Raw genomic sequence first — 113,199 nt, 5'->3', positions numbered from 1 at the left:
ACCCGCTCGAGCCGGCCGGGCGAGGGTGTGCGGCCCGTCGCGAGCCGCGCCGCCTGCCAGACGCCGACCGCCAGCCGGCGGGACTGCTCGTCGTCGATCCGGGCGATCAGGGTGCGTGGCATGACGCGTCGCGCGTGCCTCAGCCGGCCCGGCGACCGACGATGGAGACCTCGCTGATCGCCGTGTAGTCGCGTCCGAGCTCGCCGGCGCCGGGAGGCGTCACGGAGTCCAGCGTGAGGGTGATCGTGCTCGTCCGGGTCGGGGTGACGTCGATCAGCTGCATCATGGGTCGCTCGGTGAGGGTCTGGGTGACCGCGGTGCCGTCCTCGAAGGTCCAGGTCACGGCGAGGACGCGGCGGTTGTTCGGGTACCAGTCCACGCCCGCGACCTGCTTGGCGTAGCCGTTGACGAGTCCGACCCGGCTGACGACGGCCGGCTCGGCGAGGGTGATCGTGATGCTCTGCCCCGTCGCGTCGCCCGCCGTGCGCCACGTGGTGCTCGGGAGCCCGTCGTGCATCTGGCTCGCCTCGTAGGCCACCAGTGCGCCGTCGAAGTCGGTGGTGGGCGGAGCCGTGCCCGGCACCTCGAACGTCGCCGTGGTGGCGAGGTCGAGAGGCTGCCCGACCCCTGTCGGGGCGGCCGAGGGCTCCGGAGCCGCCTCCTCCGATGCATCGGTGGTGTCCTCGGGTGCCGGCTCGCTGCTCGCGGGGGACGTGGCCGTCTCGGTGGGCTCCGTGGCGACGTCGTCACCGTCGGAGGCGAAGACCCGCAGCAGCACGAGCACCAGCGCGACGAGCGCGACGGCGCCGACCACCCAGGCGATCCACGCCCGGCCGGGCAGCGGGTCGTCGGCGCGAGGGTCGTCGACCTCCTCGTAGGGGAGCAGCTCCTCGCGCGGGTCCCACCGCTCCGGTGTCGGCTCGAGAGGGGTCACCGGGGCCACGGGCGTCGGGTCGGCGGCCTGTACCGGCAGCCCCACCGGCTCACGCTCGGCAGCAGGCGCGGCGGTCACCTCGGACGGCGGTCCGGGCGGGGGTGCGGGCGGCGGCTCGGCGGGCGGCGGTGCGGGCACCGGGCCAGCAGGCGGAGCGCCGACGGGAGGAGGGGAAGCGGCGGTGCGGACCGGCGCCCCGATCAGGTGCCCGCAGTTGAGGCAGAACCGGCCCACGCCGAGCTCGGCCCCGCACGCCACGCACCTGTCCACGACCCCACGATAGGGGGACCGAGCCCTCGCGTCGCCCGGTTCGCCGGCGTCGCCGCCCTCAGACGGCGATGTGCGGGACCTCGCCCTCGACGACGCGCCGAGGCGCGAGCTCGACGGTCAGCATCGCGACGAGGACCATCCCGCCACCCAGCAGGAGCCGGGTGGTGACGCTCTCCCCGCCCAGCCACACGGCGAAGAGCGAGGCGAAGACGGGCTCCATGCTCATCAGGATCGCACTGCGTGTGGGCGGGAGGTGCGCCTGCGCCCACGTCTGCGCGAGCAGCGCCAACGCCCCCACGACGATGGCCATGTAGAGCACCGAGGCCCAGTCGGAGGCACGGTCGGGGAGCTCGACCCCGTCGTGCACGGTCGCGGCGCCGCAGAGCAGCGCGATCACGACGACCTGCAGGATCGTCATGCCGAGCGCGTCCTGGGCGGTCGACCACGCCCCGAGGCCGACGATGTGCAGCGCGTAGAGCACCGCCGAGGCCAGGGTGATCAGCTCCCCGTAGCCGATGCTGAAGCCGCGCAGTGCGAGGACGGCCAGACCCGCTGTGGCGAGCAGCACGGCCGCCCACGTCACCGGCGGGATCCGCGTGCGCAGGATCGCCGCCGCGAGCAGCGGGGTGCAGACGACGTACAGGCCGGTGACGAAGCCGCTGACGCTCGCCGGCGTGTGCGCCAGCCCCGCCGTCTGCAGGATCTGGGCGAGCCCGTAGAGCACGCCCAGCACGACCGCGTGCCGACGCACCACGGGGGAGAGGCGCCCGAGCGCTCGGGGCGCGACGACCAGCAGCACCACCGCGGCGATGGTGAAGCGCACCGCGAGGAAGTCGAGCGTCGGCACCCGTTCGAGCAGGTCCTTGATCAGGAAGAACGTCGAGCCCCAGCATGCGGCGAGGGCGAGCAGGACGACGGCCGCCAGCAGCGTCGTACGCCGGGTCTGCTCGCGTCGCACGGGGGCAGGGCCTCAGATGAGGAACAGCGTGATCGTCGAACCCTTGGGCACGGCCTGGCCTGCGTCGGGGTCCGAGCTGAAGACGAAGCCCAGCCCGAGGTAGCTGTCCGCCTGCTCGGTCTCGACCACGAAGCCGAGGCCCTCGAGCAGCTCCGTGGCCGCGTCGACCCCCATCGCGCGCACCCGGGGCACCTCGACCAGCTCGGGCCCGCGGGAGACGACGAAGGAGACGGTGTCGCCCCGGAACAGCTGGCCCGTGGTCGGGTCCTGGGAGATGACCACGCCCTCAGGCACGGTGTCGCTGTACTCCTCGCCGGCCACCGACACCTGCAGGCGGTGCCGCTCGAGCGCCTCCCGCGCGGCGTCAAACGGCTTGCCCGTCCAGTCCTTGACCTCGATCGGCTTGCGGCCGCGGCTCAGGACGAGGTCGACCGTGGTGCCCGGCTTGACGGTCGTGCCCACCCGCGGCTTGCTGCGGATGACCTGGCCCTCGGGCACGGTCTCGCTCCAGCGTCCGACGCTGGCGCCGAAGTCGAGCTTGGTGGCTGCCAGCGCGTCCTGCGCCTCGTCCTCGGTCCGCCCGGCCAGGTCGGGCACGTCGTAGCGCTCGGGGCCGAGGGAGAGGACGAGGGTCACCGTGCCGCCGTCGAGCACCTTGTCGCCGGGCTCGGGGTCGGTGGCGACGACGAGGCCGGGCGCGACGTTCTCGCTGTAGGTCGGGTTGCCGACCTCCGCCTCGAGGCCGGAGGCCTCCAGCTCTGCACTCGCGGCGGCCTCGTCGAGGTTGAGCACACCGGGAGTGGTGGTGTAGCGCTCCCAGCCGAACCACCAGGCGCCGGCGGCGACCGAGCCGATCAGCAGGACGGCCAGCAGCAGGGCGAGGGGCCCCTTGCGGGAGCGGCGCCGGGCCGTCGTGGGGACGGGCGCCGCCCTCGAGGGGGCACGTTCCGGTGCCGGACGGTCGACCGGCTGGGCCGTGGTGTCGGTCGGGCCCGCGGCGATGGGCGACAGAGTCCTCATCGGCGCGGTGACCGGCGCGATCGACGTGGGTTCCGGCGGGTGGGGGTGCCGCTCCAGTGCCGTCGTCCGGTCCGGGCTGCCGTCGTCGACGAGGCCGGACTCGCGCGGGTCCACCTCGGTGAGCAGGGCCAGCGCGCCGGCGTCGAAGGGCTCGGGCGTGGTGTCCTCGCCCGGCACCCGATCGACGGGGGAGGCCGACGCCCGGCGTGGCAGCAGGTCGCCCGCGAGCTCGGGGTCCGACGCCAGGTTCTCGCGCAGCGCCTGCTCGACCCGGTGCAGGTGGTGCAGCAGGACCGTGGCGTCGGCGGGACGCTGGTCGCGGTCGCGCGAGGTCGCGCGGGCGACCAGCGCGTCGACGTAGTCGGGGATCGCGGGCTGGACCAGCGAGGGCACCGGCACGTCGTGGTGGACGTGGCGGTAGGCCACCTGGATCGGCGACTCGCCCTCGTGCGGCTTGCGGCCGGTCAGCAGCTCGTAGAGCACCACGCCGGCGGCATAGACGTCCGCGCGCGCGTCGGCGCGGCCGTCGACCACGAGCTCGGGAGCCAGGTACGACACGGTGCCGATGAGCACGCCACCGGTGGCCGTGTGCTGGGTGTCGGCGCTGACAGCCTTGGCCAGGCCGAAGTCGGCGACCTTGACGCGGCCGCCGTGGGCCTCGTCGGCGATGAGGACGTTCTCGGGCTTCACGTCGCGGTGGATGAGCCCGGCACGGTGCGCCGCTGCGAGGGCCGACACGACCGGCTCGAGCAGGGCGAGCGCACGGGCGGGAGGCATCGGCGCCTCCTTGCGGATCACGTCACGCAGCGTGTGCCCGGGCACGTACTCCATGACGAGGAAGACGGTGTCGGTGCCGTCGGACGTGTCGTCGCCCTGGTCGTAGACGCCGACGACGTGCGGGTGGTTCAGCCGCGCCGCGGCACGGGCCTCGCGCACGAAGCGCTGGGCGAAGTCCTGGTCGTCGCCCAGGCCGGGGTGCATGACCTTGACCGCGACCGTCCTGTCCAGGCGGGTGTCGGTGGCCTCGTACACACTGGCCATGCCACCGCGCGCCACCCTCGACAGGATGCGGTAACGACGGTCGAGCAGCCGACCGATCAAGGGGTCGCCAGCGGCACCGGGCGCGGCTGCCCGGGCGTGCTCGCGTGGCTCCACAGCTCGACCTCCGTCACCGGACGGGGAAGGATCCGGCGCGACCATCGTACGGAAACAGCGCCCGCCGCCACGCTCAGGCGCCGCTCCGGCGTGGCGTGCGGGCCCGGTCGGTCGCCGCGAGGTGGTCGGCGCCGTCGTGCGTGACAGACTTCCGCGCATGAGTGACGTTCCCCTCGCCGACCGTGACCTCGCCGCACTCGTGCCGGAGTGGCTCGACTGGGACCAGGTCGCGCAGCTGCTGGGCGTGACGCCCGGCAAGGTCCGCACGATGATCCGCGAGCACGAGCTCGCGGCCGCCGTCCCCGAGCCCGGCGCGGGGCCGCGGGTGCCCGCCGACTTCATCCAGGACGGCCTCGTCGTCAAGGGCCTGCCCGGGCTGCTGACCCTCCTGCACGACCACCGGTTCGACGACCGGGAGTGCATCGCCTGGCTCTTCACCGACGACGACCTGCCCGGCCGCCCCATCGACGCGCTGCGCGAGAACCGCGGCAGCGAGGTCAAGCGTCGCGCGCAGGTGCTGGAGTACTGATGTCCGCGGGCGCTGAGGCGGCTCGGCGGCGCTACCGCTGGCTGCTGGTGCTGATCGCGGCGACCCTCCTCCTCGGGTGGCTGTTCGCCGAGAACGGACCGGACGGCACCGAGCCGAGCGGGGGCAGCGCTGCGACGTCCTGGGCACCGCCCACGCACCAGCTCACCGAGACCACCACGCCCACGACCGACCCCTCGACCGACCCCTCGACCGACCCGGCGAGCGGGCTGCCCGTCGTCCGCGTGGCAGACCTGCCCGCCGAGGCGCGCGACGTGCTGCGGCGCATCGACCGGGGCGGTCCGTTCAAGTACCCGGACCACGACGGCGGGACGTTCGAGAACCGCGAGGAGCTGCTTCCCGACTGGCCGCTCGGCTACTACCGCGAGTACACCGTGGAGATCGCTCCCGGCGTGCGCGGTCCGCGGCGGATCGTCGCCGGCGACGGTCGCGAGCGCTACTGGACCGAGGACCACTACGGCTCGTTCTCCCGCATCGCCATCCCCTGACGGTCGGCGAGAGCCGCGGTGGTGCGCTCAGACGGTGCGCTGGGTGGCGGCGGCGGCGAGCTCGGTCAGCGCGGCCCGGGCGTCCTCGTCGACGTCGGCGGAGCGCAGCGCGTCGACGGCGCGGTCGGCGAGCGAGCCGATCACCTCCTCGACCTGGCTGCGGGCTCCCGAGTCCTCGATGATGCTGCGCAGCTCGGCGACGTCGGCGGCGGCCAACGGCGTGCCGAGGGCGCTGTCGAGCCGGCGCGCCGCGGTCCGCGGCGCCGCGTCGAGGGCGAGGGCGACGAGCACGGTGCGCTTGCCCTCGACCAGGTCGTCGCCGGCGGGCTTGCCGGTCTGCTCGGGGTCGCCGAAGACGCCGAGCAGGTCGTCGCGCAGCTGGAACGCCTCGCCCAGCGGCAGGCCGAACCGGCTGAGCTGCTGGAGCTGCTCCGGGCCGGCACCCGCGAGCGCCGCGCCGATGTGGAGCGGGCGCTCGATGGAGTACTTGGCGGACTTGTAGCGCAGCACGGTCATCGCGGTGTCGACGTCGGCGCGCCCGCGAGCCTGGACGGACACGTCGAGGAACTGCCCGGCGATGACCTCGCTGCGGCACTGCTCGAACAGGGTGAGGCCGGGCGCCACCTCGGCCGGGCCGAAGCCGCTGCCCCGCAGCAGGTCGCTGGCCCACCCGAGCAGCAGGTCGCCGAGCAGGATCGCCGCCGCGGCACCGTACTGGCGCGCATCGCCTCGCCACCCGGCAGCGCGGTGCTCGGCCTCGAAGGCCCGGTGCGTCGCGGGCCGGCCGCGCCGCGTGTCGGAGGCGTCCATCAGGTCGTCGTGGACGAGCGCGCTCGCGTGCAGCACCTCCAGCGACGCGCAGGCGCGCGCCAACGCGCCGGGGTCCTCGACCTCGGGGCGGATCGCCCGGTGGCCCCAGTGGCAGAACGCCGCCCGCAGCCGCTTGCCCCCGCGCAGCGCCGTACGCGCCTCGGTCACCAACCGGTCCGCGTCCGGGCCGAGCGGAGCCAGCTCACCCGCCCGCTCGTCGAGGAACGCGTCCAGCACCTGCTGCACCTCGTCGCGGAAGTGAGCGGCGTCCCAGGTCGTCACAGCGGGGAGCCTAACCAGTGGGACGCCCCGCGCATCCACCGCCGTGCTCCGTAGGCTGCTGCGCATGACGACCGGCGGCCACAGCATGCGCGAGCTCCTCGCCCGCGGGGAGCGGTCCTTCTCCTTCGAGTTCTTCCCGCCCAAGGACGAGGCGGGCGAGCAGCAGCTGTGGCAGGCGATCACCGAGCTGGAGCCCTACGGCCCCACGTTCGTCTCGGTGACCTACGGCGCCGGCGGCACCACGCGCGACCGCACCGTCGCGATCACCGAGCGGATCGCCCGGGAGACCAGCATGCTCCCGGTGGCGCACCTGACCTGCGTGGGCCACACGGTCGAGGAGATCGTCGCCATCCTCGACGAGCTCAGCGCCGCCGGGGTCAGCCACGTGATGGCGCTGCGCGGCGACCCACCGGGCGGTCCCGGATCGCCCTGGACACCCACCGACGGGGGACTGACCTACGCCAACGAGCTGGTCGCCCTCATCCGCGAGCGCGCCGACATGCGCATCGGTGTCGCGGCCTTCCCCGAGGGCCACGTCGACGCCGCCGACCTGGACGCCGACGCGCGGGTCCTGCGCGCCAAGCAGGACGCCGGCGCCGAGTTCGCGGTGACCGAGATGGTGCTGCGCGCCTCCGACTACGTCGCGCTGGTGGAGCGGGCCGCAGCAGTCGGGGCGGACCTTCCGATCATCCCCGGCATCATGCCGATCCTGAACCTCCGCTCGATGGAGCGGATGGTCGAGCTCTCCCGGCGACAGCTGCCCGGGGAGGTCACCGCCCGGCTCGCGCCGTACGCCGAGGACCCGGTCGCCCTGCGCGCGGAGGGCATCGCGATCGCGACCGAGCTCTGCGAGTCGCTGCTCGACGCCGGGGCCCCCGGCCTGCACTTCTACACGCTCAACCGGTCCCGGGCCACGCGCGAGATCTTCGCCAACCTGCGCATCACCGTCTGAGCGGGTCCGCCCTCCACCGTCGAGCCGTCGCCCTGACCATGCCGTTCCGCCCCGAGGACGCAACCGTGCCCGACCGGCCCGAGATCGTGTGCATCTGCGGCTCCACCCGGTTCGCGGAGGAGATGGCCGCGGCGAACCGCGACCTGACCTTCGCGGGTGCCATCGTCGTCGCTCCCGGGGTCTTCGCCCGCACCGACGCTCGCGAGCCCGACGAGCGGATCACCGCGGAGCAGAAGCGCGCGCTGGACGCACTGCACCTGCGGAAGATCGACCTGGCCGACCGGGTCCTGGTCGTCAACCCCGGCGGGTACGTCGGCGAGTCGACCAGCCGGGAGATCGCCTACGCCCGCGCCACCGGCAAGCCGGTCACCTTCACCGACTCCATGACCGATCCAGCCTGACCAGTCAGCGCCAGGCGCTACCCGGGGCGGCCGACGACCTCGGCGACGAGTGCCGCGCTGAGCCCGGCGAAGGGCAGGCCGGACCCGGTCGTCGCATGCGCGCCGGCCGCCAGCACTCCGGGGACCGGCGTCCGCGGCCCCAGTCGTTGCCGCGACGTCCGCGGGCCCTGCCACAGCACGCCGTGGGGTGAGCCGCCCCACTCCTCGACCAGGTCGCGTGGCGTGCGGTCGACCCGGGTGACGACCTGCGCCCGGACGTCGATGCCACGACGGGCCAGCGCGGTGAGCACGTCCTCGTCCAGGCGGCCACGGCCCAGCACGGTCCACGCGGCGCCGTCCTCGGGTGCTCGCCCGCCGGTGCGCACGACGAGCAGCGGGTCACCGTGCAGGACCACCTCGTGCGGGAGCCCGGCCGCGAGATCGGATGTGGCGCCGCCGACGTCGAGAGGGCCCCCGAGCCCGACGTGGCACACGACCGGCGGCAGGGCCGGCGTCGTGCGCCGGACGAAGGGAACGAGCGCGGGGAGGCGACGCGGGTCGACGGCGACGACGACCTGGTCGGCGTCGACCTCGCCCGCGGTGGTGCGCACCGCGACCACCCGACCTCCCCGCAGCTCGAGGTCGACGGCGCTGGTGCCGGTCAGCACCGTGACGCCGCGCAGCGCTAGCCGGTCGGCCATCGCGGTGCCGAGGGCAGCCAGCCCGCCCGGGACCGTCCAGGCCCCGAAGCGCTGCTCGAGGTAGACCTCGACGCCCGCGTGGACGGGCACGTCGCGCAGGTCGTGCCCGGCCACGACCAGGGGGTGCCCCGCGACCAGCCGCAGCCGCTCGTCCCGGAAGGTACGCCGCAGCCGCCGGTGCAGGGACTCCCGGCGGCCCAGCAGCCGCACCAGCTCGCGGGGCGCCACGTCCTCGTCGAAGGGACGCTCGAACCACTCCTTGCGCAGCAGCTCCCACATGTCGCCGTACGTCGCCACGTGGTCGACCCACTGCTGACCCAGCCCGGGCGCGAGCGCCTCGAACGCCCTGAGCTGCGCGGCACGCGACCCGCCGGGCAGCCGCAGGGTCGATCCGTCCTCGAAGCGGTGCTCGCGCACCGGGTCGAGCGGCTGGAGGTCCAGCTCGCGCTCCAGCGGCCGGCCCGACTTGCGGAAGAGGTCGCGCACCACTGCGGGGAGAAGGGTGGACGTCGGTCCGGCGTCCCACGCGAAGCCGTCCTGCGCCACGGTGGTCAGGGCACCGCCCAGGCGGTGCGAACGCTCGAGGAGGGTGACCCCGTGACCGACCTTGGCGAGCCGGGCCGCAGCGGCCATGCCGGCGAAGCCGCCACCGATCACCACCACGCGAGCCACGGGCAAACCCTAGGCCCGCACCGTCCGGCGGCCGCTAGCCGACCCGGGGGATCGGTTCCCTGCGCTTCCACCGGCGCCAGCCCCGGCGGACGAGGCGACCGAGGAGGAACAGCATGACCAGTCCGAGGAGCAGCAGCACCCCGGCGATCGCCGCGGCTGCTCGCGGGTTCTCGAGCGCGAACCACACCACGCCCAGGACCACGGCGTCCTCGGTCACGCTGGCCGCGATGTTGGAGACCGGCTCCGGCGAGGAGTTGATCGCCAGCCGGCCACCCGCCTTGACCAGGTGACTCAGCAGCGCGGTGCCGCCGCCGACCACGCCGGAGACCGCCTGGTCGAGCGAGGAGGCGTCGCCGGCGAGCAGGACGCCGACGACCGCGCCGACCGTCGGGCGGATGGCGGTGGACACCGCGTCCCACGTGGAGTCGACGTACGGGATCTTGTCGGCGACGAACTCCATCGCGAAGAAGAACCCCGCTGCTGCGAGCACGTCCCAGCGCCCCAGCACGTCGGGAACGGCCGCCAGGGAGCCGAGCCGGTCGGCCGTGCCCAGCACCAGGACGACGAGGTAGGCGTTGACGCCGCTCGCCCATCCGCTCGAGAACGACAGTGCCAAGGCGTCCACGGCGCGCTCCTCCTGTCCTGTCCTGGCCTGGGTCCGGGTCCGGGTCCGGGCCGTCAGTCCACCTCGACCTCGACAGCACCGGTCATCGCGACCAGCTCGTCGTAGGTCGAGGAGAACACCGCCGCCGGGTGGCCCGCGGCCGCCCACACGACGTCGTGACGTCGCAGCCACGGGTCGATCCAGGTGGGGATCGGGGCCGGGTGGTCGAGCGGGGAGACCCCGCCGATCACCTGGCCGGTGTGACGGCGTACGAACTCGGCGTCGGCGCGCGCGAGGCGACCGACGCCGATGCGCTCGGCCACCGCCGCGGTGTCGACGCGGTGCGCTCCGGAGGTGAGGATCAGCACCGGTGAGCCGTCGGCGTCGAAGAGGAGGCTGTTGGCGATGGCCCCGACCTCGCACCCGAGCGCCGCCGCGGCGAGTGCGGCGGTGTGGGCGCTGTCGGGCAGGATGACCACCTCACCCGTCCCACCGCGTCGGGTGAGCTCGCCTCGGAACGAGGTGATGGATGCGTGCTCCGTCGACATGATGCGAGCCTAGCGACGAGAACCGATGAGCTGCAGGGGGAGTGCATGGCGCGCGAGGTGCCCGGGTCCGTGGCCAACAGCATGCGAGTGCTGGGTCTGATCGTTGCCACCTCGGGGGTGATCACCCTGCTCATCTGGCTGATGCGCGACGACGTCATCCTGGGATGGGCGGAGGGCAACCCCTCCGCGCAGGAGATCCTGGCCCAGGGGGGCATCGAGCAGCTGCGCGAGAGTCCCATCGTCCCCGGCTTCGTGGCGCTGGCCGTGGTGGCCTTCGTCGGCTTCGCCGCGCTGGCGCTGGTCCTGGGCTCGTTCTTCCTCGGTGGGCACGCGTGGACCCGGCTGGTGCTCACCGCCACCGCCGGCGTGGGTGTCCTGGTGGGCGCCGTGTGCCTCGACTCGCACCTGCCGACGATCTTCGTGGTGCTCTCCGCGCTCATCATCGTCGAGGGCCTGGTCCTGTCGTTCTTCCTCTGGCGCCGCGAGACCACCGCCTACCTGCACGACGCCTGAAGCAGCGCGGCGGTCCCCGTCCACATCGGGTGACCCGACTCTTGAGCGTTGTCGGACGAGGCATGTACCGTTCTGGTTGTTCGAACAGATGTTCGATGCGACCCGGGCGGTGGTGACCTCGACCCCCACCTCCGCCCGGGTCGGCCCGGGGTCGACGGATGTGTCGAGGAGGCGCGATGAGGCAGTACGACGACCCCGTCGAGGTGCGACGAGGCGAGGCGGAGGATCCCGACCAGTTCCTGTGGCGGGGCCGGCTGTGGAAGGTGCGGACCGTGGTCGCGCACTGGGTGGAGACCGGTGCGTGGTGGCAGGGCGGCGGCGCCGCCGGCGCTCCGGGAGGCGGAGTCACCGACCTGGTCGCCGAGCGCGAGCTGTGGCGGGTGGAGGCCGGCCGCGGCCAGCAGGCACGGCTCCGCGCTGACCGGGGAGCCGGCGCCGACGGGGCCGACGTCCCGGCCGGAGAGGAGACCTACGGCGTCTTCGACCTCTCCTTCGACTGGGCCGACGGTCGCTGGCAGCTCGTCGGCTGCCTGGACTGAGGGCGCCGCCATGACACCCACGAGCTCCAGGACGCGCACCGGGACGGGTCCGGTCAGCACCCCCGTGACCAACCCGCACCTCCTTCCCGCCACCGCCCACTCCTACCTGCAGCGATCGGCGACCTCGCTGCACGACGCGATCACCGCACGCGACGTGCCCACCCGCTACGCCTGTGCCCACGTCGCCGCGCTGTGCGCCGCCGCGGCGCTGCTCGCGGCACGGGCCCGGCCCGCACCGCGGGCGCGTCGGCAGAAGAACGCCTGGGTGCTGCTGGCCGAGGTGGCCCCCGAGCTCGGCGAGTGGGCGACCTTCTTCGCCGCCGGCGCGGCCAAGCGCGCCGCCGCCGAGGCGGGCTCGACCCGCGCCGTGACCGAGCGGGAGGCCGACGACCTGGTGCGCGACGCCGACCGGTTCCTCGCGGTGGTCGAGCAGGCGCTCGGACTGGTTCCCCATGCCAGCGTCGCCTGATCCGTTCGTCCACCTCCACGTCGCTTCCGGCTACTCCCTGCAATACGGCGCGTCGCACCCGCACGTGCTGGTGCAGCGCGCCGCTGAACAGGAGATGGACATCCTCGCGCTCACCGACCGTGACGGCACCTACGGTGCGGTGAAGTTCGTCCGCGCCGCCCAGCGGGCCGGGATCCGCCCGGTGCTGGGCGTCGAGCTCGCCGTGATGCCGACCACCGGCAGCATCGGCTCGCCCGCCACCGGGCGGCGCACGCCGGCGCGCGGCGGAGTGGCTCGGGACCTCTCGCTGGAGCGGGGCGGCAGCGCTCGGGTCACGTTCCTGGCCAGCGGCAGGGCGGGCTGGGCCGCGCTGTGCCGGATGGTCTCCGCAGTCCACCTGTCGGGGGAGCGCGGACGCCCCGTCGCGACGCTCGAGGTGCTGGCACCTCATCTCGCCGGCGGCGACGTGCTCGTGCTCCTCGGGCCGTCCTCGGAGGTGGGAGCCGCCGCGACCCGGCGGCGCGACGACCTGGGGCTGGCTGCGATCGCTGCGTGGCTCGAGCTCGCCCCGCGGGAGAACCTGCTGGTCGAGCTGGTCTCGCACCGCCTCGGCGCCCGCGCGGGAGAGTGGGGACCCGGCACCTCGCCGCACGCGGCACGGATGGCGGGCATCGCCCGGACCGCCGGCCTGGCCACGGTGCTGACCAACGCCGTGCGCTACGCCGACCGGCTCGACGCCCCCACCGTCGACGTCCTCGACGCCGCCCGACGACTTGTCCCGCTCGGCTCGGCCGGCCTGCGCGAGGTCGGTCCCGGTGCCGGTCGCGGCAACGCCGAGGGGTTCCTCAAGTCGGGCAAGCAGATGCATGAGGTGGCCGAGGAGATCTGCCGCCTCGCCGGAGCACACGACAGCAGCCGGGAGGCGCGGCGGCTGCTCGCTCGCACCCGCGCCGTCGCGGAGCGGTGCACCCTCGACCCACGGTCCGACCTCGGCATCGGCGAGGTCCACCTCCCCGAGCTGGCGCTCTCCGACTCCGGAGCCTCGTCGCCCGACGCCGCGCTGCGCCGCCGCTGCGAGGCGGCGCTCGGCGGTCGCTACGGGTCCGCACCCGGACAGCAGGTGTGGCGGCGCCTCGACGACGAGCTGGAGACGATCCGGACGCTGGGCTACGCCTCCTACTTCCTCACCGTCGCCGACGTCACCGACCTCATCGGGCGGATGGGCGTGCGTCGCGCCGCCCGCGGATCCGGCGCGGGCAGCGTCGTCAACTACCTGCTCGGCATCTCCGGCGTCGACCCGCTGCGCCACGGGTTGCTGATGGAGCGGTTCCTCTCGCCGCTTCGCGCCTCGCTGCCCGACATCGACATCGACGTGGAGTCCGCGCGCCGCGAGGAGGTCTACCGCGCGATCCTCGACCGCTTCGGCGGGGAGCGGTGCGTGTGCGTGTCGATGATGGACACCTACCGGGTGCGGCACGCCGTGCGCGACGTCGGTGCCGCGCTCGGCATGCCGCCCGGCGAGGTCGACGCCATCGCGAAGGCGTTCCCTCACGTGCGTGCGCGCGACGCGCGGGCCGCGCTCCGCGACCTGCCGGAGCTGCGGGCGACCGGACTCGGCGACGGGACCCTCGACCGGTTCTTCACCCTGGTCGAGCGCCTCGACGGCCTACCGCGCCACATCGCGGTCCACCCGTGCGGCGTGCTGCTCTCCGACGCCACGCTCCTCGACCGGACGCCGGTCGAGGCGTCCTGGGCCGGGTTCCCGATGAGCCAGTTCGACAAGGACGACGTCGAGGACCTGGGCCTGCTCAAGCTCGACGTCCTGGGCATCCGGATGCAGTCGGCGATGGCCCACGCGCTCGCGGAGGTCGAGCGCGTCGACGGGGTGAGGATCGACCTCGACGACGAGGCGCAGGTGCCCTTCGACGATCCCGCCACCTATGAGCTGATCAGCTCCGCCAGGACGCTCGGGGTGTTCCAGATCGAGTCTCCCGGACAGCGCGAGCTCGTCGGCAAGTCGGGCATCGAGAGCTTCGACGACATCATCACCGACATCTCGCTCTTCCGTCCGGGGCCGGTCAAGAGCGACATGGTCACCCCCTACCTCGAGGTCAAGCAGGGCTGGCGACCGGCCGACTACCTCCACGACGACCTCCGCCCGATCCTCGAGGACACCCACGGCGTGGTGGTCTTCCACGAGCAGGTCATCGAGATCATCGCGATGCTCGCCGGCGTCACCCGCGCCGAGGCCGACGAGCACCGCCGCTCCCTCGGCGACCGTGAGGGGATGGTCGCCACCGAGGCGTGGTTCTTCCCCCGGGCCCTGTCCCGGGGCTACGAGGCGTCGCTGGTCACGCGGATCTGGGCGGTGCTGAAGGCGTTCGCCTCGTTCGGCTTCTGCAAGGCGCACGCGGCGGCGTTCGCGCTGCCGACCTACCAGTCGGCCTGGCTGAAGGCCCACTGGCCGGCCCACTTCCTCGCCGGCGTGCTGACCCACGACCCGGGCATGTACCCCAAGCGGCTGATCCTCGACGACGCCCGTCAGCTCGGAGTCGGCGTGCTGGGCCTCGACGTCAACGCCAGCGCGGCCTCCTACGTCGTCGAGCGCACCGACGCCGACACGGCCACGGGCCACGCCATCCGGCTCTCGCTCGCCGACGTCAAGGGCATCAGCGCGGCGGAGGTCGCACGCATCATCGAGGGCCGCGACGCCGCTCCTTACGCGTCGCTGTCCGACTTCTTCCACCGGGCCGGGGTCTCGCGGCCGATCCTCGAGCGGCTGGTGCTCGCCGGTGGGTTCGACGGCGTCTACGCCATCGGCTCGGGCGAGCACCAGGTCCACCGGCGCGGCCGGGTGACCCGTCGCGACCTGCTGCTCCAGGCGGCCGAGCTCGACCTGCACGCGCGCTCGATCGACCGGGCCTCGCGGGCCCGGGGACGCGGCCTGCCGGGTCGGCCCATGCCGCGGCCGGCCGCCACGACCGCGACCGACGCGGCTGCACGCAACAGCTCCGACGCCGCGGTGCGGGCCGAGGCCTGGGCGCTCGAGCGGCACCCCCTGGGCGACGCAGGCGTCTGGGCGCGGGCGGCGGCCCAGTCACAGGCCGCCCGACCCGTAACCGCGGCCGAGTCCGTGCAGCTCACCCTGCGGCTGGGAGACGAGCCGGGGGAGCCGGGGGAGGAGCCCACGGGTCTGCCCGAGATGACCACGCTCGAGCGGATGCGGGCCGAGCTGGAGATCCTCGGTCTCGACGTCAGTCAGCACGCCGTGGCCACCTTCGACCCGTTCCTCGACGCCCTCGGCGTGACCCGGAGCCGCGACCTGCTGCGTCGTCGCAGCCGTGCCGAGCTGCTGGTGGCCGGGGTGAAGGTCGCCACCCAGACGCCTCCGATCAGGTCGGGGCGCCGCGTGGTGTTCCTGACCCTCGACGACGGCACCGGACCGGTCGACGCCACGTTCTTCGAGGACGCGCAGGGCCCTTATGCCGCGACCGTGTTCTCGTCGTGGCGGCTGCTCGTGCGCGGCGAGCTGCGGCGCACGGGCCGCCGTGGTGTCTCGGTGCGGGCCACCGGGGCGTGGGACCTGCCCGCCCTGCACGCGCTGTGGCAGCGCGGCCGGACCAGCGAGGAGGGGATCCGCCTGGTGCGCGCCGAGCTGGCACGACCCCCAGAGGGCGCGGGAGAGCAGTCGACGCAACAGCCGACGCAACGCCGCATCCTGGTGCACTCCAGCGGCTTCCGGATGTCGCCCTACGCCGACGTCAAGCCAGCCGGTGACGACACCACGAACGTCGCACGCCTGTCCCACCGCAGCCCCGGGAGCCCGGGATGAGAGCACGCCGCATGATCGACGGCAGGGCGCACCGTGGCCACGCACTAGGGTGGCGCTCATGGGCCAGCCCTCAGCCAGCGACCGTCGACAGTCCGTCCGCACCGGCGTGGCGTGGGACGCCGTGCGCAGCGTGCTGGCGGGCGACGCCGCCGGTCCGGGCGCGGAGCAGGCGCGCATCGTCGACATCGGCGGCGGCACCGGCGGTTTCGCCGTCGCGCTGGCCGAGCTCGGCCATGGCGTCCAGGTCATCGACCCCAGTCCCGACGCCCTCGCCGCGCTCGATCGACGAGCCCGCGAGCGCGGGGTCGCCGACCGGGTCACCGGCCAGCAGGGCGACTTGTCCGACCTGCGGAGCCTGGTCGAGCAGGCCGACCTCGTCCTGTGCCACGGGGTGCTCGAGATGGTCGAGGACCCCGCCGCCTCCCTCGCAGCCATCGCAGACGTGCTGCGTCCCGGCGGGCACCTCAGCCTGCTGGTTGCCCAGCGGCACGCGGCGGTCGTGGCTCGCGCCATGGCGGGTCACTTCCAGGCTGCGCGCGAGCTGCTCGACGGCGAACCGGCCGGTGTGGCCGGGGCGACGACGGTCGGCAGGGGCGGGCACCGCTTCACCCACGACGAGGTCGTCGAGCTCCTCGGCGGCGCCGGCCTGGAGGCCGCCTCGGTCCAGGCCGTACGTGTGTTCGCCGACCTGGTGCCCGGCAGCCTGCTGGACCTGGAGCCCGGTGCGGCCGCGGCGCTGGTCGAGCTCGAGCGAGCCGTGGCCACCCGCCCGGAGTACCTCCCGCTCGCGACCCAGCTGCACGTCATCGCCCGTCGCTGACCCAGCCGCCCGCACCTCGCCGGGGGGTCGCCGGTGACCGAGACCCCGATCCTCCACGTCGACATGGACGCCTTCTACGCGTCCGTCGCGCTGCGCGAGCGCCCCGATCTGGTCGACCAGCCCGTGGTGGTGGGTGGGAGCGGCCGCGGCGTCGTGCTGGCCGCCAACTACGTCGCCCGTCGCTACGGCCTGTGCTCCGCCCTGCCGATGACGCGCGTACGACGGCTGTGCCCGCACGTCGTGGTGCTCGAGCCGGACTACGCGACCTTCACCAGCGTCTCGGCCTCGGTGATGGAGACGTTCCGCGCGGTGACCCCGATCGTGGAGGCCGTCTCGCTGGACGAGGCGTTCCTCGACGTACGCGGCTCCGTGCGCCGGCTCGGCCCGCCCACCCAGATCGCCGAGCGCCTGCGCTCGATCATCCACGACGAGCAGGGCATCACCTGCTCGGTCGGGGTGGCGGCGACGGTGTCGGTGGCCAAGCTCGCGAGCAGGCGGGCCAAGCCCGACGGCGTGGTCGTCGTACCGCCGGGCGCGGTGACCTCGTTCCTGCACCCCCTCGACGTCGGCGAGCTCTACGGGGTGGGGGAGAAGACCCAGGCGCTGCTGCAACGGTTCGGCCTGCTCACCGTGGGCGACGTGGCGCACACCCCGCTGCGCACCCTCCAGCGGGCGGTCGGGGACCACCTCGGTCGCGAGCTGCACCACCTCGCCTGGGGCACCGATCGCAGCGACCTGGCGCCCCGCGTCGGGCCGCACGAGCCCGAGCGCTCCATGGGCGCCGACGAGACCTTCGTCCGCGACACCGACGACCGCGAGGTGATCGTGCGGGAGCTGCTGCGCCTCGCCGGCAAGGTGGCCGGGCGGATGCGCGCCGCAGGGGTCGCGGGGCGGACGATCACGCTCAAGGTCCGGTTCGCCGACTTCACCGCCATCACGCGCTCACGCACCATGTCCGAGGCGACGGACGTGACCGTGGACATCCACCGGGCGGCGACCCGGCTCTACGACGCGCTGGGCCTGCAGCGCGCCCGCCTGCGGCTCGTCGGCGTCCGGGTCGAGGGCCTGGTCCCTCGCGCCACCGTGCACCGCCAGCTGGTGCTCGGGGAGACCGAGCACGGGTGGGCCGAGGCCGACCGAGCGGTGGACCGAGCCACCCGCCGCTTCGGGGCCGCGGCCGTCCGGCCGGCCAGCCTGGTCTGAGCTGCGCCGACCCGGCCGGCGCCGGCGAGCACCAGCACCTGCATGGGGGTGAATTTTCAGCAGGACGCCTACCGTAGGCGCACGAGCGTGCCTAGACTTGAAGGCACGAGGTGAGGAGGAACCGTGGAGCTCTCCGAGGAAGAACTGCGACTGCTGGAGCAGATGGAGCGCGCCCTCGTCGAAGAGGACCCGAAGCTCGCCTCGACGCTGCGCGGCACCTCGTTCCAGCGGGCCGCGCGACGTCGCATGGTGCTGGGCGGTGTCATCCTGCTGGCCGGCATCGGCCTGCTCATCGTGGCGGTGCTGCTCGAGCTGAGCGCGGTCGTCCAGACCGTCGTCGGCGTCCTCGGCTTCGTGGTGATGCTCGGCGGCGCGATCCTCGCGCTCACGTCCGCGCGCAACCCCGGTCACGTCACCGCGCCGAAGGTCCGGGCGTCCGGTCGCGGCAGCTTCGGCGTCGTCGACGGCGGTCGTCCGCACCGCCCGGGCCGACAGCGCTCCGGCAGCCCCTTCATGGAGCGCATGGAAGAGCGCTGGCGTCGTCGCCGCGAGCGCGGCTTCTGATCCACGCTCGGAGCACCATCCGGTCGTCCCACAGCGATCCGTCGCGTGGTCGCCGCCGCAAGGCAATCGGTGTGCCGCGAGGCAACCGCTCGCTGTGCACTCGCCGTTCGGCGTTCGCACCGCATCGAGGCGCATGGCCGCCCCGAGGTGAGCACTCGCCGTGAGTCGGCGACCAGGGCCGAAAGGCAGCAGGGACGACAGGCAGCGACGGCGCGATCTCAGGGTCGTGACGAGGTCACCGGCTCAGCCGACGAGCTCGTCGACGCTCCGGCTGGCCTCGGCCTGCGGGGTCTGAGCGCGGGGCCGCGAGCGTCCGTACGAGCGGGAGCGACGCGGCGCGCGCCGGCCCACGACCGACGCGGGCCACCACTGGGCCCGGCGAGCGGCCCGGGGCGGGACGCCTGCGGCGAGGGACTCCTCGACCAAGGCCAGCTCCGGCTCGAAGCGCTGGGCGGTGAAGGTCTCGGGGTCGCGGGAGTAGCGGCTGTGCTCGAGCGCCTGGACCAGCCGGTCCAGCGCCGCGGCGGCCTCCGGCGCCTGCTCGCGCCCGCGCCGCGGGCGGTCGGGGCGGTCGCTGCCGCTGGCCGGCGTCGCGAGGAGGCGGCCCACCCAGTCCCCGGCACGGCGCGGCGAGCGGCCGACGGGCCACCCGTGCCCCAGGTCGCGGGCGGTGTCGCGCAGCTCCACCCACAGGTCCTCGATGTCGCCCGCCAGCCGTCGGCGCCGGCGAGCGGCGCGCACGAGCCGCGGTGTGAGCAGCAGCAGGACGAGGACACCCAGTCCCAGGAGCCCGGCGATGACCGGCAGCCACGGGAACGACGTGGCGTCCTCCGTTGCTGCGGCCGCCTCGGCCTCGGCGGCCTCGTCGCGCTCGGGCAGCAGCTCGGTCGAGCGGCTGGCGCTCGGAGAGGCGCTCTCGGCGACCTGCTCGAACTCAGCGGTGGTGTAGTCGGGCGCCTGCGTGCCGCGGGACTGGGGAGTCGGCTCGAAGCGGACCCATCCCGAGCCGGGGAAGTAGAGCTCCGGCCAGGCATGCAGGTCGTGCGCGGAGTACTCCCACGAGCCGTTGGTCGCCTTCTCCGGCTCCAGGAAGCCGACCGCGACCCGGCTCGGGATGCCGATGACGCGCGCCATGATCGCCATCGACGCGGCGAACTGCTCGCAGTAGCCCACCCGGTCGTCGAGGAAGGCCATCAGGTCCGCCGCGCCGTCACCGGCAGAGGGCACCGTGGAGACGTCGTAGCGGAAGCCGCCGTCCTCGCGGAACCACTGCTGCAGCAGCTGCGCCTTCTGGAAGCGCGTCGGGGCGTCGGCGGTGACGCTCGCGGCCAGTCGACGGATCTCGTTGTTCAGCGTGCTCGGCACCTCGGTGAAGATGCCCGAGACCGACCCGGCGCCGGAGACGGCGTCGTTCATCGTCCGTGCGTCGTAGGTGAGCTGGACGCCGGTGAAGTCGTAGGTGCGGTCGGCGGTGGTGACGTCATCGCGAGCGGCGATCACGTCGCGGGTGTTGACGTCGTAGCGCCAGTCGGTGCCGGCCACGATGCGGGAGGCCTGCGGAGTGGTGGGCAGCCAGGTGGAGGCGAAGTTCGGGCCGACCCGCACGTCGTACTTGAACTCGCGGCGATCCAGGCTGGTCGAGACGCCGTCGAGCGGCGGCAGTGCGCCGGTGGCGGTCTGGTTCTCGGGGATCTCGCGGTCGCCGGGCGTCCAGGCGGTGCCGTTGAAGCGGGCGAGCACGGAGAGCCGCAGGTAGCTCGGCTTGGGCCCCGGCGTGGTGACCCACAGCAGCGGCACGTCCTCCCCGCGGCGCAGGTCGCGGCGCAGGTCGACCATGGGGTCCACCACCTCAACGTCGCGGGTCCCGGGACCGTTGCCGTCGAAGACGCTCATGCTCATCGTCGGCACCGCGGCCGGCACCACGACGGCGAGCGCGATGGCGGCTGCGCCGAGTGCGAGGGCGGTGTTGCCGATGGCACCGGTGCGGACCGAGAACGAGCCCTTGGCGCCCTCGGGCGCACGACCCCAGCTCGTGACGTGGTCGCTGTGCTGGAGGAAGACCAGGGCGAGGAACAGCCCGGCGATGACGGCGAAGAGCCACCACGACACGGCCTCGCCGGTGACCGCGACCGGCAGCGTGTACGCCGCCAACAGCACGAGACCGGCGACGGGCGCGCGGCGCAGGGTGCAGGCGATCACGTCGACGAGCAGCACGATCAGGGCTCCGCCGATGAGCAGCAAGGGGTAGACCGGCGCGACGCCGGCCTGCACCGGCGCTGCGTAGCTGCGTGCGGACTCCGTCGCGGCCTCCAGCGCCACGAGGAAGGCGTCGGCGTTGGCCGGGCTGGGGAGGAGGGAGCCGGTCGTGGTGCCGAGGACCAGCAGTGCGCCGACGACCAGCTGGCCGGCGACGATGGCGGCCGCGGGCAGGCGCCGCCACCGGCCCAGGGCGCCCAGGCCGCCGACGACGATGCCGATGAAGAGCAGCGGGAAGCCGACCTCCGCGAAGCCCGTCGTCAGGACCCGCCACGACAGCACCGTCGTCCACGCTGCCAGCAGCGCGATCCCGGCGATCCGCAGCTGCTGGGGGAGGGTGCTCCACGAGGTCTTCATCGGACCGCTCCTGCCGGGGCCGTGGCCCGGCTCCGCATCAGGCCCAGCTGCTGCCAGGCGGTGTCGAGGCGGTCGCGCGGACCGAGGGTGACCGAGCGCCATCCGGTCGCGGTGAGGTGCGTCGCGGCGCCCCGGCCCGGCTGCACCGGCAGGTGCGGTGCCCAGGCATCCACGTCGAGGGCGATCGCCAGGCTCGAGGACGCGTGGTGCTGCAGCCGGCGCAGGAACGGCAGGTCCGGTTCGCCTAGACCGCCGAAGATGCCCAGGACGAGCCCGCCGTGACCCGGCTCGGCCAGCCACTGGGTGTCCGGGACGGGGGAGAGATCGAGCTGCACCACCGCGAGCGCCTCGAGCAGCGGGACGGTGCTCGCCTCGGCGGCGTGAGAGTGCCACTGGGTCTCGCGGCTGTCGCCGGAGGCGGTGACCAGGCGGACGGTGTAGCCGTGGTGGGCCAGGTGGACGGCGATCGAGGCGGCTGCCGACACGGCGCCCTCGAGGGAGCTGGCAGCGCCCTGTCCGCGGTGGGAGGTGCCGCGGTTGTCGAGGTAGACCGTGGCGCGTGACTGCCACGGCTGCTCCTCCCTGCGCACCATCAGCTCCCCCACGCGCGCCGAGCTGCGCCAGTGGACGCGTCGCAGGTCGTCGCCGCGGCGGTACTCGCGCACGGTGACGTCCTCGGCGCTGCCGGTGGCGAAGGCGCGGGGCCGGTTGTCGCCCGACCCGGTCCAGGCGCCGCCGAGCGGGATGCTCGGCAACGCGGTGGTGCGGGGCGTGACCGTGAGGCGCGTGGTGGCGTGGAAGGTGCGGCCCAGCTCGACGAGACCGAAGGGGTCGGTGACCCGCACCGACATCGGGCCGATGTCGAACTGCCCACGCAGCTCCGAGCGCACCTGGTAGGTCGCGTGGCGGCGCCAGCCGTGCCCCAGGCCTTCGAGGACGAACCGGGGCCGGGTGCCCAGGACGTAGGGGAGCCGCTCCTCGAGCAGCAGCACGCCGGTCGGCGTACGTGACTCGTTGGAGACGGTCAGCTCGACGGTCGCGGGCTGCCCGGCGACCACGAGCTGTGGGGAAACCGTACGCACGAGCGCCAGGCGGTAGCGCGAGCGACCGACCCACCAGGCGGTGAGCAGGGGCAGCACGGCGACGAGCACGCCGATGCGGACGACCGAGGAGTGTCCGACCACGATCGCCGCCACGACGGTGGTCGTGCCGGCGGCCAGGAACGCCCGTCCGCGGACGGTCAGGGCAGCGAGGGCCTCACGCACGGCCGGCATCGGGGACGGGCACCGAATCGACGATCCCCGCGAGGATCGTCGCTGTGGTGCGGCCGCTCATCGTCGCCTCGACGTTGGGCAGCAGCCGGTGCGCCAGCACGGGAGAGGTGATCCCGTGGATGTCGTCAGGAAGGACGTAGTCGCGCCCCTGGGTCGCCGCGACCGCCTTGGCGGCACGCACCAGGTGCAGCGTCGCGCGCGGCGAGGCGCCGAGGTGCAGGTCGCCGCTGGTGCGGGTGGCGGTGGTCAGGGCGACGGCGTAGCGCTGGACGGCCGGGGAGACGTGCACCCGGCCGACGATCTCGATCACCTTGCGGATCTCGCCGGCGTCGGTGACCGGCTCGAGGTCGTCGAGGGGGTTGTGGGCGGTGTGTCCCTCGAGCATCGCGATCTCCGCCGCCTCCACCGGGTAGCCCACCGAGACCCGCGCCATGAACCGGTCGCGCTGCGCCTCCGGGAGGGCGTAGGTGCCCTCCATCTCGATCGGGTTCTGGGTGGCGATGACCATGAACGGCTTCTCGAGCTGGTAGGTCGCGTTGTCGACGGTGACCTGGCGCTCCTCCATGCACTCGAGCAGCGCGGACTGGGTCTTGGGCGAGGCACGGTTGATCTCGTCGCCGATCACGACGTTGGCGAAGACCCCGCCGGGGCGGAACTCGAACTCGCGGGTGTCCTGGTTGAAGACCGAGACACCCGTGACGTCGGAGGGCAGCAGGTCGGGCGTGAACTGGATGCGCCGCACCGAGCAGTCGATGCTCCGCGCCAGCGCCTTGCTCAGCTGTGTCTTGCCGACACCAGGGACGTCCTCGATGAGCAGGTGACCCTCGGCGAGCAGCACCACCAGCGCGGCGTTGACGACGTCGGGCTTGCCCGCGATGACGCGTTCGATGTTGTGGCGGACCGCACCGGTCACCCGGTGCACGGTGTCCAGGTCGGGTGCCTGTCCGGCTGCCGCAGTCGTCACGTCGTTCCGTCCCATCGTCCGCGCTCGTCCCCACCGTATGTGGTCCGCGCAACATACCCGGCCGTCGTACTCCACGGAGGGCCTCCGGGGCGGGTCCGGGACCCGCACCACGCACCACGCCCCACTTTCCTCCACCGGCGGCGGCGGTCTTCCCCCACCCGCGCTCCACCAGCGGCTCCGCACGCGGGGATCGCGGGTGCCCGACGCTGCCGCTGGCCGCGCCGCACGAGCACCGGAGATCGGGGCGGGCCACCGGATCCGCGGAATTCGCGCTCGAAACACGCCCGTTCTGGTTGACGGTGGAGTGAAGTGGAGTACTGTGGGGCGAAGTGGGGGACAGGGTCGATCTGCCCGCCGAGCCAGTGGAGGTGCCGGGTGTTCTTCGGCACCTACACGCCCAAGCTCGACGAGAAGGGCCGGCTCTTCCTCCCCGCGAAGTTCAGGGACGAGCTGACGGAGGGACTCGTGGTGACCAGGGGACAGGAGCGCTGCCTCACCATCTGGTCGCTGGAGGACTTCGGCCGGCTCACCGATCGGCTCCGCGAGGCGCCGGTCACCCAGAAGAACACCCGTGACTACGTCCGCATGCTGTTCGCCGCCGCCAGCCAGGAGGTGCCGGACAAGCAGGGGCGCATCAACATCCCGGCACCGCTGCGGGAGTACGCCTCGCTCCGCAAGGAGTGCGTGGTCATCGGGTCGATGAACCGGATCGAGATCTGGGATCCCACCGCGTGGGCGACCTACAGCGAGGAGCAGGAGCAGAAGTTCTCCGAGCTCAGCGACGAGGTCTTCCCGGGCATCTGACCGGCACGCACCACCCCGCACCACCGAGCACCACCGGCATCGAGCACCACCACAACACGACAGCTGACCTACGGACCCGCATCACCAGGTCTCGAGCCCGCTCCCTCGCGTGGCCATCTGGGGCACTTCCCCGGCACCAGAGGGCACCCCATCGCAGGGAGCGGGCAGGGACCTGGTGCGGCGGCTCACCCCGTGCCACACGGCGGGGAGGGTCAGCCGCACCGCCAGCAGCACCAGTCAGCACCAGCGAGCACCACCGAGTGGGGTCGAGACCATGAGCACCACCCAGCCCGTGGGGCGCACCAGCGCGGCACCGCCGCTGCGCGTGCGCGACCAGGCGCGGGAGGCGGCCACCCTGGTCCTCTTCTCCGCCGCGACGGCCACCGGCCTCGCCCTCGCGCTGCTGCTGCTCGCCCGCCTGGGACACCAGGGCTGAGCCGGTGACCACCCCCAGCCACGCCCCGGTGCTGCTCGACCGGGTCGTCGCCCTGCTGGCTCCCGCCCTCGAGGCGCCCGGCTCGGTCTACGTCGACTGCACGCTCGGTCTCGGCGGCCACAGCGAGGCCGTCCTCGAGCGCCTGCCGCACGCACGGGTCGTCGGGATCGACCGCGACCCCGCCGCCCTCGACCTGGCCTCGCAGCGACTCGCCCGGCACGGTGATCGGTTCACGGCGGTGCACGCGGTGTACGACGAGCTGCTCGACGTGATCGCCGGGCTGGGCCTCGACCACGTCGACGCGGTCTTCTTCGACCTCGGCGTCTCCTCGATGCAGCTCGACGTGCGCGAGCGCGGGTTCGCCTACGCCGAGGACGCGCCGCTCGACATGCGGATGGACCCGACCACCGGACAGACCGCGGCGGACCTGCTCAACACCGCGACCGCACAGGAGCTCACCCGGATCCTGCGCGAGTACGGCGAGGAGAAGTTCGCCTCCCGGATCGCGCGCGAGGTCGTCCGTCGGCGCGAGAGCGCGCCGTTCTCCTCCAGCGCCGACCTGGTGGAGCTGCTGTACGCCACCATCCCCGCGCCTGCCCGGCGCACGGGCGGACATCCGGCCAAGCGCACCTTCCAGGCGCTGCGGATGGCCGTCAACGACGAGCTGGCCGTGCTGCGCCGGGCCATCCCGGCCTCCATCGAGGCCGTCGGCGTCGGTGGCCGCGTGGTCGTGGAGTCCTACCACTCGCTCGAGGACCGTCTGGTCAAGCGGGCCTTCGCCGACGCCACGCGCCTCGACGTGCCTCCGGACCTGCCGTTCGTGCCCGAGGGAGCCGAGCCCGCGCTGCGGCTCGTCACCCGCGGCGCCGAGCGTGCCGACGAGCACGAGGTCGAGCAGAACCCGCGCGCAGCCTCAGTCCGGCTCCGTGCCGTCGAGCGCGTCCTTCCCCCTCCCGCCGCCTCCCGCCCCCTTCCCCCTGGAGCCGTTCGATGAGCAGTCCCGCCCTGCAGCCACGTGCCCGCGTCACCCGGATCGCCCAGGAGGCCGTCGACCGGGCCCGCCTCACGGTCGTCCCACGTGTGCGCACCCGGGCGCCGCGAGTGCCGTTCGTGACGCTGGTGAGCCTGGTCCTGGTCGGGGGCATCGTCGGCCTGCTCCTGTTCAACACCTCGATGCAGCAGGCGTCGTTCGCCGCGTCGTCCCTCGAGGCGCAGGCCGACGCCCTCGCCGCCCGGGAGCAGACGCTGCGCATGGAGCTCGACGAGCTGCGCAACCCGCAGCGGGTCGCCGAGGAGGCCCAGCGCATGGGCATGGTCATCCCGGCAGCGCCCGTCTTCCTCGATCTCGAGACCGGCCGCACCAGCGGCGTGCGCACGCCCGCCACTCGCGAGGACGCGCTCCACCTGCTGCCCCCCGACCCGATCATGCCGGCGGTGCTCGCCCCGAAGCCGACGGTCGTCGAGGTGCCCGCCACCACCCCTGCGACGGACGACGCGTCCGCCGCCGGCACGGGCACGTCGCGCAAGAACCGGGACCGGTGACGGCGCGGTCGCGCCGATCCGCGCGACCGCACCCCTAGATTCGTCGACAGGTCCACGCACAGGCGCACGGGCCGAAGGAGGAGAACCAGTGCCGAGCACCCGCACCAGGCGCGGCGCCACCCGAGGTGCCCCCATGATGCGACTGCGCATCGGGTTCGTCCTCATCGCGATGGTCCTCTCCTTCTTCGGGGCGCGACTGGTCCAGCTGCAGGGCATCGACCCCGAGTCATACGCCGTCCGCGCCGCCGCGGAGGGTGCGGTGCGCATCCCGCTGCCGGCCGAGCGCGGCGACATCCTCGACCGCAACGGCATCCCGCTGGCCGACTCGATCAAGGGCACGATGGTCATCGCCGACCCGGTCCTCACCGCCGACCGGGCGCCGGAGATCGCCCGGCTGCTCTCCGAGCGGCTCTCCGTCGACTACTTCCGGACGCTGACCGCCCTGCGCGGACGCAAGGAGGGCAGCCGCTACGAGTACGTCGCCCGGCGGGTGCCGAGCACGCTCGCGAGCGACACCCTCGCCGAGCTCGAGGAGGCCGGCTACGAGGGCATCTCGCTCGAGGACGACCCGATCCGCGACTATCCCGCCGACGACGTGGCCGCCAACCTCGTCGGCTACATGGGCACCGACGAGCCGCTCGGTGGCTTCGAGCGGACCTTCGACAAGCAGCTGGCGGGCGTCGACGGCGAGGCCACCTGGCAGTCGAACTCCGGCAAGGGCGTGCGCATCCCGCTGCAGGAGAGCACCCTGACGGCTGCGAAGGACGGCGCGCCGCTACGCACGACCATCGACCGCGACCTGCAGTGGTTCACGCAGAAGGTCCTCGCCGAGGCGGTCCAGCAGTACCGCGCCGAGAGCGGCGCAGCGGTCGTGATGGACACCCGCACCGGGGAGATCCTGGCGCTCGCCGACGTGCCCACCTTCGACGCCAACGAGCCCGCGGAGGTCGCCGACGAGGGCGACCTCGGCGCCCGCTCGATGAGCGAGACCTACGAGCCGGGCTCGGTGGCCAAGGTGCTCACCGCCGCCGCGCTCATCGACGCCGGCAAGGCCTTCCCGCGGCAGCGGTTCCGGGTGCCGCCCAACCTCGCGCGCCAGGACCGCGTCATCGGCGACTGGTTCGACCACGGCACGATCCGGCTGACCCTCGCGGGGATCATCGCCCAGTCCTCCAACATCGGCACGGTGCTGGCAGCCGACGCCTTCACCCCGGTGCAGCTCGTCGACTACCTCCAGCGCTTCGGTCTCGGCCAGCGCACCGACATCGGCGTGCGCGGGGAGACCCCGGGCATCCTGACCCCGGGCGAGGCGATGACGTCGCAGACCAAGGACCGCGTCGCCTTCGGCCAGTCGCTCTCGGTCAACGTCGCGCAGATGGCGGCCGCGGTGAACACGATCGCCAACGGCGGCGTCCGCGTCTCCCCGAGCCTCATCGCCGGCTCCGCGGTCACCGACGACGGCGTCACCGTCGGCACCGACGTGGCCACCCGGACCCGGGTCGTCAGCAAGCGCGCCGCCCGCGCGACCGCCAAGATGATGGAGAAGGTCGTCGACCCCGAGGACGGCGTCGCGCCGGGTGCCCAGGTGCCCGGCTACCTCGTCGCCGGCAAGACCGGCACCGCCCAGCGGGTCGCGCCCGACGGCACCGGCTACGACGGCAGCACGTCGGTGTCCTTCGGCGGCTTCGCGCCCGCCGACGACCCGCGCTTCACCGTCTACGTCGTCGTCCACGCCCCGCGGGTCGACGGCGGCGGTGGCTCGATCACCGGCCCCGTGTTCTCGCGGATCATGGGCTACGTGCTGGGCCGCTACGGCGTCGAGCCGACCAACGGCAAGCCGTCGCGTCTGCCCGTCGAGTGGTGAGTCGCTACGCTCGGTCGGTGGATCAGCCAGCGGACCCGAGCCACCGGGCGGTCGACCCCGCGCGTCCCCGGCAGGTGCCCGCGACCCCGGTCGCCGAGCTGGCCGGCTGGCTGACGGCACTGACCGACGTGACCGTGCACGGCGACCTCGGCGCGGCCGTCTCGGGCATCTCCCTCAGCACCGCCCGCGTGCGTCCCGGGGACCTGTACGCCGCCCTCCCGGGCGCCCGCGCCCACGGCGCGGACTTCGCCGCCCAGGCCCTCGCCTCGGGCGCGGTGGCCGTGGTGACCGACCCGGCGGGCGCTGACCGGCTGCCGCCGGGCACGCCCGCGATCGTCGTCGCGGAGCCGCGCAGCGTCCTCGGGCGTCTGGCCTCGCGGGTCTACGGCGACCCCGCCGCGGACCTGCGCGTCGTGGGCGTCACGGGCACCCAGGGCAAGACCACCACCACCCGGCTGCTCGAGCAGGGCCTGACCGCCTCGGGCGTGCCCTCGGCGGTCGTGGGCACTGTCGGCACCCGCATCGCCGGCGCGGACGTTCGGACCCAGCTCACGACACCGGAGGCACCGGACCTGCACGGCCTGTTCGCGGTGATGCGCGAGCGGGGCGTGGACACCTGCGCGATGGAGGTCTCGAGCCACGCTCTCGTGCTGGGTCGCGTCGACGGCGTGGTGTTCGACGTCGCGACGTTCCTCAACCTCGGCCGCGACCACCTCGACTTCCACGCCGACCTCGACGACTACTTCGCCGCCAAGGCGAGCCTGTTCACCCCTGAGCGCGCCCGGCTCGGCCTCACCAACGTCGACGACGACTTCGGGCGGCGACTGCTCGAGGTGGCCACCGTGCCGATGTCGACGTTCTCCGTGCACGGGGCCGACGCCGACTGGCGCGCCGTGGACGTCGAGCTGACCGCGGCCGGGGCGACGTTCACGGTCCTGGGGCCCGGCGTCGAGGTGCCCGCGGCGGTCAACCTGCCCGGCGGCTTCAACGTGTCCAACGCGCTCGCGGCCATCGCGTCCGCTGCACTCGCCGGGATCGACGCTGCAGCCGTCGCCGACGGGATCGCCGAGGTGGGCGGCGTACCGGGTCGCCTCGAGCAGGTCGCGGCGGGACAGGACTTCACCCTGGTCGTCGACTACGCCCACAAGCCCGACGCCCTCGAGGCGGTCCTCGCCACCTTGCGTCCGCTCACGCAGGGCCGGCTGCTCGTGGTGGTGGGAGCAGGCGGCGACCGCGACACGGTCAAGCGCCCGGTGATGGGCCAGATCGCGGCCGCCCTGGCCGACCTGGTGGTCGTCACCGACGACAACCCCCGCAGCGAGGACCCGGCCGCGATCCGCGCCGCCGTGCTGGCAGGTGCGCGCGGTGGGCGCGCCGAGGTGCGCGAGGTGGGCGACCGCCGGCTCGCGATCCGTGAGGCCGTCCGCTCCGCCCGCCCCGGCGACGTCGTCCTCGTCGCCGGCAAGGGTCACGAGACCGGCCAGGAGGTCGACGGCGTGGTGCATCCCTTCGACGACCGGGTGGTCGCGGCCGAGGAGGTCGCCGCTGTGACGAACCGGTCCGGCGGGGAGGCGGACGAGCGATGATCGAGATGACGCTCGGCGAGATCGCCGAGGTGGTCGGGGGAGTGGCCCACGGCGAAGCGGTCGTGACCGGCGGCGCCTTCCTCGACACGCGCACCCCGGAGCCCGGCGGACTGTTCGTGGCGATCGCCGGCGAGCGGGTGGACGGGCACGACTTCGCCGCGGCGGCCGGCGACGCCGGCGCCGTCGCGGCCCTCGGCAGCCGGCCGACGGAGCTGCCCACGGTGGTCGTCGACGACGTCACGAGTGCACTGGGCGTGCTCGCGCGGCACGTCGTGGACCGGCTCCCGGACGTGGTCGTCCTGGCGATGACCGGCTCGCAGGGCAAGACCGGCACCAAGGACTACCTCGCGCACGTGCTGGGCGAGACCGGGGCGACGGTCGCCACGCGCGGCAACTTCAACAACGAGCTCGGCGTGCCGCTGACGGTCCTGCGCGCCGCGCCCGACACCCGCTACCTCGTCGTCGAGATGGGGGCGCGCGGCGTGGGGCACATCGCCCGGCTGTGCGAGATCGCCCCGCCGCGAGTCGCTGCGGTGCTCAACGTCGGGACGGCTCACATCGGCGAGTTCGGCGACCGCGAGGCGATCGCGCAGGCCAAGGGCGAGATCGTGGAGGCGCTGCCCGCCGACGGCACGGCCGTGCTCAACGCCGACGACGCACTGGTCGCGGCGATGGCAGCCCGCACGGAGGCGGCCGTGACCACCTTCGGCAGCGGCGAGGCCGACGTGGCGGTCAGCGAGGTCAGCACCGACGACCTGGGCCGACAGTCCTTCGAGATCGTCCACCGCGGCTCGGGGGCCACCGTGCACCTCGCGCAGGTCGGGGCCTTCCAGTGGCGCAACGCGGCCGCCGCTGCCGCCATGGCGCTGGCCGCCGGCCTCGACCTCGACACGGTGGCCGACGCGCTGGGCGACGCGCGGCCGGCCAGCCGGTGGCGGATGGAGGTCACCGAGCGCCCCGACGGGCTGGTCGTCGTCAACGACGCCTACAACGCCAACCCCGAGTCGATGCGCGCCGCACTGGACACGCTCGCCGGCATGGGCAGCCGCAGCGGGCGGCGTACGGTCGCGGTGCTGGGCGAGATGTTCGAGCTCGGCGCCGGCGCGGTCGACGCGCACCGCGACGTCGGCGTGTACGCCGCCGAGGCGGGCGTCGACGTGCTGCTCACCGTGGGAGCCGCCGCAGGCGTCATGGGGGAGGGCTACGAGTCGGTCGCGACCGGCGGCGTGACGATCCCCACGGCGGGGCGTGACGCTGCCGTCGACTGGCTGCGGCACAATGTCTCGGCTGCTGATGTCGTCCTGGTGAAGGCGTCACGGGGGGCGGCGCTGGAACTGATCGCCGACGTCCTCATCGAGCAAGGGAGTAGCACCACATGAGAGCCATCCTGTTCGGAGGAGGACTCTCGCTGCTGATCTCCCTCCTCGGCACGCGCTACGCGATCCGCTTCTTCACGCGGCAGGGATTCGGGCAGCCGATCCGTGACGACGGCCCCACCACCCACCACGTCAAGCGCGGAACGCCGACGATGGGCGGCGCGGTGATCGTGCTGGCGACCGTGGTGGGCTACCTGGCCGCGAAGCTGATCACCGGCACCGCGCCGAGCGCCTCGGCGATGCTGCTGCTGTTCCTGCTGGTCGGGCTCGGCGCGGTCGGCTTCCTCGACGACTTCCTCAAGGTCAGCCGGCAGCACAACCTCGGCCTGCGCAGCCGCGCCAAGATGATCGGGCAGACCGTGGTGGCCGTGGTGTTCGGCTTCCTGGCCCTCTCGCCCGTGCTGGAGGACGAGCGCGGCTGGCGGCCCGCCTCGGACCACCTGTCGTTCATCCGCGACTACGAGCGGCTGACGCTGCCGACCATCGTGGCGATCCTGCTCATCTGGGTCATCGTGACGGGCACCAGCAACGCGGTGAACCTCGCCGACGGCCTCGACGGCCTTGCGACGGGTGCGTCGATCCTGATCTTCGCCGCCTACACGCTGGTCAACATCTGGCAGAACAGCCAGTCCTGCGCCCTCGAGGCCGGACCCAAGTGCTACGAGGTGCGCGACCCGCTCGACCTCGCCGTGGTGGCCGCGGCGCTGACCGGGGCCTGCTTCGGCTTCCTGTGGTGGAACGCCTCGCCGGCGCAGATCATCATGGGTGACACCGGCTCGCTCGCCCTGGGCGGGGCGATGGCCGGCTTCGCGATCATGACCCGCACAGAGCTGCTGCTGCTGATCATCGGCGGGCTCTTCGTGGTCATCACCCTGTCGGTCATCATCCAGGTCTCCGTGTTCAAGCTCAGCCGCGCCAGCGGGCTGGTGCGGTCGATCTTCAAGATCCAGCCCGGTCACCGGGTGTTCCGGATGACGCCCCTGCACCACCACTTCGAGATGCTCGGCTGGGAGCAGGTCACGATCGTGATCCGGTTCTGGATCATCACCGGCCTCGCCGTGGCCACGGGGATCGGGATCTTCTACGCCGAGTGGGTCGCCGGCGTTGGCTAGCACCCCGCCCCTCGGCCCGGACGACGCCGGCTCCTCGGCCGAGCGTCGCCGGGTGGACGTCGACGCGCTCGGGCGCGCCAGCGACTGGTCCGGTGTCCGGGTCGTGGTCGCCGGCTTCGGCGTCTCCGGCTTCGCCGCCGCCGACAACCTGCTGTTCCTCGGGGCCGAGGTGACCGCGCTCGACGAGGCCACCAGCGCGGAGAAGGCCGAGAAAGCCCGGCTGCTCGAGACGCTCGGTGCCACGATCCGGCTCGAGCCGGGGGCCACGGCGGTCCTGCCCGACGGCGTCGACCTCGTCGTCACCTCGCCGGGCTGGCGTCCCACCGCACCGCTGCTGGCGCAGGCCGCCGAGCGCGGCGTGCCCGTGTGGGGCGAGGTCGAGCTGGCCTGGCGGCTGCGCGACCCGGTCGCTCCCGCGCCGTGGCTGGCGGTCACCGGCACCAACGGCAAGACCACGACCGTGCAGATGCTCCGGTCGATCCTGACCGCAGCGGGCCTGCGCGTCGCCGCGGTCGGCAACGTCGGCATGCCCATCGTGGAGGCGGTGATGGACCCCGAGCCCTACGACGTCCTCGCCGTGGAGCTGTCGAGCTTCCAGCTGCACTACACCCACTCGATGTCGGCGGAGTCGGCCGCCGTGCTCAACCTCGCCGAGGACCACCTCGACTGGTACGACGACGAGGCGGGGGGCATCGGCGGCATGGAGGCCTATGCCGCCGACAAGGCACGGATCTACGAGCGGGTGCAGCGTGCCTGCGTCTACAACCTCGCCGACGCGGCCACCGAGGACATGGTCCGCGAGGCCGACGTGGTCGAGGGCGCCCGCGCCGTCGGCTTCACCCTCGGCACGCCGGCCGCCGGTGACGTGGGGGTGGTCGACGACCTGCTCGTCGACCGGGCCTTCATCGAGGAGCGGGCCACCAGCGCCGCCGAGCTCTGCACGCTGGCCGACCTCGCCTCGCCGGCTCCACACTTCGTCGCCAACGCCCTGGCGGCCGCCGCGCTGGCCCGCGCCCACGGCGTGAGCCAGCAGGCGGTGCGCGACGGCCTGCGCGCGTTCCGCCCCGACGGCCACCGCATCGCCCGCGTGGGCGAGGCCGGCGGTGTGAGCTGGGTCGACGACTCCAAGGCGACGAACCCGCATGCCGCCCAGTCCTCGTTGCGCGCGTACGAGCACGTCGTGTGGGTCGCCGGCGGCCTCGCCAAGGGCGCCCGCTTCGACGACCTGGTCCTGGCCACGCGCGATCGGCTGCGCGGCGTCGTGCTGCTCGGGCGGGACCGCCACGTCATCGCCGACGCTCTTTCGCGACACGCGCCCGATGTGCCGGTCATCGATGTGGGTGACGACGAGACTGGGGATCCGATGGGGCGCGTGGTCGACGCGGCCGCCGGGCTCGCCAGGCCCGGCGACACGGTGCTGCTGGCGCCGGGCTGCGCCTCCATGGACATGTTCACCGACTACGGCGCCCGCGGCGACGCGTTCGCCGCCGCGGTGCACCGCAGGATCGACACCACCGACTGACACCGGCCGACCACTCGTCGGCCCGGGCCCGCGACGAGGGGAGCGCAGATGACCACGGCGAACCCCGAGGACGTCTCCGCCGACGCGGCGTCGACGCAGGTGCGCGCGCCGCTCGGCGCGGGCCTGGCCGCCGGCCGGCGCTCGCTGCGCGAGGCGCTGGACAAGCCGCTCGCGTCCTACTACCTGCTCCTGGGTGCGTCCGCGCTGCTGCTCGTCATCGGTCTCATCATGGTGCTCAGCGCCTCCAGCGTGCGGTCCTACCTCACCTACGACGACTCCTACGCGGTCGTGAAGCGCCAGCTGCTGTGGGTCGTGGTCGGGCTGCCCTGCGCCTGGGTGGCCTCGCGGATGCCGGTCAAGCACGTACGTCGGCTCGCCTACCCGGGCTTCGTGCTCACCCTCGTGCTGCTGGCACTGGTCGCGCGCTTCGGCGTGCTCATCAACGGCAACAAGAACTGGCTGGCCATCGGACCGTTCACCATGCAGCCGGCCGAGGTGGCCAAGCTGGCGATCGTGCTGTGGGCGGCCAACATCTACGCCCACAAGGAGCGGCGCCTCGGCGAGCTCCACCACCTGCTGGTGCCCGTGGTGCCGGGCCTGTTCGCCGTCATCGCGCTGGTGCTCGTGGGTCGCGACCTCGGCACCGCCATGGTGCTCGCGGCGATCCTGCTCGGGATGCTGTGGGTCGTCGGCGCGCCGCTGAGGCTCTTCGGCCTCAGCCTGTCGGTGCTGGGTGTCGCCGCCGTCGCGCTCGCGGCCACCGATCCCGAACGGCTCCAGCGGATCACCCACTTCACCGACCCGTTCAAGGACTACACCAACGCCGGGTGGCAACCCGCGCACGGCCTCTACGCCCTGTCCAACGGCAAGTGGCTCGGCGAGGGCATCGGTGCCTCCACCCAGAAGTGGGGCGACCTGCCCGAGGCCCACACCGACTTCATCTTCGCCGTGCTCGGCGAGGAGCTCGGCCTGGCGGGCACCCTGCTCGTGGTCGGGCTGTTCTTCACCATCGCCTACGCCGCCATCCGCGTGGCCCTGAGCACGGAGGACCCCTTCGTCCGCTACGCCACGTTCGGCATCGTCGTGTGGCTGCTCGGCCAGATGATGATCAACGTCGGCATGGTGCTCGCGGTGCTGCCCGTGATCGGCATCCCGCTGCCCATCGTCTCCTACGGCGGGTCGGCGCTGCTGCCGTCACTCGTCGCGCTGGGGCTGGTCATCGGGTTCGCCCGCCGCGAGCCCGAGGCGGCGGCCGCGCTGGCGGCACGCCGACGTGACCGCTCCGCCGGCCTGTCGGCAGCGACCCGCTCCGACCTCCCTCGCTAGATTTGGGCTGATGCGCGTACTCCTCGCCGGCGGCGGCTCCGCCGGCCACACCTCGCCCCTGCTCGCCACTGCCGACGCCCTGCGTCGGCTCGACCCCGCGACGGAGGTCACCTGTCTCGGCACGCGCGAGGGGCTGGAGGCCCGGCTGGTCCCGGAGGCCGGGCTGCCGCTGGAGGTGGTGCCTCGGGTGCCGCTGCCCCGCAGGCCCGGCCCCGACCTGCTGCGTACGCCGACCCGGCTGCGCGCCGCTCGCGCCGCCGCCCTCGAGGTGGTCGACCGGGTGCGCCCCGACGTGATCGTCGGGTTCGGCGGCTACGTCTCGGTCCCGGCCTACCTCGCCGCACGCAAGCGCGGACTGCCGCTCGTGGTCCACGAGGGCAACGCGATCCCCGGCGTCGCCAACCGGCTGGGCGCCCGGATGACCACCCACGTCGCGACCAGCTTCCCCGACACCGCGCTCCCGCACGCCGTCTGCACCGGGCTGCCGATCCGGCGGCTGATCTCCACCATGGACCGCGACGCGCTGCGCGCCGAGGCGCTGGCGACGTTCGGCCTGCGCGCCGACCTGCCCACGCTGCTCGTGACCGGCGGCTCGCAGGGCGCCGCCCGGATCAACGCGGCGGTCTCCGGTGCCGCGGCCGCGCTTGCCGCCGCCGGGGTGCAGGTGCTGCACGTGGTGGGTCCCAAGCACGAGCTGGCCGTGCCCGCGGGCGAGGTCCCCTACGTCGTGCTCAACTACGTCGACCGGATGGACCTGGCCTACGCCGCCGCCGACGCCGTGCTGTGCCGCTCGGGCAGCAACACCGTCACCGAGGTCTCCGGGGTCGGCCTGCCCGCGATCTACGTGCCCCTCCCGATCGGCAACGGCGAGCAGTCGCTCAACGCCCGACCGGTCATCGATGCGGGGGGCGGGCTGCTGGTCGCCGACGGTGCGCTCACCCCCGAGTGGGTCACCGCCAGCGTCCCCGCCCTGCTGACCGACCGCCCGCGACTCGCGCAGATGGGCGCGGCGGCTCGCGGGGTGGTGCCCCTCGACGGCGACGAGAAGCTCGCCCGCATCGTCCTGGCGGCCGCCGCTGACGGAGGCTCGCGGTGAGGATCCCGGTCCCCGACGAGATCCTTCCCGCCTCCGAGCTCGGCCGGGTCCACTGCGTCGGCATCGGCGGCGCGGGCATCTCGGCGATCGCCCGCATCCTGGCCGCTCGCGGGCTCGCCGTCTCCGGCAGCGACGACCACGACACGCCGTTCCTGCCGGCCCTGCGCGAGCTCGGCGTCACCTGCCACCTGGGCTACGACGCCGCGCACGTCGGCGACGCCGACACCCTCGTCGTGACCACCGCGGCGCGCGAGGACAACCCCGAGGTGCTCGAGGCACGGCGGCGCGGCCTGCGGGTCCTGCCGCGGTCCGCGGGCCTGGCCGCGGTGATGGTGGGCTCGCGCGTGCTCGCGGTCGCCGGCACGCACGGCAAGACGACCACCACCGGGCTGCTGACCTCCGCCCTGCTCGCGGCGGGCCTGGACCCCTCGTACGCCGTCGGGGGCGTGCTCACCGCCACCGGCCGCAACGCCGACGCGGGGACCGACGACCTCTTCGTCGCGGAGGCCGACGAGAGCGACGGCGCGTTCCTCGTCTACCGGCCGCACGCGGCGATCGTGACCAACGTGGAGGCGGACCACCTCGACAACTGGGGCACCGAGCAGGCTTACCACCGCGCGTTCGAGGAGTTCGCCGGCACGGTCGACCGCTCCGGCTTCCTGGTCTGCGTGGTGGACGATCCCGGTGCCGCCCGGCTGGCCGACCATGCCCGCGAGCAGGGCCTCGAGGTCGTGACGGTGGGGGAGTCGCCCGACGCGGACCTGCGCATCCACGACCTGGTGCTCGCGGGGTCCACCTCGACGTGCCGGGTGTCCCGTGCCGGCACCGATCTCGGCGAGCTGCGGCTGCGGATCCCCGGGCGCCACTACGTCCTCGACGCGGTGGCGGCGCTCGCGATGGGCCTGCGCCTCGGCTGCGACTTCGCCGCGCTGGCCGACGGCCTGGGCTCGTTCACCGGCACGGGCCGGCGGATGGAGCTCAAGGGCGAGGTGGCCGGCGTGCGCGTCTACGACTCCTACGCCCACCACCCCGTCGAGATCCGCGGGGACCTCGAGGCAGCCCGCGCCCTCGCCGGCCCGGGCCGCGTGGTGGCCGCCTTCCAGCCCCACCTCGTCTCGCGCACCCGGATCTTCGGCGAGGCCATGGGAGTCGCCCTGGGTGCCGCCGACGAGGTCGTCGTGCTCGACGTCTACGTCGCCCGGGAGGAGCCGGACCCCGACGTCACCGGGCGGCTCGTCGCCGACGCCGTACCGCTGCCCGCCGAGCACGTCGCCTACGCCGACGGGCTGGACGCCGCCGCCCAGGCACTGGTCGCGCGCGCGCGAGCCGGTGACCTCGTCATCACGCTGGGCGCGGGCGACATCACGAACGTCGGACCCCGGGTGCTCGACCTGCTCGGGGGTCGCTGAGTGGAGCAGGACGAGCGTACGGCTCTGCGCACCCGCCGCCGGTTCGCGCGGCGCCAGTGGGCACGACGCTGGATGTCGCTGCGCTACGCGGTCGCCGCGCTCGCCCTGCTCGCCGTCCTCGCGACGTCCGTCTACCTGGTCTTCTTCTCGACCACCCTCCAGGTCCGCAAGGTGGCGGTCGCCGGCAACGAGCTGCTCAGCGACGCGAAGGTGCGCCGGATCGCCGACGTGCCCCTCGGTGAGCAGCTCGCCCTCGTGGACCTGGCACGCGCCGACGCGCGCGTGGGCGCGCTCGCGGAGGTGGCGTCGGTCGACGTGACGCGGACCTGGCCCGACGGCGTCCGCATCGAGGTCGTCGAGCGCACGGCGGTCGCCGTGGTGGAGCTCGACGGCCGCCTACGCGGTCTCGACGCAGACGGCGTGGTGTTCCGCGACTACCGCTCGGTGCCGCAGGGGATGCCTCTCATCCGGTCGGGCGCCGCCGCGGGCACCGACGCGTTGAGGGAGGCTGCCACCGTGGTGTCGGCGCTCCCGGAGGACCTCGCCACGAGGGTGGACCACGTGGAGGTCGCCACGGTCGACCAGATCACGCTGGTCATGCGCGACCAGCGGCAGGTGCTGTGGGGGAGCGCGGAGGAGTCCGAGCTCAAGGCCCAGGTCATCGACGCGCTCATGACCGCGCAGCAGGCGCGCGTCTACGACGTCAGCGTCCCCGGCAACCCGACGGTGCGCGAGCCGGTCGGCTGAGTGCGGGCCCCGCCGGGCGCGTCCCGGTCGAAATCCGTACGACCCGCGCCGGTCCGGCGTGTCGCGGGCAGCGCGGCCAGCCGCGCTGCCTATGGTCGTGCGAAAGACGAGGTTGACATAACTATAACCCTCAGGTTCACGGTTAGGGTTCCGCGATCCCGAGGGAAGCAGTCCTTCTAGTCCTCCTCGTCCCCCCAGTACTCGCACCCCTCTCGACGAAAGGCCCCGGAGCCGTGGCAGCAGCGCAGAACTACCTGGCGATCATCAAGGTCGTGGGCATCGGCGGCGGTGGCGTCAACGCCGTCAACCGGATGATCGAGGTCGGCCTCAAGGGCGTCGAGTTCATCGCGATCAACACCGACGCCCAGGCACTCCTCATGAGCGACGCCGACGTCAAGCTCGACATCGGCCGCGAGCTCACCCGCGGCCTCGGCGCCGGCGCCAACCCCGAGGTCGGCGCGAAGGCCGCCGAGGACCACGCCGACGAGATCGAGGAGGTCATCAAGGGCGCCGACATGGTGTTCGTGACCGCCGGCGAGGGCGGCGGCACCGGCACGGGCGGCGCGCCCGTCGTGGCACGCATCGCCCGCTCGCTCGGTGCCCTGACCATCGGCGTCGTGACGCGGCCGTTCGCCTTCGAGGGTCGCCGGCGCGCGAACTCCGCGGAGGAGGGCATCAGCCAGCTCCGCGAGGAGGTCGACACGCTCATCGTGATCCCCAACGACCGGCTGCTGTCGATCACCGACCGCAACGTGTCGATCCTCGACGCCTTCAAGCAGGCCGACCAGGTGCTGCTCCAGGGTGTCTCCGGCATCACCGACCTGATCACCACCCCCGGCCTGATCAACCTCGACTTCGCCGACGTCAAGTCGGTGATGGCCAACGCCGGCTCGGCCCTGATGGGCATCGGGTCCGCCCGCGGCGAGGACCGCGCGGTCGCCGCCGCCGAGATGGCCGTGTCCAGCCCCCTGCTCGAGGCGAGCATCGAGGGCGCGCACGGCGTGCTGCTCTCCATCGCCGGTGGCTCCGACCTCGGCCTGTTCGAGATCAACGAGGCCGCCGCGCTGGTGTCGCAGTCCGCGCACGCCGAGGCCAACATCATCTTCGGCGCGACCATCGACGACGCGCTCGGCGACGAGGTCCGCGTCACCGTCATCGCCGCCGGCTTCGACGGCGGCATGCCCAAGCGCCGCCCCGAGGGCAACGTCCTGCGCCCGAGCCAGCCGACCCCGGCCCAGGAGCAGGCGAGGGGAGCCGCACAGCAGCCGGCGACCCAGGTCGCGGCGCCGCAGAAGCCCAGCGGCGTCGCCCCCAGTGGCGCACCCAGCGGCATCGCACCCAGCGCTCCGGCGACGCCCCCTGCGCCGGCACCCGCGGGCCAGTCCACCCCGTCGGCGCCGCCGCGCCCCGCCCGGCAGGTCCAGTTCGACGACGACGACCTCGACGTCCCCGACTTCCTGAAGTAGCACGTGTTCGCGCTCCGCGACTCTCGTGACGGCGACGTCTCCCGGCTCCGGGTGGACGTCGCCTTCACTGACTCGTCCCTCGACCTCCAGGGCCTTCGCGACGACTTCCCCGAAGGGCTCGCGCGGCTCGAGGAGGTCGTCGGCGTCCCGCTCGCCCGGCTCTCCCAGGTGCACGGCGCCGACGTGCTCGTCGTCGATGCGCCCATGGCGCTGGGCGAGGTGCCCTTCGCCGACGGGCTCGTCACCACCACGCGCGGTCTGGGTCTCATGGTGCGCGCCGCGGACTGCGTGCCGCTCCTGCTCGCCGACCCGGAGGCCGGAGTGATCGGGGCGGTGCACGCCGGCCGACCCGGGATGGCGCTCGGCATCGCCTCGCGTGCGGTCGCAGTGATGCGGGAGCAGGGTGCGACCACGATCAGCGCCTGGCTGGGACCCCGGGTGTGCGGCTCCTGCTACGAGGTGCCGGAGCAGATGCGCGCGGACGTCAGTGCTGTGGTCCCGGAGGCGTGGGCCGAGACGTCGTGGGGGACCCCCGCCCTCGACATCGGTGCGGGCGTGCGCGCCCAGCTCGAGCGCGCCGGCGTTGACGTCGTCGACGTCGCACGGTGCACCCTCGAGGACGCGAACCTTCACTCCTACCGTCGCGACGGGAAGGCCGCTGGACGCCACGGTGGGCTGGTGTGGCTCTCGTGATGCGCGCGGACGAGCTTGCGGCCAACCTCGCCGCGGTACGCCGCCGCATCGAGGTCGCGTGCGAGAGCGCCGGGCGCGACCCCGGGGAGGTGTCCCTCGTGGTCGTGACCAAGTTCTTCCCAGCCTCTGACGTTCGTCTCCTCGCCGACCTCGGCGTCACCGACGTGGGCGAGAACCGGCACCAGGAGGCCGAGGCCAAGGCGGCCGAGTGCGCCGACCTCGGGCTGCGCTGGCACTTCATCGGAGGACTGCAGTCCAACAAGGCGGCGGCTGTGGCGTCGTACGCCGACGTCGTGGAGTCGCTCGACCGCGCCAAGCTGGTCGGCCCGCTGTCGCGAGGCGCCCAGGCGCGGACGGACGCGACCGGTGTCGCGGCCGGGGTCGACGTGCTGCTCCAGGTCAGCCTCGACCCGCCCGGCACCGGCCACCGGTCCGGGGCCGCGCCTGCCGAGCTCGACCCGTTGGCACAGCGCGTGGAGGAGTCCGAGACCCTCCGGCTGCGCGGCCTGATGGCCGTCGCGCCGCTGGGGGAGGACCCCGCCGCCGCCTTCGCCAGGCTCGCCGCGATCCGCGAGGACTTCGTGCGCGAGCACCCTCGCGCCACCGTGCTGTCGGCAGGCATGAGCGGCGACCTCGAGGCAGCCGTCGCGCACGGTGCGACACACGTGCGTGTCGGCTCCGCGGTCCTCGGTCCGAGGCCTGCGGTCCAGTAATGTCCACATCAGTTCACAGGCGCCCGGTCCCGGGTGTCGGGTCTAGCGGAGGATCTGTCTCATGAGCGGCGCGATGCGCAGGATCGGCGAGTACCTCGGCCTGCTCGAGGACACCGGCCACTACGACGAGCACGACGGTGACAGCGAGACCACCACCCACGAGGCCGTCGAGCAGCGCCCGGTCACCCGCGAGCGTCGCCCTGCCCCTGTGTCCGACCTCGCCGAGCGCCGTCGTCCGGCCCCGGTCCAGACAGGAGTCGTGGCCGAGTTGAGCCGCATCACCACCCTGCACCCGCGCAACTACAACGAGGCGCGCCTGGTGGGGGAGAACTACCGCGACGGCACGCCCGTCATCATGAACCTCAGCGAGATGGACGACAACGACGCCAAGCGTCTCGTCGACTTCGCCGCCGGACTGATCTTCGCCACGCGCGGCTCGATCGAGCGGGTGACCAACAAGGTGTTCCTCCTCTCGCCGCCCAACGTCACGGTCGCGGCCGAGGACAAGGAGCGGATCGCCGAGGACGGCTTCTTCAACCAGAGCTGACCCATACTCGACTCGTGGAGATCTTCGGTTCGGTCCTCTGGTACATCCTGTTCGTCTTCATCGGACTGCTCTGGATCCGGTTCGTCGTCGACTGGGTGCAGGTCTTCGCACGCCGCTGGGAGCCGCGGGGCCCGTTGCTGGTCGCGCTCGAGGGCGTGTACTCGGCCACGGACCCGCCGATCGTCGCGCTGCGCCGCGTCGTCCCGCCGCTGCGGATCGGCCAGGTCGCCCTCGACCTCAGCTTCCTGCTGGTGATGGTGACCGCGTGGCTGCTGCTCAACGTGGTCGAGACGGTCTTCTTGACGCCGTAGTCTGAACCATCCGTCACACGGGTCACTGTGCCCCGCGCGACTCCGGGCGCTATTGTCTCCTGACAGCAGAGCCACCGTGATACCGATCGTGAAAGTTTGGGTGAGGTCATGCCGCTGACGCCTGAGGACGTGAGCAACAAGCGCTTTACACCTGTCCGCCTCCGCGAGGGCTACGACATGGGCGAGGTGGACCAGTTCCTGGACGAGGTCGAGGCCGAGCTCGCGCGGCTCACCAAGGAGAACGACGACCTGCGGGCCAAGCTGTCCGCAGCACAGGCGGGTGGCTCCTCCGCGCCTGCTCCTGCTCCGGTGTCCTTTGCGCCCGCTGCTCCGGAGCCGGAGCCCGAGCCCGAGCCGGAGCCGACGCCCGCGCCGGCTCCCGTGGCCGCCGCCGCGCCCGTGCAGACGATGCGGGTCGAGACCATCGCCGACGCCTCCAACGCGGCCGCGCGCCTGCTGGAGATCGCGACGCGCAACGCCGACGAGCTCGTCGAGGACGCCAAGAACGAGGCGGACCGGATCGTCGGTGCCGCCCGGACCAAGGCCGAGCGCCTCGAGGCGGAGTCGAAGGCCAAGGCCGACCGCATGGAGGCCGACGCCCGGCAGCGCTCGCAGATGCTCGACTCCGAGACCGCTGAGCGCCGCCAGCAGATGTTCGGCGACCTCGAGAAGGAGCGCGACAAGCTCAACAGCGACGTGGAGACGCTGCGTCAGTTCGAGCGCGAGTACCGCTCCCGCCTCAAGACGTACTTCACCCAGCAGCTCGAGGCGCTCAACACCGGCGCCGAGAGCCAGGCTCCCGTCGACAGCGGCAGCGCGCCCAAGCGCCTGCGCTCCGTCCTGGGTGACGACGAGGCCTGAGCGCCACGTCTCCTGCTCTGCGAGAACGACCGCCCCGAGGGGTGGTCGTTCTCGCATTTCGGCGAGGTGATGTTGGTCTGGTCAGATCTCACCGGCTACTGTCCCAGCACCGTGTGGTTGCCACCACACCCGAGGCACGCGTGGAGGGCATTCACAGATGGCTGGCACGACGCGCAGGTCCGAGGAGACCGCCTCTCACAAGTCCCCTGCTAGCAAGAAGGTTGCGCCCGTGACCCAGGCCGCCCCTGCCGAGAAGTCCGCCGCCACCAAGGCCGCGGGCAAGAAGCCCCGCAAGGCCACCCCCAGCTCGCTCGTGGTGCTCGACGGCGAGGACCCGTGGACCCGAGGTGAGCTCGACGAGGTCGTCCGGGAGCTGCAGGAGCACCAGGAGCGGCTCTCGGTGATCGTGGGCCAGTCCGAGGAGGAGCTGGCGAGGCTGATGCGCGACGCCGGCGACGGCGCCGGGCTCGACCAGGCGGACGTGGGCGCGACGAGCTTCGAGCGCGACCACGAGCTCACCGTGCTGACGCGCGAGCGCGAGGCTCTCTCGCAGATCGAGCGCGCGCTCTCGCACATCGACGACGGGTCCTACGGCGTCTGCGAGTCGTGCGGCAACGCCATCGGCAAGAATCGGTTGATGGCGGTGCCCCATGCCACACTGTGCATGTCATGCAAGCAGCGCGAGGAGCGTCGCTGAACCCCAGCGACCAGCCCGACCGGGCCGACGACCTGCCGGCCCGTCGACGGCTCCACCCGCGGGTGCTCTTCGCCGCGGTGGCGCTGGTGGCCTACGCGCTCGACCTGGCCTCCAAGCAGTGGGCCCTGGCCGAGCTCGCCGACCGTGACGTCCCCGTCCTCGGCGACTGGCTGACCCTGCACCTGACCTTCAACCCGGGCGCGGCCTTCAGCACGGGCACCGAGTTCACGATCGTCTTCACGTGCCTGGCGATGGTGGCCGTCGTCGTCGTGCTGTGGTTGAGCCGGAGGCTCGGGAGCACCGGCTGGGCGCTGGCCCTCGGCATCCTGCTCGGCGGCGTCAGCGGCAACCTGACCGACCGCATCGTGCGCCAGCCCGAGCCGCTGCACGGGCACGTCGTCGACTTCCTCATGCTGCCCAACTGGCCCGTGTTCAATCTCGCCGACGTCTGCATCAACATCGCAGCGGGACTGATCATCCTGCAGACCTTCCGCGGCGTCGCCCTCGACGGCTCGCGGGAGACGGACACGTGAGCGCCCACGCCGAGCAGCGCACCGTCCTCGTCCCCGACGGCCTGGCCGGCGAGCGCGTCGATGCGGCCATGGCGCGGATGTTCGGACTCTCGCGCACCCGCGCCGCGGACCTCATCTCCCAGGGACTGGTTCAGGTCGACGGCTCCGCGGTCGGCAAGAGCGACCGCGTCGACGCCGGTGCCATGCTCGACGTCACCATCCCAGCGGAGACCGACCCGCTCGAGGTCGTCCCCGAGATCGTGGAGGGAATCCGGATCATCCACGACGACGACGCGATCGTCGTGATCGACAAGCCGGTGGGCGTCGCCGTGCACCCCTCGCCGGGCTGGACCGGCCCGACCGTCGTCGGACACCTGGCCGGTGCCGGGTTCCGCATCTCGACCAGCGGAGCCAGCGAGCGACAGGGCATCGTGCAGCGCCTCGACGTCGGCACCAGCGGCGTGATGGTGATCTGCAAGTCCGAGCGCGCCTACTCGGTCCTCAAGAACGCCTTCCGGCACCGCACGGTCGACAAGACCTATCACGCCCTCGTGCAGGGCCACCCCGACCCGCTGTCCGGCACGGTCGACGCGCCGATCGGCCGCCACCCGCACCACGACTACAAGTTCGCGGTCATGGCCGACGGGCGCCACAGCGTCACCCACTACGAGACGCTCGAGGCACACCGGTTCGCCAGCCTGCTCGAGGTCCACCTCGAGACCGGGCGCACCCACCAGATCCGCGTCCACATGAGCGCGCTCAAGCACCCCTGCGTGGGCGACCTCACCTACGGCGCCGACCCGACCCTGGCGCGGCGCCTCGGGCTGGAGCGCCAGTGGCTGCACGCCATGCGGCTGGGCTTCGAGCACCCCGAGAGCGGTGACTACGTCACCTACGAGTCCACCTACCCCGACGACCTCGCCCACGCGCTCGAGGTCGTCCGGGACGGATCCTGAGCGGCAGGGGAGTTGATGTCGCGCCATCCGAGCACCGACCTGGAGCTGCTGCCGGCCTCCGTCGCCGACCTGCGCGCCATCGCGGAGGTGCACCTCGCTGCCCGGGCCGCCGCGGGCAGCTCGTTCCCGCCGAGCGTCCACACTCCCGACGAGGCGCGATCCTGGGTGGCCGGCTGGGACCTGTCGACCTACGACGTGTGGGTGGCGCGGCTCGGCGGCCGCGTCGTCGGCTACACCCGCGCCACCTCGACCTGGCTGGACGACCTCTACGTCGCACCCGACGCCCAGGGCCGAGGAGTGGGCACCGCGCTCCTGCGCCGGGTGCTCGCGCGGCATCGTGACGGCGTCGGCCTCTGGGTCTTCGAGTCCAACCTGCCGGCCCGGCGGTTCTACGCCCGGCACGGCTTCGTCGAGCTCGAGCGCACCGACGGCTCCGCCAACGAGGAGCGCGCGCCGGACATCAGGCTGGTGTGGCCCGGCGACGACCCGCTGGCGTGCTTCCGCGCGATGATCGACGAGGTCGACCTGGTGCTCGGCGACGTGCTGGCGCGGCGCACGGCACTGACGCGGGCGGTGCAGGCGGTGAAGCCCTCGCGCGAGCGGGACCCTCGCCGGGAGGCGGAGGTCGCGCGCCGCATCGCCGCGGTGGTCCCCGAGCTGGAGGAGGAGCGCGTGGCCCGGATCGTCGACGTGATCATCACCGAGTCGTTGGCGGCGGCACGCGACGCCGCGCCCGCCGGCCCGGCCGACAGCGATGGTGGAGTCCGCCGCCCGTAGGTGGGGTTGGCTCGCCCCGCAGTCGCGGTCCGGCAGGATGCGGGCATGGAGCTCTACGGTGACGTGATCGAGGTCTACCGCGACTTCGCCTCCTACGCGGCCGACGACTCGCCGTGCTTCGAGGAGTGGTCCCTCGCCATGGCCGAGGACCCGGAGGTGCTCGAGTGGCTGTCCACGCTGCCACCTGTCAAGCGCCAGCCCAACCTCGTCCTCGCCGCGGCGCGGTGGCACGGCGCCGTGGCACCCGGCCCGTACGCCGGTCTGCGCCGCGTGCTGATCGAGCGTGAGGCTGACGTGCGGGCCACGATCATGGCCCGGGCCACCCAGACCAACGAGGTCGGCAGGCTCGCCACCCTCGCGCCGGTCATGGCGCTGGTCGAGGGCCCGGTGGCGCTGGTCGAGGTCGGTGCGAGCGCCGGACTGTGCCTCTACCCGGACCGCTACGACTACGCATGGCCGCCGGCGGGCGCGCTGAGGGGGAGCGGAGGACCGCTGCTCAGCGCCACGGCCACCGGGCCGCTGCCCGTGCCGGCCGCGCACCCGCACGTCGCGTGGCGCGGGGGAGTCGACCTCAACCCGCTCGACGTCGCCGACGCCGACGCGACCGCGTGGCTGGAGAACCTCGTGTGGCCCGAGCAGGACGAGCGGCGCGAGCGCCTCCGTCGGGCGCTCGAGGTGGCGCGCCGCGAACCGCCCGAGCTGCGGCGCGGCGACCTCTTCGAGCACCTGCCCGGCCTGCTCGCCGAGGCGTCGCGCCACGGCACCCCGCTGGTCTTCCACTCCGCGGTCGTCGCCTACCTCGAGGACGATGACCGCCGCCGGTTCCACGACCTGATGAGCGAGCTCGTCGCGGCCGGACGGTGCCGGTGGATCGCCAACGAGGGGCCACGGGTCCTGCCCCGGGTGACCGCGGACCTGCGCGTCCCGCCGGGCCGGTTCGTGACCGCCCTGGACGGCGTGCCGGTGGCACTCAGCCACGGCCACGGGCACGCGATCGACTGGCTGCCCTGAGCAGTGGCGCGTCTTGTCGGTGGGGCCCGGCACACTGACGTAGGCTGACGTCCTTCCCCTTCCAGGTGCCCGCTGCGGCACTGCTGACCCGTCAGCAACGCCCCACGAGTGAACCCGTCAGCGACCCCCGAAAGGTGCGGAAGTCTTCTCCATGTCGGCCGGCTCCACAGTCAACTCAGCGGGCAACTTCGTGCACCTGCACGTCCACACCGAGTACTCCATGCTCGACGGGGCCTCGCTGCTCGACGGTCTCTTCGAGCGCACCAGCCAGCTCGGCATGCCGGCCATCGCGATGACCGACCACGGCAACCTGCACGGCGCCTACGACTTCTACCGCAAGGCCCGCCAGCACGGCGTCAAGCCGATCATCGGCATCGAGGCCTACCTCACGCCCGGCACCGCGCGCGGTGAGCGCCGTCGGGTGCGCTGGGGCCAGGGAGACCTCGCCGAGGAAGGCGGCAACGACGTCGCCGGCGGCGGCGCCTACACCCACATGACCATGTGGGCCGAGAGCACCGAGGGCATGCACAACCTGTTCCGGCTGTCCTCGCGCTCGAGCCTGGAGGGCTACTTCTACAAGCCCCGCATGGACAAGGAGATCCTCGCCGAGCACAGCAAGGGCCTCATCGTCAGCACCGGCTGCCCCAGCGGCGCGATCCAGACCCGCCTGCGCCTCGGACAGTACGACGAAGCGGTCCGTGAGGCCGGCGAGCTGCAGGACATCTTCGGTCGCGACAACGTGTTCCTCGAGCTCATGGACCACGGCATCGACATCGAGAAGCGGGTGCGCGACGACCTGCTCCGCCTCGGCAGGGAGCTCGGCATCGCGCCGATCGCCACCAACGACTCGCACTACAACAACCCCGAGGACGCCGCGGCGCACGACGCCCTGATCTGCGTCGCCTCGGGCAAGCGGCTCTCCGACACCAACCGGCTGAAGTTCGACGGCGGCGGCTACTACATCAAGTCCGCCGCCGAGATGCGCGAGCTGTGGGCCGATCGCTTCGGCATGCCCGAGGCCTGCGACAACACCCTCGCCATCGCCGAGCGCTGCGAGGTCGAGTTCACCGAGTCCACCGGCGGCTACATGGCCCGCGCGGACGTGCCCGCGGGTGAGAGCGAGGAGTCCTGGTTCCGCAAGGAGGTGTGGCGCGGCATCGAGGCGCGCTATCCCGGCGAGCGGCTCGACCAGCAGGTGCGCGACCGCGTCGAGATGGAGCTCGAGGTCATCTCGCAGAAGGGCTACTGCGGCTACTACCTCGTGGTCGCCGACTTCATCAACTGGGCCAAGGACAACGGCATCCGCGTCGGCCCCGGCCGCGGTTCGGGCGCCGGCTCGATCGCCGCCTACGCGCTCCGCATCACCGACTTGTGCCCGCTGGAGCACGGGCTGTTCTTCGAGCGGTTCCTCAACCCCGAGCGCCCCTCGATGCCCGACTTCGACATCGACTTCGACGACGCCCGCCGCGGCGAGGTCATCACCTACGTCAGCCAGAAGTACGGCGCCGAGCGCGTCGCCCAGATCGCGACGTTCGGGCGGCTCAAGGCCAAGGCCGCGATCAAGGACGCCGCGCGCGTGCTCGATCACGGCTTCGCGATCTCCGACCGGATCACGAAGGCGCTGCCGGCCGACGTGATGGGCAAGGGCGTCCCGCTCAAGGAGATCTTCAACCCCCAGCACAAGCGCTACAACGACGGCGGCGAGTTCCGCGCGCTGCACGAGCAGGACGCCGACGTCCGCACGATCTACGAGACGGCCCTCGGCCTCGAGGGCCAGATCCGCAACTGGGGCGTCCACGCCGCCGGCGTGATCATGTCCAGCGAGCCGCTGATCGACATCGTCCCGATCATGGCGCGCCCCCAGGACGGCGCCGTCATCACGCAGTTCGACTACCCGATGTGCGAGTCGCTCGGGCTCGTCAAGATGGACTTCCTCGGCCTGTCCAACCTGCGCATCCTGGAGGACGCGCTGGCCAACATCAAGGTCAACCGGGACGAGACCGTCGTCCTGGAGGAGCTGCCGTTCGACGACCGCCCCACCTACGAGCTGATGGGGCGCGGCGACACGCTCGGCGTCTTCCAGCTCGACGGCTCGGGCATGCGTGCGCTGCTGCGCTCGATGCAGCCCGACCAGTTCGCGGACATCACCGCCGTCAGTGCGCTCTACCGCCCGGGCCCCATGGGCGCCGACTCCCACAACAAGTACGCCCGCCGCAAGAACGGCCGCGAGCCGATCGAGCCGATCCACCCGGCGCTCGCCGAGGCCCTCGAGCCGGTGCTGGGGGAGACCTACGGCCTCATCGTCTACCAGGAGCAAGTGATGGCCATCGCCCAGGTGCTGGCCGGCTTCACCCTGGGTGCCGCCGACAACCTGCGCCGCGCGATGGGCAAGAAGAAGAAGGAGGAGCTCGACAAGCAGTACGCCGGCTTCCAGTCCGGCATGCTCGAGCGCGGCTTCCCGCAGCAGGCCATCGACACGCTCTGGCAGATCCTGCTGCCCTTCTCCGACTACGCCTTCAACAAGTCGCACTCGGCCGCCTACGGCGTCATCACCTACTGGACGGCCTACCTCAAGGCCAACTACCCCACCGAGTACATGGCCGCGCTCCTGACGTCGGTGAAGGACGACAAGGACAAGATGGCGATCTACCTCAACGAGTGTCGCCGCATGAAGATCCAGGTGCTGCCGCCCGACGTCAACGAGTCCCACGCCGACTTCACCCCCGTGGGCAACGACATCCGCTTCGGCCTCACCGCCGTGCGCAACGTCGGCAGCAACGTCGTCGACGGCATCGTCGCGGCCCGGGAGGAGAAGGGGCGCTACGCCGACTTCAACGACTTCATGGAGAAGGTCCCGGCGCTGGTGTGCAACAAGCGCGTGGTGGAGTCGCTGATCAAGGCCGGCGCCTTCGACGACATGAAGCACAAGCGGCGCGCCCTCGTCGCGGTGCACGAGACCGCCGTCGACCAGTTCGTCGACCTCAAGAAGAACGAGGCGATCGGTCAGGACTCGCTGTTCGGCGGTCTCGGCGACGACGACGCCGGCTTCGGCGTGAGCGTGAGCATCCCCGACATCGACGACTGGGACAAGCTCACCCTGCTCGGCCACGAGCGCGAGATGCTCGGACTCTACGTCTCCGACCATCCGCTGCTCGGCCTCGAGCACGTGCTGTCCCAGGGGACCGACTGCACCATCGGCCAGCTGATGCTCGACGAGGAGCGGGCCCACGGTTCCACCCTCACCGTGAGCGGGCTCATCACCTCGGTGCAGCGCAAGATCACCAAGCGGGGCGACCCGTGGGCCACGATCACGCTCGAGGACCTCGACGGCGCGATCGACGTGCTGCTGTTCCCCAGCTCCTACACGCTCGCCTCGACGCTGTTGGTCGAGGACCAGATCGTGCGGATCAAGGGCCAGCTCTCGCGTGACAAGGACCAGCCCGAGCTGCGGGCGCAGGAGGTCACCGCGCCCGACCTCACCCAGGGACCGACGGGCCCGGTCGTCATCAGTCTCCCGTCGACGCGCTGCACGCCGCCCGTGGTGGCACAGTTGCGCGACGTGCTGGGCACCCACCCCGGCATGACCGAGGTCCAGCTGCGGCTGCTGACCCGCAGCTCGACGAAGGTGCTGCGCCTCGACGACAACCTCCGGGTGAGCCCGAGCCCCGCCCTGTTCGCCGACCTCAAGCAGCTGCTCGGTCCCGGGTGCCTGGCCGGATGAGCACGCTGACGCAGACGCCCGGTGCAGACCACGCCCGCGGCGACAGGCCGCTGCTCGTCCGGCTGGGCGTGGTCCTCGCCGCCTACCTCGTCGCCGGCGCCGGCGCCGGCGTGCTCTGGGAGCGGCTGTGGGAGCCGCCGGCCGGACTGACCTACCAGGGCCGTTGGTTCCTCGAGCCGGCCGGGCCTGACGTCTCCTTCGCGAGCATCGCCCTGTTCGTGGTCATCGCCTTCCCGCTGGGCCTGGGCCTGGCGCTCGCCGCGGGCACCAGGCGGGGCGACGAGCTCGCCACGGTCGTCGCCGTACTGCTCGCCGCCGTCGTGGCCGCCGTCGTCATGTACGCCGTCGGCAGGGCGCTCGGGCCCGGCGACCCGCAGGCGCTCGCGGCCGGTGAGCCGGACTACACGCCGATCTCCGGGGAGCTGGGACTCACCGCCCCCGACCCGGAGCGGGTCGGCTGGCACTCCACCGCCCTGCTCGCGTTCCCCGCCGGGGCGATGACGGGACTGGTGATCAGCTATCTGTTGATAACTCGGAGGTTCGCGGCCCGTCCTCGTGGGTAGGCTGACCGCGACCACAGACTGACCGGTCCCGACCGTCGGGACCCGTGCAACGGGGGAGCAGGATCCATGAGCATGACACCGGGCGGCCCGGAGTACCTGGACGCGTCGGGCCCGGTCGAGACCGCGCCTGACAACGACAACCGCAAGCGCCTCATCGCGCTCGGTGCGCTCGTCGCGGGAGGCGCCGTCGTCGCCGGCGGTGCCTGGGCGGCGACGAGCTTCTTCGCCACCGGCGCGCAGCCGGCCGAGGCGCTGCCGGACTCCACGATCGGCTACGTCAGCATCGACATCGACCCCAGCGGTGGTCAGAAGATCGAGGCCATCAAGACGCTGCGGAAGTTCCCCGGGTTCACCGACAACGTCGACCTCGAGACCGACGACGACCTTCGCGAGCGCCTCTTCGAGGAGATCGCCAGCTCGGGTGAGTGCGAGGGCCTCGACTACGCCCAGGACGTCGAGCCGTGGCTCGGCTCGCGCGCCGCCATGGCCGCGGTGGACCTGGGCGAGGAGGAGCCGGCAGCGGTCGGCGTCGTGCAGGTGAGCGACGCCGACGCCGCCGACGAGGGCATGCGCACGCTGGTCGAGACCTGCGGCGGCGGCTCCGAGGGCACCGAGGGCAGCACCGGGGGCTGGGTCGTCGACGGCGACTGGATGGTGATGGCCGAGACGGAGGAGATCGCCGAGCAGGTCGTCGACGCGGCTGACGGCGGCACCCTCGCCGGCGACGCCTCGTTCGAGCAGTGGACCGGCGAGGCCGGCGACGACGGCTTCATGTCGCTCTACGTCGCCAAGGCCGCCGCCCAGTACCTCGACGACGCCGCCGGCTTCGGCTCCATGCTCGGGGATGTGCCCACTCCCGAGGACTACACGAGCGAGGACCCGTCGGCGATGTCGGAGCAGGAGGTCCCCGAGGAGCTCCAGCAGATGATCGACGACTTCGACGGCATGGCCGCCACCGTCCGCTTCGACGACGGCGCGGTCGAGGTCGAGTACGCCATGAGCAACTACCAGCCCGACGTGACCAAGTACGTCGACGGCGACGCCGGCATCACGATGGCCGCCGACCTGCCCGACGACACCGTCGCAGCGCTGGGCTTCTCCCTCGAGGAGGGATGGGCGCAGGCGATGCTCGACTACGTCGAGCAGACGATGGGCTCCCAGGCCGGCGACGTGGACGAGATGCTCGCCCAGCTCGAGGCCGAGACCGGGCTGGCCTTCCCCGAGGACGTCGAGACCCTGCTCGGTGAGGGCGTCACCATGTCGGTCGGTCCCGGGATCGACCCGGACGCCATCGCCAACGGCGGGCCCGGCGAGGTGCCCTTCGGCGTCACCATCAAGGGCGACGCCGCAGAGATCCAGGACGTGCTCGACAAGATCAGCGCCCTGGCCGGCCCCGAGGCGGCGGAGTACCTCGAGGTGACCGAGGGCGACGGCTACGCCGTGCTGGCGCTCCAGGACGACTACCGCAGCAAGCTCGAGTCGGGCGGGTCGCTGGGCACCACGGAGGCCTTCGAGGAGGTCGTCGAGCAGGATGACGCGCAGGCCGCCCTGTTCGTCGACTTCGACGCCGACGAGGACTGGCTGGTCCGGCTCACCCAGGACATGCCCGAGGTCAGCGAGAACCTCGCGCCGCTCTCGGCGCTGGGGGTCAGCGGCTGGATCGAGGGCGACGTCGTCCACGGTCTGTTCAAGGTCACCACGGACTGAGACCGACCGCTCAGTCGCGACGCGCGATGGTGGCGGTCACCGCTGCGGTGACCGCCACCAGGTCGCGGGGAGCGAGCTCGACGTCGAAGCCGCGCCGCCCGCCCGAGACCAGGATCGTCTCGTGCTCGAGCGCGGAGTCGTCGAGCACGGTCGGATGGGCACGCTTCTGCCCGACCGGCGAGATGCCGCCGGCGACGTAGCCGGTGGCCCGCTCGGCCGCGGCGACGTCGGCCATCACGGCCTTGCTCCCGCCCAGGGCCCGGGCCAGTGCCTTGAGGTCGAGCTGTCCCGACACCGGGACGATGCCGACCACCAGCCTCCCGTCGAGGGAGGCCAGCAGCGTCTTGAACACCCGAGCCGGATCCGCGCCGAGGGCCTCGGCCGCCTCCATGCCGTACGACGTGGCGCGCGGGTCGTGCTCGTAGGGGCGCACCTCGAACGCGATCCCGGCCGCGGTCAGGGCGACCGTCGCCGGCGTACCACCGCTCGTGCGCGTCCGCTTCGCCACGACGGGTGCCTCAGTTGGGCGACCACGCCGTGCGGGCCACCTGGGTGGCGGGCAACGACGGGATCACGTTGATGGCCCGCAGCTCCTCGGTGAGGAGTCGGGTGACCAGGACGAGCCGCTCGGCGGCGTCGCTCGCCTCGAGCAGCGACTGGCGCTCGGCCATGGGCAGCGGCGCGAGGGCGGACAGCGTCCAGGCGAGGTAGTCGGGGTCGCGCGGCAGCGAGCCGCTGAACGGGTCGCCCTGCAGCTCGGTCATCGCCGCGCGGAACGCGGTGAAGGTCGCGCGGGCACGGTCGAGCACCTCCGCTGGCACGTCGACCTCCGGCTCGACCAGCACCTCGGCGAGTCCCTGCGGGAACTCCTCGCCGCGCTTCATCTCCTCGAGCACCAGCCGCTCGCGGGCCACCGCGACGATGTCGAAGGTGCCGTCCTCGCGCCGGTCGACCTCGGTGAGCTGCAGGACGCACCCGACGCGGTAGACCGACTGGGCGCCGTGGTCGCCGACCTCGTAGCCCTCGCGGATCGCGACCGTGCCGAACACCCGGGCGGCCGGGTCCTCGACGGTGAGCAGGTGCCGCACGAGCATCCGGTAGCGATCCTCGAAGACGTGGAGCGGCACGCTCATCCCCGGGAACACCACGGTGTTCAGCGGGAACATCGGCAGTGGCTCGCTCACGGCACCAACCTATCCGCGGTGTCCACGCTGAGCGGGCGAGCGGAGGACGAATCGCCGAGGAACCTAGACTTCAGGCATGTCCGTGATCCGTCGCATCGACCTGAGGGGCGCCGACCCGGCGTCCGTCGACTACCGCGCGAGCGTGCCTCGCGCCGAGTTCGACGTCGAGGCCGCGACGCATCAGGTCCAGCCGATCATCGACGCGGTCCGGGCCCGCGGTGTCGAGGCCATCGCCGAGCTCTCGGAGCGATTCGACGGCGTGGCGCCCGACGAGATCGCGGTGCCGCGTGAGGCGCTCGAGGCGGCGCTCGCCGACCTCGACCCGGCCGTGCGGGCCGGGCTCGAGGAGTCGATCCGCCGGCTGCGCGCGACGTGTGAGGCCGAGCTCGAGCACGACGTGACGACCAGCCTCGGCGACGGCGCCACCGTGACCCACCGCAAGGTCCCGATCGACCGGGTCGGCCTCTACGTCCCCGGCGGCCTGGCGCCGCTGGTCAGCAGCGTCGTCATGAACGTCGTGCCCGCCCAGGTGGCCGGCGTGCGCTCGATCGCGCTCGCGAGCCCGCCGCAGAAGGACCGTGGCGGGCTGCCCGAACCGACCATCCTCGCGGCGTGTGCCCTGCTGGGCGTCGACGAGGTCTACGCGGTCGGCGGGGCCCAGGCGATCGCGATGTTCGCCCACGGCGCCGGCCCGTGCCGACGCGTCGACCTGGTCACCGGGCCCGGCAACATCTACGTCGCGGCGGCCAAGCGCCTCCTGCGCGGGGTGGTCGGCATCGACTCGGAGGCGGGGCCGACCGAGATCGCGATCCTCGCCGACGACAGCGCCGAGGCGGCCTTCGTGGCCGCCGACATGGTCAGCCAGGCCGAGCACGACCCGATGGCGGCCGCGGTCCTGGTGACCGACTCGGTCGAGCTCGCCGACGCGGTCGAGGTCGAGCTCGACAAGCAGGTCCCCGCCACCCGCCACAGCGAGCGGATCAGCACGGCGCTGGGTGGCCGGCAGTCCGCCCTCGTGCTGGTCGACGACATGGACCAGGGGCTCGAGGTGGTCGACGCCTACGCCGCCGAGCACCTGGAGATCCAGACCCGGGACGCCGCGGCGCACGCGGCACGCGTGCGCAACGCGGGGGCCGTCTTCATCGGCCCGTGGGCCCCGGTCTCGCTCGGCGACTACTGCGCGGGGTCCAACCACGTGCTGCCCACCGCCGGTTGCGCGTGCCACAGCAGCGGGCTCTCGGTGCGGGCGTTCACGAAGTCGGTGCACGTCGTCGACTACTCGCGTGCCGCCCTGGCCGAGGTAGCCGAGCACGTCGTGACGCTCGCCGAGGCCGAGGACCTGCCCGGTCACGGGCAGGCCGTCGCGGTCCGGTTCGAGCGATGAGCGGGGCGTTCCCACCCCTGCGCGAGGAGCTGCGGGGAATCGAGCCCTATGGCGCGCCGCAGCTCTCGCGCGCGCAGGCGCCGGTGCAGCTCAACGTCAACGAGAACCCCTACGGTCCCTCGCCCGAGGCCGCGGCCGACATCGCGCAAGCGGTGGGCGAGGCCGCGGCCGGGCTCAACCGCTACCCCGACCGCGAGTTCGTCGAGCTGCGCGCCGCGCTGGCGGCGTACCTCAACTCCTCCGGCGGCTCCGGCATCACGCCCGAGATGGTGTGGGCTGCCAACGGGTCCAACGAGATCATGCTGCACCTGCTGCAGGCGTTCGGCGGTCCCGGCCGGGTGGCCCTGTCGTTCGCGCCGACGTACTCGATGTACCCGGAGTACGCCCGCGACACCCTGACCGAGTGGCACGCCGGGCACCGGGCCGAGGACTTCTCGCTCGACCTCGACGCGGCTCGGCGCCTCGTCGAGGAGCTCCGCCCCGCGGTCGTGCTGCTGCCGAGCCCCAACAACCCGACCGGTACGGCGCTGCCTCCCGAGGCGGTCACGATGCTCTGCGAGGCGGCGGCGTCGTACGAGCCGGGCGGCCTCGTCGTGGTCGACGAGGCGTACGGTGAGTTCCGCCGCACCGGCACGCCGAGCGCCCTGGCCCTGCTCGAGCGGCACCGCAACCTGGTCGTGACCCGCACGATGAGCAAGGCCTTCGCGCTGGCGGGGGCGCGGGTGGGCTACCTCGCCGCCGACCCGACGATCTGCGATGCGATCCGCGTGGTCCGGCTGCCCTACCACCTCTCCGCGGTCACCCAGGCGACGGCGCTCGCTGCGCTGCGGCACGCGCCGGAGCTGCTGGGGCGCGTCGACGACCTGCGGGTGGAGCGCGACGCCACCGTGACGTGGCTGCGCGAGCAGGGGTTCGAGGTCGCCGACTCCGACGCCAACTTCGCGCTGTTCGGCCGGTTCGCCGACCGGCACGCGGTGTGGCAGGGGCTCGTCGACCGCGGCGTGCTGATCCGCGAGACCGGCCCCGACGGGTGGCTGCGGGTGTCGATCGGCACGCCCGAGGAGATGGCAGCATTCAAGAAGGCCCTGCTGGAGACGGTCCAGCAGGACACGACGCAGCAGGACACGACGCAGCAGGACACGACGCAGCAGGACACGACGGAGAGGCAGCGGGCATGAGCCGCACCGCGAGGATCGAGCGCAGCACCCAGGAGTCCACGGTCTCGGTCGAGGTCGACCTCGACGGCACGGGGCGCTCGGAGGTGTCCACGGGCGTCGGCTTCTACGACCACATGCTCGACGCCTTCGCCCGGCACTCGCTCGTCGACCTCACCGTGCGGACCACCGGCGACACCCACATCGACGCCCACCACTCGGTGGAGGACACCGCGATCGTGCTCGGCCAGGCGCTGCGCGAGGCGCTCGGCGACAAGTCCGGGATCCGCCGCTTCGGCGACGCCACGGTGCCGCTCGACGAGGCGCTGGTGCAGGCCGTCGTCGACGTCTCCGGCCGGCCCTACTGCGTCCACACCGGTGAGCCCGACGGGCAGGTCTACGTCCGCATCGGAGGCGGCGCGGGTGGGGTGGCCTACCAGGGGTCGCTGACCCAGCACGTGTTCGAGTCCATCGCCCACCACGGCCACTTCGGCCTGCACGTCCGCGTGCTCGCCGGCCGCGACCCGCACCACGTCGTGGAGACGCAGTTCAAGGCGTTCGCGCGCGCCTTCCGCGACGCCGTCGCGTTCGACCCCCGCGAGACCGGCGTACCGTCCACGAAGGGGGCGCTGTGAGCGCCGAGGTCGTCGTCCTCGACTACGGGTCGGGCAACCTGCGCTCCGCGGTGCGCGCCGTCGAGCGCACCGGCGCGTCGGTGACGCTGACCAGCGACTTCGACACCGCGCTCGCGGCCGACGGGCTCCTGGTGCCGGGCGTCGGCGCGTTCGCGTCCTGCATGGCGGGCCTGCGCGCGATCAAGGGCGAGCGCATCATCGGCCGGCGGCTCGCCGGTGGCCGGCCGGTCCTCGGCATCTGCGTGGGCATGCAGATCCTCTTCGCCCGAGGTGTCGAGCACGGCGTGGAGACCGAGGGCTGCGACGAGTGGCCGGGCACCGTGGACCGGTTGCAGGCCGACGTCGTGCCCCACATGGGCTGGAACACCGTGGAGGTGCCCGAGGGGTCCCGGATGTTCGCCGGCCTGGAGGACGAGCGGTTCTACTTCGTCCACTCCTACGCGGCTCGGTCGTGGGACCTGGTGACCAACGACCGCACCGCCGCGCCGCTCGTGACCTGGGCCGACCACGGGGGCGACCGCTTCGTCGCCGCGGTGGAGAACGGTCCGCTCTGGGCCACGCAGTTCCACCCCGAGAAGTCCGGCGACGCCGGCGCTGCGCTGCTGCGGAACTGGGTGGAGTCGCTCTAGGGCTCGTCCCGACAGGCGGCGGCTCGTGTCGCGCGAACCGTCCGTGCCTGGCCGAGACTTCATGAGAATTGAGGTCGCCGGGCGGCTCGAGCAGGTCTAGCGTCCGACCATGGCCGAGCTGCTCAGCATGAACCAGATCATCCACGCCGCCGTGCGTCGCGACATCGCCCGCACGGAGCGGGCGTTGCGCTCGCTCGGCGCCGGTGACGCCGCCCGGGCGCGTCAGGTGCGGGTGGCGTGGCGCAACCTCGTGCGCGAGCTGACCCACCACCACGAGGCCGAGGACGACAACATCTGGCCGTTCCTCGAGAAGCGCGGCTTCGACCCCTCGTTGCTCGCGGCGATGGAGTCCGAGCACGTGGCGATGAAGCAGGCCCTCGCCTCGGTGTCGGCTGCGCTCGACGAGGTGGTGGCGTCGCCGACGCCGGACCGGGCGCGCGCAGCGGCAGACGCCGTCCGCGCGTGCGCCGAAGTGGTCGAGACGCACCTCGAGCACGAGGAGCGCGACGTGGAGCCGATCGCTCGCGCCCTCGAGGACGACCCGGAGTGGAAGGCGATGACCAAGAGGTTGCGCCCGGCGAGCATCGTGGACGCCGCCGACGCGCTCGCGTGGATGCAGGACGGGGCGGGGGAGCGGGAGCGGTCCTCGCTGCGTGCCGCGATCCCGGGCCCGGTGGTCACGGCGCTGACGCTGGTGCTCGCGCGGCGCTACCGGCGCGAGGTCGCCCCGGTCTGGCGCTAGGTGTACCCGGCTAGGACCGCCGGTCAGCGTCGCGCTCGGCGAGTGCCTTGAGGGTGAGCAGCTGCTTGCGGGCCATCACCAGGTCGCCGAGGCAGAGCGCCTGCACCAGCCACAGTGGGCCCTCGGCGACCACCTTGAGCAGCAGGCGCGTGCCGGACGCGCCCGGGACCACGGCGTACGACAGGTGCGCGCCCATGATCGTCGCGGTCAGCTCGTGCCCCGGCCGGACCGCGAGGACACGACCCCGCGCCCTCCCGAGGGCGTGCGTGAACGGGTCCCCGACCATCGGCTCGGGCAGGTCCCGGAGCTCGCGCGGCGACCGGCGTCCGAGGTTGTCGATGAGGTCGTAGGAGTACGGCCCGAGCCGCAGCTGCCGCAGCCGCGCCCAGACGGCGTCCGGTCCGGTGTGCACCGTGACGCCGCGCCATGCCTCGAGGCTCGGTCGCGCGACGAGCTCGTCGCACCCGTAGCGCTGCCGGGTCTCCTCGTCCGTGACGCCCCACCGGTCACCGATCACGGGCTCGACGGTACTGGTCGGGGTGAGCGCGTCGGCGCGCCGCGATGCTTGCTCGGCAGGCGGCGAGAGACGCCGGACGGTTTCGGTGTGAGCGGCACCAGGGACCATCGCAGGGACTCGAGCAGCCGGCTGCGCAGCAGAGACACGTACGACACGAACGTCTCCCCAATTTGAGTTCGCCCCCTTCTCGATGTCAGTGGTCGAGAGTAGAATCGAACACATGATCGAGACGCTGGCGGCACGACGAGGCGCAAGGGGCGACGACTCCGTCAGCGCGCTGCTGGCTGCGATCAAGGAGCGGAAGGCCGCCGAAGACCGAGCGGCAGCGGACCAGCTCGACCTCGCTGCCCGGTGGGCGGACCTGCACCCGCCGGAGTCGATCCACGCTGCTGCGTCGTTCCCCGTGCCGGGGTGGGAGCACGAGGAGCCGATCGCCGGCGAGGGTGCGCCGTTGGTGGCGGAGTTCTGTGTCGCTGAGCTCGGCGCCGTGCTGGGGATCTCGACGACGTCGGCGAAGCGACTCATCGGGCACGCGCTCGAGCTGCGCCACCGGCTGCCGCGGTTGTGGGCGCAGGTCCAGTCAGGACTGGTGCCGGCGTGGCGGGCGCGGTCGGTCGCCGAGGCGACGATCCATGCCACCCCTGCGCTGACCCGCGAGGCGGCGGGCTGGGTGGACAGCCAGGTGGCTGCGGTGGCCGGGCGGGTGAGGCCGGCGCAACTGGACAGGCTGGCCGCTGAGACGATCAAGCGTTACGACCTCGCGCTTCCGGACCCGGCTGCTGACCCCGAGGACGGCTATCTCGCCGTGGATCCACGGCACGTCACCATAGACACGCAGGACGTGCACTACGCGGGCACCATGCGTCTCGAGGCGGAGCTCGATCTCGCCGACGCCCTCGACCTCGACCGGGCGCTGGCCCACGGCGCCGCGACCCTGGCAGCGCTTGGGTCCGCCGAGCCGTTGGACGCTCGGCGCGCCAAGGCGCTCGGGGATTTGGCTCGCACGCAGACCGCCCTCGACCTCCACGCCCAAGGTGTCACCGACGCGCGGGCGCAGGACGGGCTGCCCGTCGCGCGGGAGGTCGTCCTCCACGCCCACTTCGACGCCTCGACGGTCGGTGAGCAGACGGTGTTCGGCGCCACCGGTCGCATGGAGGAGGGCCAGCGGCTCCTGCTGCTGGACCAGGTCCGCGCCTGGTGCGCCGACACGCGGACCAAGGTCACCATCAAGCCCGTCATCGACCTCACCGCCGAGCACACCTCACCCGGCTACGCGGTCCCCGACCGGATCCGCGAGCAGGTCGCCCTGCGCGACCGCACCTGCGTGTTCCCCTGGTGCAGCAGGCCCGCCCGTGGGTGCGACATCGACCACGTCATCCCGTTCGACCCGAACGCCGACGCGGAAGGCCGGCCACAACCTGGCCCCACCACCACGTCCAACCTCGCCGCGCTCTGCCGCAGGCATCACCGGCTGAAGACGCACTCCGCCTGGCGCTACACCGTCGTCGCGCCGGGTGCGTTCGAGTGGACCAGCCCCCACGGCCACCGCTACCGACGCGACCAGACCGGCACGACCGCACTCGATGACCCACCACCCGTGCCGCACCCGCGCCGACGATGACCCCGCCCCGCACCCCGCCGGTCCGATGACGACGGGGTCACAGGCATGCGCTGGGCCTCAGCCGGAAGCTGGTCAGCCGCCGCCAGTTGCTCCGGGCCGACCGCCACTCGCTCGCCACCACCCGTGGATCGGCTTACCCGGTGTCGTCGAGGTCCCGACCCGTGCAATGCACCCGCACCCGCACGCACCCGAACGGACGCGGTCGACTTCGCCGTTCCGCCCTCGCGTTCGCAGGAGCACGCCTACCGTTCCTGCGTGCCTGAGACATCGCCCCTATCCGACGTCACGCTGGACTGTCCGCTGTGCGGCGCGAGGGTCCCGGCTTCCGCTGCCTCGTGCCGCGGCTGCAACCTTCCCATCGCGCAGGTGCGGCGCCACGGCACCACTGGGAGGGCCAGCGGCCGGGGACGGTCGCTGGTGCGGCGCCTGTTCGCGAGGGTGCTGGGGTTGGCGCTCTACGCCGCGGTCGTGGGGTGGTGCGGCTGGCAGCTCCCGGCATCGCTGCCGTTCGTGGGGCCCGCCGCCGCTGCGGGCGCGGCGCTGCACGGGCTGAAGGGTCGGCCGTGGCTGGGCCTGACGGCTTTCGTCGTCCTCGTGCTGGCCCTGCCGGTGCTGCTCGCACCGGCCCTGGGCACGGGCGCGTTCTCGGACGTTGCCGACTGGTTCGACCGTTCCCAGTCGTGACGTGCCCGAGCGACGCCCGGCACGAGGCCGGCCCGGGCGCGTCGTCTCGCCGTACCCCCGCCCGCGGGGCCTGACACACCGTCGCTCCTAGGATCGACCCATGCCCAGCACTCCCGAGCAGCCGTACCTCGAGCTCCTGCCTGCCGTCGACATCAAGGGCGGCCAGGCCGTCCAGCTGGTGCAGGGCGTGGACGGCTCGGAGAAGCGCTTCGGCGACCCGGTCGAGGCGGCACTGCGCTGGCAGGAGGCGGGCGCGGAGTGGATCCACCTCGTCGACCTCGACGCGGCCTTCGGGCACGGACACAACCGCGAGCTGCAGGCGCGCATCGTCGGGGCGCTCGACATCAAGGTGGAGATGAGCGGCGGCATCCGTGACGACGAGTCGCTGGAGGCGGCGATGGCCACCGGCTGCCGCCGGGTCAACATCGGCACCGCAGCCCTCGAGCAGCCGGAGTGGTGTGCCCGGGCCATCGCGACGTACGGCGACCGGGTGGCCGTCGGGCTCGACGTGCGCGGGACGACGCTCGCCGCTCGTGGCTGGACGCGCGACGGTGGCGACCTCTACGAGACGCTCGCCCGCCTCGACTCCGAGGGGTGCGCCCGCTACGTCGTCACCGACGTCAACAAGGACGGCATGCTCGAGGGCCCGAACCTCCAGCTGCTCCGCGACGTCTGCGCGGCCACCGACCGGCCCGTCGTCGCCAGCGGCGGCGTGACCACCCTCGACGACATCCGCGCCCTCATGGGCCTGGTCGGCGAGGGCGTCGAGGGCGCCATCGCCGGCACCGCGCTGTACGAGGGCCGCTTCACGCTCGAGGACGCGCTCGCCCTGACGAAGGGCGCGTGAGCATGGAGTTCACCGACTACCACGTCCGCCTGGCGGCGTACGTCCTCCTCTTCGACGAGGTCGACGGGCATGAGTGCGTGCTGCTGGCTTGGTGGAACGGCGAAGGGCACAGCGACCCGGCGTGGTCGCTCCCGGGTGGCGGCATCGACTTCGACGAGTCCGTGCACGACGGACTGGTGCGCGAGGTCTTCGAGGAGACCGGCTACCACGTCGAGCCCGGTGGCCTCCTCGCCGAGGACTTCTTCACCGGTCGGGGACGGACCTTCGACGGCTGGTTCCGCTCGCAGCGGTTCGTCTTCGACGCGACGATCACGGGTGGGCAGCTGGGCACCACGGAGGTCGACGGCTCGACGGACCGCGCCGAGTGGGTGCCGTTGAATGAGCTCGAGGGCCAACCCCGTTCCCACATCGTCGACGTCGCCCTCGCGGCCCGCGCCGCTCGGGAGGTGCGGACGTGAGCCTCGCGATCCGCGTCATCCCGTGCCTCGACGTCGACGGCGGACGGGTGGTGAAGGGCGTCAACTTCACCGAGCTGCGCGATGCCGGGGACCCCGTCGAGCTGGCGCGGCTCTACGACGCCGAGGGCGCCGACGAGCTGACCTTCCTCGACATCTCCGCCTCGCACCAGGGCCGCGCGACGACCATGGACGTGGTCAGCCGCTGCGCCGAGGAGGTCTTCATCCCGCTCACGGTCGGCGGCGGCATCGGCAGCGTCGAGGACGTCGACCGCCTCCTGCGCGCCGGTGCCGACAAGGTGGCCGTCAACACCGCAGCCATCCGCCGGCCCGAGCTGGTGGCCGAGATCGCCGACCGCTTCGGCAACCAGGTGCTCGTCCTCAGCGTCGACGCGCGTCGCGCGGACACCCCGAGCGGGTTCGAGGTCACCACCCACGGCGGCCGCCGGAGCGCGGGCCTCGACGCCGTCGAGTGGGCCGCGCGCGCCGCCGAGCTCGGCGCCGGCGAAATCCTGCTCAACGCGATGGACGCCGACGGCACGACCGACGGGTTCGACCTCGAGCTGATCCGCGCCGTACGCCGCGAGGTGCGCGTGCCGGTGATCGCGAGCGGGGGAGCGGGTGCCGTCGAGCACTTCCCGCCGGCCGTGGACGCCGGCGCCGACGCGGTGCTGGCCGCCACGGTCTTCCACTTCGGCACGCTCAGCGTCGGCGAGGTGAAGGCGGGCCTGTCCACGGCCGGTCATCCGGTCCGGACGGGCGTCGCGGCGCCGTAGGATTCGCCCATGCTGACGACCTCCCGGCCGCGCGCTGCGCGCCACCTCGCCGTCGCCGCGCTGGCGACCGCCACGATCGCCCTCTCGGCCTGCGCGCCCACCGACGAGGCCGACAGCGGCAGCGACACCAGCTCGGCGTCGGGGTCCGGGTCGCCGGCGGCCGAGGAGTGCACGCCCGACGCCTTGGAGACCGTCACCGACGGCACCCTGACCATCGCCACGGACGACCCGGCCTACGAGCCGTGGTTCGTCGACAACGACCCCACCAACGGTCGGGGCTACGAGTCAGCGGTGGCGTACGCCATCGCCGAGGAGCTGGGCTACACCGAGGAGCAGGTCACCTGGGTGAAGGTCCCGTTCAACAAGGTCGTCCAGCCCGGCCCCAAGGAGTTCGACTTCGACGTCAACCAGGTCTCCATCACCGAGGCCCGGCGCAAGGCCGTCGACTTCTCCTCCGGCTACTACGACGTCGTCCAGACCGTCATCACCAACGAGGGCAGCGCCGTCGACGGCGCCACCAGCATCGCCGACCTCGCCGATGCCAAGCTCGGCGCCCAGGTCGGCACGACGAGCTACACCGCGATCACCGAGCAGATCCAGCCCTCGCAGGAGCCGGCCGTCTACGACACCAACGACCAAGCCGTCCAGGCGCTCAAGAACGGCCAGATCGACGGCATCGTCGTCGACCTGCCCACGGCGTACTTCATGACCGCCGTGCAGCTCGACGACGGCGTGATCGTCGGGCAGCTGCCGCTGCCCGAGGGCGAGCCCGAGCAGTTCGGCGCCGTGCTCGCCAAGGACAGCCCGCTCACCGGCTGCGTGTCCAACGCCGTGGACACCCTGCGCGAGGACGGCGTCCTCGACCAGATCAGCCAGGAGTGGCTGGCCCAGCAGGGCGCGCCCGAGCTGTCCTGATGACCGACCGGGTGTCCGCCCCGGCGCCTGAGCACTGGGAGCCCTCCGCGGCCCAGCGCGAGCGCGACGAGTGGCGGCGCCGCCGCACGCTCCGCAGCGCTGCGATCGCGGCGATCAGCACGCTGCTGCTCCTGGGCGCGATCGGCGGCGCGGTCGTCAGCTCGCCGGGCTGGCAGCGGGTGCGCGAGACCTACTTCGACTGGGACAAGGCCGTCTCGTCCTTCCCGGCGGTACTCGACGGGCTCTGGCTCAACATCCGGGTGATGCTGGTCTGCTGGGTGCTGATCCTCGTGCTCAGCCTCACGGTCGCCATCGTCCGCACCCTCCGGGGACCGGTCGCCTTCCCGCTGCGTCTGCTCGGGACGGCGTACGTCGACGTGTTCCGCGGCCTGCCGCTGCTGCTGGTGATCTTCCTGCTCGGCTTCGGCGGCCCGGCGCTGAGCCTGCAGGGCCTGCCGACGTCGCCGCTGTTCTGGGGTGGCGCGGCGCTGGTGCTGTCGTACTCGGCCTACGTCGCCGAGGTCTTCCGCGCCGGGATCGAGTCCATCCACCCGAGCCAACGCCTGGCCGGCCGGGCGCTGGGACTGTCCTACGGCCAGACGCTGCGCCACGTCGTCCTGCCGCAGGCCTGGCGGCGGGTGATCCCGCCGCTGATGAACGACCTGGTCTCGCTGCAGAAGGACTCCGGTCTCATCGCCGTGCTCGGCGTCACCGACGCGATCCGCAAGGCCCAGATCGAGACGGCGCTCGACTTCAACTACACGCCCTACGTCGTCGCGGGCGTGTTGTTCTGCTGCCTCACCATCCCGATGGCGCGGCTGACCGACCGCTACGCCCGCAAGAAGGGCTACCACGGGGCTGGAGGCCATCTGTGAGCGAGCTGCTGCGCGTCGAGGGCGTGCGCAAGTCCTTCGGCGACCACGTGGTGCTGCGCCAGGTCGACCTCGCGATCGAGCCCGGTCAGTGCGTCGTCCTCATCGGCGCGTCGGGGTCGGGCAAGTCGACGCTGCTGCGCTGCGTCAACCTGCTCGAGGTCGTCGACGACGGCGTGATCACCTTCGACGGGCGCGACATCACCGACCCGCGGGTCGACGGTGACGAGGTGCGCTCGCGGATGGGGATGGTCTTCCAGGCCTACAACCTCTTCCCGCACCTGGACGTGCTCGGCAACGTCACCCTCGCGCTGCGACTGGTGCACGGCGTCGGCGCCGCCGAGGCGCGCTCGCGCGGTCTGGCGATGCTCGAGCGGGTCGGCCTGGCCGCCAAGGCCCGCGCGCGACCCGACGACCTGTCCGGTGGCCAGCAGCAGCGCGTCGCGATCGCGCGGGCGCTCGTGGCCAACCCGCGACTGATGCTGCTCGACGAGGTCACCAGTGCCCTCGACCCCGAGCTCGTGGGAGAGGTCCTCGACCTGCTCGGCGAGCTCAAGGCCGAGGGCGTCACGATGCTGCTCAACACGCACGAGATGGGCTTCGCGCGCGAGGTGGCCGACGAGGTGTGCTTCCTGCACGACGGCCGGATCCACGAGCGAGGGGCGCCCGCCCAGGTGCTCGGCGACCCGCAGCACGAGCGCACGCGGGCGTTCCTGTCCCGGATCCGCGCCTGAGCATCCCTGCGGCGACGAGGCGGATTCGTCCGGCGTCGGTGGCGAGGAATAGCCTGAGCAGGCTGGTCGGTTGCTCTCGGCAACCGACGACTGACGGCGGACGACGAGGAGGCGGGCGACACCGGTGACTGAGGACGCGGAGCAGCGAGGCACCACGCTCGACGGCTTCCGGGTCCTCTGGGTCGGCGTACGTCGCGAGCCGCGCGTGTTCATCGTGGCCACCCTCGGCGCGGTGCTGTTCGGCGTGCTCACCGTGGCCGACGCGTGGGTGCTGGGATGGTCCACGCAGCACGTGCTGATCCCGGCCTTCGACGAGGGGGAGATCAGCGCCGGGCTGCTGGTGTGGGTGGTCGCCCTCTTCCTGGGCGTGGCCATCCTGAGGGCCGTCGGCATCGTGGCCCGGCGCCTCGGTGGCGGCATCATGTACTACCGCATGCAGTCGCACACGCGGCGCGGCGTCACCCGCCAATACCTCTCCCTGCCCATGGAGTGGCACCAGCGGCACCCGACCGGTCAGCTGCTCTCCAACGCCTACTCCGACGTCGAGGCGGCCTGGGCGCCCATCATGCCGCTGCCCATGGCGCTCGGCACGGTGGTGATGATGGTGATCGCCGTCGTCCAGATGTTCGTGGCGGACGTCGTGATGGCCCTGGTCGGCCTGCTGGTCTTCCCCGCCGTCGTGGTCGCCAACCTGCTCTACCAGCACTACTCCTCGCCCCTGATGACGCGGGCCCAGGGCCTGCGGGCCGAGGTCAGCGAGATCGCCCACGAGTCCTTCGACGGCGCGATGGTCGTCAAGACCCTCGGCCGCGAGGTCGAGGAGACCGAGCGGTTCGGCGCCAAGGCGCGCGAGCTGCGGGACGTCAACATCCGCGCCGGCCGGTTCCGGGCGATCTTCGACCCGGCACTCGCCAGCCTGCCCAACCTCGGCGTCCTCGTGGTCCTGGCCGTCGGCGTCTCGCGGGTGACGAGCGGCGCGACCGAGGCGGGCGACGTGGTCACCGTCGCCTACCTCCTCACCATCGTGTCGTTCCCGATCCGCGCCATCGGCTGGCTGCTCGGCGAGTTCCCGCGCTCGGTCGTCGGCTACCGCCGCGCCAAGGCCGTGCTCGACGCCCAGGGCACCATGTCCTACGGCGACGACGAGCTGCCCCGGACGACCACCGGGGCGCTGCTCCAGGTCGACGACCTGCACTACTCCTACGACGCGGACACGCCCCTGCTGCGCGGCGTCGACTTCGACGTCCGCCCCGGCCGGACGGTCGCTCTGGTGGGCCCGACCGCGTCCGGCAAGAGCACCCTCACCAGCCTGATGACCCGGTTGGTCGATCCGGATGCCGGCGCGGTCCGCATCGACGGCCGCGACCTCCGGGGCCTGCGCAAGGGCGAGCTGCCGACCTCGGTCGCCCTGGTGCCGCAGACGGCGTTCATGTTCGACGACACGGTGCGTGGCAACGTCACCCTCGGCGACGACGTGCCCGACGAGGAGGTCTGGGCGGCGCTGCGCACCGCGCAGGCGGACGGGTTCGTCGCGGCGCTTCCCGAAGGTCTCGACACGCGGCTGGGGGAGCGGGGCACGTCGCTGTCCGGCGGGCAGCGCCAGCGGCTGTCCCTGGCCCGCGCGCTCGTACGGCGCCCGCGCCTGCTGATCCTCGACGACGCCACATCTGCGGTCGACCCGGAGGTGGAGGCGCGCATCCTCGCCTCGCTGCGCGACGACCGCAGGGACGGCGGTCACCAGGACGGGAGCGAGGACGCAAGCGGGGACGGTGCCGCCTCGCTGGTCGTCGTCGCCTACCGCAAGGCCACCATCTCCCTGGCCGACGAGGTCGTGCACCTCGACGGCGGCCGCATCGTGGGGCGCGGCACCCACGCCGAGCTCCTCGACTCCAGCCCGGCCTACGCCCAGCTGGTCAACGCCTACGAAGCCGAGGCCGCCCCGCCCGCGAGCCCGGCGGCCGACCCGGCCGGGAGCCGCGAATGAGCACGACCACGGAGTCCACCGCCGCATCCGGGACCCGGATGGACACGGGCGAGGACATCGGTGCCCTCGCCACGCTGCGTCTGGGGATGAAGTACTCACCCGAGCTGCGCGAGGGCTTCCGGGTGACCCTGCTCCTGGCAGTCCTCGCCTCCTGCGGGCAGATCGTGGTGCCGATCGCCGTCCAGCAGACCCTCGACCGGGGCCTCGCGGCCCCCGGCGGCCCGCGCCTGGACTTCGTGGCCTGGATGGGCGTGCTGGCGGCCGTGGCGATCGCCGTGACCAGCCTGGCCTCTTACGCGATGACCAGTCGGCTCTTCGCCACCTCCGAGCGGGGTCTCGCGACGCTGCGCACCAAGGCCTTCCGCCACGTCCACGACCTGCCGCTGCTCACCCAGAACACCGAGCGTCGCGGCGCGCTCGTCTCGCGCGTGACGAGCGACGTCGACCAGGTCAGCCAGTTCCTCGTCTTCGGTGGCCTGATCTTCGTGGTCAGTGTCGGCCAGGTGCTGGTCGCCACGATCGTCATGCTCGTCTACAGCTGGCAGCTGGCCGCCGTGGTGTGGCTGTGCTTCGCGCCCCTCTTCTTGTCCATCCGCTGGTTCCAGAAGAAGCTCTCCGCCGCCTACACCGTCGTCCGCCACCAGGTGGGGGTGCTCCTCGGCGCGATCTCCGAGCCGGTCGTCGGTGCCGCGGTGGTGCGCTCGTACGGCGTGGAGGACCGGACCCAGGCGCGCATCGACACCGCCATCCAGGACTGGCAGAACGCCTACACGCACGCCCAGACCTACACCGTGACCTCGTTCTCCCTCGGTGGCATCTCCGCCGGCCTGGCCAACGCCGGGGTGATCGTCGTCGGCGTGCTGCTGGGATTCACCGGGGACATGACGCCGGGCAAGGTGCTCGCGTTCGCCTTCCTCGTCACCCTGTTCGTCGGCCCGGTGCAGATGGGCACGCAGATCCTCACCGACGCCCAGAACGCCATCGCCAGCTGGCGGCGGGTGCTGGGCATCCTGGAGACGCCGGCCGACCTCGTCGACCCGGGTCCCGAGGGCGAGCAGCTGCCCCGCGGCCCCATCGACGTGCGCTTCGCCGGCGTCACCTTCGCCTACCCCGACGGCCCGCCGGTCCTGCGCGACGTGGACCTGGCGATCGCCGCCGGCACGCGCGTCGCGATCGTGGGGGAGACGGGGTCGGGCAAGTCCACCTTCGCCAAGCTCCTCACCCGCCTGATGGACCCCGTCGAGGGTGCGGTGCTGCTCGACGGCGTCGACGTGCGCCGCATCGACGCGCGCTCGCTGCGGCGCAGCGTCGTGCTGGTGCCGCAGGAGGGCTTCCTCTTCGACGACACGATCGCCGCGAACGTGCGCTACGGCAAGCTCGACGCGACCGAGGACGAGATCCGGGAGTCCGCGGCCCAGCTCGGGATCGACGACTGGCTCGACGGGCTGCCGCGGGGCCTGCACACCGAGGTCGGTCAGCGCGGCGAGTCGCTGTCAGCGGGCGAGCGCCAGCTGGTGGCGCTGCTGCGCGCCCACCTGGCCGATCCCGACCTGCTGGTCCTCGACGAGGCCACCAGCGCGGTCGACCCCGCCCTGGAGATGCAGATCGGTCGGGCGCTCGAGCGGCTCATGCAGTCCCGCACCTCGGTGACGATCGCCCACCGGCTGTCCACGGCCGAGAGTGCCGACGAGGTCATCGTGGTCGACAAGGGCCGGGTCGTGCAGCGCGGACCGCACGCCGAGCTCGTCAGCCAGCCCGGCAGCGTCTACGCCGGCCTGCACGCCAGCTGGGTGGCCCAGCACTCCCACAGCTGAGCCGCGCCCCGTCCATCTCGCTGTCGGTCGAGCGGCTCAGGACGCGAGGACCTGGCTGATGAGCAGGTCGGCGTCGAAGAAGTCGGACTCCCTGCCGGACGGGACCAGCGCGAGCGTACGGGCGATGAAGGCGTCGACGTCGCACGCACGTGCCAGCAGCACCAGGTGGCCGTCGGGGGAGCTGAGCTCGATGCTCACCATGGCGCGGCCGCTGAGGCCGATCGCGGGCGAGACATGCACGTCGCCCTCGCCCGTCGGCACCTCGGCGCCGCGCGCCAGCAGGTCGCGGCCGAAGGTCCACACCAGGTTGCCGTCGCCGGTGATGAAGGTCATCGCCACGGCGAACGGGTCGGAGCTGCGATAACCCAGGACGCAGTCGATCTCGTGGCGGATGCCGCGCTCGTCCATGCACTCGACGGTGATGTCCAACGCGACGTCGGACAGGGTGTGCCCGCTACCGGACGTGTTCATCGAGGACTCCTTGAGGTCTCCCGGGGGGTCCCCCGGGGCTGCAGTTGTTCATGAGACGCCATCGGGAGCCCTTCATGATGCGAAACGGCGAAAGAACACTGTCAGCGGTCCAGACCGCGCCTTGAGTGTGACTCCTGACGTACTTGACGGTAATGCCGCCGTTCCTGCGCGCTGCGTTGTGGTGGCCCCGCTAGGTTCTCCCCATGACGGGGGCAGCCAAGCGCATCGTGCTCGAGGGTCTGGGGTGGTTGCTGCTGCTCCTCGGGCTGGCCGCGATCTTCCTGCCGGGGCCGGGCCTGCTCGGGATCTTCGCCGGTCTGGCGCTGCTGTCGCAGCAGTACGACTGGGCGGAGCGCCGCGTCGAGCCGGTCCGCCTCAGGGCGCTGCGCGGGGCGGCCGAAGGTGTCGAGACCTGGCCGCGGATCATCGCCTCCTGCCTCGGGGCGCTGGTCCTCGCCGGCTGCGGCGTGCTGTGGATCCTCAAGCCACCCGCCCCCGGCTGGTGGCCGTTGTCCGACACGTGGTGGCTGCCAGGCGGCATCTGGACGGGCGTGACCCAGATCGCCTCGGCGCTCATCGCGGTCGCCCTGATCGTCTACAGCTACCGGCGCTTCCACGGCAAGCCGCAGGCCGTCGCAGCCCTGCGCCGCGACATCGACTCGGCGGACACAGGCCGCGACGGGTAGTCGGGGACGAGACCCGATTCATGCTCGCGGCGTCGGATGGGATAACGTTCTGACGAGCCCGGGCGATTGGCGCAGTGGTAGCGCGCTTCGTTCACACCGAAGAGGTCACTGGTTCGAACCCAGTATCGCCCACCCGAGACACAGCCCCTGACCTGCAGAGATGCGAGTCGGGGGCTGTTTCGCGTCCCCAGCTCGGCACCTGCATCCCCCGCGCGGACTACCGCGAATCGTCCTCTCGATGGTGATTCGCGCGGCGCCGCGCGTTCGTAGCGTGATCGATGAGCGCCCGCGCACGGCGGCGCCACGACACCCGGAGGGCGCCATGAAGACCGACGAACATCTCGAGCCGACGACGGCCATCGACCCCGCCAGGGCCGCGTCTCGCACGGCCGGCCCGCGTGCGTGCCACCACGCCCCCAGCGCCGTGCCCGCCGCGACGAGGGACGACGGACGAGCAGGAGCGAGGACGCGCCGACGAAGGCCCTCCCGCTGCATGGTGCTGGAGGATGCCACACCGGCGCTGCGGCTCGTGACGGCCCAGGAGGCAGCCGACACATAACGTAGCGGTCACTACGAATTGTGGTACGGTCCCAGCTATTCAATAGTGAACGTTACGGATTGGAGTCATCGTGGAGCTGAAGGGTGCGGTCGTGCTCGTGACCGGGGCGAACCGAGGCATCGGCGCGGAGTTCGTCAGGCTGCTCGCAGATCGAGGGGCGGCGAAGATCTACGCAGCCGCCCGGGATGCCGGCTCGATCGAGGCCGACGGCGTCGAGCCGATCCAGCTCGACGTCACCGATGCCGCGCAGGTCGAGGCCGCGGCACGCGTCGCGGGCGACGTGCAGGTGCTCATCAACAACGCCGGGATCTCCACCGGCAGCGGCCTGGTGACCGGGGACGAGGCGGCCATCCGGCAGGAGATGGACACGAACTTCTACGGGCCGTTGCTGATGATCCGCGCGTTCGCCCCCGTGCTGCGCGCCAACGGTGGCGGTGCCATCCTCAACGTCATCTCGGCGCTGTCCTGGTTCGCGACCCCCGGCGCGGGCGCCTACGCCGCGTCGAAGGCGGCGGCGTGGATGTTGACCGACAGCACCCGTCTCGAGCTCGCCGCGCAGGGGACCCACGTGGTCGGCGTGCACATGGGCCTGGTCGACACCGACATGGCCAAGGGCCTCGCGGCGCCGAAGCTCGCTCCGGCGGACCTGGCCGGTGCGGGTCTCGATGCGATCGAGTCGGGGGCGCAGGAGGTGCTGGCCGACGAGTGGGCGAGGCTCGTGAAGTCCGGGCTCTCGCTCGACCCGAAGGAGCGGTACGACCGCCTCTTCGCCGCCCTCGGCGCCGCCTGAGCAGGGGAGTCCTGCTGCGAGGCCCTCAGCGGGGAGCGGAGGCGTCGTCGCACTCCGCGCCGGGCGAGGAGGGGAGTGCCGCCATCGCAGTGTGGGCGATCGCCAGGACGTCCTCGGTGCTGCCGCCGTCGCGCGCACAGCCGGACATGCCGCGCAGAACGGCGACGAGGAAGGCGGACAGGTGGTCGGTCCGGGTGCCGGGCGGGAGGTCGCCGTCCTCCACGGCGCGTTCGAGCCGGTCCTGGATCCGTCGACGCAGCTCGTCGCGCTGGGCGGCGAGCCGCGGCTCGGTGAGCATCAGGCAGCCCGAGGGGGTGCCGGCGCGGGTGTGGGCGCGAGCAGCGTCGTCGAGGATGCGCGCGACGGCGTCGCGAGCCGTCGGCAGCTCCAGCGCCCGGTCGACCGCCTCGCACGTGCTGCGGAAGTACGTCGCGGAGGCCTCCTCGAACAGGCGGTGCTTGTCGCCGAAGGCGGCGTAGAGGCTCGGGGGCGACACGCCCATCGCCGCGGTCAGCGACGCGACGGACGTCTCCTCGTAGCCGTGGCGCCAGAACTGCTCGACAGCGGTGGCGAGGGCGACGTCGCGATCGAAGCTCCGGGGTCGGCCAGCCATGTCGCCAGCATAACGTAACGCTCGCTATGCAATCCTCGCTGGCAGGCAGAGGCCCCCTCCCGGTCGGGAGGGGGCCTCGTGTCGCGCCGAGGTGGCTCTCGTCAGCTGGCGACCCCCAGGCCCTCGATGCGGACCTGGCCGGCGCCGGCGACCACGATGCGGATCTTCCCGGTCCACGGTGCGGGCAGGGTGGCGACGGGCAGGATCTGCCGGGTGCTGGTCCTGCGGGCGGCGAGGCGCACCGTGCGGAGCAGCTTCTTGCCGACGTAGACCTTGACGCTGCCGTGGCGGCGGGCGGTCGTCGCGACCAGCGCGATGGATCGGGCGCCGCGCACCCGGGTGGACAGCACGGAGCCGCGGCGGGACGAGACGGCGTACGAACCGCCGTAGGCCTTGGTCGAGCGCTTCTGCTTCCAGCCCTTGCCGTGCTTGAGCGCGGCGCTGGGCGAGGGCACGGTCCAGGACCGGGCGGCCGGCGTGGCGTCGCGGTTGCCGGCTGCGTCGACGGCCGCGACGGTGAACCGGTGGGTGCCGGGGGTGAGCCCGACGAGCTCGGTCGTGGCGCTGGAGCAGGTGTGCGGTGCGCCGTCGAGCGTGCAGGACCAGGATCCGGCGGGCTCGCTGGAGGACCAGCCCAGGGCGGTGCGGTCGGTGAGCACGAACGCTGCTTCGGCCGGGGCCGAGGTCAGGACGGTGTCCGGAGCCGTGGTGTCGAGCGCGGGGCCGGGCGTCGGGGTCTGGGGGTCCCAAGGTCCGGGGGCGTCCGGGCCGGGGGTGTCCGGGCCGGGGGTGTCCGGGCCGGGGGGTCCGGGCTCGTCGGGCACCGTGTCGACGGTCCAGGTGTGGGAGGCCGGGGTGGCGTCGACGTTGCCGGCGGCGTCCTTGCCGCGGATCTCGACGGTGTACGTGCCGTCGGCCAAGTCGAGGAAGACGACCGGTCCGGCGCAGGCCGTCCAACTGCCGGCTGCGCCGTCCTTGGTCAGCCGGCACTCGAGTGACGTCGAGCCCAGGGAGGTGACGTCGAAGGTCGCCCGCCTGCCCGGGGTGAACGCGTTCAGAATGGTGGTGTCGGGTGCGACGGTGTCGACGGTCCACGTGTGAGCGGCCGGCACGGGGTCGCCGTTGGCCCAGACGGAGAGCGTGTGCGTGCCGTCGCGCAGGCCGGTCACCGTGTGGGTCGCCCGGGGGCCGTCGCCGCAGCGGGTGGCCGGGGAGTCGTCGACTCGACACTGGAACGAGGTGCCACCGCGCGTGCTGAACGCGAAGGTGGCGGTGCTGCTGCTGGAGACCGCCGGGGGAGCCTGCTCGATGACGGCGTCGGCGAGGGTGACCGTCCGGGAGTGGATCTGGCCCGCGTTGCCGGAGAGGTCGACGGGCTGGACCTCGATCTTGTGCTCGCCGTCGGTGGCGAAGGTGTGCTCGAACGGCGTCGTGCACGGGTTGAACTGCCCTCCGTCGAACCGGCAGTACGCGTTCGTCGGCTCGTCGGCCACGAAGTCGACGACGGCCGTCCGGTCCTTGGTGGTGGACGCGGCGGCGTGGAAGCCCAGCAGCCAGGGCGCGATGGAGTCGTAGAACTTGATCGAGGGGAACCGCTCGTCGCTGCTGAAGGCGCCGGAGTGCACGCCGCACTCCGTCACCTGCGCGTTGACGCGCGTCGCGTCGCAGCCCTGCCAGCCGCTCCCGGAGATCCTCCAGCTGCCGCTCGCGTCGCGGTGCGGAACGGGTCGCAACCACAGCCACGCCTCGAAGGCGGCCTCGCTGCGGATGCGCGAACAGGTCTTGGTCGCGGCGGGGTCGGCGACGTTCTCGGACGCGTCGCACGTGTCGGAGGCGCCGTCGGCGACCGTCCCCTCGACGACGCGCACCGAGCCGGCGCCGGTGATCGAGATGGTGACGCCGACCTGGCCGGCGTGGGCGGGTGCGGTGACGACGCTGGTGACACCCAGCACGGTCACGGTCGCGGCGGCGAGCGTCGCGGCTCGTCTCGCCAGGCTTCTCAGGTACATCTGTCTCCTCCTGTGTCCGGCTCGGGCCGGGCAGGAGGAGTCTGGGCGGGCGCCCTTGGCCGCGGCTTGCGACCTGCTTGCCGGTCTCCGCAGGCCGAGCAGCGGCGCCTCACCGGAAGTCGCGCGACGAGGCGTGCGCCTGCAGCACCGCGCCCGCGCCGGGGACGACGACGTCGAGGCCCTCGACGCGGTCGGCGACGAGGTTGGTGACCCCCTCGTTGCGCTCGAGCCTGCCGCGGACCACCACGGCGACGCGGTTGCGGGCGGCCTGCCGGTGGGCTCGCATCACCCCGACCGAGCACACCACGTTGAGCATGCCGGTCTCGTCCTCGAGGTTGAGGAAGGTGACGCCGCCGGCGGTCCCCGGTCGCTGACGGTGGGTGACGAGCCCGCCGACGTGGACGCGCCGGCCGCTGTCGGTGGTCGCGAGCTCGGCGACCGAGCGGACTCCGGCGCGACGCAGGTCGTCGCGCAGGTGCTCGAGCGGATGCCGCTGCGGCGAGACGCCCGTCGACCAGAGGTCCGCAAGTGTGACCTCCGGCTCGCTCATCCGGGGCAGCGGCGGCGCCGCCGGGGCCGGCGTCGTGCCGGGGAGGTGCTCGCTGCTCTCCGCGAAGCCGGCCGCCCACAGCGCCTCGCGGCGATCCAGCCCCCACGCGTCGAACGCGCCGGCGGTGGCCAGCGCCTCGAGCTGGGCCGGGACCAGGCGGGCGCGGCGGGACAGGTCGGTGACCCCGGTGAACGGCGCCTCGTCGCGGGCGGCGACGATGCGGCGCGCCACGTCGAGGCCGATGCCGCGCACCGAGTCGAGCCCGAGCCTGACCGCGAGCGCCCCGTCGCGCCGGTGTGCCGGGACGGGGTCGGGTGTCCCGGGCACCCACTCGGTGCGGGCGAACCGGGGCCGACAGCAGGCGTCCAGTCCCGTGGCCGCGACGGGGCCGGTCACCACCGCCTCCAGCTCGGCCTGCGCGGCGGACCGGGTGACGTCGGGACGGCGTACGTCGACCCCGTGGCGCCGCGCGTCGCCGACCAGCGACTGCGGTGAGTAGAACCCCATCGGCTGGTTGCGCAGCAGCCCGGCCAGGAACGCCGCCGGGTAGTGCAGCTTGAACCAGGAGGAGGCGTAGACCAGCAGCGCGAAGGAGAGGGCGTGCGACTCGGCGAAGCCGAAGTTGGCGAAGGACAGGATCTTGACGTAGATCGAGTCCGCCAGCTCGCCGGTGATGCCCCGTCGTCGCATGCCGGCGTAGAGCTTCTGCTTGACCGACTCGATGCGCTCGACGCCGCGCTTGGAGCCCATCGCGCGGCGCAGCAGGTCGGCGTCGTCGCGACTGCAGTCGCCCAGGGTGACGGCCATCGCCATCAGCTGCTCCTGGAAGAGCGGCACCCCCTTGGTGCGCTCCAGGACCGGCACCAGCTCCGGGTGGTCGTAGGTCACCGGCTCCTGCCCGGTGGCGCGACGCACGTAGGGGTGCACGGCCCCGCCCTGGATCGGGCCTGGGCGGATGAGGGCGATCTCGATGGCCAGGTCGTAGAACTCGCGCGGTCGCAGTCGCGGGAGGGTGCCGATCTGGGCACGGCTCTCGACCTGGAACACCCCGATCGAGTCGGCGCGGCACAGCATGTCGTAGACGGCCGGCTCCTCCTTGGGCATCGTCGCGAGGTCCCACCGCTCGCCCAGGTGGTCGTCGACCAGCCGCATCATGTGGTCCAGCGCGCCGAGCATGCCGAGGCCGAGCAGGTCGAACTTGACCAGCCCCATCGACTCGCAGGCGTCCTTGTCCCACTGCAGCACGGTGCGCTGGTCCATCCGGGCCCGCTCGATGGGGCAGACCTCACCGACCGGCCGCTCGGTGAGGACCATGCCGCCGGAGTGGATGCCCAGGTGTCGGGGAGCCCCCAACAGCTCTTCGGCCAGCGCCACCACCGGCGCGGGGACGTCGTGGGCGGCCGCGTCGCCCATGTCGCCGGCCACCACGGACGTCCAGCCGTCGATCTGCTTGGACCAGGCGTCCTGCTGCCCGGGGGAGTAGCCGAGCGCCTTGGCGGCGTCGCGCACCGCCATCCGCGGCCGGTAGGAGATGACGTTGGCCACCTGGGCGGCGTTGCGGCGTCCGTAGGTGTCGTAGACCCACTGGATCACCTCCTCACGCCGGTCGGAGTCGAAGTCGACGTCGATGTCGGGCTCCTCGTCGCGGTGGGCGGAGATGAAGCGCTCGAACGGCAGCCGGTAGAAGACGGCGTCGACGGCGGTGATGCCGAGGGCGTAGCAGACCGCCGAGCTGGCCGCCGAGCCGCGCCCCTGGCACAGGATCCCGCTCCGTCGCGCGAAGGCGACGATGTCGTGGACGATGACGAAGTAGCCGGCGAAGTCCTTCTCGGCGATGACGCGCAGCTCGTGCTCGAGACGCTCGCGCGCCTCACGCTCGTGCGGCACGCCCCCGTAGCGTTCCTCGAAGCCGCGCTCGGCGAGCACCCGCAGCCACGAGTCGGCGGTGTGTCCCTCCGGGATCTGCTGCTTCGGCAGTGCGGGCGAGGCCTTGCGCAGGTCGAAGGCCAGCTCGTCGGCCAGCGAGACGCTGCGCGCGACGGCCGTGGGGTACGCCGCCAGCGCGGCGGCTGTCTCCGCACCGCTGCGCAGGTGGGCCGAGCCCGACAGGTCGAGCCAGCCGTCGAGCTCGGCGAGGCTGCGGCGCGCGCGCACCGCAGCCATCGCCGAGGCGAGCCGGCGTCCGTGCGGGGTGGCGTGGTGCACGTTGCCGGCCGCCACCACGTCGAGGTCGTGGTCGCCCGCGAGTCGAGCCAGCGCGGCGTTGGTCGCGTCGGCGCCGGGGCGCGGGGACAGCTCGACGAGGACGTGCTCGAGCCCGAACACCGACGTCAACCGGTCGAGTGCCTCGCTCGCCGCGCCCGGGCCTCCGCGGGCCAGCGCCTGCTGGACCGCACCCTTGCGACAGCCCGTGAGCACCACCCAGTGACCGCGTCCGCGCTCACCCAGCTCGTCGAGGTCGTAGACCGGACGCCCCTTCTCGTTCCCTCTGAGGTGCGCATCGGTCATCGCCGCGGCGAGCCGGTGATAGCCCTCCACGCCCCTCGCCAGCACCAGCAGGTGGCTTCCCTCCGGGTCCGGCACCCCGTTCTGGGGCGCGGTCAGCCCCAGGGACAGCTCGGCGCCGAAGACGGTGGGCAGGTCGTAGGCCGCCGCGGCCTCGGCCAGCATCGGGGCGCCGTAGAACCCGTCGTGGTCGGTGACCGCGAGCGCGTGCAGGCCCAGGCGCACCGCTTCCTCGACCAGCTCGGCAGGGGAGCTGGCCCCGTCGAGGAAGCTGAAGTGGCTGTGGGCGTGGAGCTCGGCGTACGGCGTCACCGCGTCCGGGCGAGCGATCGGTCGCGCCGTGGTGGCGCTCCGCTTGCGGCGCGACACCGGCGCGTCGTCGGCCCCGGGCAGGCCGCTCAGCCGGCGCTCGAGCTCCTTCCACCGCATCGCGGGGTTGTTCCAGCCCATCAGCGGGTCTCCGGTCTCGTCGCCGACTGCCTAGTCATAGCCGGCCTCCAGGGACCAGCCGTCCGGCGCGCGCAGCAGCAGCCAGGCTCGCCCGTCGGCGCCGACGACCTGGAAGCGGGCGCTCAGGCCGACCCCGTCCGCCCACCAGCCCTCGTCAGTGGGCCACGGCCCCGCCCAAGCGGTGACCGGCTGCCACGGCAGGACCCCGCCCCCGACCCGGAAGCGGCGGGGCTCGCCGGTGACCACCCCGCGGTCGCTGACGCGGACCTCGCGGCCGGCGTCGTCGACGACCTCGGCCGCCGGCGGCGTCGCGAACACCCGCACCGGGGCCGGTCCCGGCACCCGGCCCGGCCAGGGCCGGTCGAGGGGGCGCAGGTCGACAGGGCGCTCGCCCCACGGCACCAGCGACTGCCGGGCGGAGGGACTGCGCCCGCCCTGCAGGACCGGCCGGCGCACGGCGTCGAACCCGACCATGCCCTGGATCCGGGCGACGCCGCGCTCGACGAGGTCGTCGGAGGCCGCCCCCCACAGTGCTTCGCCGTGAGCGGCCGCGGGCTCGACCACCTCGGGCAGGAACCTCACCCGGTCGATCGGGGCGCGCACCGCACCGGAGTCCTTGGCCGAGCGCAGCGAACCGCCGACGGTCGAGGACTGCAGCTGCCAGTGCACCCGGTCGACCAGGTCACGGGCGGAGAAGTGCCGAGGATGCAGCCAGGTCCGGGACGAGCAGACGGCGCCCTCGGCCTCGGCCTCGATGCGGACCCCGGTGGCCACCACCTGGTGGTGCGCCAGCTGCGTGACGAACCGCTCCGCGGTGGTGCGCACGCTGAAGGTGATCGCCTCGACGGAGTCCAGCGGCGGCTCGAACGCCACCTCCGCATCGAGCTCCGGCGGCGGGGTGCGCGCGCCGAACAGCGCGGCGTCCTCGCCGCGCGCGCGTCGCCGGACCTCGGCGCCGTATAACCCCAGCCGGTGCTCGACGGCCGCCCCCGGAAGGTCGGCCAGGTCGCCCAAGGTGCGCAGGCCCAGCCGCTGCAGCAGGCTGACCAGCTCGCGCCCCTGCGGTCCGTCGCCCTCGAGGACGTGCACGGGCAGGCCGCGCAGGAACGGCGCCGACCCTCCGACTGCGACGACCTCCCACGACTGCACCTTCGCGGTCCGGGCCGCCTGCTCGGCCGTGAACAGGTCGTCGGCGATGCCGATCCGGACGTCCCAGACGCCCGTCTCGACGAGGGCCTGGCACACCGTCGCGGCGGCCTCCTCCTCGGTGCCGTACCAGCTGCCCGGGGCCCGGACGGCGAGCAGCCCGGGCCGCAACGACGCCACGCCCGGGCGCAGGTCCTCCACGGTGGCGAGCACCGGCTCGAAGGCGCGGGCGTCGCGGTCCGGGTTGGTGGGCAGCACCAGCAGGCCGGGGCAACGCGCCTCGGCGTCGCGGCGGCGCTGTCCGCGTCGTACGCCCTCGGACCGGGCAGGGCCGTTGCAGACCTCGACGACGTTGGCGCTGAGCACCGCGGCGGGGGAGCGCGGTGACGCCTCGGCCTCCTCCAGGGCGGCGACCACCGACCAGTCCGGGCACCAGACCACCATGACCCTCACCGGCGGCTCACCGTGCCCTCGTCCCCCCCAGCCCGAGCCTGGCGCCCGGTGGCGCTCATCCCGACGCCCGGCGGAGCTCGTGGACCTGCGGGTCCGCCCGGTGCACTCCCGGCCACGTCAGCTCGGCGCGCTGCGGGGGTCGTGCTCCCCGGTGCACGACGACGCGGGCACGACGCTCGAGGAGCTGACCGGCGCCGGACGTCGGACCGGTCCAGGAGGACTCCTCGACGCTCAACCGGGCTGCGACGCGCGGCCAGTGGCCGTGCACCACCAGCACCGACGAGCGCGTGCGCAACCGCGAGTCGAGGACCCCCGCGGCCCGCGCGTCGACCGACGCGGGCGGTCGCAGGACCACGACCCGCAGCACGTCCACCAGCGCGGCCGCCACCTCCAGCCAGTGATCACCGGGGTCGGGCACGAGCACGGTGCGGGAGAGCTCGAAGCCCAGCTCGGCCGCGGCCTCCACCCCGAAGTCGGCACATCCCGCGAAGCCGACCCACTCGCCCGCCTGTGAGGCGCCGGCCGCGAGGGCGAGCGCCAACGAGGCGGAGTCGACCCCGTAGGTGGCACCGGCGTGCAGGGGCACGAGGGCGGCGAGCCCGGGCAGGGTGGGCACGGCCTGTGCGGCGGGCTTGTGCTCCATGGCCGCGACCCGCTCGCGCAGCTGCTCGACCACCGAACGCCCGGGGTCGAGCGCAGCGACGGAGCGGGCGGAGGACATGCTCCCATGATCGAACACGTGTTCGAACGAGTCAAGCGCGGCGACAGTGCGCACTCCCATTCTCGCGCGCCGCGCGACCGGCCCTCCATCGGGTCGCGCGGCGAGCCCGCCGTGCTTGCGGCGACACGCCCGAGCGCCCCGGGATCCACGCCGCGTCAAAGTCGTCTATAGTCCTCGACATTAGTGAATAACCCGGCTTAGGTCGGGTCGAGCAGATGTGGGGCAATCATGAAGAAGAGCACACTCCTGGTGGGCCTCGCGGTCGCGGCCCTGGGCCTGACCGCGTGCGGTTCGACGGCCGGGGCAGACTCGGCCGAGGGCGGCGAGGCGGTCAGCATCAACGCGTTCTCGGTCATGGAGGCGGCCAACGAGCCGGTCTTCGAGGACTTCCAGGGGACGCCGGACGGTGACGGCGCCGAGTTCCAGACGTCGTACGGCGCCTCGGGCGACCAGAGCCGTGCGGTGGAGGCGGGTGCCGACGCCGACGTCGTGCACTACTCGCTCGAGACCGACGTGACGCGTCTGGTCGACGCCGGTCTGGTGGCCGAGGACTGGGCGGACACCGAGACGCAGGGCATCGCCACCTCGTCGGTGGTCGTCTTCGTCGTGCGCAAGGGCAACCCCGAGGGCATCGAGGGCTGGGACGACCTCGTCGAGCCCGGCGTCGAGATCATCACCCCGAACCCCGGCTCGTCGGGCTCCGCGCGGTGGAACATCCTCGCCGCATGGGCCCACGTGACCGGCAACGGCGGCACCGAGGACGAGGCCCGCGACTTCGTCACCGGCCTGCTCGAGAACACCATCGCGCTGCCCGGCTCGGGCCGCGAGGCGACCACCGCCTTCACCGACGGCAGCGGCGACGTGCTGCTCTCCTACGAGAACGAGGCGATCCTCGCCAAGCAGAGCGGCGCCGACATCGACTACGTCGTCCCCGAGGACACCCTGCTCATCGAGAACCCGGCCGCCGTGACGACCGAGGCGGACGAGACCGCCACGGCGTTCCTCGAGTTCATGACGTCTCCCGAGGCACAGGCCGACTACGCGCAGTCGGGCTTCCGCCCCGTCGTGGACGGCGTGGAGATCGAGGAGGTGGAGGGCGCCAACGACCCCGCCGACCCGTTCCCCACCCCGGCGAAGCTGTTCACCATCGAGGAGGACTTCGAGGGCTGGGACGTCGCCGCCGACAAGTTCTTCGGAGACGGCGAGGACGGCAATCCCCTCGGCATCATCACCGAGCTGCAGCAGAGCACCGGCAAGGTGGGCGAGGAGTAGGTGTCGACCACCCTCAGCGCCACGCGCGGGGTCGGGGACGGAGGGCCGGACGACCCGCCCTCCCCGCCCGCCCCGGCCGGGCGGCGACGCCGGCGGACGACCCCGCGCAGCACCCTCACCCGCAGCTCCGGCCTCGCCCTCGGCATCGCCATGACGTGGTTCAGCATCCTCGTCCTGCTGCCACTGGCCGCCGTCGTCGCGGCGGCGTCGGAGGGCGGCTGGGACCGCTACCTGTCGGTGCTCGCCAACGACCAGACCTGGGCGGCGGTGTCCCTCACCGTCGGGCAGTCGCTGCTCGTGACGGCCGTCAACGTCGTGGTGGGCACCGTCATCGCCTGGGTGCTGGTGCGCGACCGCTTCTGGGGCCGCTCCCTGCTCGACGTCGTCATCGACGTCCCGTTCGCCCTGCCCACCATCGTGGCCGGTCTCGTCCTGCTCGCGCTCTACGGACCCAACAGCCCGCTGGGCGTGCACTGGGCCTTCACCGAGCGGGCGGTGACGCTCGCGCTCGCCTTCGTGACGCTGCCGTTCATCGTGCGCACGGTCCAGCCCGTGCTCGAGGAGCTGGAGAGCGACGTCGAGGAGGCGGCCGCCTCCCTCGGCGCCCGCCCGGCGACTGTGTTCCGCCGCATCATCCTGCCGGCGCTCACCCCGGCGATCGCCGCGGGCGCCGCGCTGTCCTTCGCCCGGGCGATCTCGGAGTACGGCTCCCTGGTCCTGCTGTCGGGCAACAAGCCCTTCGAGACGGAGGTGGTGTCGGTGCGCGTGCTGACCTTCATCGAGAACGGCAACACCGCGTCCGCCGCCGCCCTCGCGTCGGTGATGCTCGCGGTGGCCTTGGTGGTCATCGTCGCCCTCGACGTGGTGCAGAGGCGGGTGGCCCGACGATGGTGAGCCCACCTCCCGCCATGCGCTGGCTGCTGCGCATTGTCGCGGTCGGCTACGTGTTCCTGCTGGTGGCCTGGCCGGTCGGGCTGCTGGTGCGCAACACCTTCGCCGGGGGATTCGCGACCCTCGCCGACGCGCTGGCCGACGAGCAGGTGACCGGAGCGCTCCAGCTGACCGCGGTGGTCGCCCTGTGGGCGGTCGCGATCAACCTGGTCTTCGGCGTGACGATCTCGATCCTGCTCGTGCGCCACCAGTTCCCGGGCAAGCGGGTGCTCTCGGCCTTCGTGGACCTGCCCCTGTCGGTGTCCCCGGTGGTGGTCGGGCTGGCCCTCCTGCTGGCCTACAACGGGCGCACCGGGTGGTTCGGGCCGACGCTCGAGGCCAACGGCCTGCAGCTGATCTTCGACTCGCCCGGCATGATCATGGCGACCTGCTTCGTGGCCCTGCCCCTGGTGATCCGCGAGGTCGTGCCCGTGCTCACCGAGATCGGCGACGACCAGGAGCAGGCGGCCCGCAGCCTCGGCGCCAGCGGGCCCCAGACGCTGTGGCGGATCACCCTGCCCAGCATCAAGTGGGCCGTCGTGTACGGCGTGGTGCTCAGCCTGGCCCGCTCGATCGGCGAGTTCGGCGCCGTCAAGATCGTGTCGGGCAACATCACCGGCCGCACCCAGACCGCGACGCTCGTCGTGGAGGCGAAGTACCAGAACTTCCAACAGGACACCGCCTACGCGACGTCGTTCCTGCTGATCCTGGTGAGCATCGCCTGCCTGGTCGTGGTCGCCTTCCTCCGTCCCCAGCACTCCGCTCCCACCGGCTCCCCGAGGAGGCCCCGATGAGCATCCACATCTCCCACGTCACCAAGAGGTTCGGGGACTTCGTCGCCCTCGACGACGTCTCCGTGTCCATCCCGGCGGGCGGGCTGACCGCCCTGCTCGGCCCGTCCGGCGGCGGCAAGTCGACCCTGCTGCGCATCATCGCCGGGCTCGACACCGCAGACTCCGGGCGCATCGAGATCGACGGCACGGACGCCACCGATCTCCCCGCGCAGAAGAGGGGCGTCGGCTTCGTCTTCCAGCACTACGCCGTCTTCAAGCACATGACGGTCGCCAAGAACGTCGCCTTCGGCCTGGAGATCCGCAAGCGGCCCAGGGCCGAGGTCGCCGAGCGCGTCGACGAGCTGCTCCGGCTCGTGCACCTGCAGCAGTTCTCGCACCGGCTGCCCTCGCAGCTCTCAGGCGGCCAGCGCCAGCGGATGGCCCTCGCCCGCGCGCTCGCGGTGGAGCCACGCGTCCTGCTGCTCGACGAGCCGTTCGGCGCGCTCGACGCCAAGGTCCGCAAGGAGCTGCGCGACTGGTTGCGGCGGCTGCACGACGAGGTGCACGTGACGACCGTCTTCGTGACCCACGACCAGGAGGAGGCCCTCGAGGTCGCCGACGAGATCGTCGTGGTCAACGAGGGCCGCGTCGAGCAGGTCGGCACCCCCGACCAGCTCTACGACGCCCCGGCGAACGAGTTCGTGATGGGCTTCCTCGGCGACGTCACGACGCTGGCGGGTCGCCGCATCCGTCCCCACGACATCGAGATCGGCCTCGGTCCCACCCTGGCCGGCTCCGTCGAGGGCCGCATCTCGCGCGTGCAGCGCATCGGCTTCGAGGTCCGCCTCACCGTGCTGACCGACGACGGCGAGGTCGTGACCGTCGAGGTCACCCGTACGCACGCGCGCAGCCTCCAGCTCACCGAGGGGATGGCCGTCTGGCTCACCGCCGCCGACGGCGCGACCACCGTGCCGGCCATGCCGGCCGTGCTGACCGCCGGCTGAGCCGCGCTGCGGCGCAGCCAACCCCGCCACCACCCACGCCACCGACCACGGCACCAACCCGTGCCAGCACCCCGGCACCCACCCACCTCAGCAGGAGCCCGAGACATGAGCACACCGCGAGAGCGTCGTCCCTCCGTCGTCATCGTCGGCGGCGGGGCGGCAGGCTCCCTGACCGCCCTGCACCTCGTCCGGGTCGCCGGCCGCCGGGCCGCCGGCCTCGACATCACCGTCGTCGACCCGGCTGACCGGCTGGCGCGCGGCGTCGCGTTCGGGACGTACGACGCCTCGCACCTGCTCAACGTTCCGGCCTCGGGGATGAGCGTGCTGCCCGAGGACCCCGGTCACTTCGTCGCCTGGCGTGCCCGCGACGAGCCGGACCGGCCGTCCCTGCCCTACGACTTCGCCCCGCGAGCCCAGTTCGCCCGCTACCTCGACGACAGCCTCACCGAGGCGCTGCGCACGACGCTCGGCGACGTGTCGCTGCGGCACGTCCGCGACACGGCGGTCGGGGTGGAGCGTACGGCCGGCGGGCTGCGGGTCGCGGTCCGGGCGCGACGTCCCCTCGACGCCGACGCCGTCGTCGTCGCCACCGGTCTGCCCGAGGCGGGCACGGAGTGGGCGGTCGAGGAGCTGCGCGCCTCGCCGTTCTTCGTCCCCGACCCGTGGGCGTCCGGAGCCCTCGACGTCGTGCGGCGCGACCGGACCGGCCCGCGCGACGTCCTGCTGGTGGGCACCGGACTCACCATGGTCGACGTCACCTTGACCCTCACCGCCGCAGGTCCCGCGGACCGCGTCATCCACGCGGTGAGTCGCCGCGGCCTGCTGCCCCGCACCCACGCGCCCGAGCAGCGGCTCGCCGCCATTCCGGACGTCTCGGACTGGGGCGGCCGGCTCGACGAGGTCCGGGCACGGGCGGAGCGGCACGTCGCGGACGTCCGTGCGGCCACCGGCGACTGGCGCCCGGCCGTGGACGGGCTGCGGTTCCGTCTCAGCGAGCTGTGGCAGCGCCTGTCCGAGAGCGACCGGGCCGAGTTCCTGTCCCGCGACGCCGCGCGCTGGGGCCTGCACCGCCACCGGATGGCTCCCTCGAGCCGCGTGCGTCTCGACGCGCTGGAGGCCGAGGACCGACTGCGGGTCTCGGCAGGCACGGTGGTCGCCGCCCGGCCGCTCGCGCGCGGGGGACTCGAGGTCGAGCTGACCGACGGCTCCGTGCGCGAGGTGGGCTGGGTGGTGAACTGCACCGGCCCGCAGTCCGACGTGCGCCGGCTCCAGAACCCGCTCCTCGACGACCTGCTCCGTCCTCGAGGCGGCTCGGCGCTCGCCGTCGTGGCGACGGCGGGCATGGGCGTGCGCACGGTCGACGGGCGGGTCGTGGACGCCGCCGGGGGCACCGACGCGCCGCTGTGGACGCTCGGCGCCCTGCGTCGCGGCGAGCTGTGGGAGTCGACCGCCGTCCCCGAGATCCGCGCGCAGGCGCTGGGCGTGGCGACCGCGGTGCTCGACGCACTGGCCCCACAACCGCGTCGCCTCGCCGACGGCCGCCTGGTCAGCGGACACCACCCGGTGGCCCGTCCGCGCGACCCGCTCGGACTGCCGATCTCCACGACGGCGGAGGCCGCGACGGCGTACAACGCCGGGCTGGAGCGACTGATGCTGCTGCAGGGTGGCGCCGAGGACCTGCTGCGGGAGGCGGCCACCCTCGACCCCGACTTTGCCCTGGCCCACGCGGCGCTGGCGATGCTGGGGCACGAGGCCGGTGCCGCGGCCGACGTGGCGGGCTCGCTGCAGGCGGCCCGCGAGGCCGTGCGGCGGCGTGGCGACGACCGCGAGCGCAGCCTCGTCGACGTCGTGGGCCGCCGCGTCGCCGACGTGCGACGCAGCGGGGCGCAGGCCCTGATGAGCCACATCGCGAGGCACCCTCGCGACGTGCTGGCCGTCTCGGCCGCGGTGCCGACCATCGCCTTCTCGGGTGTCACCGACGTGCAGCGCGAGGCCTGGGACCTCGTGGAGGGGCTCGCCCCGGCCTACGGCGACCACTGGTGGTACATCTCGCTGCTGGCCTTCACCCGGCAGGACCAGTCACGGTGGGAGGAGGCAGGTCTGCTCGCCGAGAGCGCGCTGTCGTGCCAGCCGTCGTCGGGCCACGCCGTGCACGCCCAGACGCACGTCCTCTACGAGACCGGCCAGCACGAGACCGGCCGCGTGTGGCTCGACCACTGGGTCACCGAGAGCGGACGCTCGGCCAGCCACCGCGCGCACTTCTCGTGGCACGCCGCTCTGCACGAGCTGTCCCTCGGCGACACCGAGGCCGTACGCCGCCGCTACTACTCCCAGCTCACCCCGCCGACGGTCACCGGGGTCCGCACCCTCGTCGACTCCGCGTCGCTGCTGTGGCGCTGGCGCATGACGACGACCGACTGGCCCGCAGCCGTGCCACCGGGCTCGGTCCCCGCCGAGGCGCCCCCGCCCCCGATGGAGGCGGTGCTGGCGGCGGTCGAGCACTCGCTCGTGGAGGAGCCGCAGACGCCCTTCGTCGCCCTGCACGCCGCCCTCGCCCTGGCGGGCAGCGGCGACGCGACCCGGGTCGCGAGGTTGGCCGGGCACTGCCGCCGGTCCGGCGACAGCACGATGCGTACGGTCGTGGCCGGCGTCTGCGACGCGCTGGTGGCGGTGCTCGAGGACCGTTGGGCCGACGCGGCAGCGCTGCTCTCCGAGCTGCTGCCCGTCCTCGTGCGGGTCGGGGGCTCGGCAGCGCAGCGCGAGGTGGTCGAGGAAACGCTGCTGCTGTGCCTGGTCAACGAGGGGGAGACGGAGCGGGCCGCCGCCCTGCTCGACGCCCGCCTGGACCGCCGCCCCTCACCCCTCGACGGCCGGCGCCGCGCCTCGCTCGGCCGCGCCGCGGTCGGCGCCCCGGGGCTCGCATGAGCCGCATCCTGGGGGGTACCGCCGCAGCATGGACGAGCGTGAGCGACCCACGACCAACCAGCCTCTCAACGCGCCGGGGCCGCGCCCGAAGGTGACCCCCGTCCTCGCGGTCATCGGGCTCTTCGTGCTGATCGCGCTGATCTTCGGCGTGATTTCGCTGCTGCGCTACAACACCTGAGTCCCGCGCAGCCGCACCGCGAGCAGCGCCACGTCGTCCTCCGGCTTGTCGCCGATCATCTCCTCGAGCAGCAGGTCGCACATGACGTCGAGCTCCGGCGCCTCCGGGGCGATCTCGCGCAGCCGGGCGGCCAGGGCACGCACGCCGGCGTCGATGTCGCGGCCGCGGCGCTCGACCAGCCCGTCGGTGTAGAGGAACAGCGTCGCCCCGGGCTCCAGGAGGGTGGACCGCTCGCCGCGAGGCGTGGCGGGATCCAGGCCCAGCAGCAGGTCGTTGGCCGTCACGTCCGCCAGAGCGGTCACCTCGCCGTCGGCGCTGACGAGCAGAGCGGGCGGGTGCCCGGCGTGCGACCAGCGGACCAGCACGCGCTCACGCGTGCCCGGGACCTGCTCGAAGCGGGCCACGACGGCCGTCGCGGTCGTCTCCAGCCGCAGCGACTCCATCACGGCGTCGACCCCGGACAGGATCGCCGCCGGTGCGTCTCCGCTGTGCACCGCGATGCCGCGCAGCAGTCCGCGGACCTGGCCCATGGCCGCCGCGGCCTCGACGTCGTGCCCGACCACGTCCCCGACGACGACCACGACGTCGGGGGAGGAGCCTGCGGGGCCGCGGTGCTGCAGGAACGCGTCGTACCAGTCGCCCCCGATGCGCGCCGCCTCGCCGGCGGGCGCGTAGCGGGTGACGATCTCGAGCTCGTCGGTGTGGGGCGGCTCGGTCAGCATGCTGCGCTGCAGGGCCTCCGACACGTCGCGCTGGGAGGCGTAGAGGCGGGCGTTGTCCAGCGCCAGCGCCGCGCGGGAGCCGATGTCCTCGAGCAGCACCACGTCGTCGCGGGTGTACGCAGCTCGCCCGGCGCCGCGGAAGACGCTGACAACGCCCACGGTGCGCCCCCGCGCGCGCAGGGGCACGATCACGGCCGAGGCCGGGTCGAGCTCGCTCAGCAGCTCGCGGGCCCGCCCCGGCACGAGCACCGCGGCGACCTGCTCGGCGGCGTCGGACTCCATGAGCACCGGTGTCATGTCCCGGATCGTGCGGGCGAGATAGGAGGCGTCCGTCATGGCGCGCAGCCGCTGGGCGGCGTAGAGCCGCAGCGTCTCCTCGAGTGCGGGATCGCGGTGCGACCAGCCCACGTCGCGCAGCCCGCGCCGCCAGTCCGAGGCGTGCGGGTCCTCGACGAGGGTGACCAGGCACCAGTCGCCGACCTCCGGGACGAGGTGGGTGGCCAGGCGGCTCACGCCCTCGGTGGGGTCCAGCGTGCTGGTGAGCGACTCGGACACCGAGGCCAGCAGCGCGAGGCGGCGAGCCGCTCGGTCCAGGGCGTCCTGGGCCTCGCGCCGCGAGGTGATGTCGACGAAGTAGACGGCCAGGCCCTCGGGGGAGGGCCACGCCCGCACCTCGTACCACGCGTCCAGCGGAGGCGGGTAGAACGCCTCGAAGGACACCGGCTGCCCGGTCGCGGCGGCGCCGCGGTAGTGCTCCTCGAAGGGGCTTCCCACCGCCGCGGGGAAGGCCTCCCAGATCGACTGGCCGAAGAGATCGGCCCGGCCGGCGCCGAGGAGGCGCTCGGCCTCGGAGTTGACGTAGGTGAAGCGCCAGTCCTCGTCCAGCTGGAAGAACGCCGAGGACATGGACTCCAGCACGCGCCCGATCCGGGCTTCGCCGTCGCGGACCGCGGTGGTGTCGTAGGCGGCCCCGACGAGCCGGACGGCCTGCCCGCCGGGGTGCTCGCCGTACGCCCGGCCGCGGGCCTCGATCCAGCGCACGTGGCCGCTGGGCTGCACGATCCGATACTCGGCGTGGTAGTCGCCGCACGTGTCGATGGCGCGCTGGAGGGCGTCGCTCACCCGTGCCAGGTCGTCGGGGTGGACGAGCCTGTTGAAGTCCTTGATCGTGCCGCCGAAGGACTCCTCGTCGAGCCCGAAGAGCTCGATCAGCCGGCCGTCCCAGCGCAGGTCGTCGGCGACCAGGTCCCACACGAAGGCGCCCACGCCGGCCGCGTCGACAGCCAGGCGCCAGGCCATCCGGTCGGACGCCGCGCCGAGGATCGACGCCGTGTCCGACGTACGGTCCGACGGGTCACCGACAGCCGGGTCGAAAGCTCCTGGGGGCAACGAGTCCATCCTCCGCGCGCGACGCGAACACCCCACCGTCTCGAGGCACCGGCCCCAGCCTGTCACACGGGCGGTCACGCCGCGGCCGAATCGACAGGCTCACCCCGGCAGGACGCGCACCGCGGCGGGCAGGTCCTCGAGCGGTGCGGCGGGTGCGGCGAGCGGGTCCTGTGGCAGCTGCGCGACCTGCTCGCGGCACCACACCGACACCGGCCGGGTCCCGGCCAGGACGCCGGCGCGGAAGGCGTCCCAGGGCTCCCAGCTGGTGCCGGCGACCTCGGCCGGGTCGGGGCTGAGCCGCCGCTCCGCCACGGCGACGAAGACCGGGCACATCTCGTTCTCCACGACGCCCGCCTGCTCGGCGCGGTAGCGGAAGCGCGGCAGGACCAGCTTGAGGTCGCTCACGGTCGTGCCGAGCTCCTGGCCGACCCGGCGCCGGACGGCGTCGGCGAGGTCCTCGCCGGGCGCGGGGTGGCCACAGCAGCTGTTGGTCCACACGCCGGGGAAGGTGCGCTTGTCGAGCGCGCGACGGGTGATCAGGACGTTGCCCGCGCGGTCGAAGAGGTAGCAGGAGAACGCCAGGTGCAGCGGCGTGTCGGCGTGGTGGACGCCGGCCTTCTCGGCCGTGCCGACGGCTCGGCCGTCCTCGTCCAGGAGCACCACGAGCTCGGGTGTCTCGACGGGAGCGGTGGTCGTGTCGGTCATGCGGGCCTCCCCACGGGTCGGGCGAGCTGGTTGACGGCGGCCCCGAAGAGCCAGGGCAGTCGGGTCGCGGCCGGGACCAGGCGACGACGCACCGGCTGGTGCGCGGTCACCCGCAGCAGCAGGTGCGTCAGCAGATCGTGGCGCATCCCGAGGCGGCGCGCGAGTGCGTCGTAGCGCTCGGGACGGCCCGCGGCCACGCACGCGACCGCTGCGCGGGCCTGGGCGAGGCCCAGCGCGATGCCCTCGCCGGTGAGCGCGTCGACGTACCCGGCGGCGTCCCCGACGAGCAGCACCCGCCCGCGCACCCGCGCCGACGCCCGCTGCCGCAGCGGCCCGGCTCCCATGACGCGCGTCCGCGGCCCGGTCAGGCGCTCCTGCAGGACAGGGAAGCCGGCCAGCAGGTCCTCGAAGCGCGACCCGGGCTCCCCGAGGACGGCCACGCCCACGAGGTCGTCGGCGACCGGTGTGACGTAGGCCTCCGCACGCGGCGACCAGTGCACCTCGACGTACGACGTCCACGGCGCCTGCCGGACGTGGCAGCGCTGGCCGAAGCGGCGCCGGGCCCGCGACGGCGGGGCGTCGAGGCCGGCCAGTCGGCGTACGGACGAGTGCAGGCCGTCGGCGGCGACGAGGTAGCGCGTGGGGCGGCCCTCGACGACCAGGTGGTCCCCGGCGTCGACCAGGGAGCGGACGGGCCGTGGGTCCACCTCGATCCCGGCCGCGGCCACGCGGTCGGCCAGCGCGGCGTGCAGGACGGTGCGGCGCACACCCCGGCCCGGGCCGGCGGAGAAGCGCGCGATCGCACCGGGGCCGTCGCTGTCGCCGTCCAGGTAGCGGATGCCGGACAGCGGGCGACCCTGCGGGTGCACCCCGAGATCGGCGAGCTCGGCCACCGCTCCGGGCATCAGTCCCTCGCCGCAGGCCTTGTCGACGGGTCCGGTCCGCGGCTCGTGGATGACGACGTCGAGCCCGGCGCGTCGTGCGTGCAGCGCGGCCGCCATCCCGACCGGGCCGCCCCCGGCGACCACGAGGTCATGCACCGGCCGCCCCGGCCGTCGCGGTGCCGGCAGTCGCCTCGGGCAGCGTGGCCAGTGCGGCGTCCTCGGCCCGGATGCGCACCGCCAGCAGGCCCGCGTTGAGGACGGTGAAGACCAGCGCCGTCACCCACGCCGCGTGCACCAGAGGGAGTGCGACGCCCTCCACGACGACCGCCACGTAGTTGGGGTGACGCATCAGCCGGTACGGCCCCGAGCGCACCGGCGGGAGGCCCGGTACGACGATGACGCGCGTGTTCCAGCGCCGGCCGAGAGTGCCGATGCACCACCAGCGGAGCCCCTGCGAGGCGAGGACCAGCGCGAGCATGGACCAGGCCAGGACGGAGGGCACCTCCGGTCGCCGTACCCACGCCTCGACGAGTGCGCCGACCAGCAGGCCGGTGTGCAGGACGACCATGAACGGGAAGTGGCCGAGGCCGGTCTCGACGCCGCCGCGCTCCCTGCTCCAGGCGGCGTTGCGCACCGAGACGACCAGCTCGGCGACGCGCTCCAGCCCGACGAGCCCCACCAGGACCGTGAAGGCGACCAGTCCGGTCATGCCTCGGCCCTCAGCAGCACCAGCTCGGAGCAGAAACCGGGGCCCATCGCGAGGAGCACGCCATGGGTCCCAGGCGTGGGCGGGCGCTCGCGCAGGGTGTCCTCGAGGACCTGCAGGACCGAGACGGACGACAGGTTGCCGACGCGCGACAAACTCTCCCAGGTCAGCCGCACCGCGTCCCGCGGCACCTCCAGGGCGGTCTCCAGCGCCTCGATGACCTTGGGTCCGCCGGGGTGGCACACCCACCAGCCGATGTCGGCCCGGGTCAGGCCGTGCTGGGCCAGGAACCCGTCCACGTCGGCGCGCAGGTAGCGCTCCACCAGCGCCGGCACCTCGGCGTCGAGGACGATGCGCAGACCGCTGGCCGCGACGTCGAAGCCCATCGTGCGCTCGCTGTCGGGGTAGAGCCGGCTGCGGGAGTCCAGGACCGCCACGGGTCCGGGCCGGCCGGCGTCGCCGGTCGCGACCACTGCCGCGGCGCCGTCGCCGAAGAGGCCGCTGGCCACCAGGTTGGGGACCGACGTGTCGTCGCGCTGCACGGTGAGCGAGCACAGCTCGACCGCGACCAGCACGGCCGTGTGGTCCGGGTGGCCGAGCAGGTAGTCGTGCACCCGCGCGATGCCCGCCGCCCCAGCCACGCAGCCCAGCCCGACGAGCGGCATCCGGCGCACGTCCTCGCGCAGTCCCACCTGCGCGGCGATGCGCGCATCGAGGGAGGGCACCGCGAGGCCGGTCACGGTCGCGGTGACCACGAGGTCGACGTCCGAGGGCGTCAGGTCGGCGGCCTTGAGCGCGTCGGTGAGCGCGCGGCAGCCGAGCTCCACGGCGTGCTCGATGAAGAGGTCGTTGGCGTGGCCGAAGTCGCGCAGCCCGGCGTAGTCCGCCAGGGGCAGCACGGTGTGCCGACGCTCGACGCCCGCGTTGGCGTGGAAGCGCCGGAGCAGGGCGCGGTCGAGGCGGTCCTGGCTGATGACCTCGGCGAAGGCCTCGGTGATCTCCGCCTGCGGGTGGGAGTGCGGCGGGAGCGCGCCTCTGACGGTGAGGATCCTCATGTCAGGCCTCGGGCTTTCTGGACGTGGGGGTGGGGTGGAGCGGGGGCTGCGCGGGGCGGGCAGGGACGGCGAGCGTGCGCAGCAGCCCGGCGGCGAGGCGGGCGTCGATCCGGCCGTCGCCCAGGCCGAGCTCGACGAGGCTGTCGAAGACGTGACGGTCCCGCCCCGCGGCGCGGATTCCCGCGTCGACGATCCGCGTGGACCGGGACAGTCGCGAGGAGGTCCAGGTGTGCCGTAAGTGGGAGCCGAGCATCCGGCGTACGACGGCGCGGTGGCGCGCGCCGGCGTCCGTCGGCCGTCGCGCCGCCACGGCCCTGGCCGCCGTGCGGCCGGCTGCGACGCCGGTGGCGACGGCGTAGTAGATGCCCTCGCCGGTCATCGGGTTGACCAGTCCGGCTGCGTCCCCGACGAGCAGGACCGCCCCGTCGGGCTGGTGCCAGCGCCAGCCGCTGAGCGGGAGGTGGTGGCCGCGCCAGTCCCCGCCGGTGCTCGCGGCGCCGGGCACCAGCTCGTCGAGCTGCTCGAGCAGCAGACGCCTGCTGGGCGCCCCGTCGCCGGAGCGCTCTCCCGGCAGCAGCTCGCCGTAGCCGACGTTGGCCAGTCCGTCGCCGCGGTCGAAGGCCCAGGCGTACGACGGCTGGCGGCGGTCGCCGTAGCGGATCACCTGGCGGCCCCGCATGGCCGTCGTGGTGGGCGCGTAGCCGCGGATGGCGATGGCCCGTGGCTCGCGCCGGCGCCCGAGCAGCGCCGAGCGGACCAGCGAGTGCGCGCCGTCGGCACCCACGACGACGGCTCCGCTGAGCTCCCCGGACACGACGGGGGTGGCGAGGGGCTCGAGCGAGGTGACCCGGTGCCGGCGTAGGACCGCCCCGGCCGCGACGGCTCGCTCGACCAGGCGAGCGTCGAGCACCCGGCGCGGGACGACGTGGACCTCGCGGCGCATCGTGCCCCTGACCGCCACGTCGCCGTGCGCGAGCTCGAGCTCGCGCAGCGGCGCCCAGCCGGCGACCACGTCCGCGGCCCCCACCTGGGCCAGCGCGTCGAGGACGTGCGGTGCGATGCCGTCGCCGCAGGACTTGTCGCGCGGGAAGTCGCTGCGGTCGAGCAGCAGCACCCGCAGCGACGGGTTCTCGGTGAGGGCGCCGAGGGCAGCCGACGCCCCGGCAGGTCCGGCGCCGACCACCACGACGTCCCAGTGGTCCCGGTCGCCGCCGCTCATCGGGCCACGACCAGCAGGGCGGCGTCGCCCAGTGCGATGGCCATCGCAGCGAGGAAGGGCCGCCGCCCCGACCCGCGGACGACGACGACGGCGAGGCACACCACGACGAGCGTCGCGACGGCGGACACGACGATCGGTGGCTCCGCGCCGAGCAGGACGACCAGGGACGCGGTGAGGAGCACCCCTGCGGCCACGGGCGCGATCCGCGCCGGGCCGAGCCGGTGAGGCAGGCCGCGCACGCCCGTCGCGGCGTCGTCGTCGAGGTCGGGCAGCACGTTGAGCAGGTGCGCGCCCACGCCGAGCAGGCCGGCGCCCACGGGCCACCACCACGGGGGCGCCACGCCGTCGGTCAGCGTCACGACGGCGGTCAGCGCACCGAACGAGGCGGCGTAGGGCACCCACGACCAGACGGTCGCCTTCAGGCCGAGGTTGTACGCCCACCCCCACGCGACGCAGACGAGGTGCACGAGGCCGGCCGCTGTGCCGAGCGGCGCCGACAGCGCGACGCACGCCACCACCGCGCCTGCGCACGCCAGGCGGGTGAGCCGCACGGACCCCTCTCCGGTCGCCAACGGCTTGTCCCGGCGGCCGGCCTGCCGGTCTCGTGAGGCGTCCACGAGGTCGTTGCTCCAGCCGATGGAGAGCTGCCCGGCGAGCACGGCGGCGACCAGCAACAGGGTGCGGGACGCCTCCAGGCCCTGCGCCACCGCGAGGAGCCCCATCATCACGGTGACCGCGAGGGCCGGCGCCGGGTGGGCGGCGAGGAGCAGTCCACGCGCACCCGGGTGCGCGGTCGCGCCCTCGGGAGCAACGCCGGTCGTCATGCGCGCCTCCCCGGGTCCGTGCGCCGCCGGCGGACGCTCGGGCCGCGACCGCGCCGGTTCGTCTCGCGGACGTACCCGTCGTGCTGGGGCCCATGCGTGCGGCCGCGCGGCGAGCGGCGGGCGCGGGCTGCCAGGACGCCGAGCCCCGCGACCAGCCAGCCGGCGGCGACGTCGACGACGTAGTGCTCGCCGGAGTAGACCAGCGTCGCCGCCATCGCGACGGCGTACGCCAGCAGCGCCGCGCGCAGGACCCGGTCAACCGACGGCCAGAGGAACAGGGCGGTCAGCAGGGCGGCGCCCGCGTGGAGCGAGGGCATCGCCGCGACCGGGTTGCTGCCACCTTGGCCCAGCTCGACGAGGCGCCCGACCGCGTCGAGCCCGAGGTGCTCCCAGCCGAGGTGGGAGATGCGGTCCACGGTGTCGATGTCGCCGCGCTGCGAGGCCAGCCACGGCGGGGCGGCTGGGTAGAGCACGTACACCGCGATCCCGACCAGCGACATCGTCAGCACCGCCGTCAGCCAGTCGCGGAACCGCTCGCGCATCGCGAACCAGACCACCGCCGTCAGCAAGGGGATGGTGACGAAGTGGGTGACGTAGACGAGTGCGGCCACCGCGTCGTACCAGTGGCTGCCACCGTCGACGAGGCGCTCCTGCAGCCACGCGCTCGGCACCGTGCCGAGGAGGCGTTCGTCGGCACGGGCCGGGCCGAGCACGTGCAGCCCGGCGCCGACGCGGTTGGTGGAGGCGCCGTCGCCGGTGCCCAGGGGCGCGGTGATCCACTGGGCCACCCAGTAGGCGAGCAGGATCGCGCTGAGCGGCGACCAGGCGATCAGCAGCTGGGCGATCGGGCCGTGCCGGGACCCGGTGTCCGCAGGAGTGGTGGCGGACGTGGTGGCGGGCGTGGTGCCCGGGGCGGCGGCGCTGCCTGCGACGTCGTCGTCGCGCCGTCGAGCGGTGGCTCCGCTGGTCATGCCTCGTCCCCTCGTCGGGCCAGTCGCTCGATCAGGGACTGGGTGCGGAACCGGTTGTGACGCTGGATGGCGATGAACGGCAGGTTCACGACCACGCCGTAGCCCACCAGCAGGCCGGCGGCCAAGGGCGGGTTCCAGAGCAGGAACAGCGGGCCGCACCACATCGCCCACCAGTGGGCCAGCTCCGCGCGACGGGTCTCGCGGACGAAGAGGACCAGCCCGTCGACGTCGTGGGCCGGCAGCTCGCGCTTGCTGACGCCGCCCTGGAACAGCGCGCCCGCCTCCGGGACGCGGTCCTTCCAGCGGTGGATCCGCAACCGGCGGCGGTACCACCGACCGCCGTCCTCGAACCGCCTCGGCCGCAGTGCCCAGCCGTCGCGGGCCAGCCGCTCGTCGCCGAGGCGGTGGGCGGCGTAGCCGGTGGCGGCGTGGAAGACCCCCCACGCGACGACGTCCACCACGACGGTGAGGGTCTGCGGCATCACCAGCCGGAGCACTCAGACCACCTCCCCGGTGGACTCGCGTCGGCGCAGGTCGACCTCGCGGCCGCGCCAGCTCACCGAGCGGCGGACGACGGTGAGCGCAGCGGATCGTGCGAAGACGAGGTCGAAGGCGAGCAGCGGCAGCGGGAACAGCGCCCAGGTCCACCAGCCGAACGACCCGACCCGGCGCAGCACGGCGCGCAGCTGCCACGCCGTGCCCAGCCAGGCCAGCGCCCAGATCAGTGGGGGCCCCGCGGCGAGCGAGGTATGCCCGCCGGGAGCGACCTCCACCAGCGAGAGGAGGGCGCCGACCGCCACGGCGTGGTGGGCGCTGATCCACAGGACGGTCCCGAGAGCAGCCATCGGCGAGGCGGCAGCGGCGCCCGCCGCGATGTTCTTGGTCCATCCGGCGGTGAGCTGGCCGAGACCGCCCGGGTAGCTGCGCATCCGCACCGCGTCGCCGCCCACGGCGCACCACACCGGCAGTCCGGCGCGGTGGTAGGCCGCGGCGAGCGAGGCGTCGTCGAGGATCTCCGCGCGCACCGCGGCGTGTCCGCCGGCACGCGCCAGGTCCTCGCGCGAGGTCAGCAGGCAGGGCCCGAAGGCCATGGGAGCCGCCCCGGGCCGGTCCGAGCGCCGGCTGCTGCTCCCGGTGAACGCCGCGCTCGCCATCACCGCCACGACGTTGAAGTACGCCGAGAGCTGCTCGTAGGCGCGGACCACGCGGTGGTGGGGCTGCACCGAGACCAGCCCGCCGCGCCGTTCGTGGACCTCGAGGAGGCTGTCGAGGGCCTCGGGGGCAAGCACGGTGTCGGCGTCGAGGAACAGCAGCAGGTCCCCGGAGGCGGCCTCGGCACCCGTGTGGCAGGCCCAGGCCTTGCCGGTCCAGCCCCGTGGCGGCGTGCCGGCCGGCACGACCCGTGCGCCGCCCGCACGCGCCACCTCGGCGGTGCGGTCGTCGGACGCGTCGTCGACCACGACGACCTCGGGAGGCGATCCGTCGAGTGCGCGCAGCGAGCCCAGCAGCGCCGGCAGCGTCTGCTCCTCGTCGCGGGCCGGCACCACCACCGAGACCGACGGCCGCGCCGGGACGCCGGTCCGAGCACCGGTGCCCGACGGGAGCGTGCGGAGGTCGGCCACCAGCCACTGCCCCCACGCGGCGGCGACGACCAGCAGGGCGACGAGGACGACCTCGCTCATCGGCCGCCGTCCCGCACGCGGGACACCACGAGCGGCATCCCGCCTCTGGGGTGCACCGCGACCTTGGCCTCGGCCCGGGGCCTCGACCACCCGGCGGGCACGACGACCCGGTGCTCGCGCAGGACCTCGGCCAGCACCACCGCCATCTCGCCCAGCGCGAAGTCGCGGCCGATGCACAGCCGCGGTCCCAGCCCGAAGGGGAGGTACGCCGAGCGGCCGGCGCCGTCGACCAGGAAGCGCTCCGGCCGGAACTCCAGCGGGTCGGTCCACGGCTCGTCGCGGCGGTGCATCAGCCACGGGCTGATGATCACGAGCGTGCCGGGCGGGACGTCGCGGCCCCCGATGACGTCGGCGGCGTCCGAGCGCCGCGACAGGGCCCAGGCCGGGGGGAACAGCCGCAGCGCCTCGTCGATGACCGCCCGCGTCCACGGCAGCCGGTCGCGGTGGTCGAGCAGCGTGACGTCGCCGTGGTCGGCCAGCTCGGCGCGGACCCGGTCCTGGGCGACCGGGTGCTCCGCCAGCAGCATCAGCGTCCAGGCCAGGGCCGCGGCGACCGTCTCGTGCCCGGCGATGACCATGGTGACGAGCTCGTCGCGCACCTCGCCGTCGCTCAGGCCGCTGTCGAGCAGCAGGCCCAGCAGGTCGTCTCCGTGGCCCGCGGTCGCCGGGTCGAGGCTGCGGTCGAGGCTGCGGTCGAGGCTGCGCCCGCCCCGCTCGCGGCGCTGGGCGATGATCTCGGCGGCACCGGCGTCGAGCCGCCGCCTGGCCGACCGCAGGCGCAGGTTGGTGCGGGTCGGCGTCCACTCCGCCCTGGGCAGGATCGAGCGGCCGAGCCGGACGACCAGGTCGGCGGAGTCGCTGGTCGCGGACAGCAGCCGCTGCGCCTGCCCGGACAGGTCGGCGGAGAACAGGGCGCGACCGACGGCGTCCAGGCCGATGGTGTGGGTCAGCGCAGCGACGTCGACGAGCCTGCTGCCCGTGGCCGGGCCGTCCAGGACCGCGCCGACCGCGTCGCGAGCCGCCGCCCGGACCTGGTCGCCGACCGCGAGCAGTCGCTCGTGGTGGAAGGCGGGGGCGGCGAGGCGCCGGTGCTCGATCCAGCTCGGCTCGGCCGAGGCGAGCAGCCCGGGACCGGTGACCCGCGCCAGGGCGGCGTACTGGACGGTCTCCTTGCGCCAGGTGCGCGCGGAGGTCTGCAGCACGTGGCGCGCGTCGTCGGGGTCGTTCACCAGCAGGGCGGGCGGCCCGGGGACCGGGAAGGAGACCAGGTCGCCGTAGCGCGCGCGCACGGCGACGAGGAAGGACAGCGGATCGGCGCGGATGGAGCGGAACCCGCGCGCCATCTGCAGCGAGCTGGGCCCCGGCACGCCGATGTCGGTGGGCTGCATCGACTGCAGGCGGGTCGCCACGCTCATGCCTGCGCCCGTTCCCCGCGGCGGCCCAGCCAGGTCCACGCCACGCAGCTGGTGAGCACGAGGGCGAAGCCGAAGGCCAGGTCCTCGATCGGGGCGAAGACGAGCCGGCCGTCGCCGATCAGCACGATCCGGTCGCTGCCGAGGATGGCGCCGGGGTCGTAGCGCACGATCCCGCGGCCGGTCAGCCAGCCGTTGGTGAGCAGCTGGAAGAAGACGATGATCGCGTAGGCGGCCCACCAGTCCCGCGTCGAGGTCAGGCGGGTCCGCGCGACCCAGCGGTCCAGGGCGAGGGCGGCCAGCACCCCCACGACCGCGATGGCCGTGTAGGTCATCGCACCTCCTCGCGGCGCCGCGCCGGCCGGGGCCGCACACCGCGTCGCGCCGCGCGCACGCCCTCGAGGGTCAGCACGGACACGAGCGGGATGACGACGAAGAAGGCGACCTCCTCCAGCGGCAGCCCGGCCACGCGCCACGGCAGGGTCTGGTCGGCGTCGAACCACCAGTGGCCGGCGTGCGTAGCGTAGAGGTCCCAGAGCAGGAACGGCGACCCGCCCAGGAGCACCGCCAGCAGCAGCCGCCTCGGCTGGTGCAGCACCCGCAGCCGGAACGCGGGGACGAGCGGCAGCGTGCCGGCGAGGCAGAACGCCAGCATCGCGGCGTAGGACCAGTGCAGGCTCATGGGGCCACCGGGAGGCTCGAGCGGTCCCCCGAGAGGCGCTTGAGCACCAGCTCGGCGCTGATCAGGCACATCGGCAGCCCGACGCCCGGGACCGTGCTGGCGCCGGCGTAGAGGAGTCCGTCGACCTTGGCCGAGACGTTGCCCGGGCGGAGGAAGGCACTCTGCCGCAGGGTGTGCTCCAGGCCCAGCGCGCCGCCGCGCCAAGAGTTGTAGCGCGCGGCGAAGTCGTCGGGTCCGACCGTGTGCCGCACCCGGATGCGGCGACGCAGGTCGGGCACGCCGGCCCAGGACGCCACCTGGTCGATCGCGGCGTCCGCGGCTCGCTCGACCGCCTCCGATCCGCCGCCGTCGTCCCCGCCGTGCCCGATCGAGCTGTCGGCCGGCACGGGCACGAGCACGAAGAGGTTCTCGCACCCCTCGGGGGCGACCGTCGGGTCCGTCTGCGACGGCTTGCACACGTAGATCGACGCCGGGTCCGGCACCCGGGCGTCCGCGCCGAAGATGTCGCCGAAGTTCTGCTCCCAGTCGGCGGTGAAGAACAGGGAGTGGTGCGCCAGCTCCGGGAGACGTCCCTCCACGCCCAGCATGGCCAGCACCGCGCCCGGCCCGGGGGAGCGGCCGCGCCACATCGGCTCCGGGTGTGTCTGCAGACCGGGCGGCAGCAGCTGTGTCTCGAGGTGGTGGAGGTCCGCGGCGCCGACCACGACGTCGGCCGGCACGGTGGTCCGCCCGTCGCCTCCGGCGTACTCGACGCCCGCCACCCGCGGCCGTCCGCCCCGCCGGGGGCGTTCGGCGTCGGCGGTGCGGATGGCGGTCACGGTCGCGCCGGTGTGCAGGCGGGCCCCGTGCCGGCGAGCCAGGGACGCGACGACCTCGATGAGCCGGGTGAAGCCGCCCTGTGGGTAGAGCACGCGGTCACCGAGGTCGAGGTGGCTCATCAGGTGGTACATGCTCGGCGCCCGGCTGGGGGAGGAGCCGAGGAACACCGCGGGGTAGCCGAGCACCTGCCGCAGCCGGTTGTCGGAGAAGAACCCCGCCGCGTGGCTCTCCAGCGAACGGGTGAGCAGCCGGCCCAGAGCCGGCGTGCGGCGTACGACGTCGGGGTGCAGGAAGGCGGCGGGCGAGTCGAAGTTGCTGTAGAGGAACCGGCGCAGCGCCATGTCGTAGGTGTCCCGCGCCGAGCGCAGGTAGGCGTCGAACCTGTCGCCCGCACCGGGCTCGATCGCCTCGAACAGCGCCCGGTTGTGCTCGCGGTCCGGGCGTACGTCGACCGGGTCGCGGTGACCCTCGAAGAACACGCGGTAGCTCGGGTCGAGCACGGTGAGGTCGAGCTCGGCGTCGGCCGTCGTGCCGAGGAGCTCGAAGAAGTGCTCGAACACCTCCGGCATGAGGTACCACGAGGCCCCGGTGTCGAAGCGGAACCCGTCGCGCTCCACGCTGCCGACCCGGCCGCCCAGGTCGTCGTTCTTCTCCAGCAGGTCCACGGTGTGCCCGCGCGAGGCCAGGAGGGCGGCGGAGGCCAGGCCGGCGATGCCGCCCCCGATGACGACGACGCGGCGCGGGCCGCCCTCACCGGCCGGTCGGGGTTCCGGTGTGCGGCGGGCGATGCGGTCGGGAAGGCGCAACGTCACGAGCGGCCTCCGCGCATCGCGCCGGCGGCGAGCCGGAGCTTCACCGCGGTCGGCACGCGGACGCGGGTGCGGCGGATGTCCTCGGCCGGCGTCGCGCGCAGGCGGCACGCCAGCTCGCGGAACGTCGCGTGCGCCGCACGCACCGCCCGTCGGCTGCTGGCCGGCAGGTCGGGCACGACGGCGGCGGCCGCGTGCAGGTCGGCGTCGATGTCGTCGAGGATCCGGTCGCGGTCCTGGTCGCAGAAGCGCTCGACGTCGAGTCCGGGGAAGTAGTCGCGACGCAGCACGTCGTGGTCGTCGGCGAGGTCGCGGACGAAGTTGAGCTTCTGGAAGGCCGCACCCAGCCGGCGGGCACCCGGCGCCAGCGCGTCGTACTGACGGGCGCGGTCCGGTGCGGCGTCGGGGGCGGCGAGGAAGGAGCGCAGGCACATCAGCCCGACCACCTCGGCCGAGCCGTAGACGTAGCGCTCGAAGCTGGCCGACGTGTGCGCGGTCGTGTCGAGGTCGGTGCGCATGGAGGCGAAGAAGGGGGCGACGACGTCGTCGCCGATGCCGACCGCCTGGGCGGTGCGGGCGAAGGCGTGCACGACGAGGTTGCCGCTGTAGCCGGTGCGCAAAGCATGCCGGACGTCGTCCTCGAGCCAGTCGAGCATCGTGGCCCGCGCCGCGCGCGGCAACGTCGGGTCGGGGTTGTCGACGATCTCGTCGGCCACCCGGACGAGGGCGTAGATGTTGCGCACCTGGGTGCGCACGGGCTCGCCGAGCAGGCGGGAGGCGAGGCCGAACGAGCTGGAGTACTCCCGGATGACGATGGCCGAGCTGGCCTCGGACACCGAGTCGTAGAGGCTGCGCGGCGTGCCGCGCCCCACGAACAGGCTCATGCCGCCACCTCGCGTCCGTCGACCAGCACCGGGGGCCGCGTGGTGACGCCGTCGAGGAGCTCCAGCGAGATGCCGAGCTCCGCGACGACCGCCCGAGCGGCGGCGAGGTGCTCCTCGGCGAGGTCCTCCACGAAGCGTCGCGACCCCGACGACATCAGCAGTCGGCGCACCTCCGCGAGCTCGTCGGGGTCGAGGTCGCGCCCGACGTAGGAGCGGACCTGCTCCCACTGCGGCGTGGACCGGGCGTGGACCAGGAGAGGGGTCTGCTTGCGGGTGCGGAGGTCGCTCGTCGCGCTCTTGCCCGACCGGGACGGGTCGCCGAACACGCCGATCAGGTCGTCGATCAGCTGGAAGGCGATGCCCATCGTGCGCCCGGCCTCTCCGAGGCGCACGATGATCGCCGCCTCCGCGTCGGCGAGCACCGCGCCGGCCTGCAGCGGCAGCGCGAACGAGTAGGCGCTGGTCTTCTGCTCCTCCATCGCGAGGCTCTCGGCCAGCGAGGTGTCGGCCACGCCCATCGACAGCCGCACGTCGGCGAGCTCGCCTGAGGCGGTGGTGTGCAGGGCGGTGTCGAACAGGTCGAGCAGGCCGTGCACGACCGCCGCCGGCGCGCCGCAGGTGGCGACCGCCCGCACCGCCGCGGCCAGGGCCAGGTCGCCGGCGAGGATCGCCGCGGTCAACCCGTAGCCGCCGACCTGGTCGGCTCCGGCTCCTGCCGCGCGAGCCTGGGCCCGGAAGATCCCGCTGACGTTGGGGCGACCTCGACGCAGGTGGTCGCCGTCGATCACGTCGTCGTGGATGACGAAGGCGGTGTGCAGCAGCTCGACCGCGGCGCCCACCTCGGCCGCAGCGGCGCCGCGGGTGCCACCCAGCGCCTCGTGGGTCGCGGTCACCAGTCCGGGCCGGAACCGCTTGCCGCCCTCGGTGGCGGTGGCCAGCGCGTCCCACAGGGCGACGTGGTGCGGGTCGATGACGGCCGCGCGCGTCCGGCCCTCCTGCAACAGGCGGGCCAGCGCCTCGTCCGTGGTCTGTGCGGTCATGCCAGCTCCCACCCTCGTGCCGGGTCCCCTCTGCGGCAACCTATGCAACACTACGAACATTATCTAGGCACAATGTAGAGGACGTACCCGCGCATGGACTCGTCGCCACGCAGCTCGTTGAGCATCGGCGACCTGTCCGTGCGCACTGGAGTACCCGTTACGACGCTGCGTAGTTGGGAGACGCGGTACGGATTTCCGCGTGCCACCCGGGCCGGCGGCGGGCACCGGCGCTACGAGCAGGCGGACGTCGACGCCGTGCTGGAGGTGATCCGCCACCGGGACGCCGGCCTGTCCCTCGCCGCGGCCGTGCGCCTGGTGGACGCCCAACCCGTGGGCCCGGGCTCCGGCTCGGTCTACGCGGAGCTGCGGCGTCGGCACCCCGACCTCGCCCCCCAGCTGCTGTCCAAGGCCGCCCTGGTGGCGCTCAGCCGCGCCGTCGAGGACGAGTGCTGCGCCCGAGCGGCCGTCCCGGTGCTGTTCGGGGGATTCCAGCACGAGAAGCACCTGCGCGCCTCGCTCGCGCGGTGGACCGACCTGGCCCGCACCGCACGGAGCACCGCGGTGTTCGCCGAGCCGGCTCGGTCCGCGGATGCGCGACGCGCGCCCGTCGAGGGCGGACCGGTCGAGGTCGCGCTTCCCCCGGGGGCGCCGCTGACCCGCGAGTGGCTCGTGATCTGCGACGCCCCGGACCTCCCGGCGTGCCTCGCGGCGGTCGAGAGACCCCGGGACGGCCGCGCCAGCGACGCCGCGCGCCGGTTCGAGGTGGTGTGGTCGGTGGACCCAGCGGTGGTGCGTGACGCCAGCCGCGTCGCGACGGCGCTGGCGGGCACCTACCGTCCCGGCTGGCGTGGAGCCGACGACGACCTCGTCCCCGACGACGCGGCCCCGGCATCGGCGGACCTGCGCCGTGCGAGCGAGCTGTTCAACCGGATGCTCGGCTACCTCGAGACCGCGCGGACATCCGCCCCATGAGCGCTGCGGGGACCGGGGCGCCGGAGCATACTGAGACATGGACGTGCCCGCGGCCGGGGAGGGCCGGTTCGACGGGCGCGAGGGAGGGATCACCGTGACGCACTCCGCCGAACAGCTCGCCACCGACTTCCTCAGGCTGAGCGAGTACCTCACCGACGGCGTCGGACCCGACGAGTCGCGACAGCGGCTCGTCGACCTCGCCTGCCGGGTGGTGCCGGGCTGTCGCTGGGCAGCGATCACCTCCTGGCCCCTCGGCCGCGAGCCGCGGACCATCGCGGCCAGCTCGCAGCTGCCCGAGAAGGTGGACACGTTCCAGTACGAGGCGGGCGAGGGACCGTGCCTCAGCGCGGCCGACGAGGGCTGGACCGCGTGGAGCCCCGACCTGGCCGAGGAGACCCGCTGGCCGGTCTTCGTGGCCAGGACGCTGGCCGACAGTCCGGTGCGTGGCGTGCTCGCGATGCACCTCTCGGGCCTGCCGGGGCGCAACGCGCTCAACCTCTACGCCGACGAGCCGGGCGTCCTCACCCAGCAGTCGGTGGCCAGTGGCGCCCTGTTCGCCACGCACGCGGGAGCCCTGATGGCTCACGCCGACGCCGTCGAGCAGGCGGCGGGCCTCCAGCAGGCGCTGGAGAGCAACCGCCGCATCGGAGTGGCGGTCGGGATGCTCATGTCAACCTACGGCCTGGACCAGGAGACCGCCCTGCAGGTGCTGCGCCGCACCAGCAGCCAGCTCAACCGCAAGCTGCGCGACGTCGCCGACGAGGTCGCCTGCACCGGTCACCTGCCCGAGGCAGGGGCGCCTCCTGCGGCCCCGGCCTGAGCGGACCTGATGACGATCAAGGCGGTGGTGCTCGACGTCGGGGGAGTCCTCGAGGTCGTGGACGACGACGTGTTCCCCGCGCCGGCGGAGCAGCGCCTCGGCCTCGAGCCGGGCCGCATCCTGGGTGGCCTCGCGGCGCTGCCGGGCGACGCGATCCTCGGACAGGTCAGCGAGGCGCAGGTCCGCGACGAGTGGCAGAGCAGCCTGGGCCTCGACGACGAGCAGGCCGACGAGCTGATGGCGGACTTCTGGCGCTGGTACGTCGGGACGCCGGACCGCGCGCTGCTCGACTGGTTCGCCGCCCAGCGGCCCGCGCGGCTCACCGCCATCTTGTCCAACTCCGCGCCCGGGGCGCGCGAGGCCGAACGATGCCACGGCTTCGAGGAGGTGGCCGACGACATCGTGTACAGCCACGAGGTCGGCCTGGCCAAGCCCGACCCGGCGGCGTACGCGCTCGCGACCCGGCGGCTCGGCGTCGAGCCGGGCGAGGTCGTGTTCCTCGACGACGTCGAGGCCAACGTGGAGGCCGCGCGCGCCTACGGTTGGCACGCGGTGCTGCACGTCGCGACCACCACCTCCATCGGTGAGATGGAGCGCATCATCCGCACGGGCTGAAGCACCGTCTTGTGGGTACGGGGCCCGCATGCGAGCCACGAACCCGCCCCGCGTCGTCCTGGTCACCGGTGCCTCCAGCGGCATCGGCGAGGCCCTGGTCCGCAAGGCCGCAGTGCGCGGCGACCACGTCGTCCTCGTCGCACGGGGCCGCGAGGCGCTCGAACGCGTCGCCGAGGAGTGCCGCGGTCTCGGCGCCGCCTCGGCGACGGTCGCGACGGCCGACGTGAGCGACGACGAGCAGGTGGCGGCCGCGGTCGCCACCGCCGTGGCCCGCCACGGCCGGCTCGACACCGTCGTCAGCTGCGCGGGTGTCGTGGCCTACGGACAGATCGCCGACGTGCCCGCCGAGGTCTTCGACCAGGTGGTCGCCACGAACCTCCTCGGCCCGGTCAACCTCGCCCGGCACGTGCTGCCCGTCCTGCGCGAGCAGGACGCCGGGAGCCTGGTGCTCGTCGGCTCGATCATCGGGCACATCGGGGTGCCCGACATGGCGGCGTACGTGATCAGCAAGTGGGGTGTGCGCGGCCTGCTGAGGCAGCTGCGCGTGGACAACCGCGACCGGCCCGGCGTGCGCTTCGGCTACGTCGCGCCGGGCGGCGTGGACACGCCGATCTACCGCCAGGCGGCGACGTACGGCGACGCGGTGGGTCGCCCGCCGTTCCCGGTCACCACCCCCGAGCGCATCGCCGACCGTGTGCTGGCCGCCGCCGACCATCCCTGGCGCGGTGGCCAGGTCGGCATCGCCAACGAGGTGATCCGCTTCGGCTTCACCGCGCTCCCACTGGTCTACGACCGCCTGGTCGGGCCCCTGTTCAAGCTCGCGGCCCAGGACCTGGTGGCGCCGGTCGTGCACGGCCCCGGCAACGTGCTGGCGTCGCGGCAGGAGCACAACGGTCTGCGCGGAGGCCACCCCAACGCGCTCCTCGGCGTCGGGGCCAATCTCGTCGAGCTGGGCAGGCGACGGCTGCGCGGGAGCTGATCCGCGGCGGCGACACGCCGTAGGCGGCGGTGGGAGTCGCATGGCCGCACGGGCGGCGGGTACGGCATACGACCACCCCCTCACGCCTCTCGGAGGCCGTCATGTCCCGTTCCACGTCCCGGATCCGCGGCGCCGCCGCGGCGCTCGCACTCGCGGCCGTCGTGACCACCGCCCCCCACGCCGTCGCCGCGCCCGCCAGCACCCCGACGTCCCCCTCCGCCCGCTCCGCCCAGGCACCGAGCACCCAGGATCTCGCCTACCTCGACTTCGCCGCCCGCTCGAACCTCGCCGAGGTGGCGCTGGGCCGGCTCGCCAAGCGGCACGCCCACAGCCGGGCCGTGCGGCACTTCGGACACCAGATGGTCCGCGACCACACCCGGCAGTACCGCGCCCTCGAGGCCGTCGCCGCCACCGTGGGCGTGAGCCTGCCCACGCGTCCCTCGCGCGACCAGCGCAAGCTGGCCCGCGCCTGGTCCCGGTTCGACGGCTTGGCGTTCAGCTGCGCCTACGTCCCCTTCCAGTGGGGGGACCACCAGCTGGCGATCGCGATGACCGAGAAGGAGGTCATGTCCGGCTCCGATCCCGCCGTGACGCAGGCGGCCGCCGCCTCCCTGCCGGTGCTGCTGGAGCACTACGAGCACGCAACGATGCTGCTGCGCGACCTGCGGAGGTGCTGACCGGGCGCGACGCACGCGAGGAAACCGGGGTGAGGGGGCGGCGTACCGGCCGATAGCATCGCCGGGACATCCGTCCCCTCGCACCGCCTCCCGAAGGAGCCCCCGTGTCCGACATCAAGGTCGTCCGCATCCACGCCGAGCAGCGTGCGGAGACCACGGTCACGACGGGGACCAAGGCGTGGGAGCTGTTCCGCGACGACGCCGACGTCGTCGCGGCCCGTGTCGGCGGCGCGCTCAAGGACCTGGCGTACGAGCTCGTCGACGGCGACGAGGTCGAGGCCGTCGCGATCGACAGCCCCGACGGCCGCGACATCCTGCGCCACTCCACCGCCCACGTGATGGCGCAGGCGGTCCAGCAGATCTGGCCCGAGGCGCGGCTCGGCATCGGCCCGCCGGTCGAGAACGGCTTCTACTACGACTTCGACGTGGACACCCCGTTCGTGCCGGAGGACCTGGTGAAGATCGAGTCCGCGATGCGCAAGATCATCAAGGAGAACCAGCGCTTCGAGCGCCGCGTCACCACCGACGCCGACGCGCTCGACGAGCTGAAGGACGAGCCTTACAAGATCGAGCTGATCGGACTCAAGGGTGGCGCGGGCGCCGCCGACACCGAGGGCGCGTCGGTCGAGGTGGGCGCCGGTGAGCTCACCATCTACGACAACGTCGGCCGCAACGGCGAGGTCAAGTGGTCCGACCTGTGCCGCGGCCCGCACCTGCCGACCACGAAGCGGATCCCGGCGTTCAAGCTCATGCGCAGCGCGGCGGCGTACTGGCGCGGCGACGAGAAGAACAAGCAGCTGCAGCGCATCTACGGCACCGCCTGGGAGTCCAAGGAGGCGCTCGAGGAGCACCTCCACCGGATCGAGGAGGCCGAGCGCCGCGACCACCGCAAGCTCGGCCGCGACCTCGACCTGTTCAGCTTCCCCGACGAGATCGGGTCCGGCCTGGCGGTCTTCCACCCCAAGGGCGGCGTGATCAAGCGCGTCATGGAGGACTACGTCCGCCAGCGGCACATCGAGGAGGGCTTCGACTACGTCGGCACGCCCCACATCAGCAAGGAGGGTCTGTTCCACACCTCCGGGCACCTGCCGTACTACAAGGACACGATGTTCCCGCCGATGGAGTTCGAGGGCTCGGACTACTACCTCAAGGCGATGAACTGCCCGATGCACAACCTGATCTTCCGCTCCCGCGGACGGTCCTACCGCGAGCTGCCGCTGCGGCTGTTCGAGTTCGGGTCGGTCTACCGCTACGAGAAGTCCGGCGTCGTCCACGGTCTCACCCGCGTGCGGGGGCTGACCCAGGACGACTCGCACTCCTACGTCACCCCGGAGCAGGCGCCGGCCGAGGTCAAGCACCTGCTCGACTTCGTGCTGGGCCTGCTGCGCGACTTCGGCATCGACGACTTCTACCTCGAGCTCTCGACCCGCGACGACTCCAAGCCCGACAAGTTCGTCGGCACCGACGAGGAGTGGGAGGTCGCGACCAAGGTGCTCGAGGACGTGGCCGTCGGCTCCGGCCTCGAGCTCGTCCCGGACCCGGGCGGGGCCGCGTTCTACGGGCCGAAGATCTCGGTGCAGGCCCGCGACGCGATCGGGCGCACCTGGCAGATGTCGACCATCCAGTACGACTTCAACCAGCCCAAGGGCTTCGAGCTCGAGTTCGCCGCCGCCGACGGCTCGCGGCAGCAGCCGGTCATGATCCACTCGGCGAAGTTCGGCTCGCTGGAGCGGTTCTTCGGCGTCCTGGTCGAGCACTACGCCGGCGCGTTCCCGCCCTGGCTGGCGCCCGTGCAGGTGCAGGGCATCCCGATCGCGGAGCGTCACCACGACTACCTCTACGACATCGCCCGGCAGATGAAGGTGCGGGGCCTGCGGGTCGAGGTCGACGACTCCGACGACCGGATGCAGAAGAAGATCCGCAACGCCCAGCTGGCCAAGGTGCCGTTCATGATGATCGCCGGCGACGACGACGTCGAGGCCGGGGCGGTCTCGTTCCGCTACCGCGACGGCCGCCAGGACAACGGCGTGCCGCTCGCCGAGGCGATCGAGCGCGTCGCCGAGGCGGTGGCCTCGCGCGAGCAGGTCTGAGCCGACCGTGACGGGGGAGCGCCGGCCGGTCGTCGACCTCACCGACGAGGAGGCGCGCCGCCGGCTGCCCCTCAAGTGGGGCGTGCCCGACGACGTGCTCCCGGCATGGGTCGCGGAGATGGACTACGCCGTCGACCCGGTGGTGCTCGAGGCGGTCCAGCGGATGCTGGCCGACGGCATCACCGGCTACCCGATCATGCCGGACCCCGCGCTCGCCGAGTCGTACGTCGCGTGGTCCGCGCGCCACTTCGGCTGGGCGCCGGAGCCGGAGGCGGTGCTCCCCGTGGTCGACGTGACGGCCGGGGTGCGGTTGGCGATCGACGTCCTCAGCGGGCCGGGCGGCGTCGTGTTCCCGACGCCGGGCTACAACGCCCAGCACGGCCTGGCGCGGGTGACCGGCCGCGCCGAGCACCTGCTCGAGGTGTCGCCGTCGGCGGACCGGGCCGAGATCGACCTCGACCGGCTCGACCGGCTCCTCGCCCGCGGTGCGCAGACGCTGCTGCTCACCCAGCCGCACAACCCCTGGGGGCGCGTGTTCACCCGGCCCGAGCTGGAGGGGATCCGCGACGTCGTGATCCGCCACGGCGCCCGGGTCGTCAGCGACGAGATCCACGCCCCGCTGGTGCTGCCCGGGGCCGAGCACGTGCCCTACCTCTCGATCGAGGGCACGCACGACCACGCGGTCGCCGTGGTCGCGGCGTCCAAGGCGTTCAACACCGCGGGCCTGCGCTGCGCGCAGCTGGTGGTGCCCGACCCGCGCGCCCGCCGGACGCTGGCCGAGGAGCCGATGTCGCGCAACGACTCACACTCCCCGGTCGGCGCCGTCGCCGCGCGCGCGGCGTACGACCGCGGTGACGGCTGGCTCGCCTCGCTGGTCGAGCGCCTCGACCAGCAGCGTTCGCTCCTCGGCGAGCTGCTCGCCACCCACCTGCCCGACGTGCGGATGCGCCCGCTCGAGGCGACGTACCTCGCCTGGCTCGACGCTTCCGCCTACGGCCACGACGACCCGGCCGCCGTCGCCCTCGAGCGGGGCCGGGTGATGGTGAGCGCCGGGCAGTCCTTCGCGCCCGGCACCACCGGGCACGTGCGCCTCAACGTGGCGACCTCGCCCGAGCGGCTGACCCGGATCGTCGAGCGGCTCGCGAAGGCCTGGACCTAGCCGTCGGCCAACGGCGGCTCAGTCTCCGAGCTCCTCGTCGGCCTGCTCCGACCGGTGCCGCTCGTCGGGCTCGTCGTAGCGCACCGCCTCGTGGGGGAAGTCCTCCCCGGTCGGGTGGCTCGGGCCCGGCGAGCCCTCGGCCGGATCGGACTCGCCGCGTGCCGCCGCGCCCTCGGTCGTGGAGGAGGGCTCGGCCGCCTCCTGCGCGTCGTCGAGCCTGCCGAGCTGCTCGGATCCGTCCTGGGTCATGTCGGTCCTCCCGGTTGTCGTCGCGATGCCCGTCCGGGTACCCGCCAGCTCGACCGGCATGCGGACCCGGTCATCGCCGGCGCCGGGCACGACCCGGACGTCATACGGGTGGGGCAAGCGGTGGCGCTGTCCGTATGACGTCCCGACGGCGAGGTACGCCAGGTGGGACCGGGTCAGACCCGCTTGACGTAGCGCCGGCACGGCGACACGAAGGTCTCGCCCCCGGCCGTCACCTCGTAGGGCAGCTCGCCCGCGTCGACCCAGCCGCACCGGTCGTAGAAGCGCCGCGCCCGGGCGTTGCCCTTCACGACGGCGAGCCACGCCTCGTCGTACCCGGCCACAGCGACCTGCCGCTCGGCCTCGGCCAGGAGCTGGGCGGCCACGCCGCTGCCGCGCCCGGCGCGCCCCACGAACAGCTGCTCCACCTCGTCGCCGACGACCATCACGAAGCCGACCAGCGTGCCGTCGTCGTCGACCGCCACCGTCGTCTCGGCGACGCGCCCCGGCGTCCGCTCGTGGAACGCCGCGAGCGTGCGGGCAGCGGTCAGCCCGTCAGGCACGTGGCCGGCGTGCCCGTCGTGCCAGCCCTCGTGCCAGAGGTCCGCGACGGCGGCCATGTCGGCGGCCACGGCCGGTCGGATCGAGGTCATGGTCCCACCCTAGGATCGCTGCCATGAGTGCTCCGACACGCGCGGGCGACCCCGACGGGCTCGAGCGCATCTGGACGCCCCACCGGATGGCGTACGTGCGCACCGCCGTGGACGACGAGGGCTGCCCGTTCTGCTCCATCCCGGGGCGACCCGACGAGGAGGCGCTGGTCGTGGCGCGGGGCGAGGCGGCGTACGTCGTGCTCAACCTGCACCCCTACAACCCGGGCCACCTCCTCGTGGTGCCCTACCGCCACGTGGCCGACCTCACCGAGCTGAGCCCGGAGGAGGCCGGCGAGCTGATGACGATGACCCAGCAGGCGCTGCGCACCGTCCGCGCGGTCGCGCAGCCGCACTCCTTCAACGTCGGGCTCAACCTCGGCCGCTCGGCGGGCGGGTCGCTGTCCGAGCACCTGCACCAGCACGTCGTGCCGCGCTGGACCGGGGACGCCAACTTCATCACCGTCGTCGGTGGCACCAAGACGCTGCCGCAGCTGCTCGAGGACACCCGCACGCTGCTAGCCGAGGCGTGGTCGCGTGCCTGACCTCGCCGCCGACGCCGCGCTCGCCGCCCGCTTGGTGCGCGAGGCCGGTCGGCTCGCCGCCCGCACCCGCGTCGGCGGCCTCGACGTGACGCGCAAGACCAGCGGGTCCGACATCGTCACCCAGGCCGACACGGCCGCCGAGCGGCTCATCGTGGCCGAGCTCGCCGCACACCGCCCCGACGACGCCATCGTGGGGGAGGAGGGGACCTCGCGCCCCGGCACCTCCGGCCGGACGTGGGTCATCGACCCCGTCGACGGCACCTACAACTTCGCCCGTGGCAGCGACTGGTGGTGCAGCGCGATCGCGCTGCACGGCGAGCACGACGTGCTGCTCGGCGCCGTCCACCACCCCGCCTCGCTGCGCACCTGGGTCGGTGGCCCCGACCTGCCCAGCACGTGCGACGGCGCCCCGCTCGCGCCGCTGCCCGACACCCCGCGCGAGGCGCGGTGCGCGGTGACCTACCTGCACCCGCCCTTCTTCGGCAGCGGCGTCGGGGAGGCCTTCGCCCGGGCGCTCGGCGAGGTCGGCACCCTGCGCATGCTCGGCTCCGGGACCATGGACGTCATGGCCATCGCGTCGGGCCAGTGGGACGTGCTGTTCCAGCACACCGTCGCCGACTGGGACCGCCTGCCCGGGGCGGCGATCATCCGAGGAGCGGGCGGAGAGTCGGTCGTCGTCCCGGCCGCGGGCGTGGAGTGGACGGTGACCGGCGCGCCGGCCGCCGTGGCCGACGTACGCCGGGCGCTGCTCAGGCGCGCGTGAGCACGTAGCCGCCGGCGTCGCCCTCGCCGCGCTCGTTGAGCTCGCGGCTCTCCTGCTCCCAGGCCTTGAGCTGCTGCCGGCTGAAGTGCGCGCGGGCCTGCTGCAGCGAGGCGCCCTTGTGCGGGAGGCCCTGCCTGATCAGCTCGCTGCCCCACAGCTGGAACGACCACGAGTCGTAGAACATCCGCTGGACGCGCAACCCGGCCGCCTGCGCCATCGCGTCCATCGCCTCGGGCGTGTAGAGGACGAGGTGACGCGGGGCATCGATCTGCGACCAGTCCATGCCGTAGCGGTGCCAGGCGGCACACCCCATGACCGGCATCCGCACCAGCACCCTGCCGCCGGGCGCCATCAGGCGCGCGGCGGAGGCCAGCATGGCGTGCGGGTCCGGCACGTGCTCGAAGGAGTGGTTCATAACCACCCAGTCGTAGGTGCCGGTGAGCTCGCTGTGG

General features: G+C 73.3%; 109 protein-coding genes and 1 tRNA gene (2 of these 110 only partly in view). 71 read left to right on the top strand and 39 right to left on the bottom strand.

Features of this window, described 5'->3' with window-relative positions; all coding sequences use genetic code 11:
* The 4 genes in view from J3P41_RS01670 to J3P41_RS01655 are tightly spaced (at most 58 nt apart) and all read right to left on the bottom strand, a layout consistent with a single transcriptional unit that may run on beyond the window.
* A protein-coding gene (locus J3P41_RS01670) for a GNAT family N-acetyltransferase (protein ID WP_210648526.1) crosses the window boundary here: on the bottom strand, positions 1–122 show its 5' end (the start). 382 nt of this gene lie to the left of the window's left edge; the window shows 122 of its 504 coding nt (coding positions 1–122); it begins with the start codon at positions 120–122; its stop codon lies beyond the left edge, outside the window.
* A gap of 17 nt (positions 123–139) precedes the next feature.
* Positions 140–1,204 carry a zinc ribbon domain-containing protein gene (locus J3P41_RS01665; RefSeq protein ID WP_210648525.1) on the bottom strand — a complete coding sequence of 355 codons (1,065 nt, stop codon included), beginning with the start codon at positions 1,202–1,204 and terminating at the stop codon, positions 140–142.
* A gap of 58 nt (positions 1,205–1,262) precedes the next feature.
* On the bottom strand, positions 1,263–2,162 hold the full coding sequence (locus tag J3P41_RS01660) for a DMT family transporter (RefSeq protein WP_210648524.1): 900 nt from the start codon (positions 2,160–2,162) through the stop codon (positions 1,263–1,265).
* Between the two features lie 12 nt (positions 2,163–2,174).
* Positions 2,175–4,382 carry a PASTA domain-containing protein gene (locus J3P41_RS01655; protein ID WP_210648523.1) on the bottom strand — a complete coding sequence of 736 codons (2,208 nt, stop codon included), beginning with the start codon at positions 4,380–4,382 and terminating at the stop codon, positions 2,175–2,177.
* Between the two features lie 112 nt (positions 4,383–4,494).
* Between J3P41_RS01655 and J3P41_RS01650 the strand changes: the two genes are divergently transcribed.
* Positions 4,495–4,866, top strand: coding sequence for an Rv2175c family DNA-binding protein (locus J3P41_RS01650; protein ID WP_210648522.1), 372 nt, complete (start codon positions 4,495–4,497; stop codon positions 4,864–4,866).
* Entirely contained in the window at positions 4,866–5,372 is a 507-nt protein-coding gene (locus J3P41_RS01645) for a ribonuclease domain-containing protein (RefSeq protein ID WP_210648521.1), read from the top strand. The genes J3P41_RS01650 and J3P41_RS01645 overlap by 1 nt, the downstream gene beginning before the upstream one ends.
* 27 nt (positions 5,373–5,399) lie before the next feature.
* Here the strand turns inward: J3P41_RS01645 and J3P41_RS01640 are convergent, their stop codons facing one another.
* Positions 5,400–6,464 carry a polyprenyl synthetase family protein gene (locus J3P41_RS01640; RefSeq protein ID WP_307861778.1) on the bottom strand — a complete coding sequence of 355 codons (1,065 nt, stop codon included), beginning with the start codon at positions 6,462–6,464 and terminating at the stop codon, positions 5,400–5,402.
* 64 nt (positions 6,465–6,528) lie between these two features.
* Here J3P41_RS01640 and metF point away from each other — a divergent pair, with 64 nt between their 5' ends.
* Together metF and J3P41_RS01630 are read left to right on the top strand one after the other, a co-directional pair.
* Positions 6,529–7,416, top strand: a complete 888-nt coding sequence (gene metF, locus J3P41_RS01635; protein WP_210648520.1) for a methylenetetrahydrofolate reductase [NAD(P)H] — start codon at positions 6,529–6,531, stop codon at positions 7,414–7,416.
* 65 nt (positions 7,417–7,481) lie between these two features.
* Positions 7,482–7,817, top strand: a complete 336-nt coding sequence (locus tag J3P41_RS01630; protein WP_210648519.1) for a hypothetical protein — start codon at positions 7,482–7,484, stop codon at positions 7,815–7,817.
* Between the two features lie 17 nt (positions 7,818–7,834).
* Here the strand turns inward: J3P41_RS01630 and J3P41_RS01625 are convergent, their stop codons facing one another.
* From J3P41_RS01625 to J3P41_RS01615, 3 genes are read right to left on the bottom strand one after another with little or no spacing between them, the layout of a single operon-like run.
* On the bottom strand, positions 7,835–9,169 hold the full coding sequence (locus tag J3P41_RS01625) for an FAD-dependent oxidoreductase (RefSeq protein ID WP_210648518.1): 1,335 nt from the start codon (positions 9,167–9,169) through the stop codon (positions 7,835–7,837).
* Between the two features lie 34 nt (positions 9,170–9,203).
* On the bottom strand, positions 9,204–9,794 hold the full coding sequence (locus J3P41_RS01620) for a DUF4126 domain-containing protein (RefSeq protein ID WP_210648517.1): 591 nt from the start codon (positions 9,792–9,794) through the stop codon (positions 9,204–9,206).
* Positions 9,795–9,847: 53 nt separating this feature from the next.
* Positions 9,848–10,321: a YbaK/EbsC family protein gene (locus tag J3P41_RS01615; protein WP_210648516.1), complete on the bottom strand. Its 474-nt coding sequence runs from the start codon at positions 10,319–10,321 to the stop codon at positions 9,848–9,850.
* A gap of 45 nt (positions 10,322–10,366) precedes the next feature.
* Here J3P41_RS01615 and J3P41_RS01610 point away from each other — a divergent pair, with 45 nt between their 5' ends.
* The 7 genes from J3P41_RS01610 (at position 10,367) to J3P41_RS01580 (ending at position 18,240) form a co-directional block, all read left to right on the top strand.
* The gene (locus J3P41_RS01610; protein WP_210648515.1) at positions 10,367–10,834 is read left to right on the top strand and encodes a hypothetical protein; all 468 of its coding nucleotides are present in this window, start codon (positions 10,367–10,369) and stop codon (positions 10,832–10,834) included.
* Between the two features lie 176 nt (positions 10,835–11,010).
* Complete coding sequence (locus J3P41_RS01605; protein ID WP_210648514.1) at positions 11,011–11,373, top strand: DUF6504 family protein; 363 nt, start codon at positions 11,011–11,013, stop codon at positions 11,371–11,373.
* A gap of 10 nt (positions 11,374–11,383) precedes the next feature.
* Complete coding sequence (locus J3P41_RS01600; RefSeq protein WP_210648513.1) at positions 11,384–11,842, top strand: SAV_6107 family HEPN domain-containing protein; 459 nt, start codon at positions 11,384–11,386, stop codon at positions 11,840–11,842.
* Positions 11,826–15,653 (top strand): DNA polymerase III subunit alpha, encoded by a 3,828-nt coding sequence (locus tag J3P41_RS01595; protein ID WP_210648512.1) that lies wholly within the window; start codon positions 11,826–11,828, stop codon positions 15,651–15,653. The genes J3P41_RS01600 and J3P41_RS01595 overlap by 17 nt, the downstream gene beginning before the upstream one ends.
* 58 nt (positions 15,654–15,711) lie before the next feature.
* A complete protein-coding gene (locus tag J3P41_RS01590) occupies positions 15,712–16,473 on the top strand; it encodes a bifunctional 2-polyprenyl-6-hydroxyphenol methylase/3-demethylubiquinol 3-O-methyltransferase UbiG (protein ID WP_210648511.1) in 762 nt (253 codons plus the stop codon).
* A 33-nt stretch (positions 16,474–16,506) separates the two neighbouring features.
* The gene (gene dinB / locus J3P41_RS01585; protein WP_307861777.1) at positions 16,507–17,676 is read left to right on the top strand and encodes a DNA polymerase IV; all 1,170 of its coding nucleotides are present in this window, start codon (positions 16,507–16,509) and stop codon (positions 17,674–17,676) included.
* A gap of 123 nt (positions 17,677–17,799) precedes the next feature.
* Entirely contained in the window at positions 17,800–18,240 is a 441-nt protein-coding gene (locus J3P41_RS01580; protein WP_210648510.1) for a DUF3040 domain-containing protein, read from the top strand.
* Positions 18,241–18,483: 243 nt separating this feature from the next.
* On the opposite strand, the gene J3P41_RS01575 is transcribed toward J3P41_RS01580, so the two are convergent.
* Genes J3P41_RS01575 through J3P41_RS01565 form a run of 3 tightly spaced genes read right to left on the bottom strand, consistent with a single transcriptional unit; the run spans position 18,484 to position 23,106 of the window.
* A complete protein-coding gene (locus tag J3P41_RS01575) occupies positions 18,484–20,853 on the bottom strand; it encodes a DUF3488 and transglutaminase-like domain-containing protein (RefSeq protein ID WP_210648509.1) in 2,370 nt (789 codons plus the stop codon).
* The gene (locus J3P41_RS01570) at positions 20,850–22,127 is read right to left on the bottom strand and encodes a DUF58 domain-containing protein (protein ID WP_374192855.1); all 1,278 of its coding nucleotides are present in this window, start codon (positions 22,125–22,127) and stop codon (positions 20,850–20,852) included. The genes J3P41_RS01575 and J3P41_RS01570 overlap by 4 nt, the downstream gene beginning before the upstream one ends.
* A complete protein-coding gene (locus J3P41_RS01565) occupies positions 22,111–23,106 on the bottom strand; it encodes a MoxR family ATPase (RefSeq protein WP_210648507.1) in 996 nt (331 codons plus the stop codon). The genes J3P41_RS01570 and J3P41_RS01565 overlap by 17 nt, the downstream gene beginning before the upstream one ends.
* Positions 23,107–23,466: 360 nt before the next feature.
* On the opposite strand from J3P41_RS01565, the gene mraZ reads away from it, so the two are divergent.
* The 27 genes from mraZ to J3P41_RS01430 all read left to right on the top strand — a co-directional run bounded on the left by mraZ (position 23,467) and on the right by J3P41_RS01430 (position 52,446).
* Entirely contained in the window at positions 23,467–23,895 is a 429-nt protein-coding gene (gene mraZ, locus J3P41_RS01560) for a division/cell wall cluster transcriptional repressor MraZ (protein ID WP_210648506.1), read from the top strand.
* A gap of 274 nt (positions 23,896–24,169) precedes the next feature.
* On the top strand, positions 24,170–24,331 hold the full coding sequence (locus J3P41_RS01555; RefSeq protein ID WP_210648505.1) for a hypothetical protein: 162 nt from the start codon (positions 24,170–24,172) through the stop codon (positions 24,329–24,331).
* Between the two features lie 4 nt (positions 24,332–24,335).
* The gene (gene rsmH, locus J3P41_RS01550) at positions 24,336–25,325 is read left to right on the top strand and encodes a 16S rRNA (cytosine(1402)-N(4))-methyltransferase RsmH (protein ID WP_210443454.1); all 990 of its coding nucleotides are present in this window, start codon (positions 24,336–24,338) and stop codon (positions 25,323–25,325) included.
* On the top strand, positions 25,322–25,873 hold the full coding sequence (locus J3P41_RS01545) for a hypothetical protein (protein ID WP_210443453.1): 552 nt from the start codon (positions 25,322–25,324) through the stop codon (positions 25,871–25,873). The genes rsmH and J3P41_RS01545 overlap by 4 nt, the downstream gene beginning before the upstream one ends.
* Before the next feature lie 133 nt (positions 25,874–26,006).
* On the top strand, positions 26,007–27,737 hold the full coding sequence (locus J3P41_RS01540) for a penicillin-binding protein 2 (protein ID WP_210443452.1): 1,731 nt from the start codon (positions 26,007–26,009) through the stop codon (positions 27,735–27,737).
* Positions 27,738–27,865: 128 nt separating this feature from the next.
* Positions 27,866–29,323: a UDP-N-acetylmuramoyl-L-alanyl-D-glutamate--2,6-diaminopimelate ligase gene (locus J3P41_RS01535; RefSeq protein ID WP_374192868.1), complete on the top strand. Its 1,458-nt coding sequence runs from the start codon at positions 27,866–27,868 to the stop codon at positions 29,321–29,323.
* Entirely contained in the window at positions 29,320–30,702 is a 1,383-nt protein-coding gene (murF, locus tag J3P41_RS01530; protein WP_210443451.1) for a UDP-N-acetylmuramoyl-tripeptide--D-alanyl-D-alanine ligase, read from the top strand. Before J3P41_RS01535 ends, murF begins: the two co-directional genes overlap by 4 nt.
* Positions 30,699–31,811: a phospho-N-acetylmuramoyl-pentapeptide-transferase gene (mraY, locus tag J3P41_RS01525; RefSeq protein WP_210443450.1), complete on the top strand. Its 1,113-nt coding sequence runs from the start codon at positions 30,699–30,701 to the stop codon at positions 31,809–31,811. The genes murF and mraY overlap by 4 nt, the downstream gene beginning before the upstream one ends.
* Before the next feature lie 52 nt (positions 31,812–31,863).
* Positions 31,864–33,333, top strand: a complete 1,470-nt coding sequence (gene murD, locus J3P41_RS01520; RefSeq protein ID WP_210649678.1) for a UDP-N-acetylmuramoyl-L-alanine--D-glutamate ligase — start codon at positions 31,864–31,866, stop codon at positions 33,331–33,333.
* Between the two features lie 48 nt (positions 33,334–33,381).
* The gene (gene ftsW / locus J3P41_RS01515; RefSeq protein ID WP_210443449.1) at positions 33,382–34,659 is read left to right on the top strand and encodes a putative lipid II flippase FtsW; all 1,278 of its coding nucleotides are present in this window, start codon (positions 33,382–33,384) and stop codon (positions 34,657–34,659) included.
* A 10-nt stretch (positions 34,660–34,669) separates the two neighbouring features.
* Positions 34,670–35,755 (top strand): glycosyltransferase, encoded by a 1,086-nt coding sequence (locus J3P41_RS01510; RefSeq protein ID WP_210443448.1) that lies wholly within the window; start codon positions 34,670–34,672, stop codon positions 35,753–35,755.
* Positions 35,752–37,164, top strand: a complete 1,413-nt coding sequence (murC, locus tag J3P41_RS01505; protein ID WP_210443447.1) for a UDP-N-acetylmuramate--L-alanine ligase — start codon at positions 35,752–35,754, stop codon at positions 37,162–37,164. The genes J3P41_RS01510 and murC overlap by 4 nt, the downstream gene beginning before the upstream one ends.
* Positions 37,165–37,911 carry an FtsQ-type POTRA domain-containing protein gene (locus J3P41_RS01500; RefSeq protein WP_307861776.1) on the top strand — a complete coding sequence of 249 codons (747 nt, stop codon included), beginning with the start codon at positions 37,165–37,167 and terminating at the stop codon, positions 37,909–37,911. It begins immediately after the preceding gene.
* A gap of 233 nt (positions 37,912–38,144) precedes the next feature.
* Positions 38,145–39,377, top strand: a complete 1,233-nt coding sequence (gene ftsZ, locus J3P41_RS01495) for a cell division protein FtsZ (RefSeq protein ID WP_210443446.1) — start codon at positions 38,145–38,147, stop codon at positions 39,375–39,377.
* Between the two features lie 3 nt (positions 39,378–39,380).
* Positions 39,381–40,070 carry a polyphenol oxidase family protein gene (locus J3P41_RS01490; protein ID WP_210443445.1) on the top strand — a complete coding sequence of 230 codons (690 nt, stop codon included), beginning with the start codon at positions 39,381–39,383 and terminating at the stop codon, positions 40,068–40,070.
* Positions 40,070–40,783, top strand: a complete 714-nt coding sequence (locus J3P41_RS01485; protein ID WP_210443444.1) for a YggS family pyridoxal phosphate-dependent enzyme — start codon at positions 40,070–40,072, stop codon at positions 40,781–40,783. The genes J3P41_RS01490 and J3P41_RS01485 overlap by 1 nt, the downstream gene beginning before the upstream one ends.
* A 61-nt stretch (positions 40,784–40,844) precedes the next feature.
* Positions 40,845–41,330 (top strand): cell division protein SepF, encoded by a 486-nt coding sequence (locus J3P41_RS01480; RefSeq protein ID WP_210443443.1) that lies wholly within the window; start codon positions 40,845–40,847, stop codon positions 41,328–41,330.
* Between the two features lie 14 nt (positions 41,331–41,344).
* Positions 41,345–41,641 carry a YggT family protein gene (locus J3P41_RS01475; protein ID WP_210443442.1) on the top strand — a complete coding sequence of 99 codons (297 nt, stop codon included), beginning with the start codon at positions 41,345–41,347 and terminating at the stop codon, positions 41,639–41,641.
* 108 nt (positions 41,642–41,749) lie between these two features.
* On the top strand, positions 41,750–42,502 hold the full coding sequence (locus J3P41_RS01470; RefSeq protein WP_210443441.1) for a DivIVA domain-containing protein: 753 nt from the start codon (positions 41,750–41,752) through the stop codon (positions 42,500–42,502).
* A 229-nt stretch (positions 42,503–42,731) separates the two neighbouring features.
* Positions 42,732–43,199, top strand: coding sequence for a TraR/DksA C4-type zinc finger protein (locus tag J3P41_RS19105; protein ID WP_307861775.1), 468 nt, complete (start codon positions 42,732–42,734; stop codon positions 43,197–43,199).
* A complete protein-coding gene (gene lspA / locus J3P41_RS01460) occupies positions 43,172–43,732 on the top strand; it encodes a signal peptidase II (protein WP_210443439.1) in 561 nt (186 codons plus the stop codon). The genes J3P41_RS19105 and lspA overlap by 28 nt, the downstream gene beginning before the upstream one ends.
* On the top strand, positions 43,729–44,667 hold the full coding sequence (locus J3P41_RS01455; RefSeq protein ID WP_210443438.1) for an RluA family pseudouridine synthase: 939 nt from the start codon (positions 43,729–43,731) through the stop codon (positions 44,665–44,667). Before lspA ends, J3P41_RS01455 begins: the two co-directional genes overlap by 4 nt.
* 15 nt (positions 44,668–44,682) lie before the next feature.
* Positions 44,683–45,444, top strand: a complete 762-nt coding sequence (locus J3P41_RS01450) for a GNAT family N-acetyltransferase (protein ID WP_210443437.1) — start codon at positions 44,683–44,685, stop codon at positions 45,442–45,444.
* Positions 45,445–45,489: 45 nt separating this feature from the next.
* Positions 45,490–46,455 (top strand): DUF2332 domain-containing protein, encoded by a 966-nt coding sequence (locus J3P41_RS01445; RefSeq protein WP_210443436.1) that lies wholly within the window; start codon positions 45,490–45,492, stop codon positions 46,453–46,455.
* Between the two features lie 151 nt (positions 46,456–46,606).
* A complete protein-coding gene (dnaE, locus tag J3P41_RS01440; protein ID WP_210443435.1) occupies positions 46,607–50,176 on the top strand; it encodes a DNA polymerase III subunit alpha in 3,570 nt (1,189 codons plus the stop codon).
* On the top strand, positions 50,173–50,739 hold the full coding sequence (locus J3P41_RS01435) for a hypothetical protein (RefSeq protein WP_210443434.1): 567 nt from the start codon (positions 50,173–50,175) through the stop codon (positions 50,737–50,739). Before dnaE ends, J3P41_RS01435 begins: the two co-directional genes overlap by 4 nt.
* A 66-nt stretch (positions 50,740–50,805) precedes the next feature.
* Entirely contained in the window at positions 50,806–52,446 is a 1,641-nt protein-coding gene (locus tag J3P41_RS01430; protein ID WP_210443433.1) for a DUF3352 domain-containing protein, read from the top strand.
* A gap of 10 nt (positions 52,447–52,456) precedes the next feature.
* Here J3P41_RS01430 and ybaK read toward each other — a convergent pair whose 3' ends face one another.
* On the bottom strand, positions 52,457–52,954 hold the full coding sequence (gene ybaK / locus J3P41_RS01425; protein WP_210443432.1) for a Cys-tRNA(Pro) deacylase: 498 nt from the start codon (positions 52,952–52,954) through the stop codon (positions 52,457–52,459).
* A 10-nt stretch (positions 52,955–52,964) separates the two neighbouring features.
* A complete protein-coding gene (locus J3P41_RS01420) occupies positions 52,965–53,630 on the bottom strand; it encodes an LON peptidase substrate-binding domain-containing protein (protein WP_210443431.1) in 666 nt (221 codons plus the stop codon).
* Between the two features lie 82 nt (positions 53,631–53,712).
* Between J3P41_RS01420 and hisD the strand changes: the two genes are divergently transcribed.
* The 5 genes from hisD to J3P41_RS01395 all read left to right on the top strand — a co-directional run bounded on the left by hisD (position 53,713) and on the right by J3P41_RS01395 (position 58,174).
* The gene (gene hisD / locus J3P41_RS01415) at positions 53,713–55,014 is read left to right on the top strand and encodes a histidinol dehydrogenase (protein WP_210649676.1); all 1,302 of its coding nucleotides are present in this window, start codon (positions 53,713–53,715) and stop codon (positions 55,012–55,014) included.
* Complete coding sequence (locus tag J3P41_RS01410; RefSeq protein ID WP_210443430.1) at positions 55,011–56,192, top strand: histidinol-phosphate transaminase; 1,182 nt, start codon at positions 55,011–55,013, stop codon at positions 56,190–56,192. The genes hisD and J3P41_RS01410 overlap by 4 nt, the downstream gene beginning before the upstream one ends.
* Positions 56,189–56,803, top strand: a complete 615-nt coding sequence (gene hisB / locus J3P41_RS01405) for an imidazoleglycerol-phosphate dehydratase HisB (RefSeq protein ID WP_210443429.1) — start codon at positions 56,189–56,191, stop codon at positions 56,801–56,803. The genes J3P41_RS01410 and hisB overlap by 4 nt, the downstream gene beginning before the upstream one ends.
* Positions 56,800–57,432, top strand: coding sequence for an imidazole glycerol phosphate synthase subunit HisH (hisH, locus tag J3P41_RS01400; RefSeq protein WP_210443428.1), 633 nt, complete (start codon positions 56,800–56,802; stop codon positions 57,430–57,432). Before hisB ends, hisH begins: the two co-directional genes overlap by 4 nt.
* A 109-nt stretch (positions 57,433–57,541) precedes the next feature.
* Positions 57,542–58,174 (top strand): hemerythrin domain-containing protein, encoded by a 633-nt coding sequence (locus J3P41_RS01395; RefSeq protein WP_210443427.1) that lies wholly within the window; start codon positions 57,542–57,544, stop codon positions 58,172–58,174.
* Positions 58,175–58,184: 10 nt separating this feature from the next.
* Here J3P41_RS01395 and J3P41_RS01390 read toward each other — a convergent pair whose 3' ends face one another.
* Positions 58,185–58,691 carry a hypothetical protein gene (locus J3P41_RS01390; RefSeq protein ID WP_210443426.1) on the bottom strand — a complete coding sequence of 169 codons (507 nt, stop codon included), beginning with the start codon at positions 58,689–58,691 and terminating at the stop codon, positions 58,185–58,187.
* Between the two features lie 220 nt (positions 58,692–58,911).
* On the opposite strand from J3P41_RS01390, the gene J3P41_RS01385 reads away from it, so the two are divergent.
* The 10 genes from J3P41_RS01385 (at position 58,912) to J3P41_RS01340 (ending at position 69,393) form a co-directional block, all read left to right on the top strand.
* Entirely contained in the window at positions 58,912–60,312 is a 1,401-nt protein-coding gene (locus J3P41_RS01385) for an HNH endonuclease signature motif containing protein (protein WP_210443425.1), read from the top strand.
* Positions 60,313–60,729: 417 nt separating this feature from the next.
* Positions 60,730–60,996 carry a hypothetical protein gene (locus tag J3P41_RS01380; RefSeq protein WP_210443424.1) on the top strand — a complete coding sequence of 89 codons (267 nt, stop codon included), beginning with the start codon at positions 60,730–60,732 and terminating at the stop codon, positions 60,994–60,996.
* Positions 60,997–61,096: 100 nt separating this feature from the next.
* Positions 61,097–61,843, top strand: a complete 747-nt coding sequence (gene priA, locus J3P41_RS01375) for a bifunctional 1-(5-phosphoribosyl)-5-((5-phosphoribosylamino)methylideneamino)imidazole-4-carboxamide isomerase/phosphoribosylanthranilate isomerase PriA (protein ID WP_210443423.1) — start codon at positions 61,097–61,099, stop codon at positions 61,841–61,843.
* A gap of 2 nt (positions 61,844–61,845) precedes the next feature.
* Complete coding sequence (locus tag J3P41_RS01370; RefSeq protein ID WP_246861559.1) at positions 61,846–62,301, top strand: NUDIX hydrolase; 456 nt, start codon at positions 61,846–61,848, stop codon at positions 62,299–62,301.
* On the top strand, positions 62,298–63,074 hold the full coding sequence (gene hisF, locus J3P41_RS01365) for an imidazole glycerol phosphate synthase subunit HisF (RefSeq protein WP_210443421.1): 777 nt from the start codon (positions 62,298–62,300) through the stop codon (positions 63,072–63,074). The genes J3P41_RS01370 and hisF overlap by 4 nt, the downstream gene beginning before the upstream one ends.
* Positions 63,075–63,083: 9 nt before the next feature.
* A complete protein-coding gene (locus tag J3P41_RS01360) occupies positions 63,084–63,989 on the top strand; it encodes an ABC transporter substrate-binding protein (protein ID WP_210443420.1) in 906 nt (301 codons plus the stop codon).
* A complete protein-coding gene (locus J3P41_RS01355; protein WP_210443419.1) occupies positions 63,989–64,864 on the top strand; it encodes an amino acid ABC transporter permease in 876 nt (291 codons plus the stop codon). Before J3P41_RS01360 ends, J3P41_RS01355 begins: the two co-directional genes overlap by 1 nt.
* Positions 64,861–65,595, top strand: coding sequence for an amino acid ABC transporter ATP-binding protein (locus J3P41_RS01350; RefSeq protein ID WP_307861774.1), 735 nt, complete (start codon positions 64,861–64,863; stop codon positions 65,593–65,595). The genes J3P41_RS01355 and J3P41_RS01350 overlap by 4 nt, the downstream gene beginning before the upstream one ends.
* Positions 65,596–65,719: 124 nt before the next feature.
* On the top strand, positions 65,720–67,579 hold the full coding sequence (locus tag J3P41_RS01345; RefSeq protein ID WP_210443418.1) for an ABC transporter ATP-binding protein: 1,860 nt from the start codon (positions 65,720–65,722) through the stop codon (positions 67,577–67,579).
* A complete protein-coding gene (locus tag J3P41_RS01340; RefSeq protein WP_210443417.1) occupies positions 67,576–69,393 on the top strand; it encodes an ABC transporter ATP-binding protein in 1,818 nt (605 codons plus the stop codon). Before J3P41_RS01345 ends, J3P41_RS01340 begins: the two co-directional genes overlap by 4 nt.
* A gap of 36 nt (positions 69,394–69,429) precedes the next feature.
* Here the strand turns inward: J3P41_RS01340 and J3P41_RS01335 are convergent, their stop codons facing one another.
* Positions 69,430–69,864, bottom strand: coding sequence for an SsgA family sporulation/cell division regulator (locus tag J3P41_RS01335; protein ID WP_210443416.1), 435 nt, complete (start codon positions 69,862–69,864; stop codon positions 69,430–69,432).
* 203 nt (positions 69,865–70,067) lie between these two features.
* Between J3P41_RS01335 and J3P41_RS01330 the strand changes: the two genes are divergently transcribed.
* From J3P41_RS01330 to J3P41_RS01320, 3 genes are all read left to right on the top strand, one after another.
* On the top strand, positions 70,068–70,550 hold the full coding sequence (locus J3P41_RS01330) for a PGPGW domain-containing protein (protein WP_210443415.1): 483 nt from the start codon (positions 70,068–70,070) through the stop codon (positions 70,548–70,550).
* A 60-nt stretch (positions 70,551–70,610) separates the two neighbouring features.
* Positions 70,611–70,682, top strand: a tRNA-Val gene (locus J3P41_RS01325).
* 497 nt (positions 70,683–71,179) lie between these two features.
* Positions 71,180–71,899 (top strand): SDR family oxidoreductase, encoded by a 720-nt coding sequence (locus tag J3P41_RS01320; protein ID WP_307861773.1) that lies wholly within the window; start codon positions 71,180–71,182, stop codon positions 71,897–71,899.
* Positions 71,900–71,924: 25 nt separating this feature from the next.
* Here J3P41_RS01320 and J3P41_RS01315 read toward each other — a convergent pair whose 3' ends face one another.
* The 5 genes from J3P41_RS01315 to J3P41_RS01295 all read right to left on the bottom strand — a co-directional run bounded on the left by J3P41_RS01315 (position 71,925) and on the right by J3P41_RS01295 (position 80,346).
* Positions 71,925–72,512, bottom strand: a complete 588-nt coding sequence (locus J3P41_RS01315) for a TetR/AcrR family transcriptional regulator (protein WP_210443414.1) — start codon at positions 72,510–72,512, stop codon at positions 71,925–71,927.
* 101 nt (positions 72,513–72,613) lie between these two features.
* Complete coding sequence (locus tag J3P41_RS01310; RefSeq protein ID WP_210443413.1) at positions 72,614–74,521, bottom strand: hypothetical protein; 1,908 nt, start codon at positions 74,519–74,521, stop codon at positions 72,614–72,616.
* Positions 74,522–74,630: 109 nt separating this feature from the next.
* The gene (locus J3P41_RS01305; protein WP_210443412.1) at positions 74,631–78,026 is read right to left on the bottom strand and encodes an error-prone DNA polymerase; all 3,396 of its coding nucleotides are present in this window, start codon (positions 78,024–78,026) and stop codon (positions 74,631–74,633) included.
* A 30-nt stretch (positions 78,027–78,056) separates the two neighbouring features.
* Positions 78,057–79,616, bottom strand: a complete 1,560-nt coding sequence (locus tag J3P41_RS01300) for a DNA polymerase Y family protein (RefSeq protein ID WP_210649673.1) — start codon at positions 79,614–79,616, stop codon at positions 78,057–78,059.
* 64 nt (positions 79,617–79,680) lie between these two features.
* Complete coding sequence (locus J3P41_RS01295; protein WP_210443411.1) at positions 79,681–80,346, bottom strand: hypothetical protein; 666 nt, start codon at positions 80,344–80,346, stop codon at positions 79,681–79,683.
* A gap of 228 nt (positions 80,347–80,574) precedes the next feature.
* On the opposite strand from J3P41_RS01295, the gene J3P41_RS01290 reads away from it, so the two are divergent.
* The 6 genes from J3P41_RS01290 to J3P41_RS01265 all read left to right on the top strand — a co-directional run bounded on the left by J3P41_RS01290 (position 80,575) and on the right by J3P41_RS01265 (position 87,428).
* Positions 80,575–81,618, top strand: coding sequence for a sulfate ABC transporter substrate-binding protein (locus J3P41_RS01290; protein ID WP_210443410.1), 1,044 nt, complete (start codon positions 80,575–80,577; stop codon positions 81,616–81,618).
* Positions 81,619–82,512, top strand: coding sequence for a sulfate ABC transporter permease subunit CysT (gene cysT, locus J3P41_RS01285; protein WP_210443409.1), 894 nt, complete (start codon positions 81,619–81,621; stop codon positions 82,510–82,512).
* Between the two features lie 14 nt (positions 82,513–82,526).
* Positions 82,527–83,342: a sulfate ABC transporter permease gene (locus J3P41_RS01280; RefSeq protein ID WP_210443408.1), complete on the top strand. Its 816-nt coding sequence runs from the start codon at positions 82,527–82,529 to the stop codon at positions 83,340–83,342.
* Positions 83,339–84,325 (top strand): sulfate/molybdate ABC transporter ATP-binding protein, encoded by a 987-nt coding sequence (locus J3P41_RS01275; RefSeq protein ID WP_210443407.1) that lies wholly within the window; start codon positions 83,339–83,341, stop codon positions 84,323–84,325. Before J3P41_RS01280 ends, J3P41_RS01275 begins: the two co-directional genes overlap by 4 nt.
* A 105-nt stretch (positions 84,326–84,430) precedes the next feature.
* Positions 84,431–87,250: an FAD/NAD(P)-binding protein gene (locus J3P41_RS01270; RefSeq protein WP_210443406.1), complete on the top strand. Its 2,820-nt coding sequence runs from the start codon at positions 84,431–84,433 to the stop codon at positions 87,248–87,250.
* Positions 87,251–87,278: 28 nt separating this feature from the next.
* Positions 87,279–87,428, top strand: a complete 150-nt coding sequence (locus J3P41_RS01265; RefSeq protein WP_210443405.1) for a hypothetical protein — start codon at positions 87,279–87,281, stop codon at positions 87,426–87,428.
* Here J3P41_RS01265 and J3P41_RS01260 read toward each other — a convergent pair.
* The 16 genes from J3P41_RS01260 to J3P41_RS01185 form a co-directional block, all read right to left on the bottom strand.
* Positions 87,416–89,539 (bottom strand): SpoIIE family protein phosphatase, encoded by a 2,124-nt coding sequence (locus tag J3P41_RS01260; RefSeq protein WP_210443404.1) that lies wholly within the window; start codon positions 89,537–89,539, stop codon positions 87,416–87,418. The genes J3P41_RS01265 and J3P41_RS01260 overlap by 13 nt on opposite strands.
* A gap of 99 nt (positions 89,540–89,638) precedes the next feature.
* Positions 89,639–90,244, bottom strand: coding sequence for an isopentenyl-diphosphate Delta-isomerase (gene idi, locus J3P41_RS01255; RefSeq protein ID WP_210443403.1), 606 nt, complete (start codon positions 90,242–90,244; stop codon positions 89,639–89,641).
* Complete coding sequence (locus J3P41_RS01250; protein ID WP_210443402.1) at positions 90,241–91,284, bottom strand: NAD(P)/FAD-dependent oxidoreductase; 1,044 nt, start codon at positions 91,282–91,284, stop codon at positions 90,241–90,243. Before J3P41_RS01250 ends, idi begins: the two co-directional genes overlap by 4 nt.
* Entirely contained in the window at positions 91,277–91,837 is a 561-nt protein-coding gene (locus J3P41_RS01245; RefSeq protein ID WP_210443401.1) for an isoprenylcysteine carboxyl methyltransferase family protein, read from the bottom strand. The genes J3P41_RS01250 and J3P41_RS01245 overlap by 8 nt, the downstream gene beginning before the upstream one ends.
* Positions 91,834–92,889, bottom strand: coding sequence for a type III polyketide synthase (locus tag J3P41_RS01240; protein WP_210443400.1), 1,056 nt, complete (start codon positions 92,887–92,889; stop codon positions 91,834–91,836). Before J3P41_RS01240 ends, J3P41_RS01245 begins: the two co-directional genes overlap by 4 nt.
* Before the next feature lies 1 nt (position 92,890).
* Positions 92,891–94,108 carry an NAD(P)/FAD-dependent oxidoreductase gene (locus J3P41_RS01235; RefSeq protein ID WP_210443399.1) on the bottom strand — a complete coding sequence of 406 codons (1,218 nt, stop codon included), beginning with the start codon at positions 94,106–94,108 and terminating at the stop codon, positions 92,891–92,893.
* Positions 94,105–94,932: a UbiA family prenyltransferase gene (locus tag J3P41_RS01230; RefSeq protein ID WP_210443398.1), complete on the bottom strand. Its 828-nt coding sequence runs from the start codon at positions 94,930–94,932 to the stop codon at positions 94,105–94,107. The genes J3P41_RS01235 and J3P41_RS01230 overlap by 4 nt, the downstream gene beginning before the upstream one ends.
* Positions 94,929–95,903, bottom strand: a complete 975-nt coding sequence (locus J3P41_RS01225; protein ID WP_210443397.1) for a phosphatase PAP2 family protein — start codon at positions 95,901–95,903, stop codon at positions 94,929–94,931. Before J3P41_RS01225 ends, J3P41_RS01230 begins: the two co-directional genes overlap by 4 nt.
* Entirely contained in the window at positions 95,900–96,400 is a 501-nt protein-coding gene (locus tag J3P41_RS01220) for a hypothetical protein (RefSeq protein WP_210443396.1), read from the bottom strand. Before J3P41_RS01220 ends, J3P41_RS01225 begins: the two co-directional genes overlap by 4 nt.
* Complete coding sequence (locus J3P41_RS01215; RefSeq protein WP_210443395.1) at positions 96,401–97,585, bottom strand: glycosyltransferase family 2 protein; 1,185 nt, start codon at positions 97,583–97,585, stop codon at positions 96,401–96,403.
* Positions 97,582–99,000 carry a cytochrome P450 gene (locus tag J3P41_RS01210; protein WP_210443394.1) on the bottom strand — a complete coding sequence of 473 codons (1,419 nt, stop codon included), beginning with the start codon at positions 98,998–99,000 and terminating at the stop codon, positions 97,582–97,584. Before J3P41_RS01210 ends, J3P41_RS01215 begins: the two co-directional genes overlap by 4 nt.
* Complete coding sequence (locus tag J3P41_RS01205; protein ID WP_210443393.1) at positions 98,997–99,332, bottom strand: lycopene cyclase domain-containing protein; 336 nt, start codon at positions 99,330–99,332, stop codon at positions 98,997–98,999. Before J3P41_RS01205 ends, J3P41_RS01210 begins: the two co-directional genes overlap by 4 nt.
* Positions 99,329–99,679, bottom strand: a complete 351-nt coding sequence (locus J3P41_RS01200; protein WP_210443392.1) for a lycopene cyclase domain-containing protein — start codon at positions 99,677–99,679, stop codon at positions 99,329–99,331. The genes J3P41_RS01205 and J3P41_RS01200 overlap by 4 nt, the downstream gene beginning before the upstream one ends.
* Positions 99,676–101,310 carry a phytoene desaturase family protein gene (gene crtI, locus J3P41_RS01195; protein WP_210443391.1) on the bottom strand — a complete coding sequence of 545 codons (1,635 nt, stop codon included), beginning with the start codon at positions 101,308–101,310 and terminating at the stop codon, positions 99,676–99,678. The genes J3P41_RS01200 and crtI overlap by 4 nt, the downstream gene beginning before the upstream one ends.
* The gene (locus J3P41_RS01190) at positions 101,307–102,191 is read right to left on the bottom strand and encodes a squalene/phytoene synthase family protein (RefSeq protein WP_210443390.1); all 885 of its coding nucleotides are present in this window, start codon (positions 102,189–102,191) and stop codon (positions 101,307–101,309) included. The genes crtI and J3P41_RS01190 overlap by 4 nt, the downstream gene beginning before the upstream one ends.
* Positions 102,188–103,231: a polyprenyl synthetase family protein gene (locus J3P41_RS01185; protein ID WP_210443389.1), complete on the bottom strand. Its 1,044-nt coding sequence runs from the start codon at positions 103,229–103,231 to the stop codon at positions 102,188–102,190. The genes J3P41_RS01190 and J3P41_RS01185 overlap by 4 nt, the downstream gene beginning before the upstream one ends.
* A gap of 93 nt (positions 103,232–103,324) precedes the next feature.
* Here J3P41_RS01185 and J3P41_RS01180 point away from each other — a divergent pair, with 93 nt between their 5' ends.
* The 7 genes from J3P41_RS01180 to J3P41_RS01150 all read left to right on the top strand — a co-directional run bounded on the left by J3P41_RS01180 (position 103,325) and on the right by J3P41_RS01150 (position 110,543).
* Entirely contained in the window at positions 103,325–104,203 is an 879-nt protein-coding gene (locus J3P41_RS01180) for a DICT sensory domain-containing protein (RefSeq protein ID WP_210443388.1), read from the top strand.
* 37 nt (positions 104,204–104,240) lie between these two features.
* A complete protein-coding gene (locus J3P41_RS01175) occupies positions 104,241–105,023 on the top strand; it encodes an ANTAR domain-containing protein (protein ID WP_210443387.1) in 783 nt (260 codons plus the stop codon).
* Between the two features lie 9 nt (positions 105,024–105,032).
* Positions 105,033–105,638 carry an HAD-IA family hydrolase gene (locus J3P41_RS01170; RefSeq protein ID WP_210443386.1) on the top strand — a complete coding sequence of 202 codons (606 nt, stop codon included), beginning with the start codon at positions 105,033–105,035 and terminating at the stop codon, positions 105,636–105,638.
* 28 nt (positions 105,639–105,666) lie between these two features.
* The gene (locus J3P41_RS01165) at positions 105,667–106,617 is read left to right on the top strand and encodes an SDR family oxidoreductase (protein WP_210443385.1); all 951 of its coding nucleotides are present in this window, start codon (positions 105,667–105,669) and stop codon (positions 106,615–106,617) included.
* Positions 106,618–106,718: 101 nt separating this feature from the next.
* Positions 106,719–107,294, top strand: coding sequence for a DUF4142 domain-containing protein (locus J3P41_RS01160; protein ID WP_210443384.1), 576 nt, complete (start codon positions 106,719–106,721; stop codon positions 107,292–107,294).
* Between the two features lie 104 nt (positions 107,295–107,398).
* Positions 107,399–109,384, top strand: a complete 1,986-nt coding sequence (gene thrS / locus J3P41_RS01155) for a threonine--tRNA ligase (RefSeq protein WP_210443383.1) — start codon at positions 107,399–107,401, stop codon at positions 109,382–109,384.
* Positions 109,385–109,391: 7 nt separating this feature from the next.
* Positions 109,392–110,543, top strand: a complete 1,152-nt coding sequence (locus J3P41_RS01150; RefSeq protein ID WP_210443382.1) for a MalY/PatB family protein — start codon at positions 109,392–109,394, stop codon at positions 110,541–110,543.
* Between the two features lie 18 nt (positions 110,544–110,561).
* Here the strand turns inward: J3P41_RS01150 and J3P41_RS01145 are convergent, their stop codons facing one another.
* Both J3P41_RS01145 and J3P41_RS01140 read right to left on the bottom strand, forming a co-directional pair.
* Positions 110,562–110,792 carry a hypothetical protein gene (locus J3P41_RS01145; RefSeq protein WP_210443381.1) on the bottom strand — a complete coding sequence of 77 codons (231 nt, stop codon included), beginning with the start codon at positions 110,790–110,792 and terminating at the stop codon, positions 110,562–110,564.
* 173 nt (positions 110,793–110,965) lie between these two features.
* Positions 110,966–111,442 carry an N-acetyltransferase gene (locus J3P41_RS01140; protein ID WP_210443380.1) on the bottom strand — a complete coding sequence of 159 codons (477 nt, stop codon included), beginning with the start codon at positions 111,440–111,442 and terminating at the stop codon, positions 110,966–110,968.
* Between the two features lie 23 nt (positions 111,443–111,465).
* Here J3P41_RS01140 and J3P41_RS01135 point away from each other — a divergent pair, with 23 nt between their 5' ends.
* Positions 111,466–111,984: an HIT domain-containing protein gene (locus J3P41_RS01135; protein WP_210443379.1), complete on the top strand. Its 519-nt coding sequence runs from the start codon at positions 111,466–111,468 to the stop codon at positions 111,982–111,984.
* Positions 111,977–112,747, top strand: a complete 771-nt coding sequence (locus tag J3P41_RS01130) for an inositol monophosphatase (RefSeq protein ID WP_210443378.1) — start codon at positions 111,977–111,979, stop codon at positions 112,745–112,747. Before J3P41_RS01135 ends, J3P41_RS01130 begins: the two co-directional genes overlap by 8 nt.
* Here the strand turns inward: J3P41_RS01130 and J3P41_RS01125 are convergent.
* Positions 112,734–113,199 carry the final stretch of a class I SAM-dependent methyltransferase gene (locus J3P41_RS01125; RefSeq protein WP_210443377.1) on the bottom strand. Its footprint extends 482 nt past the window's final position, so 466 of the gene's 948 nt are visible here — the last part of the coding sequence; the start codon falls outside the window, past its right edge; the stop codon is at positions 112,734–112,736. The two genes, J3P41_RS01130 and J3P41_RS01125, sit on opposite strands and share 14 nt — an antisense overlap.

Source organism: Nocardioides sp. SYSU D00065, from assembly GCF_017916425.1.
Classification (GTDB): domain Bacteria; phylum Actinomycetota; class Actinomycetes; order Propionibacteriales; family Nocardioidaceae; genus Nocardioides.
The sequence above is the reverse complement of the archived record's forward strand: the minus strand, read 5'-3'. Positions and strand labels throughout refer to the sequence as shown.

Bases quoted from the DNA above. Each gene is read 5' to 3' on its own strand.
- J3P41_RS01655 (WP_210648523.1), bottom strand. From the start codon at position 4,382: ATGGTCGCGCCGGATCCTTCCCCGTCCGGTGACGGAGGTCGAGCTGTG.
- J3P41_RS01650 (WP_210648522.1), top strand. From the start codon at position 4,495: ATGAGTGACGTTCCCCTCGCCGACCGTGACCTCGCCGCACTCGTGCCG.
- J3P41_RS01645 (WP_210648521.1), top strand. From the start codon at position 4,866: ATGTCCGCGGGCGCTGAGGCGGCTCGGCGGCGCTACCGCTGGCTGCTG.
- metF (WP_210648520.1), top strand. From the start codon at position 6,529: ATGACGACCGGCGGCCACAGCATGCGCGAGCTCCTCGCCCGCGGGGAG.
- J3P41_RS01615 (WP_210648516.1), bottom strand. From the start codon at position 10,321: ATGTCGACGGAGCACGCATCCATCACCTCGTTCCGAGGCGAGCTCACC.
- J3P41_RS01610 (WP_210648515.1), top strand. From the start codon at position 10,367: ATGGCGCGCGAGGTGCCCGGGTCCGTGGCCAACAGCATGCGAGTGCTG.
- J3P41_RS01605 (WP_210648514.1), top strand. From the start codon at position 11,011: ATGAGGCAGTACGACGACCCCGTCGAGGTGCGACGAGGCGAGGCGGAG.
- J3P41_RS01600 (WP_210648513.1), top strand. From the start codon at position 11,384: ATGACACCCACGAGCTCCAGGACGCGCACCGGGACGGGTCCGGTCAGC.
- J3P41_RS01595 (WP_210648512.1), top strand. From the start codon at position 11,826: ATGCCAGCGTCGCCTGATCCGTTCGTCCACCTCCACGTCGCTTCCGGC.
- J3P41_RS01590 (WP_210648511.1), top strand. From the start codon at position 15,712: ATGGGCCAGCCCTCAGCCAGCGACCGTCGACAGTCCGTCCGCACCGGC.
- J3P41_RS01575 (WP_210648509.1), bottom strand. From the start codon at position 20,853: ATGAAGACCTCGTGGAGCACCCTCCCCCAGCAGCTGCGGATCGCCGGG.
- J3P41_RS01570 (WP_374192855.1), bottom strand. From the start codon at position 22,127: ATGCCGGCCGTGCGTGAGGCCCTCGCTGCCCTGACCGTCCGCGGACGG.
- J3P41_RS01565 (WP_210648507.1), bottom strand. From the start codon at position 23,106: ATGGGACGGAACGACGTGACGACTGCGGCAGCCGGACAGGCACCCGAC.
- J3P41_RS01555 (WP_210648505.1), top strand. From the start codon at position 24,170: ATGAGCACCACCCAGCCCGTGGGGCGCACCAGCGCGGCACCGCCGCTG.
- J3P41_RS01545 (WP_210443453.1), top strand. From the start codon at position 25,322: ATGAGCAGTCCCGCCCTGCAGCCACGTGCCCGCGTCACCCGGATCGCC.
- J3P41_RS01540 (WP_210443452.1), top strand. From the start codon at position 26,007: ATGATGCGACTGCGCATCGGGTTCGTCCTCATCGCGATGGTCCTCTCC.
- murF (WP_210443451.1), top strand. From the start codon at position 29,320: ATGATCGAGATGACGCTCGGCGAGATCGCCGAGGTGGTCGGGGGAGTG.
- mraY (WP_210443450.1), top strand. From the start codon at position 30,699: ATGAGAGCCATCCTGTTCGGAGGAGGACTCTCGCTGCTGATCTCCCTC.
- ftsW (WP_210443449.1), top strand. From the start codon at position 33,382: ATGACCACGGCGAACCCCGAGGACGTCTCCGCCGACGCGGCGTCGACG.
- J3P41_RS01510 (WP_210443448.1), top strand. From the start codon at position 34,670: ATGCGCGTACTCCTCGCCGGCGGCGGCTCCGCCGGCCACACCTCGCCC.
- J3P41_RS01485 (WP_210443444.1), top strand. From the start codon at position 40,070: ATGCGCGCGGACGAGCTTGCGGCCAACCTCGCCGCGGTACGCCGCCGC.
- J3P41_RS01480 (WP_210443443.1), top strand. From the start codon at position 40,845: ATGAGCGGCGCGATGCGCAGGATCGGCGAGTACCTCGGCCTGCTCGAG.
- J3P41_RS01470 (WP_210443441.1), top strand. From the start codon at position 41,750: ATGCCGCTGACGCCTGAGGACGTGAGCAACAAGCGCTTTACACCTGTC.
- lspA (WP_210443439.1), top strand. From the start codon at position 43,172: ATGCAAGCAGCGCGAGGAGCGTCGCTGAACCCCAGCGACCAGCCCGAC.
- J3P41_RS01450 (WP_210443437.1), top strand. From the start codon at position 44,683: ATGTCGCGCCATCCGAGCACCGACCTGGAGCTGCTGCCGGCCTCCGTC.
- J3P41_RS01445 (WP_210443436.1), top strand. From the start codon at position 45,490: ATGGAGCTCTACGGTGACGTGATCGAGGTCTACCGCGACTTCGCCTCC.
- dnaE (WP_210443435.1), top strand. From the start codon at position 46,607: ATGTCGGCCGGCTCCACAGTCAACTCAGCGGGCAACTTCGTGCACCTG.
- J3P41_RS01435 (WP_210443434.1), top strand. From the start codon at position 50,173: ATGAGCACGCTGACGCAGACGCCCGGTGCAGACCACGCCCGCGGCGAC.
- J3P41_RS01430 (WP_210443433.1), top strand. From the start codon at position 50,806: ATGAGCATGACACCGGGCGGCCCGGAGTACCTGGACGCGTCGGGCCCG.
- J3P41_RS01410 (WP_210443430.1), top strand. From the start codon at position 55,011: ATGAGCGGGGCGTTCCCACCCCTGCGCGAGGAGCTGCGGGGAATCGAG.
- hisB (WP_210443429.1), top strand. From the start codon at position 56,189: ATGAGCCGCACCGCGAGGATCGAGCGCAGCACCCAGGAGTCCACGGTC.
- J3P41_RS01395 (WP_210443427.1), top strand. From the start codon at position 57,542: ATGGCCGAGCTGCTCAGCATGAACCAGATCATCCACGCCGCCGTGCGT.
- J3P41_RS01385 (WP_210443425.1), top strand. From the start codon at position 58,912: ATGATCGAGACGCTGGCGGCACGACGAGGCGCAAGGGGCGACGACTCC.
- priA (WP_210443423.1), top strand. From the start codon at position 61,097: ATGCCCAGCACTCCCGAGCAGCCGTACCTCGAGCTCCTGCCTGCCGTC.
- J3P41_RS01370 (WP_246861559.1), top strand. From the start codon at position 61,846: ATGGAGTTCACCGACTACCACGTCCGCCTGGCGGCGTACGTCCTCCTC.
- J3P41_RS01360 (WP_210443420.1), top strand. From the start codon at position 63,084: ATGCTGACGACCTCCCGGCCGCGCGCTGCGCGCCACCTCGCCGTCGCC.
- J3P41_RS01355 (WP_210443419.1), top strand. From the start codon at position 63,989: ATGACCGACCGGGTGTCCGCCCCGGCGCCTGAGCACTGGGAGCCCTCC.
- J3P41_RS01340 (WP_210443417.1), top strand. From the start codon at position 67,576: ATGAGCACGACCACGGAGTCCACCGCCGCATCCGGGACCCGGATGGAC.
- J3P41_RS01335 (WP_210443416.1), bottom strand. From the start codon at position 69,864: ATGAACACGTCCGGTAGCGGGCACACCCTGTCCGACGTCGCGTTGGAC.
- J3P41_RS01330 (WP_210443415.1), top strand. From the start codon at position 70,068: ATGACGGGGGCAGCCAAGCGCATCGTGCTCGAGGGTCTGGGGTGGTTG.
- J3P41_RS01315 (WP_210443414.1), bottom strand. From the start codon at position 72,512: ATGGCTGGCCGACCCCGGAGCTTCGATCGCGACGTCGCCCTCGCCACC.
- J3P41_RS01310 (WP_210443413.1), bottom strand. From the start codon at position 74,521: ATGTACCTGAGAAGCCTGGCGAGACGAGCCGCGACGCTCGCCGCCGCG.
- J3P41_RS01305 (WP_210443412.1), bottom strand. From the start codon at position 78,026: ATGGGCTGGAACAACCCCGCGATGCGGTGGAAGGAGCTCGAGCGCCGG.
- J3P41_RS01300 (WP_210649673.1), bottom strand. From the start codon at position 79,616: ATGGTGGTCTGGTGCCCGGACTGGTCGGTGGTCGCCGCCCTGGAGGAG.
- J3P41_RS01295 (WP_210443411.1), bottom strand. From the start codon at position 80,346: ATGTCCTCCGCCCGCTCCGTCGCTGCGCTCGACCCCGGGCGTTCGGTG.
- J3P41_RS01290 (WP_210443410.1), top strand. From the start codon at position 80,575: ATGAAGAAGAGCACACTCCTGGTGGGCCTCGCGGTCGCGGCCCTGGGC.
- J3P41_RS01280 (WP_210443408.1), top strand. From the start codon at position 82,527: ATGCGCTGGCTGCTGCGCATTGTCGCGGTCGGCTACGTGTTCCTGCTG.
- J3P41_RS01275 (WP_210443407.1), top strand. From the start codon at position 83,339: ATGAGCATCCACATCTCCCACGTCACCAAGAGGTTCGGGGACTTCGTC.
- J3P41_RS01270 (WP_210443406.1), top strand. From the start codon at position 84,431: ATGAGCACACCGCGAGAGCGTCGTCCCTCCGTCGTCATCGTCGGCGGC.
- J3P41_RS01265 (WP_210443405.1), top strand. From the start codon at position 87,279: ATGGACGAGCGTGAGCGACCCACGACCAACCAGCCTCTCAACGCGCCG.
- idi (WP_210443403.1), bottom strand. From the start codon at position 90,244: ATGACCGACACGACCACCGCTCCCGTCGAGACACCCGAGCTCGTGGTG.
- J3P41_RS01245 (WP_210443401.1), bottom strand. From the start codon at position 91,837: ATGACCGGACTGGTCGCCTTCACGGTCCTGGTGGGGCTCGTCGGGCTG.
- J3P41_RS01240 (WP_210443400.1), bottom strand. From the start codon at position 92,889: ATGAGGATCCTCACCGTCAGAGGCGCGCTCCCGCCGCACTCCCACCCG.
- J3P41_RS01235 (WP_210443399.1), bottom strand. From the start codon at position 94,108: ATGAGCGGCGGCGACCGGGACCACTGGGACGTCGTGGTGGTCGGCGCC.
- J3P41_RS01230 (WP_210443398.1), bottom strand. From the start codon at position 94,932: ATGACGACCGGCGTTGCTCCCGAGGGCGCGACCGCGCACCCGGGTGCG.
- J3P41_RS01225 (WP_210443397.1), bottom strand. From the start codon at position 95,903: ATGACCAGCGGAGCCACCGCTCGACGGCGCGACGACGACGTCGCAGGC.
- J3P41_RS01215 (WP_210443395.1), bottom strand. From the start codon at position 97,585: ATGAGCGAGGTCGTCCTCGTCGCCCTGCTGGTCGTCGCCGCCGCGTGG.
- J3P41_RS01210 (WP_210443394.1), bottom strand. From the start codon at position 99,000: ATGAGCGTGGCGACCCGCCTGCAGTCGATGCAGCCCACCGACATCGGC.
- J3P41_RS01205 (WP_210443393.1), bottom strand. From the start codon at position 99,332: ATGACCTACACGGCCATCGCGGTCGTGGGGGTGCTGGCCGCCCTCGCC.
- J3P41_RS01200 (WP_210443392.1), bottom strand. From the start codon at position 99,679: ATGAGCCTGCACTGGTCCTACGCCGCGATGCTGGCGTTCTGCCTCGCC.
- J3P41_RS01190 (WP_210443390.1), bottom strand. From the start codon at position 102,191: ATGAGCCTGTTCGTGGGGCGCGGCACGCCGCGCAGCCTCTACGACTCG.
- J3P41_RS01185 (WP_210443389.1), bottom strand. From the start codon at position 103,231: ATGACCGCACAGACCACGGACGAGGCGCTGGCCCGCCTGTTGCAGGAG.
- J3P41_RS01180 (WP_210443388.1), top strand. From the start codon at position 103,325: ATGGACTCGTCGCCACGCAGCTCGTTGAGCATCGGCGACCTGTCCGTG.
- J3P41_RS01175 (WP_210443387.1), top strand. From the start codon at position 104,241: ATGGACGTGCCCGCGGCCGGGGAGGGCCGGTTCGACGGGCGCGAGGGA.
- J3P41_RS01170 (WP_210443386.1), top strand. From the start codon at position 105,033: ATGACGATCAAGGCGGTGGTGCTCGACGTCGGGGGAGTCCTCGAGGTC.
- J3P41_RS01165 (WP_210443385.1), top strand. From the start codon at position 105,667: ATGCGAGCCACGAACCCGCCCCGCGTCGTCCTGGTCACCGGTGCCTCC.
- J3P41_RS01160 (WP_210443384.1), top strand. From the start codon at position 106,719: ATGTCCCGTTCCACGTCCCGGATCCGCGGCGCCGCCGCGGCGCTCGCA.
- J3P41_RS01145 (WP_210443381.1), bottom strand. From the start codon at position 110,792: ATGACCCAGGACGGATCCGAGCAGCTCGGCAGGCTCGACGACGCGCAG.
- J3P41_RS01140 (WP_210443380.1), bottom strand. From the start codon at position 111,442: ATGACCTCGATCCGACCGGCCGTGGCCGCCGACATGGCCGCCGTCGCG.
- J3P41_RS01135 (WP_210443379.1), top strand. From the start codon at position 111,466: ATGAGTGCTCCGACACGCGCGGGCGACCCCGACGGGCTCGAGCGCATC.